The sequence below is a fragment of the Pseudarthrobacter oxydans genome (genome assembly GCF_030812335.1).
Classification (GTDB): domain Bacteria; phylum Actinomycetota; class Actinomycetes; order Actinomycetales; family Micrococcaceae; genus Arthrobacter; species Arthrobacter oxydans_B.
In genome coordinates this window covers 173015-285867 of the sequence record NZ_JAUSSN010000006.1, presented here as the reverse complement: position 1 = coordinate 285867, position 112853 = coordinate 173015, and the positions used below count along the sequence as shown (strand labels likewise).

The 112853-nt window shown below is 68.0% G+C and carries 102 protein-coding genes, 7 tRNA genes, 1 other RNA gene, 2 pseudogenes and 1 riboswitch (2 of these 113 running past the window's edge); of the genes and pseudogenes, 37 read left to right on the top strand and 75 right to left on the bottom strand.

Going from position 1 to position 112853, the window contains the following annotated elements; genetic code table 11:
* On the bottom strand, nucleotides 1-1380 hold the 5' portion of the coding sequence (locus J2W14_RS12330; protein ID WP_307462767.1) for an aldehyde dehydrogenase family protein. 27 nt of this gene lie to the left of the window's left edge; 1380 of the gene's 1407 nt are visible here — the first part of the coding sequence; it begins with the start codon at nucleotides 1378-1380; its stop codon lies beyond the left edge, outside the window.
* Nucleotides 1381-1479: 99 nt separating this feature from the next.
* On the opposite strand from J2W14_RS12330, the gene J2W14_RS12325 reads away from it, so the two are divergent.
* Nucleotides 1480-1986 (top strand): DUF2004 domain-containing protein, encoded by a 507-nt coding sequence (locus J2W14_RS12325; protein ID WP_307462763.1) that lies wholly within the window; start codon nucleotides 1480-1482, stop codon nucleotides 1984-1986.
* 121 nt (nucleotides 1987-2107) lie between these two features.
* Complete coding sequence (locus tag J2W14_RS12320; RefSeq protein WP_307462761.1) at nucleotides 2108-2788, top strand: DUF4386 family protein; 681 nt, start codon at nucleotides 2108-2110, stop codon at nucleotides 2786-2788.
* A gap of 104 nt (nucleotides 2789-2892) precedes the next feature.
* Here the strand turns inward: J2W14_RS12320 and metE are convergent, their stop codons facing one another.
* The 8 genes from metE to J2W14_RS12280 all read right to left on the bottom strand — a co-directional run bounded on the left by metE (nucleotide 2893) and on the right by J2W14_RS12280 (nucleotide 12035).
* Nucleotides 2893-5235, bottom strand: a complete 2343-nt coding sequence (gene metE, locus J2W14_RS12315; protein WP_307462760.1) for a 5-methyltetrahydropteroyltriglutamate--homocysteine S-methyltransferase — start codon at nucleotides 5233-5235, stop codon at nucleotides 2893-2895.
* A 27-nt stretch (nucleotides 5236-5262) separates the two neighbouring features.
* A complete protein-coding gene (locus J2W14_RS12310; RefSeq protein WP_307462758.1) occupies nucleotides 5263-6237 on the bottom strand; it encodes a methylenetetrahydrofolate reductase in 975 nt (324 codons plus the stop codon).
* 342 nt (nucleotides 6238-6579) lie between these two features.
* Nucleotides 6580-7437: a hypothetical protein gene (locus tag J2W14_RS12305; RefSeq protein WP_307462757.1), complete on the bottom strand. Its 858-nt coding sequence runs from the start codon at nucleotides 7435-7437 to the stop codon at nucleotides 6580-6582.
* Complete coding sequence (locus J2W14_RS12300; RefSeq protein ID WP_307462755.1) at nucleotides 7434-8558, bottom strand: vWA domain-containing protein; 1125 nt, start codon at nucleotides 8556-8558, stop codon at nucleotides 7434-7436. The genes J2W14_RS12305 and J2W14_RS12300 overlap by 4 nt, the downstream gene beginning before the upstream one ends.
* A complete protein-coding gene (locus J2W14_RS12295; protein WP_307462753.1) occupies nucleotides 8555-9556 on the bottom strand; it encodes a vWA domain-containing protein in 1002 nt (333 codons plus the stop codon). Before J2W14_RS12295 ends, J2W14_RS12300 begins: the two co-directional genes overlap by 4 nt.
* On the bottom strand, nucleotides 9547-10086 hold the full coding sequence (locus tag J2W14_RS12290; RefSeq protein WP_307462751.1) for a hypothetical protein: 540 nt from the start codon (nucleotides 10084-10086) through the stop codon (nucleotides 9547-9549). The genes J2W14_RS12295 and J2W14_RS12290 overlap by 10 nt, the downstream gene beginning before the upstream one ends.
* Nucleotides 10087-10107: 21 nt before the next feature.
* A complete protein-coding gene (locus J2W14_RS12285; RefSeq protein ID WP_307462750.1) occupies nucleotides 10108-11037 on the bottom strand; it encodes a DUF58 domain-containing protein in 930 nt (309 codons plus the stop codon).
* Nucleotides 11038-11039: 2 nt separating this feature from the next.
* Nucleotides 11040-12035, bottom strand: coding sequence for an AAA family ATPase (locus J2W14_RS12280; RefSeq protein ID WP_307462836.1), 996 nt, complete (start codon nucleotides 12033-12035; stop codon nucleotides 11040-11042).
* Between the two features lie 151 nt (nucleotides 12036-12186).
* Here J2W14_RS12280 and J2W14_RS12275 point away from each other — a divergent pair, with 151 nt between their 5' ends.
* Entirely contained in the window at nucleotides 12187-12390 is a 204-nt protein-coding gene (locus J2W14_RS12275) for a hypothetical protein (RefSeq protein WP_307462749.1), read from the top strand.
* Nucleotides 12391-12424: 34 nt separating this feature from the next.
* Here the strand turns inward: J2W14_RS12275 and J2W14_RS12270 are convergent, their stop codons facing one another.
* From J2W14_RS12270 to J2W14_RS12260, 3 genes are all read right to left on the bottom strand, one after another.
* Nucleotides 12425-13627 carry an ROK family transcriptional regulator gene (locus tag J2W14_RS12270; protein WP_307462835.1) on the bottom strand — a complete coding sequence of 401 codons (1203 nt, stop codon included), beginning with the start codon at nucleotides 13625-13627 and terminating at the stop codon, nucleotides 12425-12427.
* Between the two features lie 134 nt (nucleotides 13628-13761).
* Nucleotides 13762-14928 (bottom strand): class I SAM-dependent methyltransferase, encoded by a 1167-nt coding sequence (locus J2W14_RS12265; protein WP_307462748.1) that lies wholly within the window; start codon nucleotides 14926-14928, stop codon nucleotides 13762-13764.
* Nucleotides 14929-15074: 146 nt separating this feature from the next.
* Nucleotides 15075-15362, bottom strand: a complete 288-nt coding sequence (locus J2W14_RS12260; protein WP_307462746.1) for a DUF3040 domain-containing protein — start codon at nucleotides 15360-15362, stop codon at nucleotides 15075-15077.
* A gap of 264 nt (nucleotides 15363-15626) precedes the next feature.
* On the opposite strand from J2W14_RS12260, the gene J2W14_RS12255 reads away from it, so the two are divergent.
* On the top strand, nucleotides 15627-16781 hold the full coding sequence (locus J2W14_RS12255) for an FAD-dependent monooxygenase (protein ID WP_307462744.1): 1155 nt from the start codon (nucleotides 15627-15629) through the stop codon (nucleotides 16779-16781).
* A 36-nt stretch (nucleotides 16782-16817) separates the two neighbouring features.
* On the opposite strand, the gene J2W14_RS12250 is transcribed toward J2W14_RS12255, so the two are convergent.
* Complete coding sequence (locus J2W14_RS12250) at nucleotides 16818-18140, bottom strand: DUF2254 domain-containing protein (protein ID WP_307462742.1); 1323 nt, start codon at nucleotides 18138-18140, stop codon at nucleotides 16818-16820.
* Nucleotides 18141-18302: 162 nt separating this feature from the next.
* Nucleotides 18303-18656, bottom strand: coding sequence for a zinc ribbon domain-containing protein YjdM (locus J2W14_RS12245; protein WP_307462740.1), 354 nt, complete (start codon nucleotides 18654-18656; stop codon nucleotides 18303-18305).
* 86 nt (nucleotides 18657-18742) lie between these two features.
* On the opposite strand from J2W14_RS12245, the gene J2W14_RS12240 reads away from it, so the two are divergent.
* The gene (locus J2W14_RS12240) at nucleotides 18743-19246 is read left to right on the top strand and encodes a DoxX family protein (protein ID WP_307462738.1); all 504 of its coding nucleotides are present in this window, start codon (nucleotides 18743-18745) and stop codon (nucleotides 19244-19246) included.
* Nucleotides 19247-19327: 81 nt separating this feature from the next.
* Here the strand turns inward: J2W14_RS12240 and J2W14_RS12235 are convergent.
* From J2W14_RS12235 to J2W14_RS12175, 13 genes are all read right to left on the bottom strand, one after another.
* Nucleotides 19328-19400: transfer RNA gene (locus tag J2W14_RS12235), tRNA-Ala, on the bottom strand.
* A 215-nt stretch (nucleotides 19401-19615) separates the two neighbouring features.
* Nucleotides 19616-19688, bottom strand: a tRNA-Ala gene (locus J2W14_RS12230).
* A gap of 141 nt (nucleotides 19689-19829) precedes the next feature.
* Entirely contained in the window at nucleotides 19830-20231 is a 402-nt protein-coding gene (rsfS, locus tag J2W14_RS12225; RefSeq protein ID WP_307462736.1) for a ribosome silencing factor, read from the bottom strand.
* A gap of 117 nt (nucleotides 20232-20348) precedes the next feature.
* The gene (locus J2W14_RS12220; protein WP_307462734.1) at nucleotides 20349-21728 is read right to left on the bottom strand and encodes a hypothetical protein; all 1380 of its coding nucleotides are present in this window, start codon (nucleotides 21726-21728) and stop codon (nucleotides 20349-20351) included.
* 7 nt (nucleotides 21729-21735) lie between these two features.
* Entirely contained in the window at nucleotides 21736-22380 is a 645-nt protein-coding gene (gene nadD, locus J2W14_RS12215) for a nicotinate-nucleotide adenylyltransferase (protein ID WP_370871286.1), read from the bottom strand.
* A gap of 55 nt (nucleotides 22381-22435) precedes the next feature.
* Nucleotides 22436-22675, bottom strand: coding sequence for a hypothetical protein (locus J2W14_RS12210; protein ID WP_307462730.1), 240 nt, complete (start codon nucleotides 22673-22675; stop codon nucleotides 22436-22438).
* Nucleotides 22676-22755: 80 nt separating this feature from the next.
* Nucleotides 22756-24111, bottom strand: coding sequence for a glutamate-5-semialdehyde dehydrogenase (locus J2W14_RS12205; RefSeq protein WP_370871280.1), 1356 nt, complete (start codon nucleotides 24109-24111; stop codon nucleotides 22756-22758).
* 26 nt (nucleotides 24112-24137) lie between these two features.
* On the bottom strand, nucleotides 24138-25307 hold the full coding sequence (gene proB, locus J2W14_RS12200; protein WP_370871279.1) for a glutamate 5-kinase: 1170 nt from the start codon (nucleotides 25305-25307) through the stop codon (nucleotides 24138-24140).
* The gene (gene obgE, locus J2W14_RS12195) at nucleotides 25297-26883 is read right to left on the bottom strand and encodes a GTPase ObgE (protein WP_307462724.1); all 1587 of its coding nucleotides are present in this window, start codon (nucleotides 26881-26883) and stop codon (nucleotides 25297-25299) included. The genes proB and obgE overlap by 11 nt, the downstream gene beginning before the upstream one ends.
* 116 nt (nucleotides 26884-26999) lie before the next feature.
* A complete protein-coding gene (gene rpmA / locus J2W14_RS12190; protein WP_120949928.1) occupies nucleotides 27000-27263 on the bottom strand; it encodes a 50S ribosomal protein L27 in 264 nt (87 codons plus the stop codon).
* A 61-nt stretch (nucleotides 27264-27324) separates the two neighbouring features.
* The gene (gene rplU, locus J2W14_RS12185) at nucleotides 27325-27633 is read right to left on the bottom strand and encodes a 50S ribosomal protein L21 (protein ID WP_282380108.1); all 309 of its coding nucleotides are present in this window, start codon (nucleotides 27631-27633) and stop codon (nucleotides 27325-27327) included.
* Nucleotides 27634-27987: 354 nt separating this feature from the next.
* The gene (locus J2W14_RS12180; RefSeq protein WP_307462720.1) at nucleotides 27988-29670 is read right to left on the bottom strand and encodes a PfkB family carbohydrate kinase; all 1683 of its coding nucleotides are present in this window, start codon (nucleotides 29668-29670) and stop codon (nucleotides 27988-27990) included.
* Nucleotides 29653-29750, bottom strand: a riboswitch (TPP riboswitch). It overlaps the preceding gene by 18 nt.
* 105 nt (nucleotides 29751-29855) lie before the next feature.
* Nucleotides 29856-33206: an Rne/Rng family ribonuclease gene (locus J2W14_RS12175; protein ID WP_307462718.1), complete on the bottom strand. Its 3351-nt coding sequence runs from the start codon at nucleotides 33204-33206 to the stop codon at nucleotides 29856-29858.
* A 471-nt stretch (nucleotides 33207-33677) separates the two neighbouring features.
* Here J2W14_RS12175 and J2W14_RS12170 point away from each other — a divergent pair, with 471 nt between their 5' ends.
* Entirely contained in the window at nucleotides 33678-34346 is a 669-nt protein-coding gene (locus tag J2W14_RS12170) for a vitamin K epoxide reductase family protein (RefSeq protein ID WP_307462716.1), read from the top strand.
* Nucleotides 34347-34463: 117 nt separating this feature from the next.
* On the opposite strand, the gene ndk is transcribed toward J2W14_RS12170, so the two are convergent.
* The 4 genes from ndk to ileS are packed head-to-tail and all read right to left on the bottom strand — an operon-like array spanning nucleotide 34464 to nucleotide 40113.
* Nucleotides 34464-34883 (bottom strand): nucleoside-diphosphate kinase, encoded by a 420-nt coding sequence (gene ndk, locus J2W14_RS12165; RefSeq protein WP_144670708.1) that lies wholly within the window; start codon nucleotides 34881-34883, stop codon nucleotides 34464-34466.
* A 40-nt stretch (nucleotides 34884-34923) separates the two neighbouring features.
* Complete coding sequence (locus J2W14_RS12160; protein WP_307462713.1) at nucleotides 34924-35367, bottom strand: DUF4233 domain-containing protein; 444 nt, start codon at nucleotides 35365-35367, stop codon at nucleotides 34924-34926.
* 3 nt (nucleotides 35368-35370) lie between these two features.
* Complete coding sequence (locus J2W14_RS12155) at nucleotides 35371-36729, bottom strand: bifunctional folylpolyglutamate synthase/dihydrofolate synthase (RefSeq protein WP_307462711.1); 1359 nt, start codon at nucleotides 36727-36729, stop codon at nucleotides 35371-35373.
* Nucleotides 36730-36732: 3 nt separating this feature from the next.
* Nucleotides 36733-40113 carry an isoleucine--tRNA ligase gene (ileS, locus tag J2W14_RS12150; RefSeq protein WP_307462710.1) on the bottom strand — a complete coding sequence of 1127 codons (3381 nt, stop codon included), beginning with the start codon at nucleotides 40111-40113 and terminating at the stop codon, nucleotides 36733-36735.
* A 327-nt stretch (nucleotides 40114-40440) separates the two neighbouring features.
* Between ileS and J2W14_RS12145 the strand changes: the two genes are divergently transcribed.
* Nucleotides 40441-41499 (top strand): endonuclease/exonuclease/phosphatase family protein, encoded by a 1059-nt coding sequence (locus J2W14_RS12145; RefSeq protein ID WP_307462709.1) that lies wholly within the window; start codon nucleotides 40441-40443, stop codon nucleotides 41497-41499.
* Nucleotides 41500-41610: 111 nt separating this feature from the next.
* Here J2W14_RS12145 and J2W14_RS12140 read toward each other — a convergent pair whose 3' ends face one another.
* Complete coding sequence (locus tag J2W14_RS12140; protein WP_307462707.1) at nucleotides 41611-42384, bottom strand: SDR family oxidoreductase; 774 nt, start codon at nucleotides 42382-42384, stop codon at nucleotides 41611-41613.
* 25 nt (nucleotides 42385-42409) lie between these two features.
* Here J2W14_RS12140 and J2W14_RS21225 point away from each other — a divergent pair, with 25 nt between their 5' ends.
* Complete coding sequence (locus tag J2W14_RS21225; protein WP_370871277.1) at nucleotides 42410-42517, top strand: DUF3096 domain-containing protein; 108 nt, start codon at nucleotides 42410-42412, stop codon at nucleotides 42515-42517.
* 35 nt (nucleotides 42518-42552) lie between these two features.
* On the opposite strand, the pseudogene J2W14_RS12135 reads toward J2W14_RS21225, so the two are convergent.
* Both J2W14_RS12135 and J2W14_RS21220 read right to left on the bottom strand, forming a co-directional pair.
* Nucleotides 42553-43623 (bottom strand): annotated as a pseudogene (locus J2W14_RS12135) (IS110 family transposase); the annotation flags it as partial.
* A 379-nt stretch (nucleotides 43624-44002) separates the two neighbouring features.
* Nucleotides 44003-44083, bottom strand: a pseudogene (locus J2W14_RS21220) (DUF488 domain-containing protein); the annotation flags it as partial.
* Between the two features lie 170 nt (nucleotides 44084-44253).
* Here J2W14_RS21220 and valS point away from each other — a divergent pair.
* Complete coding sequence (gene valS / locus J2W14_RS12130; protein WP_307462703.1) at nucleotides 44254-46872, top strand: valine--tRNA ligase; 2619 nt, start codon at nucleotides 44254-44256, stop codon at nucleotides 46870-46872.
* Between the two features lie 96 nt (nucleotides 46873-46968).
* On the opposite strand, the gene J2W14_RS12125 is transcribed toward valS, so the two are convergent.
* The 8 genes from J2W14_RS12125 to J2W14_RS12090 all read right to left on the bottom strand — a co-directional run bounded on the left by J2W14_RS12125 (nucleotide 46969) and on the right by J2W14_RS12090 (nucleotide 54976).
* The gene (locus J2W14_RS12125; protein WP_307462701.1) at nucleotides 46969-47262 is read right to left on the bottom strand and encodes a putative quinol monooxygenase; all 294 of its coding nucleotides are present in this window, start codon (nucleotides 47260-47262) and stop codon (nucleotides 46969-46971) included.
* Between the two features lie 147 nt (nucleotides 47263-47409).
* The gene (locus J2W14_RS12120; RefSeq protein ID WP_307462698.1) at nucleotides 47410-49248 is read right to left on the bottom strand and encodes a glycoside hydrolase family 15 protein; all 1839 of its coding nucleotides are present in this window, start codon (nucleotides 49246-49248) and stop codon (nucleotides 47410-47412) included.
* Nucleotides 49249-49640: 392 nt separating this feature from the next.
* Nucleotides 49641-50252 carry a mycothiol-dependent nitroreductase Rv2466c family protein gene (locus tag J2W14_RS12115; RefSeq protein ID WP_307462696.1) on the bottom strand — a complete coding sequence of 204 codons (612 nt, stop codon included), beginning with the start codon at nucleotides 50250-50252 and terminating at the stop codon, nucleotides 49641-49643.
* Between the two features lie 102 nt (nucleotides 50253-50354).
* The gene (gene clpX, locus J2W14_RS12110) at nucleotides 50355-51635 is read right to left on the bottom strand and encodes an ATP-dependent Clp protease ATP-binding subunit ClpX (protein ID WP_307462695.1); all 1281 of its coding nucleotides are present in this window, start codon (nucleotides 51633-51635) and stop codon (nucleotides 50355-50357) included.
* Nucleotides 51636-51849: 214 nt separating this feature from the next.
* Nucleotides 51850-52509: an ATP-dependent Clp protease proteolytic subunit gene (locus J2W14_RS12105; protein WP_307462833.1), complete on the bottom strand. Its 660-nt coding sequence runs from the start codon at nucleotides 52507-52509 to the stop codon at nucleotides 51850-51852.
* A gap of 38 nt (nucleotides 52510-52547) precedes the next feature.
* Entirely contained in the window at nucleotides 52548-53189 is a 642-nt protein-coding gene (locus J2W14_RS12100; protein WP_307462693.1) for an ATP-dependent Clp protease proteolytic subunit, read from the bottom strand.
* Nucleotides 53190-53434: 245 nt separating this feature from the next.
* Nucleotides 53435-54832, bottom strand: coding sequence for a trigger factor (gene tig / locus J2W14_RS12095; protein WP_307462691.1), 1398 nt, complete (start codon nucleotides 54830-54832; stop codon nucleotides 53435-53437).
* Between the two features lie 69 nt (nucleotides 54833-54901).
* Nucleotides 54902-54976: transfer RNA gene (locus J2W14_RS12090), tRNA-Pro, on the bottom strand.
* 131 nt (nucleotides 54977-55107) lie between these two features.
* Here J2W14_RS12090 and J2W14_RS12085 point away from each other — a divergent pair.
* A tRNA-Gly gene (locus J2W14_RS12085) sits at nucleotides 55108-55178 on the top strand.
* A 243-nt stretch (nucleotides 55179-55421) separates the two neighbouring features.
* Here J2W14_RS12085 and J2W14_RS12080 read toward each other — a convergent pair.
* The 3 genes from J2W14_RS12080 to J2W14_RS12070 all read right to left on the bottom strand — a co-directional run bounded on the left by J2W14_RS12080 (nucleotide 55422) and on the right by J2W14_RS12070 (nucleotide 57972).
* Nucleotides 55422-56360, bottom strand: a complete 939-nt coding sequence (locus J2W14_RS12080) for an Fpg/Nei family DNA glycosylase (protein WP_307462689.1) — start codon at nucleotides 56358-56360, stop codon at nucleotides 55422-55424.
* The gene (locus J2W14_RS12075) at nucleotides 56360-56851 is read right to left on the bottom strand and encodes a ribose-5-phosphate isomerase (protein WP_307462687.1); all 492 of its coding nucleotides are present in this window, start codon (nucleotides 56849-56851) and stop codon (nucleotides 56360-56362) included. Before J2W14_RS12075 ends, J2W14_RS12080 begins: the two co-directional genes overlap by 1 nt.
* A gap of 119 nt (nucleotides 56852-56970) precedes the next feature.
* Complete coding sequence (locus J2W14_RS12070; protein WP_307462686.1) at nucleotides 56971-57972, bottom strand: hypothetical protein; 1002 nt, start codon at nucleotides 57970-57972, stop codon at nucleotides 56971-56973.
* A 146-nt stretch (nucleotides 57973-58118) separates the two neighbouring features.
* Between J2W14_RS12070 and pepN the strand changes: the two genes are divergently transcribed.
* Nucleotides 58119-60674 (top strand): aminopeptidase N, encoded by a 2556-nt coding sequence (pepN, locus tag J2W14_RS12065; protein ID WP_307462684.1) that lies wholly within the window; start codon nucleotides 58119-58121, stop codon nucleotides 60672-60674.
* A 129-nt stretch (nucleotides 60675-60803) separates the two neighbouring features.
* Complete coding sequence (locus tag J2W14_RS12060) at nucleotides 60804-61313, top strand: OsmC family protein (protein ID WP_307462682.1); 510 nt, start codon at nucleotides 60804-60806, stop codon at nucleotides 61311-61313.
* Between the two features lie 4 nt (nucleotides 61314-61317).
* Here the strand turns inward: J2W14_RS12060 and J2W14_RS12055 are convergent, their stop codons facing one another.
* Nucleotides 61318-62457, bottom strand: coding sequence for a sialate O-acetylesterase (locus tag J2W14_RS12055; protein WP_307462832.1), 1140 nt, complete (start codon nucleotides 62455-62457; stop codon nucleotides 61318-61320).
* Between the two features lie 195 nt (nucleotides 62458-62652).
* Here J2W14_RS12055 and J2W14_RS12050 point away from each other — a divergent pair, with 195 nt between their 5' ends.
* Nucleotides 62653-63312 carry a mechanosensitive ion channel family protein gene (locus J2W14_RS12050; protein ID WP_307462680.1) on the top strand — a complete coding sequence of 220 codons (660 nt, stop codon included), beginning with the start codon at nucleotides 62653-62655 and terminating at the stop codon, nucleotides 63310-63312.
* Nucleotides 63313-63316: 4 nt separating this feature from the next.
* Nucleotides 63317-63775, top strand: a complete 459-nt coding sequence (locus J2W14_RS12045) for a globin (RefSeq protein ID WP_307462677.1) — start codon at nucleotides 63317-63319, stop codon at nucleotides 63773-63775.
* A 108-nt stretch (nucleotides 63776-63883) separates the two neighbouring features.
* Here J2W14_RS12045 and J2W14_RS12040 read toward each other — a convergent pair whose 3' ends face one another.
* On the bottom strand, nucleotides 63884-64174 hold the full coding sequence (locus tag J2W14_RS12040) for a hypothetical protein (protein ID WP_307462675.1): 291 nt from the start codon (nucleotides 64172-64174) through the stop codon (nucleotides 63884-63886).
* Nucleotides 64175-64380: 206 nt separating this feature from the next.
* Nucleotides 64381-65040 (bottom strand): hypothetical protein, encoded by a 660-nt coding sequence (locus tag J2W14_RS12035; protein WP_307462673.1) that lies wholly within the window; start codon nucleotides 65038-65040, stop codon nucleotides 64381-64383.
* A 63-nt stretch (nucleotides 65041-65103) separates the two neighbouring features.
* On the opposite strand from J2W14_RS12035, the gene J2W14_RS12030 reads away from it, so the two are divergent.
* Nucleotides 65104-66084, top strand: a complete 981-nt coding sequence (locus tag J2W14_RS12030) for an acyl-CoA thioesterase (RefSeq protein ID WP_307462672.1) — start codon at nucleotides 65104-65106, stop codon at nucleotides 66082-66084.
* A 127-nt stretch (nucleotides 66085-66211) separates the two neighbouring features.
* Here J2W14_RS12030 and ettA read toward each other — a convergent pair whose 3' ends face one another.
* Together ettA and ssb are read right to left on the bottom strand one after the other, a co-directional pair.
* Nucleotides 66212-67894, bottom strand: a complete 1683-nt coding sequence (gene ettA / locus J2W14_RS12025; RefSeq protein ID WP_307462670.1) for an energy-dependent translational throttle protein EttA — start codon at nucleotides 67892-67894, stop codon at nucleotides 66212-66214.
* A gap of 111 nt (nucleotides 67895-68005) precedes the next feature.
* A complete protein-coding gene (gene ssb / locus J2W14_RS12020) occupies nucleotides 68006-68575 on the bottom strand; it encodes a single-stranded DNA-binding protein (protein ID WP_307462669.1) in 570 nt (189 codons plus the stop codon).
* A gap of 280 nt (nucleotides 68576-68855) precedes the next feature.
* On the opposite strand from ssb, the gene J2W14_RS12015 reads away from it, so the two are divergent.
* Nucleotides 68856-68931 (top strand) — tRNA-Arg (locus J2W14_RS12015).
* Between the two features lie 82 nt (nucleotides 68932-69013).
* Here J2W14_RS12015 and J2W14_RS12010 read toward each other — a convergent pair.
* Nucleotides 69014-70030, bottom strand: coding sequence for a magnesium and cobalt transport protein CorA (locus tag J2W14_RS12010; RefSeq protein WP_307462667.1), 1017 nt, complete (start codon nucleotides 70028-70030; stop codon nucleotides 69014-69016).
* Between the two features lie 216 nt (nucleotides 70031-70246).
* Here J2W14_RS12010 and J2W14_RS12005 point away from each other — a divergent pair, with 216 nt between their 5' ends.
* Nucleotides 70247-70792 (top strand): LapA family protein, encoded by a 546-nt coding sequence (locus J2W14_RS12005; protein ID WP_307462665.1) that lies wholly within the window; start codon nucleotides 70247-70249, stop codon nucleotides 70790-70792.
* A gap of 24 nt (nucleotides 70793-70816) precedes the next feature.
* Nucleotides 70817-71467 carry a GNAT family N-acetyltransferase gene (locus J2W14_RS12000; RefSeq protein ID WP_307462663.1) on the top strand — a complete coding sequence of 217 codons (651 nt, stop codon included), beginning with the start codon at nucleotides 70817-70819 and terminating at the stop codon, nucleotides 71465-71467.
* Here the strand turns inward: J2W14_RS12000 and map are convergent.
* Nucleotides 71448-72215, bottom strand: coding sequence for a type I methionyl aminopeptidase (map, locus tag J2W14_RS11995; RefSeq protein WP_307462661.1), 768 nt, complete (start codon nucleotides 72213-72215; stop codon nucleotides 71448-71450). The genes J2W14_RS12000 and map overlap by 20 nt on opposite strands.
* 45 nt (nucleotides 72216-72260) lie before the next feature.
* On the opposite strand from map, the gene J2W14_RS11990 reads away from it, so the two are divergent.
* A complete protein-coding gene (locus J2W14_RS11990) occupies nucleotides 72261-72941 on the top strand; it encodes a DNA alkylation repair protein (RefSeq protein WP_307462660.1) in 681 nt (226 codons plus the stop codon).
* Here the strand turns inward: J2W14_RS11990 and mptB are convergent.
* Entirely contained in the window at nucleotides 72934-74490 is a 1557-nt protein-coding gene (gene mptB, locus J2W14_RS11985) for a polyprenol phosphomannose-dependent alpha 1,6 mannosyltransferase MptB (RefSeq protein ID WP_307462658.1), read from the bottom strand. The two genes, J2W14_RS11990 and mptB, sit on opposite strands and share 8 nt — an antisense overlap.
* Nucleotides 74491-74649: 159 nt before the next feature.
* On the opposite strand from mptB, the gene orn reads away from it, so the two are divergent.
* The 4 genes from orn to def all read left to right on the top strand — a co-directional run bounded on the left by orn (nucleotide 74650) and on the right by def (nucleotide 77440).
* Entirely contained in the window at nucleotides 74650-75303 is a 654-nt protein-coding gene (gene orn, locus J2W14_RS11980) for an oligoribonuclease (protein WP_307462657.1), read from the top strand.
* 192 nt (nucleotides 75304-75495) lie between these two features.
* Nucleotides 75496-75568 (top strand) — tRNA-His (locus tag J2W14_RS11975).
* 106 nt (nucleotides 75569-75674) lie between these two features.
* Nucleotides 75675-76829, top strand: a complete 1155-nt coding sequence (locus J2W14_RS11970) for an acyl-CoA dehydrogenase family protein (protein WP_307462656.1) — start codon at nucleotides 75675-75677, stop codon at nucleotides 76827-76829.
* A gap of 38 nt (nucleotides 76830-76867) precedes the next feature.
* Nucleotides 76868-77440: a peptide deformylase gene (def, locus tag J2W14_RS11965; RefSeq protein ID WP_307462654.1), complete on the top strand. Its 573-nt coding sequence runs from the start codon at nucleotides 76868-76870 to the stop codon at nucleotides 77438-77440.
* Between the two features lie 50 nt (nucleotides 77441-77490).
* Here the strand turns inward: def and J2W14_RS11960 are convergent, their stop codons facing one another.
* Nucleotides 77491-78195: an alpha/beta fold hydrolase gene (locus J2W14_RS11960; protein WP_307462653.1), complete on the bottom strand. Its 705-nt coding sequence runs from the start codon at nucleotides 78193-78195 to the stop codon at nucleotides 77491-77493.
* Between the two features lie 73 nt (nucleotides 78196-78268).
* The gene (gene ppk2, locus J2W14_RS11955) at nucleotides 78269-79183 is read right to left on the bottom strand and encodes a polyphosphate kinase 2 (RefSeq protein WP_307462651.1); all 915 of its coding nucleotides are present in this window, start codon (nucleotides 79181-79183) and stop codon (nucleotides 78269-78271) included.
* A 136-nt stretch (nucleotides 79184-79319) separates the two neighbouring features.
* Between ppk2 and J2W14_RS11950 the strand changes: the two genes are divergently transcribed.
* Nucleotides 79320-80300, top strand: a complete 981-nt coding sequence (locus tag J2W14_RS11950; protein ID WP_307462649.1) for a 1-phosphofructokinase family hexose kinase — start codon at nucleotides 79320-79322, stop codon at nucleotides 80298-80300.
* Nucleotides 80297-80818, top strand: a complete 522-nt coding sequence (locus J2W14_RS11945; protein ID WP_307462647.1) for a hypothetical protein — start codon at nucleotides 80297-80299, stop codon at nucleotides 80816-80818. Before J2W14_RS11950 ends, J2W14_RS11945 begins: the two co-directional genes overlap by 4 nt.
* A 31-nt stretch (nucleotides 80819-80849) precedes the next feature.
* Here the strand turns inward: J2W14_RS11945 and J2W14_RS11940 are convergent, their stop codons facing one another.
* From J2W14_RS11940 to J2W14_RS11930, 3 genes are all read right to left on the bottom strand, one after another.
* Nucleotides 80850-81653 carry an HNH endonuclease family protein gene (locus J2W14_RS11940; protein ID WP_307462645.1) on the bottom strand — a complete coding sequence of 268 codons (804 nt, stop codon included), beginning with the start codon at nucleotides 81651-81653 and terminating at the stop codon, nucleotides 80850-80852.
* 129 nt (nucleotides 81654-81782) lie between these two features.
* Entirely contained in the window at nucleotides 81783-81992 is a 210-nt protein-coding gene (locus J2W14_RS11935; protein WP_307462644.1) for a hypothetical protein, read from the bottom strand.
* Nucleotides 81993-82071: 79 nt separating this feature from the next.
* On the bottom strand, nucleotides 82072-83568 hold the full coding sequence (locus J2W14_RS11930) for a glyceraldehyde-3-phosphate dehydrogenase (RefSeq protein ID WP_307462643.1): 1497 nt from the start codon (nucleotides 83566-83568) through the stop codon (nucleotides 82072-82074).
* Between the two features lie 263 nt (nucleotides 83569-83831).
* Here J2W14_RS11930 and J2W14_RS11925 point away from each other — a divergent pair, with 263 nt between their 5' ends.
* Nucleotides 83832-84698: a glycerophosphodiester phosphodiesterase gene (locus J2W14_RS11925; protein WP_307462641.1), complete on the top strand. Its 867-nt coding sequence runs from the start codon at nucleotides 83832-83834 to the stop codon at nucleotides 84696-84698.
* A gap of 5 nt (nucleotides 84699-84703) precedes the next feature.
* Here the strand turns inward: J2W14_RS11925 and J2W14_RS11920 are convergent, their stop codons facing one another.
* Nucleotides 84704-86314, bottom strand: coding sequence for a GMC family oxidoreductase (locus J2W14_RS11920; RefSeq protein ID WP_307462640.1), 1611 nt, complete (start codon nucleotides 86312-86314; stop codon nucleotides 84704-84706).
* Between the two features lie 161 nt (nucleotides 86315-86475).
* Nucleotides 86476-86868, bottom strand: an RNA gene (gene rnpB, locus J2W14_RS11915) — RNase P RNA component class A.
* Between the two features lie 72 nt (nucleotides 86869-86940).
* Between rnpB and J2W14_RS11910 the strand changes: the two genes are divergently transcribed.
* Nucleotides 86941-87816: an alpha/beta hydrolase gene (locus J2W14_RS11910; RefSeq protein ID WP_307462638.1), complete on the top strand. Its 876-nt coding sequence runs from the start codon at nucleotides 86941-86943 to the stop codon at nucleotides 87814-87816.
* An 89-nt stretch (nucleotides 87817-87905) separates the two neighbouring features.
* The gene (locus tag J2W14_RS11905; protein WP_307462636.1) at nucleotides 87906-88670 is read left to right on the top strand and encodes a YaaA family protein; all 765 of its coding nucleotides are present in this window, start codon (nucleotides 87906-87908) and stop codon (nucleotides 88668-88670) included.
* A gap of 60 nt (nucleotides 88671-88730) precedes the next feature.
* Here the strand turns inward: J2W14_RS11905 and J2W14_RS11900 are convergent, their stop codons facing one another.
* Both J2W14_RS11900 and J2W14_RS11895 read right to left on the bottom strand, forming a co-directional pair.
* Nucleotides 88731-89468, bottom strand: coding sequence for a zinc ribbon domain-containing protein (locus J2W14_RS11900; protein ID WP_307462635.1), 738 nt, complete (start codon nucleotides 89466-89468; stop codon nucleotides 88731-88733).
* A 123-nt stretch (nucleotides 89469-89591) separates the two neighbouring features.
* Complete coding sequence (locus J2W14_RS11895; RefSeq protein WP_307462633.1) at nucleotides 89592-90509, bottom strand: Nif3-like dinuclear metal center hexameric protein; 918 nt, start codon at nucleotides 90507-90509, stop codon at nucleotides 89592-89594.
* A 79-nt stretch (nucleotides 90510-90588) separates the two neighbouring features.
* Between J2W14_RS11895 and msrA the strand changes: the two genes are divergently transcribed.
* The 3 genes from msrA to epsC all read left to right on the top strand — a co-directional run bounded on the left by msrA (nucleotide 90589) and on the right by epsC (nucleotide 92740).
* Nucleotides 90589-91113 (top strand): peptide-methionine (S)-S-oxide reductase MsrA, encoded by a 525-nt coding sequence (msrA, locus tag J2W14_RS11890; RefSeq protein ID WP_307462631.1) that lies wholly within the window; start codon nucleotides 90589-90591, stop codon nucleotides 91111-91113.
* Nucleotides 91114-91181: 68 nt separating this feature from the next.
* Nucleotides 91182-92117, top strand: a complete 936-nt coding sequence (gene cysK, locus J2W14_RS11885; RefSeq protein WP_307462629.1) for a cysteine synthase A — start codon at nucleotides 91182-91184, stop codon at nucleotides 92115-92117.
* 38 nt (nucleotides 92118-92155) lie between these two features.
* Complete coding sequence (epsC, locus tag J2W14_RS11880; protein WP_307462627.1) at nucleotides 92156-92740, top strand: serine O-acetyltransferase EpsC; 585 nt, start codon at nucleotides 92156-92158, stop codon at nucleotides 92738-92740.
* A 34-nt stretch (nucleotides 92741-92774) separates the two neighbouring features.
* On the opposite strand, the gene J2W14_RS11875 is transcribed toward epsC, so the two are convergent.
* Nucleotides 92775-93608 (bottom strand): oxidoreductase, encoded by an 834-nt coding sequence (locus tag J2W14_RS11875; protein ID WP_307462625.1) that lies wholly within the window; start codon nucleotides 93606-93608, stop codon nucleotides 92775-92777.
* 141 nt (nucleotides 93609-93749) lie between these two features.
* On the bottom strand, nucleotides 93750-95186 hold the full coding sequence (gene gndA / locus J2W14_RS11870; RefSeq protein WP_307462624.1) for an NADP-dependent phosphogluconate dehydrogenase: 1437 nt from the start codon (nucleotides 95184-95186) through the stop codon (nucleotides 93750-93752).
* Nucleotides 95187-95423: 237 nt separating this feature from the next.
* Here gndA and J2W14_RS11865 point away from each other — a divergent pair, with 237 nt between their 5' ends.
* Entirely contained in the window at nucleotides 95424-96152 is a 729-nt protein-coding gene (locus tag J2W14_RS11865) for a FadR/GntR family transcriptional regulator (RefSeq protein WP_307462622.1), read from the top strand.
* Here the strand turns inward: J2W14_RS11865 and J2W14_RS11860 are convergent.
* Genes J2W14_RS11860 through J2W14_RS11850 form a run of 3 tightly spaced genes read right to left on the bottom strand, consistent with a single transcriptional unit; the run spans nucleotide 96149 to nucleotide 98908 of the window.
* On the bottom strand, nucleotides 96149-97207 hold the full coding sequence (locus J2W14_RS11860; protein WP_307462620.1) for an L-idonate 5-dehydrogenase: 1059 nt from the start codon (nucleotides 97205-97207) through the stop codon (nucleotides 96149-96151). The two genes, J2W14_RS11865 and J2W14_RS11860, sit on opposite strands and share 4 nt — an antisense overlap.
* Nucleotides 97207-97977: an SDR family oxidoreductase gene (locus J2W14_RS11855; protein WP_307462618.1), complete on the bottom strand. Its 771-nt coding sequence runs from the start codon at nucleotides 97975-97977 to the stop codon at nucleotides 97207-97209. Before J2W14_RS11855 ends, J2W14_RS11860 begins: the two co-directional genes overlap by 1 nt.
* A gap of 13 nt (nucleotides 97978-97990) precedes the next feature.
* On the bottom strand, nucleotides 97991-98908 hold the full coding sequence (locus J2W14_RS11850) for an NAD(P)-dependent oxidoreductase (RefSeq protein ID WP_307462616.1): 918 nt from the start codon (nucleotides 98906-98908) through the stop codon (nucleotides 97991-97993).
* 63 nt (nucleotides 98909-98971) lie between these two features.
* Here J2W14_RS11850 and J2W14_RS11845 point away from each other — a divergent pair, with 63 nt between their 5' ends.
* Nucleotides 98972-100036, top strand: a complete 1065-nt coding sequence (locus tag J2W14_RS11845; RefSeq protein WP_307462614.1) for a D-2-hydroxyacid dehydrogenase — start codon at nucleotides 98972-98974, stop codon at nucleotides 100034-100036.
* Nucleotides 100037-100908: 872 nt separating this feature from the next.
* Here the strand turns inward: J2W14_RS11845 and J2W14_RS11840 are convergent.
* The 8 genes from J2W14_RS11840 to J2W14_RS11805 all read right to left on the bottom strand — a co-directional run bounded on the left by J2W14_RS11840 (nucleotide 100909) and on the right by J2W14_RS11805 (nucleotide 106899).
* Nucleotides 100909-102258 (bottom strand): MFS transporter, encoded by a 1350-nt coding sequence (locus tag J2W14_RS11840; protein ID WP_307462613.1) that lies wholly within the window; start codon nucleotides 102256-102258, stop codon nucleotides 100909-100911.
* 165 nt (nucleotides 102259-102423) lie between these two features.
* On the bottom strand, nucleotides 102424-103221 hold the full coding sequence (locus tag J2W14_RS11835) for an IclR family transcriptional regulator (RefSeq protein WP_307462611.1): 798 nt from the start codon (nucleotides 103219-103221) through the stop codon (nucleotides 102424-102426).
* 178 nt (nucleotides 103222-103399) lie between these two features.
* Nucleotides 103400-104230: a fumarylacetoacetate hydrolase family protein gene (locus J2W14_RS11830; RefSeq protein WP_307462609.1), complete on the bottom strand. Its 831-nt coding sequence runs from the start codon at nucleotides 104228-104230 to the stop codon at nucleotides 103400-103402.
* A gap of 269 nt (nucleotides 104231-104499) precedes the next feature.
* Entirely contained in the window at nucleotides 104500-104790 is a 291-nt protein-coding gene (locus tag J2W14_RS11825; RefSeq protein WP_307462607.1) for a hypothetical protein, read from the bottom strand.
* 94 nt (nucleotides 104791-104884) lie between these two features.
* Nucleotides 104885-104960 (bottom strand) — tRNA-Val (locus J2W14_RS11820).
* 82 nt (nucleotides 104961-105042) lie between these two features.
* Nucleotides 105043-105936 carry an NAD-dependent protein deacetylase gene (locus J2W14_RS11815; protein WP_370871271.1) on the bottom strand — a complete coding sequence of 298 codons (894 nt, stop codon included), beginning with the start codon at nucleotides 105934-105936 and terminating at the stop codon, nucleotides 105043-105045.
* A 31-nt stretch (nucleotides 105937-105967) separates the two neighbouring features.
* Nucleotides 105968-106486 carry a peroxiredoxin gene (locus tag J2W14_RS11810; protein ID WP_370871270.1) on the bottom strand — a complete coding sequence of 173 codons (519 nt, stop codon included), beginning with the start codon at nucleotides 106484-106486 and terminating at the stop codon, nucleotides 105968-105970.
* A complete protein-coding gene (locus tag J2W14_RS11805; protein ID WP_226761795.1) occupies nucleotides 106483-106899 on the bottom strand; it encodes a DUF3052 domain-containing protein in 417 nt (138 codons plus the stop codon). The genes J2W14_RS11810 and J2W14_RS11805 overlap by 4 nt, the downstream gene beginning before the upstream one ends.
* Before the next feature lie 396 nt (nucleotides 106900-107295).
* Here J2W14_RS11805 and aceE point away from each other — a divergent pair, with 396 nt between their 5' ends.
* The 4 genes from aceE to J2W14_RS11785 all read left to right on the top strand — a co-directional run.
* Nucleotides 107296-110076: a pyruvate dehydrogenase (acetyl-transferring), homodimeric type gene (gene aceE, locus J2W14_RS11800; RefSeq protein ID WP_307462601.1), complete on the top strand. Its 2781-nt coding sequence runs from the start codon at nucleotides 107296-107298 to the stop codon at nucleotides 110074-110076.
* Nucleotides 110077-110256: 180 nt separating this feature from the next.
* Complete coding sequence (locus J2W14_RS11795) at nucleotides 110257-111501, top strand: PucR family transcriptional regulator (RefSeq protein WP_307462599.1); 1245 nt, start codon at nucleotides 110257-110259, stop codon at nucleotides 111499-111501.
* A gap of 87 nt (nucleotides 111502-111588) precedes the next feature.
* The gene (locus tag J2W14_RS11790) at nucleotides 111589-112518 is read left to right on the top strand and encodes an ACP S-malonyltransferase (protein ID WP_307462597.1); all 930 of its coding nucleotides are present in this window, start codon (nucleotides 111589-111591) and stop codon (nucleotides 112516-112518) included.
* A protein-coding gene (locus tag J2W14_RS11785) for a beta-ketoacyl-ACP synthase III (RefSeq protein ID WP_307462594.1) crosses the window boundary here: on the top strand, nucleotides 112515-112853 show its 5' portion. It continues 723 nt past the right edge of the window; only the first 339 of its 1062 coding nucleotides appear in the window; it begins with the start codon at nucleotides 112515-112517; the stop codon falls past the right edge of the window. Before J2W14_RS11790 ends, J2W14_RS11785 begins: the two co-directional genes overlap by 4 nt.

Below are 112853 nucleotides of genomic sequence, written 5' to 3'. Positions count from 1 at the left end.
CCCGGTGCCCATCCCGGCGAGGGCGCTGATGATCCGGTGTTTGGTCTTGGTATAGGGCGGGTAGATCAGCTCCAGGGTGTCCGGGCGGAACGTTTTGGCGAGAGTGGAACGCTCGTGCGAGAACGTCCGGAGCGAATGCTCCCCGTGGTAGGCGCCCATGCCGCTGCCGCCGACCCCGCCGAAGGGCAGCCCCGGAACCATCAGGTGCGCCGCCGGGACGTCGAAGCACAGTGCCCCCGAGGAGGTCCGTTCGGCGAACGCCCGGCGGGTGTCGGCGTCGTTGCTGAACACGTACAGCGCCAGCGGCTTGGCGCCGTCGTTGATCATCCGGATGGCCTCGTCCCGCCCGGCGACCGGGACCAGCGGCAGCAGCGGGCCGAAGATCTCCTCCCCCATGACGGTGTCGCCGGGGGCGGGCCGCAGCAGGGTCGGGGCGAAGTGGCGGCTGGCGGCGTCCCGTTCGCCGCCGTGGACCACGGTGCTGCCGTCGGCGAGGGCGGCGATCCGGGCGAAGTGCCGGTCGTTGACGATCCGGCCGTAGGACTCGCTGCGGGAGGAATCCGTGCCGAACAGCGCGCCGATCGCGGTGACCAGTTCGCGTTCCAGCGGAACCAGCACGTCCTCGGTGGCCAGGATGTAGTCCGGCGCCACGCAGGTCTGCCCGGCGTTCATGAACCGGCCCCAGGCGAGCCGCTTGGCCGCCTTCGCCAGGTCGGTGGTGGAGTCCACGTAGGCCGGCGACTTGCCGCCCAGTTCCAGGGTCACCGGGGTCAGGTGCTCCGCCGCGGCGCGCAGCACCACCTTGGCCGCGGCCTCCCCTCCGGTAAAGAAGATGTGGTCAAAGCGCATCGCCAGCAGGGCGGTGGTTTCCGGGATGCCGCCCTGGACCACCTCCGCTGCGCCGGGAAGGTATTCCGGGATCCAGCGGGCCAGGGCCGCCGAGGTGGCGGGGGCGTGTTCGCTCGGTTTGAGCACTACGGTGTTGCCGGCGGCGAGGGCGCCGGCCAGCGGGGCGAGCAGCAGCTGCAGCGGGTAGTTCCACGGGCCGATCACCAGCACCACCCCCAGCGGGGTCAGTTCGGTCCAGGCCTTGGCGGGCTGGACGGCGAGTGGGACGGCGACGGGGCGGGGCCGCAGCCAGGCCTCGAGGTTCTTCTCCAGGTGCGCGGCTTCGGCGGTGACAAAGCCAATTTCGGTCAGCAGGGATTCCGTGGCGTGCTTGCCCAGATCGCTGGCCAGCGCGTCGGCAAATTCCGTGCGGCGCTCGGCCACCATCCGGCGCAGGCTGCCGAGTTGCTCCAGCCGCCAGGCCAGCGGACGGGTGGCGCCGCTGTCGAAGAGTTCACGGGCGCGGGCGACGGCAGGGGCAACAGTTTGCATCCGCTTAATGTACCGGCCCCCGGCGGCCGGCCGGGTCCGGTGGCGGATAAAACCTTGGGAATGCTGGAATGGGCCGGTTTTGAGGACTATGTTGAAGGTATGAACAAGGTAGCGAGCAAGCACTTCGGAGAGGTTGAACTCAACCACGGAAGGGACCACAGTTTCACCGCCAAGCATGAACTGGCGGGCCAGACCGTGGAGCTTGACCTGAATGTCAACGCGCATGACCACTTCGATGAAGCGGCGATGCATAAAGTTGACTACCGGCTGCGGTTCCTGCCCGAGCTCGTGGACCAGGTCCGGGAAATGATCGCCGAGGAACTGGAGCAGGACGGCACCAGCCCGCAGGAGTACCGGCACTTCCACTGCAACGCGATCAAGGACGAACACCTGAGGAAGGTCTTCGGCGTCGAGGACAAGAGCCAGCTCACCGACGCGGTCTTCCTCAAGGCGCTCAAGCTCGGCCACGTGGGCATCTTCCCCGGCCAGCCGGAGCGCTACTTCGTTCTGGACTTCACGCTCGGCCAGCACTTCACCGACGAGGTCCTGGTCGCGTCGGCGGACGAGGACGGCGTCGTGGACGACGAGATCCTCTGGGAATCCTGACCCCGGCTTAATCCCTTGGCACCGAACAAAGGTGGCCACCATGGACGATGTCCAGGCAGGAGATAGCGGGACCACGCGTTCGGTGTCTCTCGAGGGATCCGGATCCCGGACTGTGGACAGCGTGACTCTGCGGATTGCCGCGACGATGATTTTCGGCGGCGTGATGATTTCACTGGTGGCCGGCTTGTTTCATGCCGATGCAGCCAGCGCAAACGACCATGTTGCCTCCTTCACCGAGTATGCCAGGAGTGACATCTGGACCGGCGTGCACCTGGGCCAATTCATCGGCATGGCCCTGTTTGCCGGCGGAATGATTGCCCTGCTGGCCGCACTGAATGTGCAGCAGGGTGCACTGGCCCTGACAGCCCGTTTCGGCGCCCTGGCGGCGGCTGTTTCCATTGCGCTCTATGGCGCACTCCAGGCCGTGGACGGCGTCGCACTGAAGCACGCCGTGGATGCCTGGGCCTCCGCGGCAGAACCGGAGAAGGCAATGCGCTTTGCCAGCGCGGAAGGAATCCGCTGGCTGGAGTGGGGAATGCGTAGCTACCACGGCTTCCTGTTCGGCAGCGCCCTGATTATTTCCGGCGTCGTCATCCTGGCCACGAGGCGGATCTCGCGAACAATCGGCATCCTCATGGGGCTGTCCGGGGTGGCTTATCTGGTGCAGGGGTGGATCATCGGAGCCGAAGGATTCGCGGCAGCGAACACGGTGCCGACGCTGTTCGGGATAATCCTCACCGTCGTCTGGACCGTTTGGCTGCTGATCAGCGCCTGGCGGTTGAGAGCGGACAGGCGTGGATAGCTGAGGACATGTCTTCCCCACCCCACGGGATGAGCCTGTCGAAACCGGGGTTTCGACAGGCTCATCCACTGAGAGGAGTTCCGCTCCCCCGCCGCCGGTTGCTGCTACTTGGCGGCTTCCAGCAGTTCGGCGCGGACCGTCTTCGTGGCGTGGACCAGGTTGCGCAGGGACTCTTCGGTCTCGGCGTAGCCTCGGGTCTTCAGGCCGCAGTCCGGGTTCACCCAGAGCTGGCGGGACGGGACGTGCTTCACGGCGGTGCTGAGCAGTTCGGTGACTTCCTGCTCGCCCGGGACGCGCGGCGAGTGGATGTCGTAGACACCCGGGCCCACGCCGCGGCCGAAGCCGTGGGACTCGAGGTCGTGGACGACCTCCATGCGGGAGCGGGCGGCCTCGATCGAGGTGACGTCGGCGTCCAGGCCGTCGATCGCGTCGATGATGGCGCCGAACTCGGAATAGCACAGGTGCGTGTGGACCTGCGTGGCGTCCCCGGCGCCGGCGGTGGCGAGGCGGAAGGACTTCACGGACCAGTCCAGGTACGCGGCCTGGTCGGCCTTGCGCAGCGGCAGGAGTTCGCGGAGGGCGGGCTCGTCCACCTGGATGACCTTGATGCCGGCGGCTTCGAGGTCGGCGATCTCGTCGCGGAGGGCCAGTGCCACCTGGTTGGCGGTCTCGCCGAGCGGCTGGTCATCGCGGACGAAGGACCAGGCGAGGATCGTGACCGGGCCGGTGAGCATGCCCTTCATCGGCTTGTTGGTCAGGGACTGCGCGTACCGGGCCCATTCCACCGTGATGGGGGCGCTGCGGGTGACATCGCCCCACAGGATCGAGGGGCGGGTGCAGCGGGAGCCGTAGGACTGGACCCAGCCGTGCACCGTGACGTCGAAGCCCTCGAGGTTCTCGGCGAAGTACTGGACCATGTCGTTGCGCTCGGGCTCGCCGTGGACCAGGACGTCGAAGCCGAGCTCTTCCTGCAGTTCCACAACGCGCTTGATCTCTTCCTTCATCAGCTGCTCGTACTGCTCCGTGCTCAGCTCGCCCTTGTTGGCGCGGGCCCGGGCGGTGCGGATGTCGCCGGTCTGCGGGAACGAGCCGATGGTGGTGGTGGGCAGCGGCGGCAGGTGCAGGGCTTTGGTCTGCGCAGCTTCGCGGACGCCGTAGTCGGAGCGGCTGAAGTCGGCGTCGGTGAGGGCGGCGGTGCGGTTCCGGACCTCGGCGCGGCGGACGCCGTCGGCGGCGGCACGGTCGGCGATGATGCGCGTGGCCTCATCGATGGCCGGCTGGACGGCGGCCGGGTCCGTCAGGAGGCCGGCGAGGGTGACGACCTCGGTGGCCTTCTGGTCGGCGAAGGCCAGCCAGCTGCGCAGCTGCGCGGAGAGCTGGGTCTCCTCGTCGACGTCGTGCGGGACGTGCTGGGTGGAGGTGGAGGTGCTGACCGCCAGCTTGGCGACGGACTTCTTCAGCTCCGCGATCTTCTCCGCGGAGGCGGCAAGATCGTTGCGCCAGATGTTGTGGCCGTCCACGACGCCGGCGACGAGGGTCTTGTTGCCCAGGGCGGCCAGGGCGGCGGCGGAGGGAACGGCGCCCTTGAAGACGTCCAGGTGCAGAGCGTCGATGCCGGTCGCGGCGAGCGTGCCGAGCTGGCCGTTGAGCGCACCGTACGGGGTGGAGACGAACAGCTGCGGGCGGTTGGCGGCGGCGGAGAGCACCTCGTAGGAGCGGGCGACGGCGGCCTGGATCTCGGCGGCGGGGGTGTCCTGGTCCACCACGAGGGCGGGCTCGTCCAGCTGGACCCAGCCGGCGCCGGCGGCGGCCAGCTTCTCCAGCAGGGCGGTGTAGACCGGCAGCACGTCCTCGAGGCGGGACAGCGGGCTGAAGCCGGCCGGGGCGTCGTCGGAGGCCTTGCTCAGCAGCAGGAAGGTGACCGGTCCGACGATGTACGGGCGGGTCTGGACCCCGTTGGCGAGGGCGTACTCGAACTCCTCGACGATGCGGTTGGAGGTCAGCGAGAAGCTGGTCTCCGGGCCGATCTCCGGGACGAGGTAGTGGTAGTTGGTGTCGAACCACTTGGTCATTTCCAGCGGCTGCTGGTCCTTGGTGCCGCGGGCGAGGGTGAAGTAGCCGTCGATGTCGAGCTGGCCCTCGGCGTTCAGGAGGTTGCCGAAGCGGGCGGGCACGGCGCCGAGGTGGGCGGCGGCGTCGAGCACCTGGTCGTAGTACGAGAATGTGCCGGGAACGGCGGCGGCTTCGGTCAGGCCCAGGCCCTGGAGGCGCCGGGCGGTGCCGAGCTGGATCTCCTTGGCGGCGGCGTCGAGGGCGTCGGCGTCGATCTTGCCGGCCCAGTAGGCCTCCACGGCCTTCTTGAGTTCGCGGCGGCGGCCGATGCGCGGGTAGCCGAGGATCGAGGCGGAGGGGAACGGAGCGGGGTTGAGCGTGTTCTGTGCAGTCATGGGAAAGTCCTAAGCGTTGGGGGGTGATTAGCTGGCGAGCTGGCGGCGGCCGGCCGAGCGCTGGTGGCTGCTGTGCCGGTTGCCTCTTCGCGGGCGGGGCAGGGCGAGTTTGTCCAGCACGTCAAGGGCGGCGGTGTGTTCGTTGAAGGTGTAGAGGTGCAGTCCGGGGGCGCCGGCGTCCAGGGCCGCGTTGGCCAGGTCCACGGTGGCGCTGACCCCGATCCGGGTGCGCTCGGCGTCGGTCTCGGCGGCGGCGAGCCGTCCGATCAGGGCCGGGTCCGCTTCGACGCCGGTCAGCTCGCTGAGCCGGGCGAGCCGGCGGAGGCTGGTCAGCGGCATAACGCCCGGGATGATCGGGATGGTGACGCCGGCCCGGCGCGCCCGGGTCAGCAGGTCCGCGTACTGCTCGGTGTGGAAGAAGACCTGGGTGATGGCGAAGTCGGCGCCGGAGCGCTGCTTGGCCAGCAGCACCTCGACGTCGTGCGCCTCACTCGGGGATTCCGGGTGACGGGTGGGGTACGCGGCGACGCCGACGGCGACCTTGCCGGCGCAGAGCAGCGCGGAGCGGCGCTGTTCGACGCGGCGGATGAGCTCGATCAGGTCCTGGGCGTAGCGCAGCGATCCCTCGGGAGGGGCCACGCCGTCCTTGGGCTGGTCGCCGCGCAGGGCCAGGATGCCGCGCACGCCGACGTCGAGCAGTTCGCCGATGATCTCGGCGAGCTCCTGCGGGGAGTTGCCCACACAGGTCAGGTGCGCCAGCGGCCGCAGGGTGGTTTCCTGGACAAGGCGGTTGATGAGCTCGACGGCGGTGTTCCGGTTGGAGCCGCTGGCGCCGTAGGTCACGGACACGTAGTCCGGGTCCGTGGCCTCCAGCTCGCCGATGGTGGTCCAGAGCGATTCGGCGGCCGCGGGCGACCGCGGCGGGAACAGCTCATAGGACAGCGCGACAGGGGCCGTGCCGACAAGATTTGGATGGGTGTCAATAAGGCTTGGAGGAGACATTTGCGTCCTTGGCTGTGAACACTGACAGCTGCGCCCGGAAAACGGGTGCCGTCGGTGAATTGAGTTTGGGGAACACGGAGGAAACTCCAGCAGGGCGCAGCCGCGACTGTTACGCCTGATACGAAGTTGTCCGTGAGCAAATGTCAGGCCCACATGGGGGCACCCACACCCTCCTGGGCCGCCGTGAAGCTGGCCGTGAACGGAGGATCGCTGACACGTTACTGAGGTAACTTGGATAGAACTCTACGGGCGGGCCGGGAGGCTGTTCAAGTCGGCCCCCGAATTAAGACGCAGGTTTACGGCATATTTCATCCCGGCACAGAATATTCTTCGTCCGGATGCTCACCAGGGCCTGTCCGTGAGCGGTCCGGTGCCGGTGCCGTTCAGATACTCTTCCCGCTGCAGGCCGCGGTTGCGCTCCTGCTGCGCGGACTGCCCGGACTCCCGGAGCTGCTCCAGCTGCGCGTCGAGAGGCTCCCCCGGCCCGTCACCGCCTTCCTCTTCCGGCCCGGATTCGGTGCCGGGGTCCTCGGGTGCGGGGGTTTCGCCGGGTCCGCGCCGGCCGCGCAGCCGCTCGATTTTCTCCTCCAGCCGCTGCCCGGCGGTCTGCAGCCTCTCCTCCGCCCCGGTGTCGGCGGTGTCTGCGTCGTCGGCAGCGTTGGCGCTGTCGGCGCTGTCTGAGTCGAAGCAGCCGGCGGGCGCGGCCCGGACCACCGCCAGCGCCTCCTCCAGCAAACGGAGGCCATCGTCAGTGCTGTCAGGGCCGTCTGTGCTGGCAGGGCCCGGGGTGCCGTCGGTGCCGTCGGTGCCGTCAGTGCCGTCTGCGCCGCCGTTGCCGGCGTCGGCCCCGGCGTCGCCCAGCCGTTCGATGCTGAGCGCCAGGTTGGCCCGCACCCGGCATTCGTCGGCCGCCGGGGCCGCGGCGAGGGCCGCCTCGAACGCGGTGCGCGCGCCGGCGTAGTCGCCGCTGAGCGCGCGGGCGTCCCCGGCCGCGAAGGGTGCCTTGTGCGGTTCGAGGAAGTTCGCGACGCCCAGGACCGCGGCGGCCGACGCCACCGCCGGCGCGTCGCCCCTGGCGAAGGCGCCGCTGGCCTGCCCGGCGAACCAGGCGGCGCTGAGCAGCTTCACCGCGAGCAGCAGCGCCAGCAGGACGGGCAGCGCGGACCAGAGCAGCAGCCGGCGCCGGCGCCGGACGCTCATGCGCCCGGCCCCCGGCCGGCCGACGGTGATGCCGGCTCGGGCGTCCGGCGGACGGGCCGGGCGGGCCGGAGCTCCCGGAGCTGGCCCGAGACCAGCAGCGTTTCGCGCAGCGCCAGCAGGAACGCGGCGAACGCCGGCGCCCAGTAGAGTTCGGTCCTGCCGTCGAGGGCAACACCCGTGCGCACCAGGGTGCCGGGTGTGGCCTGCTGCAGCATCGGGGCCGCCGCATCCCCTGCCGCGCGGTGCAGATAGGGCACCGCGAGCTGGCGTGCGAGGTCCCGCAGCCGGTCCTCGTCCAGCCGGGAGACGGCAGCGGCGCCGGTGGCAGGGTCCTGGATGTACGTCGCCGCCGGCCGGGTGGGGTCGCCGCTGTTTTCCTTCATCCGGCCGCCGTCCCGTGTGCCGTAGCCGAGGACGGCGCCGCCGCTCACGAGGGAGCCGTCAATCCCCAGGGCCTGGGGTGCTGCGGCACTGGTCTGTTCGCCGTCCCCGAAGTAGAACACCAGCCGGGGTCGATCCGGGTGGCTGTCCCGGGCGGTGGCGAGCCGTTCGGCGAGGACCGCCCGGGCCGCGGTGACGCTGCTGCCCTGCGAGTAGTCGGTCACCTCGGGTCCCAGCACGGCAACCGCGGCCTCGAGGGCAGAAGTGTCGGTGGTCAGGGGCATCCGCACGGCGGCGCTGGAGTCGAAGCTGATGAGCGAATAGCGGGCGCCGCCGAGTTCCCGGGCGATGGCCCGGATGTCCTCCCGGACGCCGTCGAGCCGCGGCACACCGGCCGCCTGGCCCCCGGCTGCCTCTCCCGAGGCCGCCGGTCCCCGGGCTGCCTGTCCCCCGGCCGGGGTGTGGTCCTCGGCGGCGATGCTGCTGCTGGTGTCCACCACGAAAAACACGTTCAGGTCCGTGGCGGCGGCCTCGACGGTGCCGCCGGGAATGCCGGGCCGACAGGCGGCGAGGAGCAGGAGCAGCACAAGGCCGCCGCGGAAGAGCCAGCCGCGGAACCCTGCATCCGCGGACGGCGCGTGCTGCTGCCGGGAACGGACCAGGACCCAGCCGAGGCCCAGGCCGATGGCGGCCGACAGCGGCCCCATGATCCACCAGGACAGTATCGGGTTCAGTGTCATCGCCGTGGCCTCCACGACGCTCCGGCGAGAACCAGCCCGGCCAGCAGGGCCACGGCGAGCGGAACCTCGGCCCGGTCGGACACCACGGCCCGGGGTGCGCCCCGGAACGCCGCGGCCTGGGTGGCCTCGATCCCGCTGACAATGCCGGGCACCGCGTCCGGGCTGTCGAGGGCGTAGTACCCGCCGCCGCTGCCCTCGGCCACGCTGCGCAGCCGGGCGCCGGGCTGTTCCGCGCCGGCGTCCGGGCCGAAGTCATAGTCGCCGGGGTTCAGCGCGAAGACCCGCACGTCCCGTTCCTTCGCCAGGGCTCCTGCTTCCGCGAGGGTGACGAGCGGCGTGCCGGACAGGAAGTTGTCCGTGGCCAGGATGACCGAGCGGGCCCGGCGTCCGGGTTCCTCGGCGTCGGCCGCCGCAGGGAAGCTTTGGAGGCAGGACGCCAGGCCGTCGCCGATCAGCGAGGAACCCACTCCGTTCCAGGTCCCGTCGAGGAAGCTGCCGCTGCCCGCCCCGTCGAAGGCGCTCTCCGCCTGCTGGAGCTGGTCCTGGACATAGTCGTAGTCATCGGTCAGGGGGAACACCTGCACGGCACTGCTGTCGAATATGGTGAGGCCGATGCGTTCACCGTCGAACTGCCGGGCGAGCGAGCCGAAGACGTCCACCACGGCGGCGTCGGCGCTGCTCATGGAGCCGGAGGCGTCCAGGCAGAGGATGATGTCACGCTTGTGCTGCTCGGGCCGGACGGTGCTGCGTTCGGCCGGTCGGGCGGCGGCCACGACGGCGGCCACCATCAGCACGGTCCCGGCGGCGGCGAGGAGCCGCAGCCGGTTCCGGTGCTGCCGCAGGGCCGCCTGGTACTCCGGCAGCGCGGTGAGGCGGTCGCTGTGGGCGACCGGACGCCGCCGGGCACCGCGCGCCCGGCGGCGCCGCCGGCCGAGGAGCCAGGCCGCGGGGACCGCCACGGCTGCGGCCGGCAGGATCCACCAGAAGATCAGTTCCATGAGCGGACCACTTCCCGCGCGGTCCGCGCTGCATCGGCAGCGCCCGACGCCGGTCCGGCGGCGAACGCCGCCGGGTACAGCGCCGCGATGGCATCGGCCGCGGCCGGGATGCCGGGCGCCGCCGGGCCCGCCGCGCCTACCCCGCTTGCCGGGACCACCGCGGTTACCCTGCCCGCCGCCCGGAGCTCGGCCAGGGTCATCCGCGTCGCGTCCACCCCTGAGGCGTCGCGGACGAAGCTGCGGATCAGCAGGCTCAGCTCCTGGTGCGCGGAACGGCCGGAGCGGGTGCCGGCCGCGGCCTCACGGTCCACGGCGTCGATGCGCTCCAAGTAGTCGCGCCGGAGCCGGGCCAGATCCGGTACGGCAACGGCGGGAGGCGCCGGGGCCTGCACGGCCTGCTGTCCGCCGGGCCGGCGCCGGGTGCTCCGGAAGACGTAGGCGTACCAGACCGCGACCAGGACCAGCAGCCCGAAGGCCGCCCACGGGAACCAGCCGCTATACTCCAGCGGCCCGAAGAAGTCACCGTCCATAAGGGACACCGTCCATGGAGGTCACCGGCGCCGCCGGTGCCGGGCCAGGAGGGTGAAGACGGCGGGGATCACGTCGTGGCTGCTGCCGGCGTCGGCTTCGGCGATGCCCAGCCGGCGCAGCATCGTCTGCCGCGCCGCGTCCCGGTCATCCCGGGCGCGCGCGTACGCCGCGGCGAGGGCGGCGGATTCCGCCAGCCCCCCGGGCAGCAGCCCGGACCGCGGTCCCGCAGGACCGCCGGGCCGCGTTCCCGCCGTCGTTCCGGCGACGTCGTAGGAGTCGGCGTAGCAGTCCGCGCGGGCGCCGAGCAGTTCTGCGTCCCGGACCGTTAGCCACAGGATCTCGTGCTGGGCGCGCAGCCGGCGGAGCACCCGCTCCGTCTCCGCATCGGGCAGGAGTTCGTCGGCCACGACCAGGAGCAGCGTCCGCTGGGAGAAGTTCCGGACGACATAGTCCAACTGGGTTTCGAGCCGGCTCGGCGCGGAGTCCAGCGAGGTCGTGTCATGGACTTCGCGGAGCAGCCGTTCCAGGTGCGCCTCGCCGGACTTGCCCGGCAGCGCCCGGGAACCGGCGGCGTCGCCGCACACCAGCCCGACGGCGTCGCCGTGGCGGTGCGCGAGGTAGCCCATGACCCCCAGGGCGAGCACGGCGATGTCCTTCTTCGGCTCGCCATCCCGGGATACGGCGGCCATGTTGCGGCCGGTGTCGGTGACCAGCACCAGGGTCTGCCGCCGGACCGCAAGGTAGCGCCGGACCAGCGGGGAACCGTGCCGGGCGGTTGCCTTCCAGTCGATGTCTCGGACCTCGTCGCCGGGCACATAGGCGCGAAGGTCATCAAAGTCCAGGCTGCGGCCGCTGGAAACGGATCCGTACTGGCCCTCAAGCATGCCGCGGGCCTTGCGGTGCGCGAAGATCGAGAGCTTCGACTTCACCCGTTGGAGGTGGCTCGCCATTCTCAGGGGGTCTGGACGGCGGCGACGATGGCGTCGATTACGGTCTCCACCGGCACCTGTTCGGCGACGGCCTCGAAGCCGAGGATGAGCCGGTGGCGCAGCACGCGGTGGGCGAGCGACTTGACGTCCTCGGGGATCACGTGGTCCCGGCCGTCCAGCAGTGCCACCGCCCGGGCCGCCTGGCTGAAGGCGATGCTGGCGCGGGGGCTGGCGCCGAACTCGATGAAGCCGGCCAGCCGCTCGTCGATGTACCCGGCGGCGTTGCGGGTCACGAAGGCCAGGTCCACGATGTAGCGGACGATCGCGGGGTCGATATAGATCCGCCGGACGATGCCCTGAAGGTCACTGACGGCCTCGAGCGAGGCAGCCGCGGCGGGTTTCTGCTCCGGGGTGAACACTCCGGCGTCGATCCGGCGGATGATCTCCGCCTCTTCAGCCGGGGTGGGGTAGTCCAGCACGTCCTTGAGCATAAAGCGGTCCATCTGGGCCTCGGGCAGCAGATAGGTGCCCTCCTGCTCGATCGGGTTCTGCGTGGCCAGCACCAGGAACGGGGCGGGCAGCGGGTGCACCACTCCCCCGATGGACGTCTGGCGTTCCTGCATGGCCTCGAGCATGGCGCTTTGGGTTTTCGCGCTGGAGCGGTTGATCTCGTCCAGGAGGACGATGTTGGCGTGGACCGGGCCCAGCTGGGTCACGAAAGTGCCTTTGGCGGCGTCGTACAGCTGGGTCCCGACGATGTCGCTCGGGAGCAGATCCGGAGTGCACTGGATCCGGCGGAAGTCCGCGCTGACGGCCTCCGCCACGGTCTGCGCGGCGGTGGTTTTGGCCAGTCCGGGGACGCTTTCGAGCAGGATGTGGCCGCCGGTCATGAGCCCGATGAGGAGGGATTCGCGGAGCCTGGCCTGGCCCACGACCTTGGCGTCGAAGCTGCGGGAGATGGCCGCCAGGGTCTGCTGTGCCCGGGCCAGTTCCGCCGGTTCGATCCGTGCATCGGCCATAGTCTGAAGCACTCGATATCCCCCTGGTAGCTGGTCTGTGGCGGCTGGCCGCCTTAGCGGCGGCCAACGGCCATCCTATCCAAGCCCGCGCCGGGAATTACCGCAACGGGGAGCACTCCCCATCGTGCCCCCGCAGGACTATTCTTTTGCCATGATCCAGCTTCCAGCCAGCTACCAGGAGTATCTCGCCGGCAAGAGCGAGAGTTTCATCAACACCGTCCGGCCGATCCTGATGCAGTCCGCAGCGGATAAGTCGCACGGTGTCCGGGTCACCTACAACCCCGGTCCGACCGGCCACCAGGCGCACGTTGACGAATCAATCCCGTTCGGCTCCGTCGTCGAGGACATCGACTGACGCCTGGGTCCCGGGACGGGTCCGCCGGCCGGCTCTAGCCCTCCAGCAGGAGCCGCTGCGAGCGGGGCGCGAGCGTGTGCTCCAGCACGAGGCAGGCGGCGCCAATCGCGCCAACATCCTCGCCGACACCCGTGCCGACCACCTCGATCTCATGGATCTTCCGGGTGGCGCTGCCTTCCCGGACCAGCTCCGGAATCCGTTCGAGATACCACTGCGACAGGCAGGTCCAGAACGGTCCGCCGAACACCACACGGTCCACGTCCAGGGCATTGGTGATGGTCGAGACGGCGCGGGCAACCAGAACGGCGGAGTGGTCGATGATCTCCTCCGCCCTCGCGTCGCCGGCGGCGGCGGCGGCACACAGCGCGGTGAAGCTCTCCTGGATGGCAGGACCTGTCACGGCCTCAACGGAGCCGTCCAGGACCCCGGCTTCGACGGCCCGGGCCACCAGCACCTGGGGAATGCAGGTGGACTTGACGCAGCCGCGCATGCCGCAGTCGCATGGTGCGCCGTCGGGATCAACGATGATGTGCCCGATCTCCCCGGCGTTGCCGGAGGTTCCGCGCACGACCTCGTCATTGAGCACGATCCCGCAGCCGATTCCGGTGCCCATGTACATAAAGACGAAGCTGCCGGCTCCGCTGGGCCCGCCCGCCCAGGTCTCGGCCACGGCGGCGCTGGTCACGTCCTTGTCCACGATGGTGGACAGTCCGGTGGCCTCGGCGAGGGCGTCACGGAGCGGCACGCGGTCCCAGCCGAGCAGGAGCGGCGGGTCGACGACGGTGCCCTCCTCGAGGTCGATCGGTCCGGGCGAGGCGATCCCCAGGCCGGCGATCCGGGCCGGGTCCACTCCGGACTCAGTGACGAGCTGTTTGATTTCGGCGGCGATGGTGTCGATGACGGCCCCGGGATCGCTGCCGCCCGGGGTCTTGATCCGGGAATGCTTCACCACGGCTCCGACCAGGTCCAGCACGACGAACGTTGTCACGGCGGGATCCAGGTGGACGCCGACGGCGTACATGCCGGAGGACTTGAGCCGGAGCATGGTGCGCGGCTTGCCCGGTCCGGTGCCTTCCTTGCCGGCCTCATAGATCAGGTCCTGGTCCAGCAGCCGGCGGGAGATGTTGGAGATCGTCTGCGGGGAGAGCCCGACGATCCGGGCCAGCTCCACGCGGCTGAGGCCGGCCGGGGAACGCCGAATGGCATCGAGGATGACGGTGAGGTTGAAGTCCCCCATCCGGGGCAAATTGGTTCCGCGCCTCGGCGAGGGCTGGCGGATCTCAGTCACTGATACCCCTAAACGTCTTTGGCTATGCACTGCTTATCTCAGAATCGTACGTTACGCCCCTGTGACCGCCCACACGCCCCGCTTCACACAGCGGAGGTTTTCCGGATGCTGGCGGTCACCGTGAATTTCGGGTTCCTGCCGACCTCGCGGGTGGGGCCGATCAGCCGTTGCAGCGCGGGCCGGTAGGGCAGGTGGCTGTTAAACACCGTCCAGAGCTCCCCGCCCGGCGCGAGGACCCGCCCGGCCGCCTCGATCAGTTTGAGGCCGGCCCCGGCATGCACCGCGGCTCCGACGTGGAAGGGCGGGTTGAGCAGGATCAGATCGGCGCTGGCCTCCGGCAGCGAGGACATGGCGTCGTCCTGGAGGACGGTGACCTGGGCGGCGAGGCCGTTGGCTTCCGCCGTCGCCCTGGCGGAGTCGACGGCGGCGGCGGACTGGTCCGTGGCCGTGACCCGGGATCCGGGGTTGGCGCGGGCGTACACCGCGGCGAGGATCCCGGTGCCGCATCCCAGGTCGATCGCGTGCCGTGCCGGCGGCATCTGGGGCAGGAATTCCAGCAGGAACCTTGTGCCGATGTCCAGCCCGGTGCCGGCAAACACGGCGCCTCGGGCGCACACGGTCAAGCCGAGTTCGGTGTTGGCCTCGGTGACCGGGAACGGCGGGGCGCCGGTGGCGGGCCTGGGGCCGCGGGCCAGCAGGATCCGGGATTTTTGCCGGGCCCGCTGGGGCTGGACTTCGCTGAAGTGGCGCTCCAGCACCGCGTTCATGCCCAGGCTCATGTGCTTGACCCGGCCGCCGGCCAGCAGCACGACGTCGGGCGAGGCGTGGCGGGCGATGGCGTCGGCAATCTCCTCCAGTTCCGCCAGGGACTTGGGCAGCTGGAGGAGCACCACGCCGGCCCCGGACAGGAGCCCGGCGCCAAGCGGCAGCTGTTCGAAGCCGCCGGCGACGCCGAGGGTCCCGGCGTTGTGGCGGAGGGCATGCTCACCGGTGATGAGGTCCTGGTGCACCCGGACCGGCCCGGCCCAGCCGGCGGCGTCGAGTGCCAGGGCCCCGAGGGTCAGCGCCCCGTAGCGGTCCCCCACGACGGCGAGCCTGCTGCCGGGCTGCAGCTCACGGGCAGCCAGCAGGTCCGCGGCGGTGTCCAGGAGGAGCCTGTCCGTGGCGTCCCAGGCCTGGAGGTTGGCCGCCTCCACGTCCGGGAACCTGCCCAGCCGGGAGAAGAGGGAATCAAGATTGTTGTCCGCCACGCGCGAGCTGCCGCCTTTTGTGAGTCAGGTTGTTCGGACCACGAAAATGAGGGCCCCTGCAAACTTATCCTGAAAGCTTCACGGCCGACGATGGAATCCCGCCGCGGGGCGGCGCTGAACGTGTCAGCCGGCGGCGGCGAAGGGGCTCAAAACGGGTAGCCGGATCCATCGCGTGGCCGCAGGCCCCCGAGGAACCAGTTTGCACCTGCGCACATCAGCAGAAAGCCGATGACGCCGATGATCATGATCTGCGTGATGATCCCTGCAATGACCAGCACGAAGCCGGCCACCGTGGCCAGAATGCCCCAGACCGACCTGGCAGCCATACCGCGGGGCCGTCCCGACTGAAGTTCGAGGTTCAGCTCCGGATCGGTCGCAGCCAGGTCCTGCTCGAGCTTCTCCAGACGCCGGCGCTCTTCATCCGACAGCGGCATGGGAACCTTCCTCCCCCAGAACTACGGCGAGGGACCCGGCGCCGGGAAGGGGCGCCGGTGACCCGGCCATCGGCACCGGCCGGGCACTGGACGGTGCTTGCGTTCATTATCTGCCTGTTCCCCGCCACTATCCATAGGGCCGTCGGGCGGCCGTCTGGGGGCCAAGGGGGACGGCCGGCTGCCGCTGCCCGCCGCGTGACAAAGCAGCAGCGCCAGTCCTCCGGGGTGCTTGCAGGATCGCGCGGGCCCGGGAACACTGAGGCTATGAGGGCGGTCGTTTGCGGGGCCGGGATCAGCGGGCTCTCCGCCGCGGCGTTTCTGTCCCGCAACGGATGGCAGGTGTCCGTGGTGGACCACGCGGAGGGACCGCGCCCGCAGGGTTACATGATCGACTTCTTCGGTCCCGGGTGGCAGGCAGCCGCCAGCCTGGGCATCCTTCCCCGGCTCCGTGAACTTGGCTACCAGATCCAGAGGTTGGACTACGTTGCGCGGAACGGCAAGGCCCGGGCGAGCCTGCCGTTCTCCGGATTCGCCGAGGTAGCCAGGGGCAAGCTGACCAGCATCCTCCGCCCGGACCTGGAACTTGCCATCCGCGAAATGCTGCCCACCGCCGTCGAACTTCACTACGGCCGTACCGTGGCCGCTGTCGGGCAGAGCCGTGATGCCGTCACCGTGACCCTCGATGACGGGATGGTCCACGAGGCCGACCTGCTCATCGGCGCGGACGGTATCCACTCCGTAATCCGGGAGATCGTTTTCGGCCCGGAGGAAGAGTTCTTCCACTACCTTGGCTTCCAGGTTGGCGCCTACTCCTTCAGCGACCCGGAACTCGCCGAGCGCATCGGAGACCGGTTCGCCGTCACCGACACCCGCAATGCGGCGATGTTCTTCTACCGGCTGCGTGACGGCAGCATCACTGCCATGGCCGTTCACCGCACGGACAACCCCGCACTCCCGGATGACCCTCAGGCCCTGCTGAGATCCAGATGCCGTGACCTTGGCTGGATCTGTCCCGCCGCCCTCGACCGCTGCCCCGAAGACATCTACTACGACCACGTCGCCCAGATCAGGATGCCGCGCTGGCGTACGGGCCGCGTGGTCCTGCTCGGCGACGCCGCCGCCGCGGTGTCCCTGTTGGCAGGCCAGGGAGCTTCCCTCGGGATGGCCGCCGCTTATGTCCTGACTGAGGAACTGAATCAACACCCCGGGATCAGCAGCGGGCTCGCGACCTTCGAAGCACGGCTACGCCCCCTGGTGACGGAACACCAGAAGGCCGGCGTCTCGGCCGCCCAATGGTTCGTGCCGGCGACCCGGGGCGCGTCCTTCGTCCGCCGCAGCGCCATCCGGCTGGCGAAAATGCCCGGCATGACGCGGGTGATCAGCTCAGCTGTCATCGGCAAATCGGGAGCCGCGCTCTAGGACCCGGGACGGGGTCGAAGAAGCTCAGCCGGAGGGTTAGGTGGAGCCCACCGCAGCTGCCAGGTCCAACAGATGCTGCCGCTCGGCTGGTGAGTAGTCTCCAGCGCTGATAGCCGCGCTCATCCGTTCCCGGTGGTCAAGGATCTCCGACCGGTACTGGCCATTCCGGTCGCACCACGTGATCTCCCGAAGTAGTCCCAAGAGGCGCGCGGCGACGTCGGGGTCCGCTGCACCATAAAGCCTGAGCTGGTTCATGGCCATATCCAAGAGGTCCTTGAAAGTGGGCAGTGCGAGGACCACCCTTACCCGCCCCTCGTCATCGGTGAGGTGCTCGGGGCCCGGGTTTCTCTCCGCCAGCCGGCACAGTAGCGCGGAGAGGTGCCCGATGACGTGCACCGCCGTGGTGGGGTCGTTGATGCCGGGGGACAGTGCCCGTGCGGCGACGTCGACCAGCTGGCGGAATCCGAATCCGGCGTCCTGGACGCTGGTGCGTTCAAACCCCGTCGCGACGGCGGAGTTGACGTTTGTGCTCAGCTCTTGCCGGATTGCAGGGGTGAAGGGTGCGCCGGCCGAGACCGGCCATGCGGTTGCAAAGGGGACGCCTTCGACCAGAGAACTTCCCGGTTCACGGTCCAGCCGTATTATTCCTCCCGCGTCGGCGGCCGCCTGCATGAGTGCTGACTTATCAGACGATGTCAGGAATCCGGAGTGGGCGGCCCTGATACGGAATGCCGCGTGAACTGGTTCCGGTTCCGGCGCCGGTCCCCGGCCCGGGCGGTCCTGGGGAAAGACACGGTCCATGGTGCTCTGCGTTTCGACGTTGACCCGCCGCATCATCGTCTCCACTCGGATTTCGCGGGTGAGGTGAGCCAGGAAGAGCACCAGGCCGATAACGCTGGCAATGGCCAGGACGAAAGCCATCGTGACGGAGATTTCGGGAACAAACGCCTCATTCCCGTTGCCTTCATCGCGGACGCTTCGAAGGACGGTCAAGGAGAAAGCGAACGCCGCCAAGAACAGGGCCAGCGTGAAGTGGACGAACCGGTCCGAGGTGAACGTCCGCAGCAACCGAGGCGAGAACTGGCTGCTAGCCAGCTGCAGCGTGACCACCGTCAGGGAAAACGTCAGGGACGTTACAGTGATGAGGGACCCGGCGATGGCCTGCAGGACGGCTCTTGCCGCCTCGGGTCCGCCGCTGAAGAGAAGAACAGAAATACCGTCGGGCAACCGGCCGTCAACAGCAGCGTCCAACGCGGGCAGCATCGTTCCCAGGACAACGGCAAGGGCTACTGCTGCCGTCGGGAGGGGCCACAACTGCGTGCGCAGCGCGTCGCTCCATCGTGCGGTACGGCCGTTCATCGGCCGCAACCGGGAGGCATCCAGGGCGTATCAGCCATAACTTCCTACTCGCGTGGGAGGGCTAGGTCTGAGCCATGTCTAACACGATGCGCGGCCTTGGCCAACCACGGCCCGCGGTCACCGGACCCTCCATCCGCAGAGGACATGCTGATCAGATCCCGGTCAGATCTTCTTAACCACGCTGGATTTGAGCTGCATGGGACCAACGCCGTCCACCTTGCAGTCGATGTCGTGGTCGCCGACGCCGTTCACGAGCCGGATTCCGCGGACCTTGGTGCCGACCTTGATCACGGTGGAACTGCCCTTGATTTTGAGGTCCTTGATGACCGTGACGGTGTCCCCGTCAGCGAGGATATTGCCGACCGCGTCCTTGATCGGTTTGGCTGTCTGGTCCTCGGACTCCGGCTCGGCGGCCGGTGACCACTCATGCGCGCATTCCGGGCAGACCAGGAGCGCCCCCATCTCATACGTGTATTCGCTGGAGCATTCGGGGCACGGGGGCAGGGTCTCGTTCACGTGCCCAACTTTAGTCGAGCGGGGGGTTGACGGGCCTGTCAGGCCCGATTGCTAAGCTGATTTCCCCCGAGTGAAGGCGGCGCCCCATGGCCGACAGCCCAGTCCAGTCCCCCGGTCCGGTTCCATCCCACCGACCTGCGCCGCCCCGCGCCGCTGACTCCCGGCAGCACTCAGAGTTGCGGAGCGCCGGCCGGCTGTTGCTGGGCGCCTTCCTTGTCCTGGCCGGTGTCAGCCATCTGGGTTGGAGCCGTGAGGCGTTCTATGCCCAGGTGCCGCCCTGGCTGCCGCTGGACGTGGACTTCGTTGTGGTCGCGTCCGGGCTGGTGGAAATCGGTCTGGGGCTGGGCCTGCTGCTGCTCAGGCGGGGGCGGGTGGCCCTCGGCTGGATCGTGGCGGCCTTCTTCGTCCTGGTCTTCCCGGGGAACATCTCCCAGTTCGCCACCGGCACCGATTCGTTCGGACTCAATACGGACCAGAGCCGTGGGATCCGCCTGCTGTTCCAGCCGCTCCTCGTGCTGTGGGCCCTGTGGTCCACGGGCGCGTGGCGCGCCTGGCGGGAAAGCAGGAAATCCGGCCGGCGACCCCGCTGAGCGCGCGGCCTGACCCGCCAGCCACGGGTAGGACACCTGCAAAACAAAGGAGGCCCTGCTCAGTGAGCAGGACCTCTTCGGTGGAGCTGAGGGGACTCGAACCCCTGACCCCCTGCATGCCATGCAGGTGCGCTACCAGCTGCGCCACAGCCCCGAATTACCTGGCAAGACTTTCCCGAAAAGGACCGTCTTCCCTGAAGCAACCTGTTTATCTTAAACCACAATTCGTGCTGACGCGAATCGACACGCCGCCCCTGCCAACAGCCCGGAGAAACTTGTGACGGGCCGCGATCCGGCAGGGACGGCGGGCAGGATCAGCGGATAAAAAAATCCGCCGGAATCTTTCGATTCCGGCGGATCATTATTCGGTGGAGCTGAGGGGACTCGAACCCCTGACCCCCTGCATGCCATGCAGGTGCGCTACCAGCTGCGCCACAGCCCCGAATTTTCGTTGCTCCGACCCCGTCAGCAAATGCTGTCGGCCCCAGCTATTTTGGTCCGGATCTCTCCGAAGCAACTCAAATATCTTAGAACAGCCTTTCGGAAAATTCCAAATCGGGCATATTCCGTTGTGCTCCCGCTGCTACTCCGATTCGGAGGCTGCCGCGGCCTTGGCGGAAGCGTCGTCCCCGAGCTGCAGGTCCACGACGGGGCAGTCCTTCCAGAGACGCTCCAGTGCGTAGAACACGCGGTCTTCCTCGTGCTGGACGTGGATGACGATGTCGCCGTAGTCCAGCAGCACCCAGCGGCCGCCGGAGCGTCCTTCGCGGCGGATCGGCTTGAGCTCGAACTTGGAGAGTTCGTCTTCGATGCCGTCCACGATGGCGTTGACCTGGCGCTCGGACGGGGCGGAGGCAATCAGGAAGATGTCGGCCAGGGCCAGCCGTTCGCTGACGTCCATCGCGATGATGTCCTCGGCGAGTTTCTCCGCGGCGGCTCGGGCTGCGTGGCGGGCTGTAGCGATGGCTGATTCTGTTGCAGTCACGGGACTCCTTGTTGGGAAAAGCTTGGTGTGAAAAAGCTTGCTGGGTGAAAAAGCTGGTGTAGCGGAAATGCGTGCAATGGCCGACAGCCGCAACGGCGCGGCCAGGAACGGAGGTGCCTACCCGGAGAGACCGGTGATGATCAGCATGATGCCGGCGATCAGCGCGATCACACCAAGGGCCAGCACCGCGAGCTGCACGAGGCGCAGCCGCCGCGCCCTGCCGAGGCCGGCGGTGTCCGCGTCGAGGGGATCAAGACCGTAGGCGGTGTTCGCGGCGACAGGTGACCTGCCGGCGAACCCCTCCTCGGACGGGAGTGCGGCGGGGATCCCGGCCGTGGGGCTGGTGGGTGCCGGAGCTGCGGCGGCAGCCTTGGCGGCGGCCTCGGCGCGGGCCAGCACGCCGGACCGGCCGGTGGTGTCCGCACCCCGCTGGCGGGAAGGACCCGGACGGCGGTTGCCGGACTTCCGGGGCTGCTCAACCCGGGGACCCGGGTTGGTGACGACGGGCACGTGGGACGTGGCAGGGCGCTTCAAGACGGGCCGCTCCACGCCGGGGACCTGGACAAATTCCAGGGGGGTGACCATGGCCAGGTTGTTGGCCGTGGTGGGGTCATTCCGCACCGGTTCGGGCTTGCTGTTCTGCTCGGCGAGTTTCTGCTTGGCGGCGGCGCGGCGGTTCAGCACGGCGGCCCGCTCGGCCAGGGCGATCTGCTCCGCCAGCACCTCAGGGTCCACGGCTTCCGGGTCGGTGGCGTTGATGTGTTCCATTTTGGCCAGCTGGTTTTGGGCCTGCTGGGCCAGCAGTTCCCGCGCCGCGAGAGCCTGCTCCACGGTCATGCCCTCGGATCCCTTGGCGCCATGGCCGGCAGTGCCGCCGTCGGACTTCTGCCCGGAGGCTGTAGCGCCGTCAGCGGGAGCGCCGTCCACACCGGTCTGCGGGCCCGCCGCGTCCGGCGCAGCAGGGGTTACCGGTGCACCCGGCGCCGGCTGTGCACCTGCGGCTGCGTTGGCCTGGCGGACGGCCGGGGTGGACCGGGTCCGCGGGGAGGCCGGCACAATCAGGTTTGCGGACGTTGCCGGGGACGTTTCTGCAGCCAGCTGCAGCAGCCGGAGCTGGCGCCGGGTGGGCGGTCCGCCGCCGGAGAGATTGCCTTCCTTCTCGGCGAGTTCCTTGATGGTGCGCAGGGTGGCGCGATCCCGGGCGCGGACCTGCGAGGACCGCTCGGGGCCGGACGTGGTGCGGACCGAGTCAACGGGGCCCGGATTCCGGCGCCGGCCGGTGACCTCGGCCTCCGTGGGCTCGCCCGGGTCGACAACACCGGGGGCCACACCGCCGGGGGCAGGAACGCCGGCAGGGTTGTCCGAGGCGGGGTGGTTTGAGGCAGGGGGAACCGCGCCCGGACCTGGGGTGCCGGGCTCCTGGTTCGCTTCCAGGCGTTCATCTCTGGCCAGCCGCAGTTGGCGGCGGCTGCGGATCGGTGGCTGTTCCTGACTCATTGAAAACTCATTCGGTGCTGGCGGGTTGGGCTATCTCAGTGCTTCGGTCATAGCGCGCGGCGCCATTGCCGGCGGAGGTGTTCCCGGTGTCCGGGTCGCCGCCGTACAGCCCGTATTTGGCGATGTACTGCACCACGCCGTCGGGGACGAGGTACCACACGGGGTTCCCGGCCGCGACCCTGGTGCGGCAGTCCGTCGAGGAGATCGCCATGGCGGGGACCTCGAGCAGGCTGACGTCCTTGCGGCCCATGCCGTCCAGGACGTGGCCGGGCCGGGTGACTCCGACGAAGTGCGCGAGGGACCAGAGTTCGTCGATGTCCTTCCAGGACAGAATCTGGGCCAGGGCGTCGGCGCCGGTAATGAAGAAGAGGTCCGCGTCCGGACGCAGGGTGTGCAGGTCCCGGAGGGTGTCGATCGTGTAGGTGGGTCCGGGCCGGTCCACGTCCACCCGGCTGACGGTAAAGCGCGGGTTCGAGGCCGTCGCGATGACTGTCATGAGGTAGCGGTGCTCGGCCTCGCTGACCTTCTTGCTCATCTTCTGCCAGGGCTGGCCCGTGGGCACGAAGACGACTTCATCCAAGTCGAACTTGGCCGCGACCTCACTGGCCGCGACAAGGTGCCCGTGGTGGATGGGATCGAACGTGCCGCCCATCACACCCAGACGCAGGCGGCGCTTGGCGCCGCGCTGCTTCACGATGGCGGAAATATTAGTGCCCTTGGCCGTGGTCGTGCTTGTTCGGGTGCTGGCGGTGCGGATCCGCATGCTCCTCCACGGCCTCGTGGCGTTTGCCCAGGTTGGAGTAGGACAGCGTGATGAACAGCATGACCAGCAGCACAGCGAACATCACAGCGCCAACGACGAACGGCGGAGCGATAATCGGCGCGAGTTCCTCGTGGCCTGATTCGCCAGCGGCGCTGACGATTGTGGCGATGTGCTGCAACAGCATGTTCTCCCCTAGTGAGTTCAAGATTTGACGACGGCGGGAATCCCCGCCGTTACGGACTTCTGTTCCATGTTACAGCGTCGCTAGGACCTGATCTGGCCCTCGCCCTGGACGATCCACTTGGTGGTGGTCAGTTCCGTCAGACCCATCGGTCCGCGGGCGTGCAGCTTCTGGGTGGAAATGCCGACCTCGGCACCCAGCCCCAGTTCGCCGCCGTCGGTGAAACGTGTGGAGGCGTTGACGATCACGGCGGCCGAATCCACCTCCGCGATGAAGCGTTCGGCGTTGCCGAGGTCGTTCGTCAGGATGGCTTCGGTGTGGCCCGTGGACCAGGTGCGGATGTGCTTGACGGCGTCGTCGAGGCTGTCCACCATGGCCACGGCGAGGTCCAGGTCCATGTACTCGGTGGCCCAGTCCTCCTCGGTGGCGGGGACCGAGTCGACCGTGGCCGGCAGCGCGGCGCGGATCCGTTCGTCGGCGTGCAGGGTGACGCCGGCGGCGCGCAGGGCCGCGGCGACGGCGGGCAGCACGGTCGAGGCGGAGTGGACCAGCAGGGTTTCCACGGTGTTGCAGACACTGGGCCGCTGGGTCTTGGCGTTCAGCAGGATCCCCACGGCCATCTCCTCGTTCGCGGAGGCGTCGAGGAAAATGTGCACGTTGCCTTCGCCGGTCTCGATCACGGGGACCTGGGCGTTGGCCACGACGGATTGGATCAGTTCCCGGCCGCCGCGGGGAATCAGGACGTCGACGCGGCCACGGGCGCGCATCAGGGCGTTGGCGCCTTCGCGGCCGTACTGGTCGACGCTCTGCACGGCGTCGGCGGGCAGGCCCACCGATTCGAGGGCGTCGCGGAGCACTGTGACGAGGGCGGTGTTGGTGGCGGCGGCGGCGGTCCCGCCGCGCAGAATGACGGCGTTGCCGCTCTTCAGGCCCAGCCCGGCGATGTCCACGGTGACGTTGGGGCGCGCCTCGTAGATGGCGGCGACGACGCCCAGGGGCACGTTGATCTGGCGCAGCCGGAGCCCGTTCGGGAGGGTCTGGCCGCGGACCACGTTGCCGACCGGGTCGGGCAGGTTGGCGAGGTTCTCCAGGGCGTCGGCGAGGCCCTGGATCCGGGCGCCCGTGAGGGTGAGCCGGTCCAGCAGGGCCGCGGACGTGCCGTTGGCCTTGCCGGCTGCGACATCCTGGGTATTGGCGGCGAGGATCTGGGACTGGCGTTCCAGCAGCGCGGCCGCAATGGCGCGGAGTCCGCGGTCCTTCCAGGCCCGGTTGGCGCTGGCCATCCTGCGTGCGGCCTGCCGCGAACGGTCGGCGATGGCGTGGACGGCTGCCTCGACGTCGGCCCCGGAGGGACGCGCCGTCTCTACTTCGGGCATCGGGGTTGCCTGGCCGGGATCGGTGGATCGCTCAGCGGCTTGGGGAATCAGTGCCTCAGTCATCCTTCAAGTCTAGGCGGGACCGCTTGCTAAACCAGAACCAGATCGTCAACGTGAACAACCTCGCGGTCAAATCCACGTCCCAGCGACTCACCGAGTTCCACTGTGGAACGGCCCAGCATCTGCGGCAGCTCGGCAGCGGAATAGTTGACCAGGCCGCGCGCAATAACGGTGCCGTCGGCTGCGACCATTTCCACGGCGTCCCCTGCTTCGAAGTGTCCTTCAACCGCCGAGATCCCGGCCGGGAGCAGCGAGGTGTGGCGGTCGCGCACGGCCTTGACTGCGCCGTCGTCGAGGATCAGCCGGCCTTGCACGTGCGCGAGGTGGGCGAGCCACATCATCCGCACCGGCTTGCGTGCCCCGTTCACGGTGAACCATGTTCCGACGTCCTCGCCGGCCAGGGCTGCCGAGATGTTGGCGGTCGACGTGACCATCGCGGGGATGCCTGAGTCGGCCGCCATGATGGCCGCCTCGACCTTGGTCTGCATCCCGCCGGTTCCGACTCCGGCCTTGCCGGGCGCCCCGATGGTCACACCCTCGAGGTCCTCAGGACCGTCCACCCGGGGAATGCGCTTAGCGCCCTTCGCCGGAGGCCCGTCATAAAGCGAATCAACATCGGACAGCAGCACAAGGGCATCGGCACGGACCAGATGGGCCACGAGCGCCGACAAGCGGTCGTTGTCGCCGAAGCGGATCTTGTGCGTGGCGACGGTGTCGTTTTCGTTGACCACCGGCACGACACCAAGGTTCAGCAGCCTGTTCAGGGCGCGGAAGGCGTTGGTGTGGTGGCTGCGCCGCATGAGGTCATCGGCGGTGAGCAGCACCTGGCTGACAGTCACGCCGTGGGCGCCGAACGCCTGGGTGTAGCGCGCCATCAGGAGGCCCTGCCCCACGCTGGCGGCTGCCTGCTGGGTAGCCAGGTCCCGGGGACGCTTGGCCAGCCCCAGCGGAGCCAGGCCGGCGGCGATGGCACCGGAGGAGACCAGGATGATTTCCATGCCCGCGTTGCTCTTGACTGCGAGGGCATCCGAGAGCGAGATGAGCGCTTCTTCCGAGATGCCGCCCTTGATGCTGGTCAGCGACGAAGATCCGACCTTGACCACGATGCGGCGCGCTCTGGCGAGCACGCTCCTGTCGTCGGTGGGTTCTTCGATGAGTACTGCGGAACTAACACTCACGGTTGCGGGTTCACTCCCCATCTTCTTCGCCCAGTCCACTCTCCTTGAGCGGCTTGTCACGGCGTCCGCTGACGGATTCGGTCCAGATCCCGGCCTTGCGCTCGGCTTCGAGTTCGGCGCGGGCGGCGGCCTTGGCCTCGCGGCGCTCGACCTGCTCGTCGCGCTTCTGTCCGCGGGTGGGGCGGTCGCCGATGTCGGCGAAGCGCACGTCGGTGCCGCGCGGGGCGGCCAGCAGTTCGGCGCCGGCCATCATGGTCGGCTCCCAGTCGAAGACGACGCCGTCGTCCTCGCCGATGACGACCGTGTCACCCGGCTTGGCGCCCTGCTTGAACAGTTCGTTTTCGACGCCGAGCTTGGCCAGGCGGTCGGCGAGGTAGCCGATGGCTTCCTCGTTGGTGAAGTCGGTCTGCTTGACCCAGCGCACGGGCTTGTCGCCCAGGACGCGGAACAGCGGTTCGAGGTTCTTCTCTTCGCGGCGGATCTTGAAGCCGGATTCGTTGACCGCACGCGGCTTGAGGATGGGTGCGTGCACCTTCGGCGGGGCGGCGGCAAGCTCGTCGCGGGCTGCCTGGACGATTTCTCCCATGGCGAAGCCGAGCTGGCGGAGGCCCTCGTGGCTGGTTGCCGAGATTTCGAAGACCTTGTAGCCGCGGGATTCCAGTTCCGGACGGACGAACTCGGCCATGTCCTTACCGTCGGGCAGGTCCACCTTGTTGAGGGCGACCAGGCGGGGACGGTGGTTCAGCGGCACAACCTCGCCGTCGGCTCCGCTGTAGCTCATGTCGACCGCGTACTTCTCCAGCTCGGCCTCGATGATGGCGAGGTCGGAGAGCGGGTCACGGTCCGATTCGAGCGTGCCGCAGTCAAGGACGTGCACCAGGGCGGCGCAGCGCTCGACGTGGCGCAGGAAGTAGTGTCCGAGGCCCTTGCCCTCGCTGGCGCCTTCGATCAGGCCCGGGACGTCGGCAATGGTGAAGCGCACGTCGCCGGCCTGGACCACGCCGAGGTTCGGGATCAGGGTGGTGAACGGGTAGTCGGCGATCTTGGGCCGCGCGGCCGACATGGCGGCGATCAGGCTGGACTTGCCGGCGGAGGGGAAGCCGACCAGGGCGATGTCGGCGATGGACTTCAGTTCCAGGACGACGTCACTGGATTCGCCTTCGATGCCGAGCAGCGCGAAGCCGGGGGCGCGCCGCTTCTGCGAGGAGAGCGAGGCGTTGCCGAGACCGCCGATGCCGCCAGCGGCCGCGATGTATTCGGCGCCTTCGCTCACCAGGTCAGCGAGGACCTCGCCGTCCTTGGACTTGACCACGGTGCCGACGGGGACCGGAAGGATCAGGGTTTCGCCGTGTTTGCCGGCGCGCCAGTCGCCCATGCCGGGGCCGCCGTTGGTGGCGTGGCGGTGCGGGGCGTGGTGGTAGTCCAGCAGGGTGGTGGTCTGCGGGTCGACGCGCAGGATGACGTCGCCGCCGTTGCCGCCGTTGCCGCCGTCGGGACCGCCGAGCGGCTTGAACTTCTCGCGGTGAACGGAGACACAACCGTGACCGCCGGTACCGCCGGATACGTGCAGTACTACCCGGTCTACAAAGCTGGCCACGTGGATCTCCTCAGTGCTGTTCCCCGGGGTCCAAAGACTCCCAAGATGATTGTAATGCGGTTAAAACACCGGTGGAGCGGACCTAATGGCCCGCCCCACCGTTTTAAGACTTGTTGTTACTCTGCAGCTGCAGCAGTCACAATGTTCACGACGCGACGACCGCGGCGGGTGCCGAACTCGACAGCGCCGGGGGTCAGGGCGAACAGGGTGTCGTCGCCGCCGCGGCCAACGCCGGCGCCCGGGTGGAAGTGGGTACCACGCTGGCGGACGATGATTTCGCCTGCGGAAACTACCTGGCCGCCGAAGCGCTTGACGCCGAGGTACTGGGCGTTTGAGTCACGACCGTTGCGAGTGGAACTCGCGCCTTTTTTATGTGCCATTTGGAAATGCCTGCCTTAAAATTCTGGGGAATCTGCTGAAAACCTGAACCGTAACGAGTAGTTACTTGATACCGGTGATCTTGACCTTGGTCAATTCCTGACGGTGACCCTGGCGCTTCTTGTAACCGGTCTTGTTCTTGAACTTCTGGATGACGATCTTGGGACCGCGAAGGTCCTCAAGGATCTCAGCCGTAACCTTTACCTTGGCCAGGTCCGTAGCTGCAGACGTGACCTTGTCACCGTCCACCAGGAGCAGTGCGGGCAACTCAAAGGTGCTGCCGGCTCCACCGGGGACGCGGTTCAGGGTAACGAAGTCTCCAACGGAAACCTTCTCTTGCCGGCCGCCTGCGCGGACAATCGCGTACACCACTGGGGAACTCACTTCTCTCGACGTTTATTACTAGATTTGCGTGCGGAACCTGGGGCCAAAGTTTCTGGTCCGGCTCACGCTGTGCCTCTACGCCGGTGGGTTCCCCGGGGGGACCCATGAGCTATCCCGTGGACAATCGCACTCGAAATCAAGTGGAGCGTCCTCAAGGTCATAACCCAAGTGTTGGCGTAAGCACCGAAGATCTAGACTACGCTAATTTTGCCTTCGGCCGCAAATGAGGCTGGTTCCGAAGGGAGGTACGTGGTAGGCGCCACTCTGTATGGACAGGGTGTTGCCGCAACGACTTCCGGAACCGTGCCCACCTATCGTACAGGCTCCGCCCGGCTCCCCGGGTCAGGCGTGCAGCCGCGGCGCGTCGAAGAAGTCGACCTCGTACCGGGCGGACTGCCGGAAGGCCACGGTCATGGCCTGCCGTTCGCTCTCCGACGCCGCACGTCCCGCCGCGTCGGCGTAGGCGACCGCCTGCCGGGTGGCGGCGGCGAACTCCTCATCCGCGTAGGTGCGCAGCCACACGGCATAGGGGTGCGCGTCCGGGGCTCCGGCGGCGAGGAACTGCCCGTGCAGGGTCTGCCCGACCTCGGCGTAGAGCCAGAAGCAGGGCAGCACGGCGGCCACCAGCACCCCGTAGCTGCCGGAGACCGAGGCGGCCAGCAGGTGGTCCACGTAGGACTTGGTGACCGGCCCCAGCGTCACGTCGGCGTTCCGGGTGCTCAGCCAGGTCCGGTGCAGCTCCGATTCGACTTCGAGGCAGTTCTGGGCGGAACGGGCCCAGAACAGCTGCTCGGCCTCCGTGGGCGCGATCGCTGCGGCGCGGGCCAGGACCCGGGAATAGCCGTTCAGGTACAGGGCGTCCTGGGCGAGGTAGTAGGCAAAGTCCCTCTCCGGCAGAGACCCGTCGGCCAGGCCCCGGATGAAGTCCAGGCCGTAGATCGCGTCGAGGTCCCCGGTGGCCGCGTCGCGCAGCGCGGCGGCGAAGGCCCCCTCGGCCGGGACACGGCCGGTCCTGCCATGGTCCCGGGTGTGCTGCTGGACGTGGTGGAAATGATGCACCGGGCCGTTGCCGGTGCCGACGTCGAGGTCCGCCGAGGCGCGCAGCGCCTCCTGCAGCCACGGCTTGACCTGGCGGAGCGCGGCCTCCCAGTCCCCCGGCCCGTCGTCTCCCAGGATTCTGGCCTGCACGGTCGCCATCGCCGAGGACAGCGAGCATCCGGTGCCGTGGCTGTTGCGGGTGGGCACCCGCTCCCCCGGCACCACGACGACGTCCCGGGCCAGCAGCCCGACGGTGTTGACCAGCGCGTCCGGGCAGCCGCCGGCTCCGCCGTCGTTGCCGCTGGTGCCCCAGGTGTCCTCGTTGCCCTCGTTCCCTTCGTTCCCCGGGTGGCCCCCGGTGCCCCCGGTGCCGCCGGGGCCGCTGCCGCCGTCGAGGTGGCCGCCCTTCACCAGGACCGTGGCCCCGGTTTGGGCGGCGAGCCGTTTGCCCTGCTGCAGGGCCGCGGCCCAGGTCCCGGCGGCGGGCTCCTTGAGCAGGATGGCGAGTTCGGCGAGGTTGGGGGTGATCAGGTCGGCGTAGGGCAGCAGCGCCTGCAGGGCCGCCTCGGCGGACTCCTGCAGCAGCCGGTCGCCGCTGGTCGCCACCATCACGGGGTCCAGGACCACGACGGCGGGCCGGGCCTTCTCCAGCCAGGTGCGGACGGCGTCGATCACCTCGGCGTCCCCCAGCATGCCGATCTTGACGGCGTCAATGCTGATGTCCGCGCTGATGGCGTCCAACTGCGCTGTGAGGAACGCCGCCGGCGGCACATGCACGGCGCTGACGCCGCGGGTGTTCTGCGCGGTCAGGGCGGTGATGGCCGCCATGCCGTAGCCGCCGTGCGCGGCAATGCTTTTGAGGTCGGCCTGGATTCCTGCGCCGCCGGAGGGATCGGAGCCGGCAATCGCGAGCACCCGAGGGATCCGGGGTGCCGACGGGGCGGGGACACACGGAAGAAACGATGAGGTGGTGGTCAAGAGAGACATCCCTTCGCCGGTGCTAACCGGACAGGTTCAACGGGTCTGGATCTCAGCCGGCTCGATGCGCGGCACCCCGTGTCAGGGACCCAGCCTAGCCGGAACCTTTAACGAAGTCGCGGGCACGGCCCGAACCTGGTCGTATTGCTACGCCGTCCGGACCGCACCCGCGGCCTTGCTGAACAGTTCCGGTGTTAGAGCTCCGAAGCCGGAACCCCGACACCGAGGATGATCGGCTCACCGGCGGCAGGCTTGGCCGCCGGTGTGGTGGCTGCCGGGACCTTTGCCTCATGCACCGAGACGGCGGCGGCCTGCCGGGTTTCCTGGCGCTGTTCCACCGAGGTCTCGTTGGCTGCGCCCTGGGCGCGGCTGGCGCTGCGGTTGCGGCGTCCGCGGCGGGCCCGGGAGGTGCCGGCCTCGGCTTCCGCCTCGGTCTGGGAACCCGGAGCCTGGGCGCGTCCCGGTCCGGTTCCGCCGGTGCGCGCCGGAGCGGCCGTTGCGGTCCGGGCTGCCGGAGCCTTCGTTGCCGGCGCACTCACCGACGGCGCAGCCGTTTCCTGCAGAGCCGTTTCCTGCAGAGCCGGTTCCTGCGCGGCCGGAGCCGCGGCTGCCTCGGCTTCACCCAGGTGGGCGAAGGCCTCGGTCAGGAGATCCAGGGTCAGCGAGGGCGCGCTCGTCTCGTCGGCGTGTTCCACGAACGGCAGGGCGACCTGCTCGCCGCCGAACGTCAGCACGGCGGCGGGACGTCCCGCGGCTTCCTCCGTGGCGGCCAGCTCGACGGCTGCCTCGAGGGCGGCCTGGCGGGTCCCGGCGTCGCGCGCCGTGGCTGCCTCACCGTCATGCAGGTGGGCGGCGTGCGCCGCTGCCGCGATGTTCGCCAGCGCGGCGCGGGTGGCCTCGGCCTTGGCGTGGCGCTCGGCCTCGGTGGGCTCGGCGTGGACTGCTGCCGGGGCGGACTGCTCGTCCGCGCCCTGGCCGCCCCGGCCGCGGCGGCGGCTCTTGCGTTCCGTCCGGGCGGCGGGCTGGTGCTCGGTCCGCGGGACGTGGTGTTCGGCGGCCACGACGTTGGCGCGGCGGTGCTCCACCGGCTCGTCGTGCGTGACGATGCCGCGGCCGGCGCAGGTTTCGCACTGCTCGCCGAAGACTTCGAGCAGCCCGGTGCCCATCCGCTTGCGCGTCATCTGCACGAGGCCCAGCGAGGTCACCTCGGCGACCTGGTGCTTGGTCCGGTCCCGGCCCAGGCACTCCACCATGCGGCGCAGCACGAGGTCGCGGTTGGATTCGAGCACCATGTCGATGAAGTCGATCACGATGATGCCGCCGATGTCGCGGAGCCGCAGCTGCCGGACGACTTCCTCGGCCGCCTCAAGGTTGTTCTTCGTGACGGTTTCCTCGAGGTTGCCGCCGCTGCCGGTGAACTTGCCGGTGTTGACGTCCACCACGGTCATGGCTTCGGTGCGGTCGATCACGAGGGAGCCGCCGGAGGGCAGGAAGACCTTACGGTCCAGGGCCTTGTGGATCTGCTCGTCGATGCGCCACGCGGCGAAGATGTCCGTGTCCTTGGTCCACTTCTCCAGCCGGCCCACGAGGTCCGGCGCCACGTAGGTGACGTAGGCCTCGATGGTGTCCCAGGCTTCCTCGCCGGAGACGATCAGCTTGGAGAAGTCCTCGTTGAAGACGTCACGGACCACCTTGATGGTCAGATCGGGTTCGCCGTAGAGCAGCTCGGGGGCGAGGATCTTGGTCGACGAAGACTGTCCCTCGATGCCTTCCCACTGGGCGCGGAGGCGGTTGATATCGTGCGTGAGCTCTTCCTCGGACGCCCCCTCGGCGGCGGTGCGGACGATGACGCCGGCATCTTCCGGCAGGCGGTCCTTGAGTATCCGCTTCAGGCGGTTGCGTTCGACGTCGGGCAGCTTGCGGGAGATTCCGGTCATGGAACCGCCGGGAACGTACACGAGGTAGCGGCCGGGCAGCGAGATCTGGCTCGTGAGGCGGGCGCCCTTGTGCCCGACCGGGTCCTTGGTGACCTGGACCAGCACGGAGTCGCCGGACTTCAGCGCGTTCTCGATCCGGCGCTGCTTGCCCTCGAGGTTGACGGATTCCCAGTTGACTTCACCGGCGTAGAGCACGGCGTTGCGGCCGCGTCCGATGTCAACAAAGGCGGCTTCCATGGACGGCAGCACGTTCTGGACCTTGCCCAGGTAGACGTTGCCGATCAGGGAATCCTGCTGGGTCTTCGACACGAAGTGCTCGGCCAGGACGCCGTCCTCGAGGACGCCGATCTGGATTCTGTCGTCGCGCTGGCGGACGATCATCTGGCGGTCGACCGATTCGCGCCGGGCCAGGAACTCGGCCTCGGTGATGACGGTGCGGCGGCGGCCGGTGTCGCGGGATTCGCGGCGGCGCTGCTTCTTCGCCTCAAGCCGGGTGGAGCCCTTCAGGGACGTGACGCGGTTGTTGACGGGCGCCTCGGTGGCTGCACGGGGCGCCCGGACGCGCGTCACCGTGTTGGGCGGGTCATTGTCTTCCCCGCCGGTCAGTTCCAGGTCCTGGTCGCCACGGCGGCGGCGGCGACGGCGGCGCGAGGTCACGCCCTCTTCGAGCTGCTCCTCGGAGTCCTCTTCCGCTTCTTCTCCGGCGTCTTCGGATTCGTTCTCGGCGCCGGGCTCAGCGTCAGATCCGCGGCTGCTGCGTCCACGGCGTCCGCGGCTGCGGCGGCGACGGCGGCTTCCGGCGTCCTCGCCTTCACCTTCCTCGCCCTCTTCTTCATCGGCTTCCGCCACGGCAGGGGCCGCCGCGGCCGGGGCCGGGCGCACGACGGTGGCCAGGTCGGGGGCCCGGAAGATCATCGAGGTGACCGCTCCCGGCTCGAGGAAGAGCGAGGCGGCGGCGGACGGTGCTGCGGCGGGCGTTTCTGCTGCTTCTGTCGCTGCTGTTGCTGCGGGGACGGCGGCGTCGGCTGCTGCTTCCACGGGGGCGGCGGCTGCTGTTGCTGCTTCCACGGGGGCGGCAGCTGCTGTTGCTTCCGGCGTCAGTGCGGAGCCTGCTGCTGCCGGGGTCCCGGCGTCCGGCGTCACGGCCGGGGTCTCAGCGACGGGGGTTTCCGCGACGGGGGCAGCGGCCTTGGCGCGGCTGGCGCGGCGCCGGACCGGCTTCTCCACCGGAATGTCAGCGGCCGGAGCGGCGGCGGTCTCTGCCGGGGCGGCGGTCTCAACTGCCGCGGCGTCGTCGGCGAAGGCCGGCAGGGGTTCGGCCGGTGCGGCGACCTTGCGGGTGCGGGAGCGGCGGACGGGTGCTTTGGCCTTGGCTTCCGCGGCCGGAGCCTCGGTTGCGCCGGTTGCCTCCGCGGGGACTGCGGCGTCGGCTGCGTCCCCGGAAGCGGCGGCCGTGTCCGCTGCGTCCGCGGGGGTTTCCTTCTTCGGAAGGGCCTTGCGGCGGGTCCGGACAGGCCGCTTCGGCGGCGTTGCCGCGGCTGCGGCGTCTACGGATTCCTCGGCACCGAGGGCGTTGTCGTTAGTCGTTACAACCTGGTCATTATCCATATGTGGCGACACTCCTGCCCCTGAGTGGCCGCCACATCCGGCACCCGTTGGGGCAAATATTTGTCAACACCCGCAGGCATTGACAGAAGTCAATTGGATACCCTCAGGTTCGCACCGGCAGTGGGGTGCGGCAGCCCTGGAGGGCCGGCGGAATTGTTCTGAAACCCGTTGATCTACACGTCACAACCAGGTGCCGTCCAATGGCATTGCGGGACAGCCGGGATCAGAGGATCCGTGGCTCCCTGCTCATCATTGGCGGTCTTGGGAACAAAGTCGCCGGACCGGAATCCGGATGTGGATCGGGTTCCAGCCACGATCATTGTCTCACAGGACCCGCGAAATCAGGCGTAAGCAGGCATCCGGCCCGCACCGTGGACCGAATCACTGGGGACCGCACAACGCTTCCCGGACTTCATCCAGTCTCCGGCGATAGAATCGGACCAGTTGCACCGACCAAAGGACTTTCATTCCATGCCCACCATCTCCAGTGCCACCAGTGAGGCGGCCGAGCAGCAAGGCTCCAGCACGTCAGCCGCGGAACGGCCGTTGCCTCCGATGACCCGGGACCGTCCGTTCGCGTGGCTCCTGCTGATCACCGGCGTCGTCGGCTGGCTTGCCTCCGGGGCGCTGGTGCTGGAAAAGCTGGAGGTCCTCAAGGATCCCAGCCATGTGACGGTGTGCGATGTGAACCCCTGGATCTCCTGCGGGCAGGTCATGCAGACCTGGCAGGGATCGGTGTTCGGCTTTCCCAACATGTTCATCGGAATCGTGGCGTTCGCGGTCATCATCACCACGGCCATGGGCATGCTCGCGGGAGCCACGTTCGCCCGCTGGTACTGGCTCGGCCTGCAGGCCGGCGTGACGCTGGGCTTCGCGTTCGTGGTGTGGCTCTGGTCCCAGGCGCTGTACTCCATCCACATCCTGTGCCCGTTCTGCATGGTCGTCTGGGCTGCGATGATTCCCCTGTTCGTCTGGGTCACCGTCCGCAACGTGACCCACGGCGTCATCCGCCTGCCCGCCGGCGCCACCAGGATCCTGGGCGACTCGGGCTGGATCATCACGGCACTGCTCTACGTCGCCGTGATCGCCACCATCTTCTTCGCCTTCATCCAGGTCTTCATCGGGACCTCCGGCTACTAGGCGCACCACCCGCGTCGAACCATGCGAGGTGACAGTCCGCGAGGTGACAGTTAAGGCCCATGTTCGTGACGAACATGGGCCTTAACTGTCACCTCGGCGGGAGGGTGGGTCCGGAAGTTAGTCCTGGAACCAGATTTTGATCTCGCGCTCCGCGGAGTCCACGGAGTCCGAGCCGTGGACCAGGTTCTGCTGCACCTTCAGGCCCCAGTCGCGACCGAAGTCGCCGCGGATGGTCCCCGGGGCCGCCGTCGTCGGGTCCGTGGTGCCGGCGAGCGAGCGGAAGCCCTCGATCACGCGGTGGCCCTCGAAGATCGCCGCGACGACCGGTCCGCTGAGCATGAACTCGACCAGCGGCTCGTAGAAGGGCTTGCCCACGTGCTCCTCGTAGTGCTGCTCGAGCAGTTCCCGGCTCGCGTCGACCTTCTTGAGCTCGGCCAGGGTGTATCCCTTGGCCTCGATGCGGGCGATGATGCTGCCGGTCAGGTTGCGGGTGACGCCGTCGGGCTTGATCAGGACGAGGGTGCGCTCAATGCTCACAGCTGCTCCAATGTGTTGGGGGCGGGATTCGGAAATAAGTCTAGTTGCTTTGATCTTCGGGGTGGGCTGCGTCCCAGGCGGCCTGTTCGCGTTCCCGCTGGGCGGCCTCCCGGTCAATCCGGATGCCGGTGCGGATGCCGTACCACCAGGCCACCGCGAAGAGGCCGCCGACCAGGAACATGGCCGGCTCCAGGATGCCGGTCAGGATCAGCACAATCTGCAGGATCCAGCCCAGGGCCACTCCCCACGGTTTGGTCAGCACCGCGCAGGTCAGGGCATAGACCAGGCACAGCGTGATCCCGACCGAGAAGATCAGGACCGGCGGGAATTCGTCCCGGCGCAGCCCAAAGACGGTGAGGGTGGCGAAGAGCACCACGAAGGCCTCCAGCAGCAGCACCGTCGAGGCGAACAGGACCTTGGTGGAGCGGCGCTTCTTGGGCATGCCGGGCTGCCATTCCCGCTGGGCTTTGGTGAGTTTCGCCATTGGCTACGCCTCCGCCTTTCCGAGCAGGATCCGGGCTTCCGCGACGAGCGTGATGGACCCGGTGACGAGGACGCCGCCGGCGAGGTCGTCGTTGGCTTCGGCACGTTCCACCGCCCATTCGAGGGCGTCGTCGAGCTTTTCGGCCACGTGGATGTTGTCCTCGCCGAAGCCGAGCTCCAGCGCGAGTTCCGCTAGGTCCTCGGCCGGCACCGCGCGGGGCGAGTTGGACTGCGTGAAGCAGTATTCGGCGGCCAGGTCCCCGAGGGATTCCTTGAGCTGCCGGAGGATTTCCTCGGCGTCCTTTTCCCGCAGGACACCGACCACCACGACCAGCTTGGTGAAGCTGAAGGCCTCATGGATCGCCTCCGCGGAGACCCGGATGCCTTCGGGGTTGTGCGCGGCGTCCACGATGATGGTCGGCGCGGTGCGCACCACCTCCAGCCGGCCGGGCGAGGTGACGGAGGCGAACGCCTCCTGCACCAGCCCGGCGTCGAGCGCCTTTTCGGCGCCGAAGAAGGCTTCCAGCGCGGCGATCGCGACGGCGGCGTTCTCGGCCTGGTGCGCGCCGTGCAGCGGCACCAGCAGGTCCTCGTAACGGCCCGCGATGCCCTGGATGGTGACCATCTGGCCGCCAACGGCCACGGTGCGGGATTCGACGCCGAATTCGACGCCTTCGAAGCGGAACGGGACGTTGGTTTCCTTGGCCTTTTCCAGCAGCACCTGGGCCGCGTCGCGGGGCTGCGCGGCGCTGACGAGGAACCCGCCGGGCTTGATGATGCCGGCCTTTTCGTACGCGATGTCCTCGGTGGTGTCGCCCAGCAGTTCCGTGTGGTCCAGCGAGATCGGGGTGACCACAAAGACCTGGCCGTCGCCGACGTTGGTCGCGTCGGTGATGCCGCCCAGGCCGACCTCTATGACGGCGACGTTGACCGGCTGGTCCGCGAAGATGGCGAAGCCCAGGATGGTGAGGCATTCGAAGTACGTCAGCCGGGGCTGGCCTTCGGCCTCGAGTTCGCTGTCCACGATGGCCAGGTACGGGCGGATCTCGTCCCAGATCCGGACGAAGGTCTCATCCGGCACCGGGGCGCCGTCGATGCTGATCCGTTCGGTGACCTTGGACAGGTGCGGGCTCGTGTACCGCCCGGTGCTCAGCCCGTGCGCGCGCAGCCCGGCCTCGATCATGCGGGCCGTGGAGGTCTTGCCGTTGGTGCCGGTGACATGGATGATCGGGAACGCCTTGTTCGGCTCCCCCAGGATGTCCATGGCCCGGTGCAGCGGGGCCAGCCGCGGTTCCATCTTGTTTTCCGGCGCCCGGCCCAGCAGCTCGGCGTAGACGCTTTCTACGGAGAATTCGTCGGTCATGGACTACGCCTCAACTTTCTTGGCAACGCTGACCTGGGGTTCCTTGACGTCGGCCGCAACAGTTGCCAGCTCGATGGTCAGGGTTTCGGTCTTGACGAGTTCCGCGTTGGCCAACAGGGCCTCGACGACGTCCCGCCGTGCGGTGACGGTGGTGTGGATCCGGTCGCTGACGTTGAGTCCGGCGTCCTTGCGGGCCTGCTGGATGGCGCGGACCATGTCCCGGGCCGCACCTTCGGCCTCGAGCTCCGGGGTGACCTCGGTGTTGAGGACCACAAAGCCGCCGCCGGGCAGGACGGCCGCCGCGCGCGATCCCTCGCCCTCCGCGGCTTCGGCCACGACGGTTTCCAGGGTGTATTCCTGCGGCTCGAGTTCTAGGCCGCCGGCGGTGACCACACCGGCGTCGCTGAGCGACCAGTCGCCGGACTTGGCGCCCTTGATGGCCTGCTGGACGTTTTTGCCCAGCCGCGGGCCCGCGGCCCGGGCGTTCACCACGAGCTTCTGCTCGATGCCGAACTCCGCCGGGGAGGCGCTGTCGGCGTCGAGCAGGCGGACGGAGCGCAGGTTCAGTTCATCGGCGACGACGGCGGCGAAGCCTTCCAGCGCGTCCGCGCCGGGTGCCACGACGGTGAGTTCCTGCAGCGGCAGCCGGACGCGGAGGTTGGCGGCCTTGCGCAGCGAGGAGCCGGTGGAGCAGATCTGCTGGACCCGGTCCATGGCCTCGACGAGGCCCGGATTGGCCGGGAACTGTTCCGCGTCCGGCCAGTCGGCCAGGTGCACGGAGCGCCCGCCGGTGAGGCCGCGCCAGATCTCCTCGGAGATCAGCGGCAGCAGCGAGGCCGAGACCCGGCAGACCGTCTCCAGCGCGGTGTAGAGGGCGTCGAAGGCGTCCACGTTCTCGTCGAAGAACCGCTGGCGGCTGCGGCGGACGTACCAGTTGGTGAGCATGTCCAGGTAGCTGCGCAGTTCGTCGCAGGCACCGGAGATGTCGTAGCTGTCCAGCTGGGCGGTCATGTTCCGGACCAGGTCGCCGGTGTTGGCCATCAGGTACTGGTCCAGGGTGTCGGCGTAGCCGTCATGGCGCAGCTTCGCGTCATACCCCTTCGCTTGTCCTGCCGCAGCGTTAGCAGCGTTGGTGTACAGCGTGAAAAAGCTGTACACGTTCCACAGCGGCAGGATGACCTGGCGGACGCCGTCGCGGATGCCCTGCTCGGTGACCACGAGGTTGCCGCCGCGCAGGATCGGGCTGGACATCAGGAACCAGCGCATCGCGTCGGAGCCGTCGCGGTCCAGGACCTCGGAGACGTCCGGGTAGTTGCGCAGGCTCTTGGACATCTTCTGCCCGTCCGAGCCCAAGACGATGCCGTGGCTGATGACGTTGCGGAAGGCCGGCCGGTCGAACAGCGCGGTGGACAGGATGTGCAGCATGTAGAACCAGCCGCGGGTCTGGCCGATGTACTCGACGATGAAGTCCGCCGGGTTGTGGGTGTCGAACCATTCCTCGTTCTGGAACGGGTAGTGGACCTGGCCGTAGGGCATGGAGCCGGAGTCGAACCACACGTCCAGCACGTCCTCGACGCGGCGCATGACGGACTGGCCCTCCGCCGGGGTGCGGGGGTCATCCGGGTTGGGGCGGGTCAGTTCGTCGATGAACGGCCGGTGCAGGTCCACCTCGCCGGCCTTGTTCAGCGGCAGGCGGCCGAAGTCGGCCTCGATCTCGGCGAGCGAGCCGTAGACGTCGGTGCGCGGGTAGTCCGGGTCGCTGGACTGCCAGACCGGGATGGGGCTGCCCCAGTAGCGGTTCCGGCTGATTGACCAGTCGCGGGCGTTGGCGAGCCACTTGCCGAACTGGCCGTCCTTGACGTTGCCCGGGATCCAGTTGATGTCCTGGTTCAGCTCGGACATGCGGTCCTTGAACTTGGTGACCTCGACGTACCAGGAGGACACGGCGCGGTAGATCAGCGGGTTCCGGCAGCGCCAGCAGTGCGGGTAGCTGTGCTCGTAGCTGGCCTGGCGGACCAGGCGGCCCTGGGCGCGGAGCACCTGGGTGATCGGCTTGTTGGCCTCGAAGACCTGCAGCCCGGCGATCTCGGCCAGCGGGCCGTGGCTGAACAGCGGCAGGAACTTGGCGCCTTCGTCCACGGAGAGGACGACGGGGATGCCGGCCTCTTCACAGACCTTCTGGTCGTCTTCACCGTAGGCGGGTGACTGATGGACGAGGCCGGTACCGTCGGTGGTGGTGACGTAATCGGCCACGAGGAAGCGCCAGGCGTTCTGGTTGCCGTACTTCTCGTCGTCCTCGAAGTAGTCCCAGAGCGGCTCATACGTCAGGCCCTCGAGTTCAGTGCCGGTGTGGCTGGAGGTGACCGCGGCCTCCGCCGCGGCGGCACCCGCGGCGCCGTCGCCGTAGCCAAGATCCTTGGCGTAGGTGCCGAGCAGTTCGGCGGCCAGCAGGAAGCTGCCCGTGACGGGCGCGTCCGTGGAGGCGGCCTTGACGCCGTTGGGTCCGGCCGGCAGGACCACGTACTTGATGGCAGGCCCGACTGCGAGCGCCGCGTTGGTGGGCAGCGTCCAGGGCGTTGTGGTCCAGGCGAGGGCCTGCACGCCGGCGAGCTGCTTGGACAGCTCCGACTCCCCTGCCGTGATCGGGAAGGTGACGGTGACGGTCTGGTCCTGGCGGTTCTTGTAGACGTCGTCATCCATGCGCAGTTCATGGTTGGACAGCGGCGTCTCGTCCTTCCAGCAGTACGGCAGCACGCGGTAGCCGTTGTAGGTCAGGCCCTTTTCGTGCAGCTGCTTGAAGGCCCAGAGCACGGACTCCATGTACTCGACGTTGAGCGTTTTGTAATCGTTTTCGAAGTCGACCCAGCGCGCCTGGCGGGTGACATAGCTCTTCCACTCGTCGGCGTACTTCATCACGGAGGCACGGCAGGCGTCGTTGAACTTGTCGATGCCCATGGCCTCGATCTGGGTCTTGTCGGTCATGCCCAGCTGCTTCATGGCTTCCAGCTCGGCGGGCAGCCCGTGGGTGTCCCAGCCGAAGCGGCGCTCGACGCGGCGTCCGCGCTGGGTCTGGTAGCGGCCCACGAGGTCCTTGGCGTAGCCGGTCAGCAGGTGGCCGTAGTGCGGCAGGCCGTTGGCGAAGGGCGGACCGTCGTAGAAGACGAATTCGTTGCTGCCACGCTCTCCGCCGGGAAGATCCGAGGGGCGCTGGTCGATGCTGGCCTGGAAGGTGCCGTCCTCGTCCCAGTACCTGAGGATGCGCTCTTCGACCTCCGGGAACTTCACGGAGGCGGACACACCAGTGGTGTTGGAAGCTGCGTTGGAAGCAGAGGTGGAGGAGCCTGCGCCGGACGTGGCGGCGGAGGCCTTCGGGTAATAAGTCATCTCGACATCCTGGGTTGAGCTAGTGAACAAATGGATTCATTCAGGATGCGAGGACGGCCCCTGCGCTGTCTTTCGACAGCACCGGCACCGCGGTACCACCTCACTTACCGTCGCCGGGCCCCTGTAACGGGACAGAGCACCGGCGTCGGCCGCTCATTACTGCTGTGACGGGCTTACCCGTCCGGTTCTACCGGCCCTGGCGCACGATGTTGCGAAAAGTCGTGGCGCCGGGGCGTTCTTCCGGAAGCTCACCGGTGATGGCCGGGTCAAAGCTGCTGTAAGAAGTCTAACAACTCGAACGGGCCCGCAATGCCTACACTGAATCCCATGATGTTCCGGACCCGGGGCCGCGGCGCCCCGCGAATGCCTGCGGGCGGGGCAGCGGCCGGCTGGCGGTGGCTGGCGGGCCTGGCGGCGGCACCCGTTATGGTGGTCTCCGTCTTCCGTGCCGTGCCGCGGGAATGGCCCACCACAGCGGTCCAGTTGGTGTCCTTCACCCCGTGGCTGGTCCTGCCTGCCGGCGCCTCGCTGCTGTTCGCGGTACTGGGCCGGCACCGCTGGATGGCGGGCGCCGCGGCCGGCCTCGTGGCCGTGCAGCTCTTCTGGCTGGTCCCGCTGGACTACGCCCGGGCCGCCCCGGAGGCCGCGGCCGGCGCCGCGCCGGATGCCGTGGCTGACTCTGTGGACCGAACCGTGGAGCTGCGGACAATGAGCCTGAACGCCAAAATGGGCAAAGCGGACGCGGCGGAGATCGTCAGGCTGGTCCGCGAGAACGGCATCACGCTGCTGGCGCTCCAGGAGTACACCCAGGCCCTCGAGGACCGGCTGGATGCTGCCGGCCTGCCCGCTCTGCTGCCGAACAGGATCAGCGATCCCGCGAGCCGCGCCTCCGGCAATGCCGTCTACTCCGTCCACGGACTGCTGGCCACCGGGGAGGTTCCCGACTCCCATTTCCCGATGCCCCTCCTCCGGCTCACCGCCGAGTCCCACGGACGGCGGGCCGTCGTCAACCTGACCAACGTCCACGCACGTGCACCCGTGGGCGTGGGCCTGCCGAAGTGGCGCAGCGACCTCGCGGCCCTCGGGAAGCTGGCGTCACGGCCCGGAAACGTCGTGCTGGCCGGTGACTTTAACGCCAGCTACGACCATGCCGAGTTCCGTGACATCCTGCAGGGCGGGGACCGGAAGCTGGTGGACGTGGGAATGGCCCAGGGCTCACGGCTGGTCCCCACCTGGCCGATGGAGGGCCTGTTCCTGCCCGGCATCACGATCGACCACCTGCTGACCAGCCCGTCGGTGCGCAGCGCCGACTACACCGTGCACCGCGTGTCCGGGACGGACCACGCCGCCATCATGGCCACGCTGGCCGTCCCGGCCGCCGGCTGAGCCAAGCAACGCGGGGTCACTTTCGGCCCATAAACGCCCGGTATTTGGGCCGAAAGTGACCCCGCGTTGCCCTTCGGTAACCGGGTGAACGCCGCGCCCCGGCGGGGATGCTTAGCCCTTGCGGATCAGCTTGTAGTTGGCGGCCTGCGCCACCGGGCGGATCACGATCTGGTCCAGGTTGACGTGGTGCGGCGCGACGACAGCGTAACGGACGACGTCGGCGACGTCCGCCGCGGTGAGCGGCTTCTCGACGCCCTGGTACACCTTGGCGGCGGCCGACTGGTCGCCGAGGCGGTTCAGCGCGAACTCCTCCGTCTGGACCAGACCGGGGGCGACCTCGATCACGCGGAGATTGTGCTCGGCCTCCTCGAGGCGCAGGGCGCCGGTGAGCGCGTGCTGGGCGAACTTGGCCGCGTTGTAGCCGCCGCCGCCCTCGTAAGCGGACAGTCCCGCCGTCGACGTCAGGTTCAGGACGGTGCCTTCACCGCAGGCGCGCAGCATCGGAAGGAACGCCCGGATGAGTTTCATGGTGCCCAGGACGTTGACCTCGAACATCCATTCCCAGTCCTCGGTCTTGGCCTCCGCGACCTTGTCCGCGCCGCGGGCGCCGCCGGCGATGTTGATGAGCGTGTCGATGCCGCCGGCGCCGGTCACCTCGTCCAGGAGCCGGGCGACGTCGGCGTCGTCGGTCACGTCCGCCGGAAGCGCGACGGCACCGGTTTCCGCGGCGAGCGCCTCCAGCCGGTCCGCGCGGCGGGCGACGGCGTACACGGTCCACCCCTCGGTCCGAAGCGCACGCACGGTGGCCTCGCCGATTCCGGTGCTGGCGCCGGTGACAACCGCTGCTTTGGCTGCTGATGTCTTGATGTCGATTCCTTCAGTCATGGCACCACCCTAATACGAAAGTAAGGTGCCTCAGGCTGCGGTGGCCGGGGTGACAGTGACGTCAAAACCCAGGCTGTTGAGCTTTCTGATGGCGTTGTTTTTGGCTTTGATCGGGTCGAGTCGGGTGAAGTGATCGGCGCCGGGGTCGGCATAGCATTCGCCGTCGGCGAGCAGGTGCCAGGCTGCAGTGAGGATCGAGTGTTCGATGGCGACGATGGCTTTCATCGGTCCGCGGCGGGCTGCGATGCGCCGGTATTTGGCGGCCAGGTAGGTGTCCTTGTTCCGGGACGCGGAGAGTGCGGCGGTGCCCAGGGCGGCTTTGAGGTATTTGTTGCCGGGCAGGATGTGCGCGGATTTGATCCGGCCGGCGGATTCGTTGGAGCCGGGACAGACTCCGGTCCAGGACGCGAGCTGGCCGGGGGTTTCGAAGCGGGACATGTCCGCCCCGGTTTCGGAGATGATCACGTCGGCGACTTTGAGTGAGACTCCGGGGATGGTGGCCAGGAATTCCCTGGCGGCACGAAAGGGTGTCATCGCTTCCTCGATTCGGCCGGTGAGCGCGTCGATGATGCGGGACTGGGCATCGATCTGGTCCAGGTGCAGCCGGGCCATGAACGCGTGGTGGGCCTTGAACCGGCCGGTCAGCGCGTCGACGAGCTCGGGGATTTTGGAGCGCAGGGTTCCCTTGGCGAGGCCGGCGAGGACTTCCGGGTTGCGTTCGCCGTTGATGAGGGCCTCGAGCATGGCCCGGGACGAGACGCCGTTGAGGTCCGAGACCACCGAGGAGAGCTTGATCCCGGAGCCTTCCAGGAACTTCTCCAGGCGCTGGATTTCCCGGGTCCGGTCACGGGTGGCGATCGCCCGGGCCCGGGTCAGGTCCCGCAGTTCACGGATCGGCTCCGGCGGGACGAACGAGGCCCGGAGCAGGCCGTGCGCGCCGAGTTGGGCCAGCCAGGCCGCGTCGGAGACATCGGTTTTGCGGCCCGGGATGTTCCGTGCGGCCTTGGCATTGACGAGCATCACCGGCAGCGTCTCTTCGAGCAGATAGAAGAACGGTTTCCAGTAATCACTGGTCGCTTCCATCACCACGGTGGTGACGTGCTCGTGTTCGAGGAAATCCCGCAGCTGAAGAATCTGCCCGGTGGTCGCGCCCCAGGTGGTGACCGTGGAGGTAAAGGTCCCGGCACGCTTACCGGGAACACGCAGACAGACCTTCGCGTCGCGTTTCGAAATATCCATGCCGACAGCCCGGTCGTGAACGATATCCATGACTGTTCCTCCTGCCACCCTGACCCGGTTATGTGAGCGTCTGCCGCGGGGAGGACAGGGAACAAATCAGGAATCTAACACTCGTGCTCCAAAGCAACAATCCACGGTTCCCGTGGAAGTCCTCCGCGCCACGCTAACGGGCAGGCTCCACGGCGCGGCAGCGCCGCTGGGCCGCTAACGGGCAGGCTCAACAGCAGCACCAAGGTTGAACCGGCGTCGACCGCGGCAGACGTATCCATGATCGACCCTCAGCCAGGAGCATTGCCAGAGGCCGACGGCGGGCAGACCCCGTGCTTTCTCCCACCACGGCGCGACAGCGCCGCTGGGCCGCTAACGGCTCAGCCCCGGTTCAATCCCGCGCGAGGAACTCCTGCAGCACCCGGGCGTGGTTGGTCTGCGGGTCCCTGGCCCCGAACAGCAGCGTCAGCCGTCGTCGTCGGCGGGTTCGTCATAGATGCGCTTGATCGCGAAGATTCCGGCAGGACTTCCGTGAGATTCGCCCATCTGCGCATGCTACTTCACGTCACTTCCGCCGCGGCCCGACCCGGACAACCCCTCGGCGGTGTCTTCAGTGGCCGAAGTAATGGAAGAATTGGGCCCATGGCTGAAGACACGCAGGGTACAGACACGCCCACCACCGCCCCCATCAACGTTCCGGACAAGCCCGCCCTGGAGGGGCTGGAAGACGCCCTCACCCGGCGCTGGCTTGACGAAGGGACCTACAAGTTCAACCCGGACACCACGCGGGAGCAGGTGTACTCGATCGACACTCCCCCGCCCACGGCGTCGGGATCGCTGCACGTCGGCCACATGTTCTCCTACACCCAGACCGACGTCCTGGCCCGCTACCAGCGCATGACCGGCAAGAACGTGTTCTACCCGATGGGCTGGGACGACAACGGCCTGCCCACCGAGCGCCGTGTGCAGAACTACTACGGCGTGCGCTGCGACCCGACCACCGCGTACGACGCCGGCTACCGGCCCCCGGCCGAGCCCGCCAAGAACCAGCGCGACTTCGACGTCGTCTCGCGCCGGAACTTCATCGAGCTGTGTGAGGAGCTCGCCGTCGAGGACGAGAAGGTCTTCGAGAACCTGTTCCAGACGCTCGGCCTGTCCGTGGACTGGGACCTGACCTACCGCACGATTGACGACAAGTCCCGGGCCATCTCCCAGCGCGCCTTCCTGGCGAACCTCGCCGCCGGCGACGCGTACATGGCCGAGGCACCCACCCTGTGGGATGTCACCTTCCGCACCGCCGTGGCCCAGGCCGAGCTTGAGGACCGCGAGGTCGCCGGCGCGTACTACCGCTACCCCTTCTTCACCGAAGACGGCGAGAAGATCTACATCGAGACCACGCGCCCGGAACTGCTGGCCGCCTGCGCCGCCCTGGTGGCGAACCCCGACGACGAGCGGTACCAGCCGCTGTTCGGCAAGAAGGTCACCTCCCCCCTGTTCGGCGTCGAGGTGGAGGTCAAGGCCCACCCGCTCGCCAAGGCGGACAAGGGCTCCGGCATCGCCATGGTCTGCACCTTCGGCGACCTGACCGACGTCACCTGGTGGCGCGAACTCCAGCTGCCCACCCGGGCGATCGTGGGCCGCGACGGGCGCATCATCGGCGAAACCCCGGAGTGGATCACAACCGCCGAGGGCCGCGCGACCTTCGAGTCGATCGCCGGCAAGACGGTCTTCAGCGCCAAGGAAGGCGTGGTGGAGCTCCTGGCCGCCGCGGAACTCCTGGACGGCGAGCCGAAGAAGATCATGCACCCGGTGAACTTCTTCGAAAAGGGCGACAAGCCCCTCGAGGTCGTGACCTCGCGCCAGTGGTACATCCGCAACGGCGGCCGGGACGCGGAGCGCCGCGAGCGGCTCATTGCCCGCGGCCACGAGATCGATTTCCACCCTGCCTTTATGCGCTCACGCTACGAGAACTGGATCTCCGGCCTGAACGGCGACTGGCTCGTGTCCCGCCAGCGGTTCTTCGGCGTGCCGGTGCCCGTCTGGTACCCGCTCGACGCCGACGGCAACCCGGACTTCGCAACTCCCCTCGTCCCGTCCGACGCGCAGCTGCCGGTGGACCCCGCCGCGGACGCGGCACCGGGTTATCAGGAGGCCCAGCGCGACCTGCCGGGCGGCTTCACCGGTGACGCCGATGTGCTGGACACCTGGGCGACATCCTCGCTGACCCCGCAGATCGTGGGCGGCTGGAGCACCGACGAGGCGCTCTTCGCCAAGGTCTACCCCTTCGACGTGCGCCCGCAGGGCCACGACATCATCCGGACCTGGCTGTTCTCCTCCGCGGTGCGCGCGGACGCCCTGCAGGACACCGTGCCGTGGAAGCACGCGGCGATTTCCGGCTGGATCCTGGACCCGGACCGCAAGAAGATGTCCAAGTCCAAGGGCAACGTGATCGTCCCCACCGATGTGCTGGAGGAGTTCGGCTCGGACGCGGTCCGCTACTGGGCGGCCTCCGCCAAGCTCGGCGCGGACACGGCCTACGAGATCGCGCAGATGAAGATCGGCCGCCGGCTGGCGATCAAGCTGCTCAACGCCTCCAAGTTTGTGCTGAACCTGGGCGCCACGGAGAACTCGGTGGTGTCCGGTGACCTGTCCGTGCTCAGCAACCCCTTGGACCGGGCCGTGCTGGCCCAGCTCTCCGATGTGGTCCAGCAGGCCACGAAGGCGTTTGAGAATTACGACTACGCCCGGGCCCTGCAGATCACGGAGAGCTTCTTCTGGCACTTCACCGATGACTACGTGGAGCTCATCAAGGACCGTGCCTACGGCGCCGCCGGCGAGGCCGAGCAGGCGTCCGTCCTCGCGGCGCTGGCGACGAGCCTGGACACGCTGCTGCGCCTGTTCGCCCCGTTCCTGCCGTTCGCCACGGAGGAGGTCTGGAGCTGGTGGCGCACCGGTTCGGTGCACCGCGCCCCGTGGCCGTCCGCCACCACGATCGACGGCGACACGAACCTGCTGGCCACCGTCGGTACCGCGCTCAGCGGCATCCGCAAGGCCAAGTCGGAAGCCAAGGTCAAGCAGCGCACCGAGGTGCTGTCCGCGACCATCACGGCCTCGGAGTCCCTCACCATCCAGCTGAAGGCCGGCCTGGCCGACCTCAAGGCCGCGGCCAATGCCCGCGAGCTGACCCTGGCGGTGGGCGACGGCGACCTGACCGTCAGCGACGTCGTCCTGGCGCCGGCCGAGGAGCCCGCGCAGGCCTAAGGGCCGCCGTCACGGCACCCACGACGGGGGCTCCCCGCCCGGCTCAGGCCGCGCGGGGAGCCCCCGCGCTGTTCCAAGGGTCGTGCGGGCCGGGCCTCAGACTTCGAAGGAGGTCTCGAAGTGCGTCAGCACCGGTGGGGCGGACAGGAGCTCCCCCAGCCCGCTCGCGCCGTCGCCGGCCCGCCACGCACGGTAGGCGGCGTCGTGCTCCAGCGACGCCCACTGTTCCACCACAAGAAAGTGCGCCGGATCCTTGCTGTCGACCAGCACCTCGACACCGAGGCATCCGGCGAAGGCCCGCGTACCGGAGAGAATCTCGCGGAACACGGCCGGCGCCGTGGGCAGGGCTTCCGCTTTGAGGGTCAGGTCAAGGTGGGCTGTAATGGGCATGGCGCTCCGATGTTCGCAGGTGGGTACAGGACATAGGACACTGCCGGGCGGGATGCATGGAGCTCCCGGCCCCGGACCGGTGCCCTGCCATTGGAGGCAACAGCGGCGCCGCCGGGCTTGTTCCTTCGGATCTGCCCGGCGGGCACTCTACCGCTGCTGCCCTCCGGAACCCCGGCTGTGCCGTTCCGCTTCGCTGATGGCCCAGGCCGCGTTGACAAGGCCGATGTGGCTGAACGCCTGCGGGAAGTTTCCCAGCAGCTCGCGGCTGTCCGGAGCAATTTCCTCGGCCAGCAGTCCCAGGTCAGTGGCGAACCCGGCGGCCCGCGCGAAGACGTCGCGCGCCCGGCCGGTCTCGCCGGCGAGAGCCAGCGCCTGCGCCAGCCAGAAGGTGCATAACAGGAAGGTCCCCTCCTCGCCGGCGAACCCGTCTTCGGCGCGGTAGCGGTAGACCAGGCCCCGGGGATCGGTGAGCCGTTGTTCAATCGCCTCGATCGTGGCGCGCATGCCCGGATCGTCCGCGGGCAGGAAGCCCACGATGGCGAGCATCAGGGCCGACGCATCCAGATCCTCGGAGCCGTAGGCCTGGGTGTAGGCATTCGCTGCAGGGCTCCAGCCGTTGGCGCGGATGGAGGCCTCGATCTGCTCACGAGCCTCCGCCCAACCCGGGATCCGGTCGGGCGTCCCCAGGATCCCGGCCAGGCTGATGGCCCTGTCGACGGCCACCCAGCACATGAGCTTGGAGTGCAGATAGTGGCGTGGCTCCCCGCGTACCTCCCAGATGCCGTGGTCCGCCGAGCGCCAGCGTGCGGCGGCGGCATCGGCCGCATCGGCCAGGAAGCGCCGGGTGTCCGGTGCGAGCCCGGCGAGATACTCCGGCAAGGTGGCTGCGGCGTCGAGCAGCTCACCGTAGACGTCGAGCTGGCGCTGGTTCCAGGCGCCGTTGCCAACCCGGACCGGGGTACTGGCGCGCCAGCCGGGCAGGTGCGCCAGCTCGCGTTCGGGCAGCTCGCGTTCCCCGCCGATGCCGAACATGATCTGCAGCTCCTCGCCGCCGGCCAGCTGGCGTGCCGCCACCGTGGCGAGGAACTGGAAGAATTTCCCTGCCTCGTCCGGGCAGGCGGACACCCAGAGTGCCTGCAGGGTCATGCTGGCGTCGCGGATCCAGGTGTACCGGTAGTCCCAGTTGCGGGTGCCCCCGGCCACCTCCGGCAGCGACGTGGTCGGGGCGGCCACGATGGCTCCGGTCGGGTAGTAGGTGAGGGCCTGCAGAACCCGTCCGCTGCCGGCGACGAGCTCCTGCCAGGGCCCCTGGTAGTGCTGGTGCATTTCCGCCCAGCTGGTCCAGCCCTGAAGGGTGTCGGCAAGCCGGCGGCTGATGCCGGTCTGGCTCCAGCCAGGCTCGCCGCCGGCGGACGCGGCCAGGTGCTGGAGGGCGAAGCCGGTAACGTCTCCGGCGGCAAGGGTCAGCCGGGCCTTCGCGGTGCCGTCGTGGAGCGTGAAGGCGACCGGACTGGATAAGACCAGCAGCCCGGTTCCCGCGCTGGCCACGACTCCGCCGTCGACCGCGCGCAGCCCGGGACGGCTGAGGCCGTAGCCCGGGCGGGGGCTAAAGACGATGTCCAGCTCGGCCGTTCCCGCGGTGCAGCTCACTTGGCGGAGCAGGGTTGCGGGTGAGTCTGCGCCCAGGTCGTGGCCCCGCTTCCCGTCGCCCAGCACGAGGGCGTCGGTAACCGTGACGCTCCCTTCCGCGGCGGTATGGGTGGTCTCCAGGACCATCGTGGGGCCGACGTAGCGGCGGCTGGTGGTGTGGGGGCCGACGGGGCGGATCGACCAGTACCCGGCGTCGGGGCCAAGCAGCCGCCCGAAGACCGAGGGGCTGTCAAAACGCGGGAAGCACAGCCAGTCGACGGAGCCGGAGGCGCTGACCAGGGCTGCTGACGAGCAGTCGGAGAGCAGGGCGTAGTCGGCGATGGGTTCACTGCTCATGGGCACCCTGTTCGTGGGCTGAGCCGGTCCGGTGACGCTGTGCTGGGCGAGAGCTGTTTTTGGGCAAAGGGGAAGCCCCATCAGCGTGTTGCCGTTGGTGGGGCTTCGACTTTTCGATTGTCACGTGACGTCTTAGACAATCTGGCAGGATCCTTGGATTTTCAGGTCTTCCTACCTCGTCACTGGTAGCCATCATCTGACTTTGCCGAAGGCTGCGTCGGATGAGTGTCACTGAATCTTTGGTTCCTGCGTCCCGCTTCTTTCGAAGTGGGTAAGTTCTATTGTGATCCCGGCGTTGCGGATGCACAAGAGCCCCGGAAGAACTACATCAGAGTAGTTCTTCCGGGGCTTTCCGCTGCCCTCCGGGGGCCGTTTATTGCCCGCCCGGGCGGCTAGTTGAAGACGGGGCTTTCGGTCCGGCTGCGCTTGATTTCGAAGAAGTACGGGAACGATGCGAGGGTCACCGAGGCATCCCACAGGCGGCCGGCTTCCTCTCCGCGCGGGATGCGCGTGAGTACGGGGCCGAAGAAGGCGGTGCCGTTGAAGGCAACGATGGGTGTGCCGACGTCCTGGCCCACCAGCGAAATTCCGGCCTCGTGGCTGGTGCGCAGCGTGGCGTCGAATTTATCGCTCTCGCCTGCCGCCGCGAGTTCCGCCGGCAGACCGACCTCGGCGAGGGACTTGGAGATGACCTCGGCGATGTCCTTGTTGCCCTCATTGTGGATTTTGGTGCCCATGGCGTCGTACAGCGCCTTGACGTGCCCGGTGCCGTGCTGCTCGGCGGCGGCGGTGATGACCCGTACCGGCGCCCAGGCCTTGGTGAGGAACGCCTTGTACTCCTCCGGGAGCTCCTCGCGGCCCTCGTTGAGCATGGCGAGGCTCATGACGTGCCATTCGGTGCTGATGTCGCGGACGTCTTCCACCTCGCTGATCCAGCGGGACGTCACCCAGGCAAAGGGGCACATCGGATCAAACCAGAAGTCAGCTTTATTGGTTTCAGGCACAGGTGTTCTCCTTGGAAGTCTGGGGGAAAGGGTGCACAGCGCCGGCCCGGCGACCGGGCGCACCACAGGTGACAGCGTGCGGCGGGGCCTGTTTATTCCGGATCAGGCGGACTTGCGGCGCTTGACGTCGTGGGCGATCATCGTGGGCGCGGCCTTCTTGGAGACCACGTCTTCGGTGATGACGACCGTGGCGATGTCGTCGCGGCTGGGCAGGTCGAACATCACCGGGAGCAGGACCTCCTCCATGATGGCGCGGAGCCCGCGGGCGCCGGTGCCGCGTTCCAGCGCCTGGTCCGCGATCGTGTTCAGCGCCTCCTCGTCGAAGACCAGTTCCACGCCGTCGAGCTGGAACATCTTCTGGTACTGCTTCACGAGGGCGTTCTTCGGCGTGGACAGGATCTGGATGAGCGCGGACCGGTCCAGGTTGGAGACCGTGGTGATCACCGGGAGGCGGCCGATGAATTCCGGGATGAGCCCGAACTTCAGCAGGTCCTCGGGCATGACCTCGCCGTAAGAGTCGGCGTTGTTCTTGACCTCATTGAGCGGGGCCCCGAAACCGATGCCCTTGCGCCCGGACCGTGAACCGATGATCTCCTCGAGGCCGGCGAAGGCGCCGGCGACGATGAAGAGCACGTTGGTTGTGTCGATCTGGATGAATTCCTGGTGCGGGTGCTTGCGGCCGCCCTGCGGCGGAACCGAGGCGACAGTGCCCTCAAGGATCTTGAGCAGGGCCTGCTGCACGCCCTCGCCCGAGACGTCCCGGGTGATGGAGGGGTTCTCGCTCTTGCGGGAGATCTTGTCGATCTCATCGATGTAGATGATGCCCTGCTCGGCCTTCTTGACGTCGTAGTCGGCGGCCTGGATGAGCTTGAGCAGGATGTTCTCGACGTCCTCGCCGACGTAGCCGGCCTCCGTCAGCGCGGTGGCGTCGGCGACCGCGAAGGGGACGTTGAGGCGGCGGGCCAGGGTCTGCGCGAGGTAGGTCTTGCCGCAGCCGGTGGGGCCGATCAGCAGGATGTTGGACTTGGCGATCTCGACGTCGTCGTGATGGACGCCTTCGGCGAGGCTGCCGCTCTTGGGGGCGTGCCCGGCCTGGATGCGCTTGTAGTGGTTGTAGACCGCGACGGCGAGGGAGCGTTTGGCGGGCTCCTGGCCGATCACGTATTCCTGCAGGAAGTCGAAAATCTCGCGGGGCTTGGGCAGTTCAAAACTGCCCAGGTCAGCTACTTCGGCGAGTTCTTCTTCAATGATCTCGTTGCAGAGTTCAATGCACTCGTCGCAGATGTAGACGCCGGGCCCGGCAATGAGCTTCCGAACCTGCTTCTGGCTCTTTCCGCAGAAAGAACACTTCAGCAGATCCGTGCTCTCGCCAATCCGAGCCATATGTGAACCCCTTTAGAATCTTGCTGCCGGCCGTGTTCCACTCCTGCGCAGCGCTGCACCCGTTACTGGAATCACGGACGCGCCTTGGAAGGCGCCAGCCGTGACATGTTCCACTCTAGGTCACTTTGGGCCTGTTGGGTGGAAAGCCGACGCCGGTGCGGCCACAAAAGTGGGCCGCACCGGCGTCGGGTACTGCTTGTGACGTAGTGGCTTGCTACTTGGAAATCGCCTGGGGCTTCATCTTGCGGGAATCCAGCACCTGGTCGATCAGTCCGTACTGCATGGCCTCGGCCGCGGTGAGGATCTTGTCGCGCTCGATGTCATTGTTGACCTGTTCCGGCGTCCGGCCGGAGTGCTTGGCCAGCGTGTCCTCGAGCCAGGCCCGCATGCGCATGACCTCAGCGGCCTGGATCTCCAGGTCGGAGGCCTGCCCTCCCTGGCCGCCGGAGAGCGAGGGCTGGTGGATCAGGACGCGGGCGTTAGGCAGCGCGAGGCGCTTGCCCGGCGTGCCGGCTGCGAGGAGCACGGCGGCGGCGCTGGCGGCCTGCCCGAGGCAGACGGTCTGGATCTCCGGGCGGATGTACGTCATGGTGTCGTAGATCGCCGTCATGGCGGTGAAGGAGCCGCCCGGGGAGTTGATGTAGAGGGTGATGTCGCGGTCCGGGTCGGTGGACTCGAGTACGAGCAGCTGCGCCATCACGTCGTCGGCCGAGGCGTCGTCGACCTGGACACCCAGGAAGATGATCCTGTCCTCGAACAGCTTGGTGTACGGGTCCTGCCGCTTGAAGCCGTAGGGGGTGCGCTCTTCGAACTGCGGCAGCACGTAGCGGCTGCTCGGCAGGTTACCGGCAGTCGAACCGAAGTTGTAGTTCATGTTCATTGCTCCTGAATTCATTGCTGTCTACGTGCCGGTCAGTTCTCGGTGTCAGCGTCGGTTGAGTCCGTGACTGAGGCGGTGTTGTCGGCGTTGGTTCCGCCGCCGCCCGCCACGGATCCCGCGTGCGCCGCGATCTTGTCGAAGAAGCCGTATTCGAGGGCTTCCTTGGCCGTGAACCACTTGTCGCGGTCGTTGTCCTTGAGGATGGTCTCGACCGTCTGCCCGGTCTGGTCGGCCGTCAGTTCGGCCATGACCTTCTTCATGTGCAGGATAAGCTCGGCCTGGATCTTGATGTCCGAGGCGGTGCCGCCGATGCCGCCGGAGGGCTGGTGCATCAGGATGCGGGCGTTGGGGGTGGCGTAGCGCTTGCCCTTGGTGCCGGAGGAGAGCAGGAACTGTCCCATCGAGGCGGCGAGGCCGGTGGCGACGGTGACGACGTCGTTCGGGATGAACTGCATCGTGTCGTAGATGGCCATGCCGGCGGTGACGGAGCCGCCCGGGGAGTTGATGTAGAGGTAGATATCCTTCTCGGGGTTCTCGGCCGAGAGCAGCAGCAGCTGCGAGCAGATCGCGTTGGCGTTCTCGTCGCGGACCTCGGAGCCGAGCCAGATGATGCGCTCTTTCAGCAGGCGGTTGTAAATGTAGTTATCCTGGGCTGCCGGATCGACAGTAGCCATCCGGGGTGCCCCTGCTTGCTGTGACATATGTACTTACCTCTCGCTGGCGACGGTGACGCCACTGGACGACATCACTGAACTTTCCTACATGGACACTAACGGTTTTCCCGGCTCCATTGTGCTCAGGCGCGGGGCTGTTCGCTGACGGCGCACGATTGCCCGGGAGGGTTCATCACCGGCTTAAAAAGCCGCACCCCCGGATCAGTGATCCGGGGGTGCGGCAGGAACTGCGGGAACAGAAAGTGCTAGAACTTCACTGCTGCCGGGTCATCGTTCTTCGCGGTCTCGGCTGCTGCGTCCTCGGAAGCGGCGTCCTCGACACCGGCTTCGGCCTCGGCTGCTGCCTCTTCGCCGCCGGGGCGGACGAAGTCGCTGAGGTCAACCTTGTTGCCCTCAGAGTCCGTAACCTCGGCCTGGCCCAGGACGACGGCCAGTGCCTTGCGGCGGCGGACCTCGGACACCATCATCGGGACCTGGCCGCTCTGATCGATGATCTGGGCGAACTGGTTCGGGTCCATGCCGTACTGGCCGGCCGTCGTGACGATGTAGTCGATCAGCTCGTTCTGGCTGACGTTGACTTCTTCCTTTTCGGCGATGGCGTCAAGGATGATCTCGTTCTGGAAGGCCCGCTCCGTGTTGGCCTTGACCTCGGCGCGGTGCTCCTCGGTGTCGTGCTCGCCTTCGCCGTGGGCGTTCTCGGCGTTGAAGTGCTGCTCGAGCTGCTCTTCGACGACGGAATCCGGGACGGGGACCGCTACGAGCTCAACGAGCTTGTCGAGAACCTTGTCGCGGGCTTCGACGCCCTGCTCGACAACCTTGGATTCGGCAGCCTGCTTGGCGAGGTCCTCGCGGAGCTCGGCCAGGGTGTCGAACTCGGAAGCCAGCTGGGCGAAGTCGTCGTCGGCCTCGGGAAGCTCGCGCTCCTTGACGGACTTGACGACAACCTTGACCTGGGCCGACTCGCCGGCGTGCTCGCCGCCCACGAGGGTGGTGTCGAAGATGGCGTCCTCGTCGGCGCTGAGACCGGTGACGGCTTCGTCGAGGCCTTCGAGCATGGTGCCGGCGCCGACCTGGTAGGACAGGCCGGTGGCGGAGTCAACCTCGGCGCCGTCGATGGTGGCGGTGATGTCGATCGTCAGGAAGTCCTTGTCGGCGGCCGGACGGTCCACGGACTTCAGCGTGCCGAAGCGGCCGCGGAGTTCGTCCAGGGCCTTGTCGACGTCGGCGTCGGTGGACTCCGCGGCGGCAACCTCAACCTTGATGCCCGCGTAGTCGGGCAGTTCGATCTCGGGGCGGACGTCAACCTCGGCGTGGAACTTCAGTTCACCGTCGGTGGCGGACGGGTCCGGGACCTCGGTGATTTCGACCTCGGGACGGCTCAGCGGGCGGATGCCGGTTTCCTGAACGGCTGCCTGGTACCAGCCGTTGAGGCCTTCGTTGATGGCAGTCTCCAGCACGTAGCCGCGGCCGACGCGCTGGTCAATGAGCTTGGAGGGGACCTTGCCCTTGCGGAAACCGGGGACCTGGATCTGCGAAGCAACAGTCTTGTATGCCTCTGCGATGCTGGGCTTCAATTCCTCAAAGGGGACCTCAACATTGAGCTTGACCCGCGTGGGCGTGAGGTTCTCGACAGCGCTCTTCACAGTCTAAGTACTCCTGGTTTTTAGGGGGTGGGGTTCTGCACCGCCAAGGGTCTGGCAGTACCTGCAGAGTCGGGGTGACAGGATTTGAACCTGCGACTTCCTGCTCCCAAAGCAGGCGCTCTAGCCAAGCTGAGCTACACCCCGTAAGTGCACAGAACAGTCTACGGCCAAATTGCGCCGGTTTGCACATTTGACACCGGGGCCCCGAATTAGGTTTAGTTGTATCCGGCTTCAACAGCCGCCCGGAAGTTTTGCTGAAGTTCCAGCATGTTCCCGGGGACGTAGCTTAGTGGTAAAGCCTCAGTCTTCCAAACTGATGATGCGGGTTCGATTCCCGTCGTCCCCTCCGAAGTACGACGGAAACGCCCCTCTCCGGAGGGGCTTTTTTCGTATCCGGGTCCCGCACTCCGGGGTTTGCGGACTCGGACTCCCCGGCGTCCGCCCAGGCATGTTCGGCTCGGCCGCGGATCGGGGCTACTTTGACACGGACACGCAGCAACTGGCGGAGCCAGGGACCGGAATCGCAGCCAAAGGCGCCCCGGAGGGACGCCGGCTCACGTCCGGTCCGCAGCTGTTCCACGCCTATGAGTCAGCCGCGCTGGCAGGACGGGCACCAGTAGAGCTTGCGGGCACCGACGTCGGTCAGGGCCACGGGTGTGCCGCAGTCCCGGCAGTCCAGTCCCTGCCGGCGGTAGACGAAGTGGGATTCCTCCGGGGCGGGTAGGCCGAGGGATGTGCCGCCCGGCGCGGCGCCGGCGGGTCCGCTCCAGTAGCGCGGGGGTGTGGTGATGATCCGGCCGTCGCGGACGCCGTCGGACATCATCGCGGCGGTGTCGTCCCACAGCTGTCCGGCCGCCCCTGCGGACAGTCCCCGTCCAGGCAGCCAGGGGTCCAGCCCCTGCCGGAAGAGGAGCTCGGCGCGGTACACGTTGCCGACGCCGGCGATGACCTTCTGGTCCATCAGCAGGGCCGCGAGCGGTGTGCGTTTGGCCAGGACCGCGGCGGCGAAGGCGTCCCGGTCGCCGGGACCGTTCCGCAGCGGGTCGGGGCCAAGCCGTGCCAGCACGGCTGCCGCCTCCGCTTCCGTGACGGTCTCGCAGGTCGTCGCGCCGCGGAGGTCGGCCCAGCCGTGGGCCCCGGCGAGCCGGACGCGGACGGCACCGACCGGGGCGGGCGGGCCCTCGTACGCGGCCGGCCCGTCGGCTCCGGCCGCCGCCCCGCCGTCGTCGTAGACCTCCCGCTCCCCCACTCTCCGGGGCGCGCCGATGCTGGACGCGCCCCGGAAGCCGGCGTCGCCGCCGAAGTCCCAGGCACCGTACAGGCCCAGGTGGACGTGCAGCAGCAGCCCGTGTTCGAACTCCAGGAAGAGGTGTTTCCCGTGCGCCGCGGAGCCGGTGAGGGTGTGGCCGTCCAGCAGCGCCGCGCCGTGGACGAAGCGGCCCTGCGGGCTGGACACGGCGAGCCGCTCCCCCGTGAAGACGTCCCCGAACTGGCGGGCCAGCCGGTGGACGGAGTGCCCTTCCGGCACTAGGCGATGACCTCGCCGGTGCGCTCATACGCGGCAATCTTGCCGATCCGGCGGACGTGGCGCTCGTCATTGCTGAAGGGTTCGGCCAAGAACGCCTCGATGATTTCCGTGGCCTCCTCGACGCTGTGCTGGCGGCCCCCGACGGCGACGACGTTGGCGTCGTTGTGATCGCGGGCCAGCTTCGCGGTGGAGAGGTTCCAGGCGAGCGCGGCGCGGACGCCCTTGACCTTGTTGGCGGCGATCTGCTCGCCGTTGCCGGAGCCGCCGAGGACGATACCGAGGGCGCTGGTGCCGGCTTCCTGGTCCGCCACGACCGCGAGTGCGGCGTTGATGCAGAAGGAAGGGTAGTCATCCAGGGCGTCGTAGACCTTGGGTCCGTGGTCGACGACCTCGTAGCCTTTAGCGCCGAGGTGGCTGACGAGGTGGGCGCTGAGTTCCATGCCGGCGTGGTCGGTGGCGATGTGCACGCGCGGGAGGTCAGAGGGGGTCACGGCGTATCCGTTCAGTTGGGCAGATCAGTGGAGTCACTTGGGCTGCGGGGCGGTTCCGGGGGCTGTTCCCAGCCTACTAGGGCACGGGCCGGCGGGCGGGCCCGGCCGCCGGGCGGGCTTCACACACCGGCGGCTCCGCCGGGCCGGTGCGCCCGCGCAGCCACCCGTGAGATCACCTGCGCGACATTGTCCGCCGTCGTGGCACTCCCGCCGCTGACGGTCAGGGTGCGGCCGTCCGAACGGTCGACGACGACTGCCGGTCCGCTGCTGACGAGCAGCGCCGTCGTGGTGCCGTGGCTGCGGTATCCCCAGCCGCCGTAGTCGGCTGCCCTGACCTCTTTCGGCGTCGCCCCCTCGATGGCAGCGGCCGGAACGTCCATCACCCTGACGAAGCCGGCGGCGAAAACCCGCAGCCCGCTCCGGTCCACCCGGATGCGGGCGAACAGGCACGCCGCGGCCAGCAGGGCCAGGGCCACGAGGAGCGCGGCGAGCCAGGGCACGGCGATGGTCAGGAGCGCGGCGGGAAGCAGGGTGGCGATCCCGAGCATCACGAAGACCGAGCTGCGGGCGTGGACCCACAGGCTCACCGAGTCGCGGGCCAGGTCGGGGTCGAGCTCGCGGGCCAGGGCTTCGGCCATGGCCCGGTCATCGTCCGTGGACCAGCGTTCGTCGGCTTTGAAGACAAAACCCATGACGACGCCCAGGCCCAGGGCGGCGCCGCTGCCCATGGCGAGGACGGCAACATCCACCTGGGCGTCCCTCGCGTCCGGCAGACCGAGCTGTCCGACCAGCACGGCGGCGAGGACGGTGGTGACGAAGAGGCTCACGAAGAGCCCGGCACCCATCATGATCCGGCGCATGATGGCCGGACGGGACAGCGGCACTGCCTGCACCAGCACGGCCCCGCCGAACAGCACGATCATGGCCGCACTGACGCCGACGACCGCCCCAAACGGCGCGAAGTCCGCGGCGGTGCCCTCGACCCAACGAACGGCCAGCGGTTCGGGCAGATCCGGGCGGAGCAGGACGGCGCACACCACAAACGCCGTGGCGAGCACCAGCGGGAACCCCACGGCGAAGCGCAGCGCCCGGACGTCTACGGAATCCCCAAGCTTTCCCATATCCCCAACGCTACCCCCGGTGATTCGGCCTTAGTACTGTGGTGTGACCCAGGCAACTTGCCAAGCGCCTAACAAGTGAAAGAATGATTTCACAGTAACGAGTTCTCCCATCCCCACGCATCCCTGGAGGCCCCACTTTGCCCGGAATGAACCTGACGCGCGCCGAAGCACGCGAGCGCGCCGAACTGATCACCGTCGACGCCTACGAGGTCGAGCTTGACCTGACCCGCGGGGAAAAAGTCTTCGGCGCCACCACCGCCGTGAAGTTCACGGCCCGGCCGGGGTCCTCGACGTTCATCGACGCCGTCACCGACGCCGTGCAGAGTGTGACCCTGAACGGTCGTGAGCTGGACCCTGCCGAGGTGTCCGACGGGATCCGCATCCAGCTGCCGGATCTGGCGGCGGACAACGAGCTGCTCGTCGTCGCCGAGGCCCCGTACATGAACACGGGTGAGGGCCTGCACCGCTTCGTGGACCCGGTGGACCACGAGGTCTACCTCTACACGCAGTTCGAGGTGCCGGATTCCCGGCGGATGTTCGCCGTTTTTGAGCAGCCCGACCTCAAGGCCAGCTTCACGTTCACGGTCATTGCCCCCTCGCACTGGGACATCGTCTCCAACTCCCCCACCCCGGCGCCGGTCGAGACCATCCCCGGCACCGACGGCGGCGCCCGCTCCGTCTGGGAATTCACGCCCACGCCGCGGCTCTCCTCCTACGTCACGGCCCTGATCGCGGGCCCGTACCAGTCCGTGCGCAGCGAAGTGGTCTCCGCCGACGGGAAGGTCACCCCGCTGGGCATCTTCGCCCGCAAGTCCCTGATGCAGTATCTCGACGCCGACAACATCTTTGAGCTCACCCGCCAGGGCTTTGAGTTCTTCGAGGCGCAGTTCGGCTGCCCGTACCCGTTCGAGAAATACGACCAGCTCTTCGTGCCGGAGTTCAACGCCGGCGCCATGGAAAACGCCGGGGCCGTGACCATCCTGGAAGGCTACATCTTCCGCAGCAAGGTCACGGACGCCCAGGTGGAGCGGCGCGCCATCACCGTGCTCCACGAGCTCGCCCACATGTGGTTCGGGGACCTCGTGACGATGCGCTGGTGGAACGACCTCTGGCTCAACGAGTCCTTCGCCGAGTACATGTCCCACCTGGCCGCCGTGGAAAACACCAGGTTCGACCGCGCCTGGACCACCTTCGCCTCGGTGGAGAAGTCCTGGGCCTACCGCCAGGACCAGCTGCCCACCACCCACCCGATCTTCGCCGAGATCAACGACCTGGAGGACGTCGAGGTCAACTTCGACGGCATCACCTATGCCAAGGGCGCCTCGGTGCTCCGCCAGCTGGTGGCGTGGGTGGGGCCGGAGGAGTTCATGGCCGGTGTCCGGGAGTACTTCCGCAAGCACGCCTGGCAGAACACCGAGCTCAGCGACCTGATGGCCGAGCTGGAAAAGGCCAGCGGCCGGGACCTGGACCAGTGGGGCCAGCTCTGGCTGGAGACCGCCGGCGTCAACACGCTCAAGTCCGAACTCGCCGTGGGTGACGACGGGACGATCTCCTCCTTCGTGATCCTGCAGTCCGCCACCGAGTCCCAGCCCACCATCCGCCCCCACCGGCTCGCGGTCGGCTTCTACAACCTCACCGCCGCCGGGAAGCTGGAACGGGTCCACCGCGAGGAGCTCGACGTCGCCGGCGGACGCACCGAGGTGCCGGCGCTGGCCGGGCGGGCCCAGCCGGACCTGATCCTGCTCAACGACGACGACCTCGCCTACGCCAAGGTCCGCCTCGACCCGAAGTCCCTCGCCACGGCCACGGCCCACCTCAAGGACTTCAGCCAGAGCCTTCCCCGGACCCTGGTGTGGGGTTCGGCCTGGGACGCGGCCCGGGACGGCGAAACCCCGGCCCGCCGCTACGTGGAACTCATCCTGGCCAACATCGCCGAGGAATCCGACTCCTCGGTTATCCAGGTCCAGCTGCGCCAGCTCGCGACGACACTGAATTTCTATGTGGCTCCGGACCACAAAGAGGCCACCGCGGTGGCCACCGTCGACCGGCTCTGGGAGCTCGCGTCCGGCGTCCCGGCAGGCTCCGACGCGCAGCTGCAGTTCGTCAAGTCCTATGCCCTGCTGGCCCGCAGCGCCGGACAGCTGGACACCGTCTCCGGCCTGCTGGAGGGCGGCCTGACGTTGGAGGGCCTCACCGTGGACCAGGACCTGCGCTGGGAACTGATCACCTCCCTCGTCGCCGGCGGCCGCGCCGGACAGGAGCAGATCGACGCCGAACTGGCGCACGACAACACCGCCACCGGGCAGAACGCGGCGGCCCTCGCCCAGGCCGCCATCCCGACGGCCGAGGCCAAGGCGGCGGCCTGGGACTCGATTGTGGTCAAGGGCGAGCTGTCCAATGCGCTTCAGGGCTCAGCCGTCAGCGGCTTCACCCGGGTGCTGGACACCTCCCTGCTGGAGCCGTACGCGGAGAAGTACTTCGACGCGGTCCCGGGCATCGTCAAGGAACGCACGCACGCGCTGGCCCAGCAGATCGTCGTCGGGCTCTACCCGGCGCAGCTGACCACGCAGGCGACCGTGGACCGCACGGACGAGTTCCTGGCCGCGCTGCCGGAGGACGGCGCGGCTCTGCGGCGGATGATGCTGGAGAACCGCGACGGCGTGGCCCGCGCGCTGCGCGCCCGCCAGGCCGACGTCGACTAAGGCGTCCGTTCCCGGAACCCCGCCCATCGGGCCCACAGCCCATGTAGGTCGCGGCAAAGGCCGTTCTGAACGCCCGGAACGGCCTTTGCTGCCAGCTACTTGGGCGGGGGTGTGTCCTAGGCTGAAGCCATGAGCCTCGACGAGCACCGCTATGCGCTGACAGTCCGCTGGACCGGGAACCTGGGCGAGGGGACGGCGTCCTACCGCGGCTATTCACGCGACCACGACATCGAGATCCCCGGGCTGCCCGTGCTGCACGGTTCCGCGGATCCGACGTTCCACGGCGACCGCACCCGCTACAACCCGGAGCAGCTGCTGCTGGCCGCCCTGTGCCAGTGCCACATGCTGTCGTTCCTGCACGTGGCGGTGAAGCGCGGGGTGGTGGTCACGGGGTATGAGGACCGGGCCGAGGGGCTGATGCGGACCAACCGGGACGGCAGCGGACAGTTCGAATCGGTCACGCTGCGGCCTCAGGTGACGGTAGCGGCCCCGGCCGCCGGGGAGCTGCCGGACGCCGGGCTCCTGGAGGAGCTGCACGCCGAGGCGAACAGGGTCTGTTTCATCGCCCGCAGCGTCAACTTTCCGGTCCTCCACCACCCCACCGTGGTGGTGGAGGTCGACGGGTTGCCGCGCGGCTAGCGGATTATGGCGCCCGGGGCGGGGACCCGACCATCGCGCCGTCCTGAGGCAGGCCACACGCGCTGGGCGCAGCGGCCTGGCCCAGACCGGGGTTTGCAACCGGGGCCGCCCGGATGGCCGTGCCGGCCGCAGCGGGATTGCCGCCGCCATCTGCTCCCGGAGGGCTGGTGCTCCCACCGGCCGCAACAGCTGCCCAGTACCCGGCAAGGTAGGTCTTGCCCAGGAATTCAACGCCTGCCCGGGAGAAGTGGATCCTGTCATCCACATTCACGCCGCCGGTCATGGGCGGCGCAAATCCCGAGGACGGGACCCGTGCGGGGGTTTCGCGGTGCGACCGGTCCACGTTGGCTCGGGACGGCGTGTCCGCGATGCCCTCCGGCGTCATGCCCCCCACGACGAAAGGAAGCGTCGGCGCGGCCAGACGGGACCGGAAAAACGCAATGAGCTCGTCCAGCCTCGTGCTGTATTCGGAGGTGGACATGGACGAGTTGCTTTCGCCCTGCAGCCAAAGGATCCCCTTGAGCTCAACGTGCAGGCCTGCAGCGCTCGCCGCTGCGATTCCGTCGCGCGTCTGCGTGACCGCCAGCGTGGAGAGATCGAATTCCGGAGCCGAGGCGCTACCGACAGACCAGGTGAGAGTATTCGCGGCGCTGGTGAAAGCGGTGCCGCTATGAGCTGCCGGAATAATGAGAACGCCAACGTTGCCGGCCTGGGTTTTCAGGTACTCACGGGCCAGCGTTGTGGCCGGGGACAGTCCGGGTGGCGTGTCGTGCATGTCCAGGGGGGCGGTAGCGGGCCTCAGTGTGCGGGCCTTGGACCCGTACTGAAACATTCGTGGATCCGCCGGATCGCGGTCGCCCCCGACTGGGAGCCCCCACCCGGCCATGTTCGACTGTCCCGCCGCGAGAAAAACATGCAGCTCCGTGACAGGATCCGGTGCGTGCGCGGGCACCACGCCCCCGAACGCCAGGACCGATACGTCGAGGCCGACCAGCAGCCCTCGGAACCTTTTGACCGCACTGCCAGGCACGGTTTCACCATCCCTCACTGCGCTCCGCCGCCTGAAAACTACAAGCCCGGCCCCTGGTGCCGGCAAAGCCCTTCCGGAGCATCCATGTGGATACAGTTGCACCAGGACCTTCATCATTCCTAGGCATCCGCGCGGGATGCAATGGCATCGGCCGGCCGGGGTCCGATGCGCATGTGGCCACGCTACGGCGCTAGTGTTGAATGAGACCAGAGCGTGATGCGCCCGGCGAACGCCGGCCGCCTCCCATGACGCATTGCCCGGCGATACCGGCCGGCAGCAGACACGCAGAAACAAGGAGTACCCCCGCCGATGTACAGCATGACCACGACCGACCCCATCGCCGCTCCGGATATCTCGGCCATCAACGTCCCGGGTGTCCTCATCAGCCTGGGGGTCGGCGTCGCCGTGTGGCTGATCGCGTCCTTCGTGATCGCCGGAATCACCAAGCGCGTCGCCGCGGGCAGCACCCTGTTCAAGAAGCCGCACTTCCGCTGGGTGGCTCCTGCCTTCCGTGCCCTGGACCACGAGCGCCGGGTCCAGCGGGCCAACACCATCGGTGCCCTGCTCAGCAGCGTGGTGGGCGTGCTGGTGGCCGTCCTCACCAGCGTGTACGTGCTCAAGAACCTGAACGTGGATGTGGCGCCGATCCTGACCAGCGTCGGAATCCTCGGTATCGCCATCGGCTTCGGCGCCCAGCAGCTGATCCGCGACTTCCTGGCCGGTATCTTCATCACCATCGAGGACCAGTACGGGATCGGCGACATCATCGAGACCTCCGAGGTCGTGGGCACGGTCGAGGCCATGAACCTGCGGATCACCCGGGTCCGGGCGGAGGACGGCGCCATCTGGTACCTCCGCAACGGCGAAATTCTGCGGGTGGGCAACCGTTCCCAGGGCACGTACATTCCGCCCGTCACGCCGCCGGCGGACGAGGCCGACAGCGCACCCCAGCAGAAGGCCGGAGAATAGAACCATGACGATTCCCAGCGCCGGCGAACCCCGCCAGCCCAAGCAGCTGCTGCAGAACGACCCGTTCACCCAGCCCGGCTACACGGACAACTTCTACGACGCCGTCGGCGGCCACGAGACTTTCGTGAAGCTCGTCGACGTGTTCTACGACGGCGTGGCGACTGATCCGCTGCTGCGGCCGATGTATCCGGAGGAGGACCTCGGCCCCGCCAAGCGGCGCTTCCTGATGTTCCTGGAGCAGTACTGGGGCGGCCCGACGACGTACGGCGCGGAGCGCGGCCACCCGAGGCTGAGGATGCGCCACATGCCCTTCCGGGTCACCCCGGAGGCCAAGGAACGGTGGCTGTTCCACATGCGCACCGCCGTGGATGCCCTGGAGCTGCCCCCGCTGCACGAGGGGACGCTCTGGGACTACATGGAGCGGGCGGCCCTCTCCATGGTGAACAGCCCCTCCGGAGCCTGAGACCGGTCCGGAGGGCGCCGCGTTCCTTGCGGGCCCGCGATCAGCGCCGCCCGTGCCCCGCGGCCAGCGCGGCGCGCCCGTTGCCGGCGGCATGCACGAGGACGGCGATCACGAGGAACGCGACGAGCACCTGTCGAGCGTGACGAACAGCGGAGCGAGCCGGTGGTGCGCCAGCTGGGGCCAGTACATGTCCCAGCTCCACCAGGGCTCGTCCGGCGGGGCCACCAGCACCGCGTAGATGATGCCGGTCATCACCAGATAGAAGACCAGCGCGCCGAACAGGTGGTCCCACCACGCCGGCAGCCGGGTCCGGGGCCGGGCGGCGGATGCGATGAGCACGACCCCGAGGACGAGGTTGGACTGGACCGTGAATTCCGAATAGAGCTGGAAAATGTCCACGTCGCTGCCCGGGAGCGTCGCGTCGTATGTCTTTGGGCGAGGGCGACGAGCACAAAGGCGCCGACCGCGAAGCGGAGCATGCGGACCCAGCTGCGGTCAGGATGCAGCGCATCATTGAGGCCGAGGTGTCGCCCGACCGGGGGATCCAGCACCGATACGCCGCCCATGCGCCCAGTCAATCAGGCCGGCCGCCGCTGCCGAAGGACCTAAAGACCCGAACCGGTGCGGGCCAGGACGTGCCCGCGGGCCCCGCTGAGCCGGAACCAGCGACCGGCCCGGTAGAGCTGCTGCTCGCCGTCGGCGAGGAAGCCGAGGGTGAGGGCCGCGAAGGCGGCGCCCAGCGGAAGCCCGGCGGCGCCCGGCAGCTCCCGTCCCCAGACCGCGGCGCGGGCGTTGTTGACGATCAGGGCTCCGGGTTTGTCCGGGATGATGGCGGCGATCTCGGTAATGCCGGCTTCGGCGGACCGGCGCAGCGCGGCGTCCTGCAGCGTCGCCACGGCTTCCCACCCGGTGCGGGGCGCACCTACCCCGGCCCAGGATTCGGTGACGGTCACCGGCGGCAGCGGCAGCTCGACGTCGTTCTCCCCCGCGCGGGCCAGCCGGTCCAGCACCGCCGAGATCGGAACGGTGACATCCGTGTCCGCCGGCTGCGCCAGGGCCATGGTCCGCAGCCCGAGGATCGTCGGTGTCGATTCCCCCAGCAGCCGCGGCCGCAGCACACACACGTAGGCGGCGAGCACCGGGCCGGACGCCTGAAGACGGATGGCGCCGTCGTCGATGGACCTGGCACGGGTGGCGAAGGTGCGCAGATCGGCGAGGTCGCGGGGATCGGTGAACTGCAGGGGCTGGGTTAGGACGTCAGACACAATATCGACTCTACCGGCTGTGCCTCTTTGGGGCGGTGCCGGAGTGACGTCTAGAGTCGAACCATGACTGAAGCCGAAGCCGGATTGCAGGGACCGCCGACACAGGACCCCACCTCCTCGCTCCTCCAACTGTTGAACCTCGGTGAGCTGGAGGGTGCCCGGACGGATGAGGACATCTTTATGGGTCCCTCGCAGCAGCAGCCCCGGCACCGCGTGTTCGGAGGCCAGGTGCTTGCCCAGTCGTTGATCGCCGGGAGCCGGACGGTTCCCGAGGGGCGGGGCGTGCATTCGATGCACGGATACTTCCTGCGCCCGGGGGACGCCAACAAGCCGATCACCTTCGGTGTCCAGCGGCTCCGGGACGGCCGCTCGTTTTCGGCGCGGCGTGTCCACGCGTACCAGGAGGGCATGCCCATCCTGTCGATGATCGCCTCGTTCCAGGACGAGGACGAGGGAATTGAGCACCAGTCCGAGATGCCGGCCGGCATCCCCGGGCCGGAGTCGCTGCCCAGCACGGCGGACCTGCTGGGTAAGTACGACCACCCCGTGGCCCGTCACTGGGCCTACGAGCGGCCCTTCGACATCCGGCACGTCGACCCGGCCCTGTACGTCTCGGCCAAGGGCGACAAGGAACCGCGCAATGCCGTCTGGATGAAGACGTTCGGGCCCATGCCGGACGATCCGGAACTGCACCGCGCCGCCCTGGCCTATGCCAGCGACTACACCATCCTGGAGTCGATCCTCCGCAAGCACGGGATGAGCTGGATTACCCCGGGCATGTCGGTGGCGAGCCTGGACCACGCCATGTGGTGGCACCGGCCGGTCCGGGTGGACGAGTGGCTGCTGTACGTGCAGGAATCTCCCAGCGCCCAGGGCGCCCGGGGGCTGGCGACCGGCAGGATCTTCAGCCGTGACGGACTGCATGTGGCCACCGTGGCGCAGGAGGGCATGATCCGGGTTCCGACGGACCTCAAGAACAAGGTCAGGGGCGCCGTCCAGTCCAAGGTCCTGCAGCACCAGATGCGCAAGGCCGAACGCGCCTGATCCACTGCAGCCTGATCCACCGCGCCTGATCCCGTCCGCCGCGGATCCTGCCTGCAGGTGACAGGCCAAAGGCCGGCTCCCCCAGTGGGGAGCCGGCCTTTTCTGTTCCGCGTGGTGCCTTGCGGGCTTAGTCGCGGGTGAGGCGGCGGTGGGTCACGCGGTGCGGCTTGGCTGCATCCGGGCCCAGGCGCTCGACCTTGTTCTCCTCGTAGGATTCGAAGTTGCCCTCGAACCAGTACCACTTCGAGGGGTTCTCCTCGTCGCCTTCGTAGGCGAGGATGTGGGTGGCCACCCGGTCCAGGAACCAGCGGTCGTGCGAGACCACGACGGCGCAGCCCGGGAATTCGAGCAGGGCGTTTTCGAGGCTGCTGAGCGTTTCGACGTCGAGGTCGTTAGTGGGCTCATCGAGGAGCAGCAGGTTTCCGCCCTGTTTGAGGGTCAGTGCGAGGTTCAGGCGGTTGCGCTCACCACCGGAGAGCACCCCGGCCTTCTTCTGCTGGTCCGGGCCCTTGAAGCCGAAAGCGGCGACGTAGGCGCGGGAGGGCATTTCGACGTGGCCGACCTGGATGTAGTCCAGACCGTCCGAGACAACTTCCCAGAGGGTCTTGTTCGGGTCGATGCCGCCGCGGCTCTGGTCGGCGTAGGAGATCTTGACGGAGTCACCGATCTTCAACTCGCCGCCGTCGAGGGGCTCAAGCCCGACGATGGTCTTGAACAGGGTGGTCTTGCCGACGCCGTTGGGGCCGATGACGCCGACGATGCCGTTGCGCGGCAGGGTGAAGGACAGCCCGTCGATCAGGGTGCGGTCCTCGAAGCCCTTCTGCAGGTTCTTCGCCTCCAGGACGAGGCCGCCCAGGCGCGGTCCCGGCGGGATCTGGATCTCTTCGAAGTCCAGCTTGCGGGTGCGGTCGGCTTCGGCGGCCATTTCCTCGTACCGGGCCAGGCGGGCCTTGGACTTGGTCTGGCGGCCCTTGGCGTTGGAACGGACCCACTCGAGTTCCTCGGTGAGGCGCTTGGCCTGCTTGGCGTCCTTCTTACCCTGGACTTCCAGGCGGGCGCGCTTCTTCTCGAGGTACGTGGAGTAGTTGCCCTCGTAGGGGTACAGGTGTCCGCGGTCCACTTCGGCGATCCACTCGGCCACGTGGTCGAGGAAGTACCGGTCGTGGGTGACGGCGAGGACAGCGCCGGGGTAGTTGGAGAGGTGCTGCTCGAGCCAGAGCACGCTCTCGGCGTCGAGGTGGTTGGTGGGTTCGTCGAGGAGCAGCAGGTCCGGCTTCTGGAGCAGGAGCTTGCAGAGGGCGACGCGGCGGCGCTCACCACCGGAGAGCAGGGTGACGTCCGCTTCCGGCGGCGGGCAGCGGAGGGCGTCCATGGCCTGCTCGAGCTGGGAGTCGAGGTCCCAGGCATCGGCGGCGTCGATCGCTTCCTGCAGTTGACCCATTTCCTCAAGGAGGACATCGTAGTCAGCGTCGGGGCTGGCCATCTCTTCGGAGATCGCGTTGAAGCGCTGGATCTTGCCGATGATCTCGCCGACACCTTCCTGGACGTTGCCCAGGACGGTCTTGTCTTCGTTCAGCGGCGGTTCCTGCAGCAGGATGCCGACCGTGTAGCCGGGGCTGAGCCGGGCCTCACCGTTGGAGGGAGTGTCCAGTCCGGCCATGATCTTGAGAATGGTGGACTTACCTGCACCATTCGGGCCGACGACGCCAATCTTGGCCCCCGGGAAGAAGGACATGCTTACGTCATCGAGGATGAGTTTTTCGCCAACGGCCTTGCGGGCCTTGGTCATTGTGTAGATAAATTCCGCCATGCCTACAAATCTAGTGGTTCCGCCGGGATAACTCACATTCATGCCGTCGGCATCCACCACCTGCCGCGGCCCGGTGCCGGCCCCACGAGGTGTGGCGCCGGCGCTGCCCGGTCAGGCGGCCGCCCCTTTCAGTTCACCGGTTTCCTCATCGAGCTCCTCTTCTTCGCCGCTGATGTCGTCGACGAAGACACCGCGGGCGGCGGGCACGTCGTCGTCGTTGTTCTCGTTGTAGTCCCGGTCGTAGTCCTGGTCGCCCTCCTCGCGGTTGCCGTCCGGCGGGAGCGCCGCCAGGCCCGACGGTCCGGCAGCGGCCTGCGGACCGCTGGCGGCCGTGCGGATGAAGTTGGCGGAACCCCATGTGAGGTCGTGACCGACGGAGTCGGCGTCGATTTCAGCCGAGTGATAGATCCGGCCGTCATGTTCCCAGCTCCTCAACTTGAGCCGTCCGACGACGATGACCTTCTGGCCCTTCTTGACGCTGCAACCGATGTTTCCGGCCAATTGCCGGTACCCCTGGACCCTGAACCAGTTGGTGTTCCCGTCAATCCAGGCGTTCGTGGCGCGGTCGTAGCGCCGTTCGGTGGAACCCAGCCGGAAGTTCGCCGTCGCCACACCGCCGGGCGTCGTCGAACTCTTGGGCTCCGTGGCAACGAAGCCACGAACCGTGATGCTGTCGCTCATGCTCATGTCCTGTCTCGAAATGTCGTGCCCTAGCAGGCTCTTTCAGCTTCGCGCCAGGGACGACCGTCCGCGAGGGGGCAGATGCGCCATGTGGATAACCCGGCCCGTGCCGACGGGCAGGGCCAGTTTCTGAACGGGCTTCCACGTGTCGGAACGGCCGGGTGTTTCGGCGCGGCCGGGTGTTTCAGCGCGGCCGGGTGTTGCTGACAGCGGACCCCCGCAGGGCACGGTAAACTTTTTGAGGCGTCCCCCGGCAGCAGCCGGGCTGGTTCGCCGACGTGCCCCAGTAGCTCAGGGGATAGAGCAGCGGCCTTCTAATCCGCCGGTCGGGGGTTCGATTCCCTCCTGGGGCACCAGAGCGCGGTTCTGGCCTGCCGGACTTTCCGCAGGCCAGAACCGCGATCCCTACCGGCCCGTGCGCACCCACGCAGCGACGGACTAGATCCACTTGTTGCGCTTGAACGTCCAATAGAGCAAGCCGCCCATCCCGATCATCAGTCCCAGCGCCATCGGGTAGCCGAAGACCCAGTCCAGTTCGGGCATGCTGCGGAAATTCATTCCATAGATGGTGCCGATCAGCGTCGGTGCGAACAGGATGGCCGCCCATGCGGAGATCCGTTTTACCTGCTCGTTCTGGGCGTAGCTCGACTCCGTCAGCAGGCGCATCTCGTCGTTCTGCCGCTGGGCCACGAGTGCCGCGTTGACCGCGAGGGCGTTTTGCAGCAGGGCGCGGAAGGCCGCGACCCGCTCACTGAGCCGCAACACATGGTCCAGGACGTCCCGGTAGTGGTCCTGCAACTCGGGGCGGGGCTGGTGGTCCGGGGCTTCGGCCATCAGTGACTGCAGGATCATGGTCAGAGGCGCCGTCGCCCGCTGGAACATAATGACCTGGCGGGAGAGTTCGTAGATCCGGCGGGACACGCCCGGGTCGGCGGCGAACAACTCGTCCTCGATTTCGTCGACGTCGTTTTCCAGGCCGGCCGCGACCGGCTCGTACTCATCCACGACCTGGTCCAGGATCGCGTAGAGCACTGCGTCCGGACCGAGCGCCAGGAACTCAGGCTGGGATTCCATCCGGCGGCGGACCCGGGCGAGGTCCGGTGATTCGGCCCGGCGGACGGTGACCACAAAATCGGCCCCGCGGAAGACATGGATTTCGCCGAACTCCACCTTCTCCAGGTCGTCAAGGTAGCGGGCCGGGCGCAGCACCAGGAAGAGCGTTTCGCCGTAGTGTTCCAGCTTTGCCCGCTGATGGCCGGCGAGCGCGTCGTCCACGGCCAGGTGGTTGAGGTCGAACTCCTGGGCCACGGACAGCAGCTCTTCCGCGTCGGGCCGGTAGAGCCCGATCCACGCCATGCCCTGGCGCTGCCGCAGAATGAAGTACGTCTCGTCCAGGCTCTCCGGGTCCGCGGTCCGGTAACCGTTCACGTACACCGCGTTGTCGATAATGCTCACGGCAGCGCCTCCTCCACCAGGCATCCCTTGGCTGCGACGCTATACCGTCGTCCGCACCGTGCCAACAGCCCGTACCCGCTGCCCACCATTTGCCGCAGCGCGCCCTCTGCGCGCAAAACCGCCCGGCGGCCTTCGGCACTCTTAGGATGGAGAGGACCGGCAGGGACACCAGGGGCAGCCTGTGCATCCTGCCCGCAACTGAAAGGTACGGCCGCCATGACCCAGACACCCCGCGGATTTGACCCCCACGATCCCAACAGTCCCAACGGTGCGTCGCCCACCCGCTCCCCCGGGGCGGCTGACCAGTACCCGGAGGCGGCTGACGTCCCGGCCGGGTCCGCCGAGGCGGGCTACACCACGGGCGTCCCGGCGGGCGGCACAGATCTTGTGTCCGGGGCGCCGGCCGCCGCAGCACCGGCGCCGATTGAGGAACCTGCCCGGACCGGGAGGCCCGAAACACCGGCGCCCGCCCCGGAACCGCGCCAGGTGACCCGCGCCGGCATGGTCTGGGCCGCGGTTGCCTGCGCGCTGGTGGTGCTGATCCTGCTCATCGCCTTCATCCTGCAGAACCAGGAATACGTGCAGGTGAAGTTCTTTGGCCTCCAAGGCTCCGTTCCGCTGGGCATTGCCCTGTTCATCGCTGCCGTCGGCGGCGGAGTGCTCGTCGCCATCGCCGGAGCCGCCCGCATCATTCAGCTGCGGGTCGCCGCGCATCGTGAGCGCGTCAGCCGCCAGGCCGGGACGGGGACGCGAAAGCGCTGACACCGGCAGGAGCTGACCTCTTCCATGAATGATCCAGGCCCCCGCGGGCAGGGAGCCCTGACCACCGCGGCGGCGGACTGGCCCGACGTCGAGCGCCTCTTTGGCGTCCGCGGCGAGCCGTCGCGCTGCTGGTGCCGCTTCTTCGCCCTCACCGGCACGGAATGGTCGGCGTCCACCCCGGAACAGCGGAAAGGCCAGCTGCGGGCCAGGTTCGACGGCGGCGGCCCGGCTCCGGGGGTGCTGGCCTTCCGCGGCGGGAACCCGGTCGGCTGGTGCGCCGTCGAGCCCCGCGGCTGCTACCCCAGGATCCTGCGCTCGAAGGTTCTGGCAGCGGCGGCCCCTGAGGCGGTCCGGGACCCCGGCGGGCAACAGCTGTGGTCCGTGAGCTGTTTTGTGGTCTCCCCCGGCCAGCGGCGGACCGGAGTGGCCGGGGCGCTGCTCGCCGCCGCCGTCGGGCACGCCTTCGCCCACGGCGCGACGGTGGTGGAGGGTTATCCGGTCGACCCCGCGCAACGGCCCAAAGCCGGCCCTGCCGACCTCTATCACGGCACCCTGGGCCTGTTCCTGGCTGCCGGATTCGACGTCGTCAGCGACGCCGTGCCCGGCCGCGCCGTCGTCCGCCTGCCCTCGCCGCCACAGGGCGCCGCCACCGGCCCTAAGGCAGGGTCAGGATGACAGGCCCGTCCTTCGTGATGGCCACGGTGTGCTCGCTGTGGGCCGCGCGGCGGCCGTTGGCCGACCGGAGGGTCCACTCGTCGTCGTCGTGGAAGTAGTCGTCCTTGCCGCCCAGGATCAGCATCGGCTCAATCGCGATGACCAGCCCCTCGGTCAGTTTGATGCCGCGGCCCGGCCGGCCGTCGTTGGGAACGTGCGGCTCGGCGTGCATGGTCCTGCCGATCCCGTGGCCGCCGTGGTCCGCCAGCAGCCCGTAGCCGGCGCGCCGGGATGCCCCGCCGATCGCGTAGCCCAGGTCCCCCATCTTGTTCCCGATCCGGGCGGCCTCGATGCCGCGGGCCAGGGCGGCCTCGGTGGCGTCGATCAGGGCCTGGTCCACGGGATCGGCGGCGCCCACGATGAAGCTGATCGCAGCGTCCCCGCACCACCCTTCGAGGAACGCCCCGCAGTCCACGCTCAGCAGGTCGCCGTCCCGGAGCCGGTAGTCATTGGGGATGCCGTGCACGACGGCATCATTGACGGACGTGCAGATCACCCCGGGAAAGGGCACCGAGGCCCACCGCGGCTGGTAGTTCAGGAAGGCAGGCGTCGCCCCGGCGCCGGCAATGGTCGCCGCGGCCAGCTCGTCCAGTTCCTTCAGGGACACGTCGACGGCGGCAGCCTCCCGGACGCGTTCCAGCGTATTGGCCACCACCCTGCCGGCTTCGCGCATCAGGGCAATCTCGGCGGGGCTCTTGATCATCGACATGCCTTCAACTCTAGGGCCAAGCCGGAGCGTGGCTAAAGTTGCCCCATGGCCAACCGTGAACTCATCTCCGCGATCCGGTCGGCGCTACGGGCCGCCGCCGATCCGGCCCGGGCCGCGGGGGCGCAGGCCTACCTGAAGTCCGCGATGCCCTCGCTGGGCGTCCGGGTTCCTGAGGTGCGGGGGATCGTGAAGGGCGCCGCCAAACAGCTGCCGCCCGGTTCCCTCCCCGAATTGCAGTCCACCGTGCTGGAGCTGTGGCGTGGCGCCAGCTGGCGGGAGGAGCGCTACGCCGCCATCGACCTCACCGGCCTGAGGCTGGCCGCCGGTGAGATGGGCATGCTGCCGCTGTACGAGGAAATCATCCGCAGCGGCGCCTGGTGGGACCTGGTGGACGGGGTCTCGCACCGGCTCTGCGAGCTGCTGCAGAGCCACCGGGAGGACATGTCCGGCGTGCTCCGCCGCTGGAGCACGGACGCGGACTTCTGGATCCGGAGGGCGGCCATCACGGCTCAGTTGGGCGCCAAATCCGCGACGGATCCTGCCCTGCTTGCGGCCGTCATCGAACCCAACCTGGCCGACCGCGAGTTCTTTATCCGGAAGGCGATCGGCTGGGCCCTGCGTGACTACGCCGCCACGGATCCGGATTGGGTCCGGGCCTTCGCGGCGCGGCACGGGGAGGCACTGAGCCCGCTCTCCCGCCGGGAAGCCCTGCGGAAACTCAGATGACCGGGCGGGTGGTGACCGGTTCCTCGGACTTGCTGAAGAGCAGCTTTGTCTTGGGGTCGAGGAAGATCAGGTAGAGGGCGAAGAGCAGGGCAATGATCGCGGCGGCGTTACGCGCCAGGGCGAGGGCCAGGCCGAGATCCGCTGTCTGCAGGTAGGGGAACACTTCCAGCTGGTCCGAAATCGCGTACACCATAAAGAACGACACGATGAAGTACAGGGCCTTGACTTGCCAGTCGTCGCGGATGCCGGTGACGGCGAAGAGCGGAATAAGCCAGACAACGTACCAGGACTGGATCATCGGGGCCAGCACGACGACGGAGGCGAAAGCCAGGGTGAGGCGGCGGATCAGCCGGTCGTAGTCGCCGCGGAAGATCTGCCATGCGATGATGCCGAGCGCCAGCAGCTTGCCGGCGTCATACACCCACTTTGCCAGCCCCCAGCCGTCGAGTCCGAAGGCGTTGAAGATGGAAGCGACCACCAGGCCCAGCAGCCCGACCGGGGCGTACCAGATCCAGATGCTGCCCGGGGCGGAGAGGCCGTTGATCCAGCCGAAACCGAAGCCGTTGACCAGGCTCATGGCGTACAGCAGGGCCAGGCTGATCCCGGCGGTGAGCCCCCAGAACACGAACTTCCGCGGCCAGCTGGCGTTCTTTCCAGCCCAGAGGAGGCCGATGAAGGGCAGGAAGACGATGGTGATGGGCTTGACCGAGATGGACAGGGTGACCAGGACCAGGCCGAGGATGACGCGCCGGGTGGCGCAGTAGTACAGCCCGGCCAGGGCCAGTCCGATCATGAGGGCGTCGTTGTGGACGCTGGCGATGAAGTTGGTGAGGAAGAGCGGGTTGGCGGCGGTCAGCCACAGGGCGCGGTGCGGGTTGACCCCGTGCAGTTCGGCGAGCTTGGGCACGTAGATGATGCACAGCACGATGCCCACCAGCGCGGCGAGGCGGAACAGCATGATGCTGGCTTCCGGGTGCACGTTGGTGGACCAGACGACCAGCTGCTCGATCCAAAGGAAGAGCTGCCCGTACGGCACCGGCGCCTCGGTCCACATCTTGTCGGCCCCGAGCTGGAAATAGTTCGACAGCGCGGAGATGCCGTTTTCGTACGGGTTGAAGCCCTCCACCATCAGGCGGCCCTGCCCGATATAGGCGTACACGTCGCGGCTGAACAGCGGTACGGAGAACATCAGGGGCAGCCCCCACAGGACGACCGCCTGCAGCGTGGCCTTGCGGGCCTCCGCTCCCCAGACCCGCACCCGCTGGCCGAGCCTGAGCCAGGCGCGGACGAGCAGCATCCCGCCGACGGCCAGCAGCACAATGCACAGGGCGACGCCGACGGCTTCGGTACGCATCCAGATGAACAGCGGAATGCGGCGGAGCTCGGAAGCCGGCGCCAGCCAGCCCACGCCGAGCGAACCGATCGCCATCAGCAGGGAGCCGACGAATCCCGCCAGCAGCGGTGAACGGGCATTGTCCACTTCAGCAGCGGTTGCCGCCGGGGACGTGCCGGCAGCCGTTTTCCCCGCCGCAGGCACAGGCACCGTCATCTCAGGATCGTCCAATCTGTTGTGGGGCTCTTCCGCGCGCTCTGCCAGCCGTGGGAACCGGCCCGGGGCACGCCGCGACAACGAAAAAATTTCGACGCCCGCGTACCCGAAATCCTAACATCGGGCTGCCCTGCGGTGCCGGAACGGTAGGCTGGGCGCGTGCCTATATCTAATGAACGCATCGTCTGGATCGACTGCGAAATGACCGGCCTGGACACCATCAACGACGCCCTCATCGAGGTGGCCGCGCTGGTGACGGACTCGGAACTCAATATCCTCGGCGACGGGGTCGACGTCGTCATTAAGCCAGATGACGCGGCGCTGGCGCAGATGAACGACTTCGTCCGCGACATGCACACCCGCTCCGGGCTGCTGGCGGAACTCCCGCACGGCAAGACCATGGCGGAGGCCCAGGCCATCGTCCTGGACTACATCAAGAAGTGGGTGCCGGAGCCCAAGAAGGCCCCGCTGGGCGGCAACTCGGTGGGAACGGACCGTGTCTTCCTGGTCCGTGACATGCCGGACATCGTGGAGCACCTGCACTACCGGGTCATCGACGTGAGCACCATCAAGGAACTGTCCCGGCGCTGGTACGCGCGGGCTTACTTCCAGTCCCCCGCCAAGCTCGGCGGCCACCGGGCCCTCGGCGACATCCAGGACTCCATCGACGAGCTGCGGTACTACCGCGAGGCCGTGTTCGTCCCCGCCCCCGGGCCGGACAGTGCCACGGCGCAGCGGATCGCCAGGAAAGTCATGGGCGTCGCGGAGGAACCGGCACCCGCCGAGGCGTCCTCCGGGACCCCGGCGCAGTAGCGCCTGTGCTGACCTCGCGGCTGACCCCGCAGCCGGCCCGGCGGCCGGACCGCGGGAGTAATCTGCGCCACGTTTGCGGAAAATTTTGGTGAAAACCCGAAAAGTGGCAAAAGCAGCCCCGAAGAGCAGGTAAGCTATTTGTCGTTGCCTTTTCAGCCAGCCGGTTCGCCGGAAGGCATGGCGGGGCACATGGTGGGCGTAGCTCAGTTGGCAGAGCGCCTGGTTGTGGTCCAGGAGGTCGCGGGTTCAACCCCCGTCGCTCACCCTCATGAAGGACGGCAGTAATTGTCCGACCTTAGACGAAGGCCGTACCGGATATCCGGTGCGGCCTTTGTTGTCTGTCCATGGAACCGTGAACGGAAGGAACCGCAGTGAAGCGCACGCTTTTTGAAGAAGACCACGAGATGTTCCGTGAGATGGCTGCCGAGTTCAACACGCGCGCCGTGGCACCCCACTACGCCCAGTGGGACCAGGATCACATGATGTCGCGGGACCTGTGGACCTCGGCCGGCGAGCAGGGCCTGCTGGGCCTGGCCGTTCCGGAGCAATTCGGCGGCATGGGCATGAACGACTACCGCTTCCGCGCCGTGCTGGACGAGGAGTTCGCCAAGAGCAACCACCTCGCGGTGGGCCTGGCCTTCCACCTGCACGATGACATGGTCCTCCCCCACCTGCTGGCCTACGGCTCCGACGACCTCAAAGGCCGCTGGCTTCCCGGCATGGTCTCGGGCGAGACAGTCACCTCGGTCGCCTGGACCGAGCCCGGCGCGGGTTCGGACCTCCGCGGCATCCGCACCAAGGCGGTGCGCGACGGCGACGACTGGCTGATCAGCGGCCAGAAGACCTTCATCGGCAACGGCATCTCCGGCGACGCCTCCCTGGTCCTGGCCCGCACCGACGGCGGCACCGGCCGCGGGAACCACAACTCCTTCTCCCTGTTCATGGTCGGCAAGGGCGAGGGCTACAACACCGGCAAGCAGCTGGACAAGATGGGCCTCAAGGCCTCGGACACCGCGGAACTGTTCTTCGACGATGTCCGGGTTCCGCACGCGGACCTCGTCGGCGAGGAGGGCAAGGGCCTGCAATACGCCGCCGAGCAGCTCCCGCAGGGCCGGCTCGCGATCGCGGTGGCAAGCTCCGCCGTCGTCCGCGCCATCTACGAGGAGACCGTCAGCTACACGAAGGACCGCAACGCCTTCGGGGAGCGGGTCATCGACTTCCAGAACAGCCGTTTCGAACTCGCCGACATCCTCACCGAGGTCGAGGTCACCGAGACCTATGTGGACCAGGCCATCCGGGCCTTCAACGCCGGAGAGCTCGACGCCGCCTCCGCCGCCCGCGCCAAGCTGTGGGCGTCCGAGCGCGCCAAGTCCGTCACGGACCGCTGCCTCCAGCTGCATGGCGGCTACGGCTACATCCTGGAATACCCCGTGGCGCAGGCCTTTCTGGCGGCCCGGCTGCTGACCATCTTCGGCGGCACCAACGAAATCATGCGCGACGTCGTCGGCCGCACCATCGCCGGCTGACCCGCCGTTCACCACAGCACCAGAGGAACTTCACTGACATGACCGTTCTGCCCATCACGATCTGGGGCGAGCCCGTGCTGCACCGCCGGGCCGCCGAGGTTGAAGTCTTCGACGACGAGCTCCGGACCCTGATCGCCGACATGTTCGAGACCAACGACGCCGCCAACGGCGTCGGTCTCGCCGCGCCCCAGGTCGGGGTGGGCAAACGGCTGTTCATCTACAAATACGACAACGACGACGGCGCCCCGCCCTCCGGCGCCGTCGTCAACCCGGTGCTGACCCTCTCCAAGATTTCCGGCGCGCTGCCGGATCCGGACGAGGAGGAGGAAGGCTGCCTGTCCTTCCCCGGCGGGCAGTACCCGCTCAAGCGCGCGGAATGGGCCCGGGTGCAGGGCTTCGACGGGGACGGCAAGCCGGTCGATTTCGAGGCGACAGGATGGTTTGCCCGGGTGATCCAGCACGAATACGACCACCTCGACGGCAAGCTCTACGTCAACCGGCTGATCGACCGCTATGCCCGCAAGGCCATGAAACAGGCCAAGAAGAGCGGCTGGGGCGTTCCCGGGCTGACGTGGATGCCGGGCGTGGACCCGGACCCCTTCGGGCACTAGGGTCCGGGCTCAATTCTGCCGGTTACTTCTCCCGGGCTACTTCTGCCGGCCTACGGCTCCCGGTCGACGGCGGCCAGGATCGCCGCCCCCAGTTCGACCGGCCTGGTGAACTGGGGCCAGTGCCCGGTGGGCAGGTCCACGTAGTCGACGTCGCGGACCCGCCCGAGTTCGGCGACGTACGGGTGCCCGGCCGCGATCATTTCGATCAGCATGGCGGACGGGAACTCGCAGGCGATGACGGTGGCCGGGACGTCGAAGCGGGCCTCGTTGTGCAGGCGCTGCGGGTCCTGGGCCACGCCCTTCGGCTGCGGGACGGCGCGCGCCCGGAACATGGCCCGCAGCTCATCGTTGAGATCGGTGAGGTCCTCGTCCTCGAACAGCTCCCAGGGCGGGAGCGGCACGTCGTCGCCGTCCTCCGGGAGCTCGTCGTTGATGACGCCGCCCTCGCCGAGCGGACCGCTGTCCACGTAGATGGCCCGGACCACCCGGTCCGGGCGGGCGTCGACGGCGCCGTGAATGATGGCACCCCCGCCCGAGTGGCCCACCAGGACCACCGGGGCATCGACCGCGTCGATCGTGGCCACGACGGCGTCGATGTGGGTGCGCAGGCCGATGCCGGCGCGCGGCGCGTCCGGCGACTCCAGCCCGGGCAGGGTCAGCGGGTGGACCTGATGCCCGGCGTCGGCGAGCGGCGGAGTGACCTCCTCCCACGACGAGGCGTCCAACCAGAATCCGGGAACGAGGATGATGTCCATGCCGGTACCCTACCCGCCCCGGACTGCGGGCGGCACGGTCCGGGGCGAAAAATTCCTATCCGGTTTCGTACAACTACCCCTCGCCGGATTTCTGCAGGATCGAGGCATGATCCGGAACGTACCGGAACAACTCCCGCGGCGGGCGCGTGTAGTTGACGGCCTTGGGCCTTTCCGGCAAAGTCACCAGCTCCGTCCGGACCTCCGTGTAGTCGATGCTGGAGAGCATATGGGCGATCATGTTGATCCGGGCCCGGCGCTTGTCCTCCGCCTCGACCACGTACCAGGGCGATTCGGCAGTATCGGTCTGCATGAACATGTCGTCCTTGGCGCGGGAATAGTCCTCCCAGCGCAGGATCGACTCCCGGTCCATCGGCGAGAGTTTCCATTGCCGCATCGGGTCATCCAGCCGGGACTTGAAGCGCCGTTCCTGTTCCGCGTGGCTGATCGAAAACCAGTACTTGAACATCAGGATGCCGTCCTGGACCAGGAGGCGTTCAAAGACCGGGCACTGGGCCATAAAGCGCTTGTGTTCCGCGGGCGTGCAGAATCCCATCACATGTTCGACGCCGGCCCGGTTGTACCAGGAGCGGTCCATCAGGACGATCTCGCCCGCGGCGGGCAGATGCTGCACGTAGCGCTGGAAATACCATTCACCGCGCTGCCGGTCCGTCGGGGCCGGCAACGCCACGATACGGGCGACGCGCGGATTCAGGTACTCCGTCAGCCGCTTGATCGCGCTGCCCTTGCCGGCGGCGTCGCGCCCCTCAAAGATCACCAGCACACGCGCCCCCGTGCTGCGGACCCATTCCTGCAGCGCGACGAGTTCGGCCTGGAGCCGGAAGAGTTCGGCCTCATAAACCCTCCGGGGCAACCGCCCCTTGCGTCCCTTGGCGCCCTTCCGGCCGGACTTATCCTTGCCGGAGCCGGACTTGCCGGCTTCGTCCTTGCCGGAGCCGGACTTGCCGGCGCCGTCCTTGCCATGTGCCATGGTTCCCGTTCCACTCGTTGCGGCGGACTTTCGTGTCGCCAGTCCTGCCGGGCCCATTCTCGCCGAGCGGGAGACTGCGGCACAAGGGGACGTCCTGCCGGGGACACCAGCAACCTCAGGCTCCTATGCTTGGGCCATGGAAGCCCCCCGACCGACGCCGATGCAGCCCATCCTCACGCTTACCGTCAACCCCGCCCTGGACGTCAGCACCACGACTGAGCAGGTCATCAGCGGCCACAAGCTGCGCTGCGGCACCAGCCGCCTCGACCCGGGCGGCGGCGGTGTGAACGTGTCCCGGGTGGTCCAGCGCCTCGGCGGCCGGACCCTGGCGGTCTACACCGCCGGGGGACCCACCGGAGAGGCGTACCGCCGGCTCATCGAAGCCGAACGCGTCCCCACCCTGGCCGTGCCGATCCAGGGAAGCACCCGTCAGGATTTCACCGTCGATGAGACGACGACGGGCAAGCAGTTCCGCTTCGTGCTGCAGGGCCCCGAACTGAGTGAGCCCGAGTGGCGTTTGTGCCTGGCGCTCGTGGCGGATTCGGTTCCCGCGGGCGGGTATGTCGTGGCCAGCGGAAGCCTGCCGCCTGGCGTCCCGGAGGATTTCTACGCCCGGGTGGCCAGGCTGGCGCGGCAGCAGGATGCGCGCTGCATCGTGGACGCCTCGGGACCGGCCCTGGCCGAGGCCCTCGCCGAAGGGGTCTTTCTGGTGAAGCCGAGCCGGCGGGAGCTCGGGCTGCATTTTGGAACGATCCTGGAGAGCGCCGAAAGCCAGGTCGAGGCGGCCGCGGCGCTGGTCGCGGACGGCTCCGCGGAACATGTCGCGCTGACCCTGGGCGGCGAAGGTGCCGTGCTCGCCTCGAAATCCGGGATTCTGCGGCTGGCCGTGCCCCGGGTGAAGGTGACCAGCACCGTCGGAGCCGGCGACAGCTTCCTCGCCGCGTTCGTCCTCCGGCTGGCCCAGGGCCGCACGCTGGGGGAAGCGCTCCGGGCTGCGGTCGCCGCCGGAAGCGCCACGGTGACGACGCTGGCCACCGAGCTCTGCCACCGCGGGGACGTCGAACGGCTGGAGGCGCAGCTCACCGCCGAGGCCTTGGACAGGGGTACCGGACAGTGAAGACGGGTCCGGCCGGGCTGATTGCGGCGCTGCTCCTGGCTGTGGCCACCGCGGGCTGTTCCGGCTCCGCACCCAACGTCTGCCCTGCCATTGCGTGGTTCAACACCCTCACCGTGTCCCTCGACGGCAGCGTGGAGAAAGTCAGCCTGGTGGAGTTCTGCGCGGAAGGCGTCTGCTCGGTCCGCGCGGATGGCCCGGTGCGTGCTCCCGAGGCCTCCGTCACCACGGGCGCTGTGACCGCCCCGGCCACAACCCTGGCGGTCACCCCTGCGCCGTCCCGGTCTGTGCCGACACCATCCGTGCCGGGCTACAGCCCCTTCACGGCGGCGCGGGTCGACGGCCGGACCTGGCAGGTCAGCCTCATGATGCGGTCCCCGAAAACGGTAACCATCAGGGCGTACTCCGCAGACGGTAGCGTCCTGGCGCAGCGCGACGTGGAACCGGGCTGGACCCGGGTGGGCGGAAGCGAGGCCTGCGGCGGCCCGGAAACCGCCGGCCCCGTCAGACTCGTCATCTAGGAACTCCCCCCAACCCGGTCCGCCGGCGTGGCTACCGGGCAGCCGCGACAACCGTCTGCTGCCCCGGACAGGAGGCGAGGATCCGTTGCATGGCGTCCTTTTCCGCCGGAGTGACCCACAGCCGGTAGGCGGCCTTGACAGAGATCTGCCGGGCGACGTAGTGGCAGCGGAAGGCCTTGTTCGGGGGAAGCCAGGTGGCGGCGTCGGAGGCGCTCTTGTCCTGGTTGGCCGGGCCGTCGACGGCGATCAGGTTCAGCGGGTCGTTCGCCAGGGACTCGCGCTGCTCGGCGGTCAACTGCTGGGCGCCCTTCTGCCAGGCATCCCCCAGCGCCACCACATGGTCGATCTGCACGTCCACGCTGCTCCCGGCTCCCCTGCGGAATGTGAGCTGGCGGCCGGTGTACGGTTCCCGGAAGGTGCCGCCGGCCACCTGGCAGCGGGGGTCCCCGGTGAACTCGGCGCCCGACAGGTCGCGGCGCAGGATGTCGTTGCGGGTGTCGCAGCCGTTACGGTCCACGTCCAGCCAGGCCTGGCCGAAGGCACGGCGGTCGTAGTCCTCCCGGCCTGCCCGGCCCTTGACCGGGAGCGTGTCCAGCAGGGCCGCGGCGGGACCCCGGGGAACGGGCCGCACCGCAGGGACGGGGTTCATCCAGCCGGCTGCCAGCACCGGCGCCTCGCGGGGTCCGTCTGTGGGCGGCTCGGCAACGGCAAACTGCCCGGCGGTGAAGAACCAGCCGAGACCCGCGACGACGGCGAGTGCCGCGGCGGCCAGCAGGACCCATGCCTGGCGGGACCGCCGTCGCTCCCGCCGGAATTCCGGCCAGGTGAGCGTCAAGACGGCCCCCGGGCAGGGAGCCCGGGTCCGGTGCGGGCCGGTGCGGGCCGATTTCTTTCCACCCTTGAAGCCTAGGCCCGGCCTCCGCCGCTGCAGGCGTTGTCCACAGTGTGGAGGACGGGTGCCGCTCTAGTTCTCTTTCGTCACCCTCACCAGGTCTTCGTTGGCGAGGGCCAAAAGGGATTCGAGTTGCCGGACCCGTGCCTCGTCGACATCGCCGGCCGCATGTTTGGCGCGGGCATCGTCGAGAAGCCGTTTGGCTTCCTTGGCGTTCCGCCGGGCAACATCCAGGGCGTGTTCCAGAGTGGTTTCGTGCTCCACAGCCGAGTTCTGTTCCATGGCACCATTGTGGTGCCCTTTCCCGGCCGTTTCCAGAGGAACCGGCCGGGAAAGGCGGAACAGATTCAGGGCGGTGGCGTCAGGCCGTGACCTCGACGGGCAGGCCGGCTGCCTCCAGGGTTGCGGCTGCGTCCTTGGCGGGGAACGACGGCGGGTTCACGCCGGCCATTTCCTCCATCACGCGGACCACCTGGCAGCTGTAGCCGAACTCGTTGTCGTACCAGACGTAGAGGACGAGGTTCTTGTCGTTGGAGATCGTGGCCAGCCCGTCGACAATCCCTGCACGGCGCGAGCCGACGAAGTCCGTGGAGACAACCTCGGGCGAATCGATGTAGTCGACCTGCTTGCGCAGTTCCGAGTGCAGCGACATTTCCCGCAGGTAGTCGTTGACCTCGTCCTTGGTGGTGCCGTTTTCCAGGCTCAGGTTCAGGATGGCCAGGGACACGTCCGGGGTGGGGACGCGGATGGAGCTGCCGGTGAGCTTGCCGAGCAGTTCCGGCAGGGCCTTGGCCACGGCCTTGGCGGCACCGGTCTCGGTGATGACCATGTTCAGCGCGGCGGAGCGGCCGCGGCGGTCACCCTTGTGGAAGTTGTCGATCAGGTTCTGGTCGTTGGTGAAGGAGTGGACCGTCTCGACGTGGCCGTGCACGACGCCGTAGCGGTCGTTGATCGCCTTGAGCACCGGGGTGATGGCGTTGGTTGTGCAGGAGGCCGCAGAGACGATCGTGTCCGAGTCGGTGATGGTGCCGTGGTTGATGCCGTGCACGATGTTCTTCAGGTCGCCCTTGCCCGGGGCGGTGAGCAGCACCCGGGCAACGCCCTTGCTCTTCAGGTGCTGGGACAGACCCTCGGCGTCGCGCCAGCGTCCCGTGTTGTCGACAACGAGGGCGTCGTGGATGCCGTAGGCGGTGTAGTCGACCGTGGCGGGGTTGTCCGAGTAGATGACCTGGATCTGGACGCCGTTGGCGGTGATGGTGTCGTTCTCGAGGTCCAGCTTGATGGTGCCTTCGAACGAGCCGTGGACCGAGTCGCGGCGCAGCAGGCTGGCCCGCTTGGTGAGGTCGTTGTCCGAACCGCGGCGGACCACGATGGCGCGCAGGCGCAGGCCGTGCCCGCCGCCTGCCTTTTCGATCAGGAGGCGGGCCAGGAGCCGGCCGATGCGGCCGAAGCCGTAGAGCACGACGTCGGTGCTCGTGCGGTCGTCGCCGCCGCGCTTGCCGACAATCTCGGCGAGTTCCTTGCGGAGGAACTCGTCCAGCGTGGCGCCGTCGCCTTCGACGCGGTACTTCTCGGTGAGGCGCGCAATGTCGATGGCTGCGGCGCCAAGCTCCAGTTTGGTCAGCGCATCCAGCAGCGGGGCGGTCTCTTCGAGACGCAGTTCTTCCTTGCTCATCCGGCGGGCGAAACGGTGTGCCTTGAGGATGTTCATGGTGGACTTGTTGATCAGGCTGCGGCCGTGGATGGACGTGACCACGTTGTTCTCGCGGTACAGCCGGCCGATCACCGGGATCATGGCCTCGGCGAGCGCCTCCCGGCCCATCCACGTATCAAGACAAGAATCAGACGTCTGGCTCACAGAAATACCTTCCTAGAATCCACCACATACGGCGTCGTATGCGGTTGTCGGCTGCCGGAGGGTGTCCGGAACCTCGGCGCCGGCAGGGATTCGGTCCACCCCGGGCGCCTGTGTCGAGCAAAGAAAAACGCCGGCTGCGAACGCAGACCCGGCGGCAGAACTTCTACGTTCACCATCCAGTCTACCGGCGGCCCGGCACGGTCCGGTCCCCGGTGACGCGTGAAATGACTCACACAGAGCCGGCGGCCAGCTACGCTGGGGCGATGTTCAAGATCGGGGCTCTGCTGCTGGGGGTCGTGCTGTGCACCGGCTGCGCAGCGGCGGCACCGCCGGCTGGCCCGGCGTCGTCAAGTCCGGCGTCGTCAAGTCCAGCGACGGCGGTGCCGGCCGGCCCGGCACCGTCAAGTCCAGCGTCGTCGCATCCAGCATCGGCGGCAGCGTTTACCCTGGTGGCGCACCGCGGCGGAGCGCTGGTCCATCCCGAGTCCTCCGCGGAAGCCTTCGAGGCCGTGGGCAAGACGGCGTACCCGATCGAAACGGATCTGCGGCAGCTCCGGGACGGGACTCTCGTTCCGCTGCACGACGACGCCGCCGAGCGGACCATGTCCGGCCTGAGCGGCCCTCCCGCGGGCATCAGCGAAGAGCAGTGGGCAGCGGCCCGCATCAGGCATCCGCTGGGCGGCGCCGAGGGCACTCCGACGACGTGGGAAGCCATGCTGGATCTGTACGGCGGGCGGAACATCCTGGTCCCCGAACTGAAGGACCCCGCGATCGATCCGGCCGCCTTCGCGGAGACCATCCTGCAGCGCGGCATCCAGGACAAGGTGGTGGTGCAGACGTTCAGCTTCCCTGCCGCCCAGGCCCTGGCCCGGTCCGGGCTGCAGGTGCTGTATCTCCTGCGGGACGGGGAGGAACCGGATCCGGCGTCGATCAGCTCCAGCGGCATCGGTCACGTCGGCCCGCACAAAAGCATCAGCCCGGGCTACCTGGGCAGGCTAAAGGACTCCGGGCTGACCGTGTGGCCCTATACCGTCAACGACGCAGCAACCGCGGCGAGGCTGCGGGAGGAAGGCGCGGACGGAGTCTTCACCGACACGCCGTGGGAGCTGGCGAAGCAGCTGGGCCTCTAGTCCGCCTACCGGGCGTCCTGGAGGATCATGTCGACGGCCTTTTCGGCGATCATGATGGTGGGCGCCTGCGTGTTGGCGCTCACGAGCCGGGGCATGATCGAGGAGTCAACGACGCGCAGCCCCTCGAGCCCATGGACCTTCAGCCGCGGCGAGACCACCGACTCATCGGTGGTCCCCATGGAGCAGGTACCGACCGGGTGGTAGGACGTCCTTCCGAAGGAGCGCACGAACTTCACGTACTCGTCGCGGGTTTCCACCCGGCTGCCGTCGCCGATGTGCTCCGCCTTGGTCAGCGCCGCCATCGACGACTGCTCCATGATCCCGCGGCTCTGCTGCACCCCGGCGATGGCCATCTCGAGGTCGTAGTCGTCGGCAAGATAGTTCGGATCGATCAGCGGTGCCTTGGCGGGGTCCGAGGACGCCGGGCGGACGGTTCCCCGGCTCCGCGGCCGCAGGAAGTACGAGTTCAGCGTGGCCCCGAATCCGGGCTTCAAGGCCGTGGCGCCGGTCCCCACCCGCGCGGCCGGCAGGAAGTGGAACTGCAGGTCCGGGCTCTTCTCGTCCTTGTTCGCATAACTGAAACCCCCGGCTTCCACGAGGGTGGACGCGAACGGGCCCGACCGGAACGCGAGGTACTCGACCCCGGCCAGGACCGTGGCCGGGCGCACCTGGTTCAGCCGGTCCAGGCTGTGGTAGTCCGTGAGTTCGTAGACGATGTCGACGTCGCAGTGGTCCTGCAGGTTCTTGCCGACGCCCGGTAGGGCGTGCACGGTCTCGATGCCGGCTGCGGCGAGGTCCGCCGGGTCGCCGATGCCCGAGAGCTGCAGCAGCTTGGGCGAACCGAACGCGCCGGCCGAGACAATCACCTCGCGGCGGGCGGTATACGTCCGCACGCTGCCGCCCTCGATCGCCTGGATTCCGACGGCCCGGCCGTTGCTGATGATCACCTTGGAGACTGTGACATTGGCGCGGACGGTGAGGTTGGCCCGCCTGCGGGCGGGCCGGAGGTAGGCGACGGCGGCGCTGCACCGGCGCCCGTTCTTCGTCGTGGTCTGGTAAAAGCCGACGCCGTACTGCTCGGCGCCGTTGAAGTCGCTGTTGTAGGGCAGCCCGAACTCCTGGCCGGCCTTGACGAAGGCCGCCGAGAGCTTGTGCGGACGCAGGAGATCCGAGACGCCCAGCGGACCCTCCGTCCCGTGGTGCGGTGCCGAGAGCCTACTGTTCGACTCCGAACGGACAAAGTACTTGCTCACCTCGTCAGCGGACCAGCCCTCGCAGCCATAGTCCGTGACCCAGCCGTCATAGTCCGCTGCCACGCCGCGGGTGAAGACCTGGGAGTTGATGGACCCCCCGCCGCCCAGCACGCGGCCCTGGGCGAGCGGGATGCGCCGGCCGTTGCTGTGCTTCTGCGGAACGCTCGCATAGTGCCATTGGTAAGGCCCGCCCTTCAGCTTCGGGAAGCCGGCCGGGACGTGAATGAACGGGTGGCGGTCGGATCTGCCCGCCTCGAGGAGCAGGACGCGGACTGAGGGGTCTTCGCTGAGCCTGCCGGCAAGGACGCTGCCGCCGCTGCCACCGCCGGCAATCACATAGTCATATGCTGCCTCGTCCGACACTCTTGCTCCTAAGCTGTCCGCTGTCCCCATCGCTGCTTGAATGCTCCCTGCAGTCTCGGGTCCCGCAGGGATGATGTCAAGCATTCGGGTCGGCCGGTATCCGCGCAGGCCAGAAGGCCCTCGGCAGCGGAAACGGTGGCGGGGGTTCCCCGCGGTGTGAATGGATGGGTTGACCGATACGCCGGGTTCTGTGTTCCCGCGCCGTTGCCGGCGCGGGAGTAGCGGCCATCCATCTACGAACGCCGTTGCCGACGCCCTCCAGCAGCCTACCCGGGCACTCGGGCGAGCAGCCCTCAAACGTGCCCTGTCTGGCCTTGCTCCGGGTGGGGTTTACCTAGCCTTCCCGGTCACCCGGGAAGCTGGTGGTCTCTTACACCACCGTTTCACCCTTACCTGCGTGCGGCCCGTGCACGCACGCGCCGCACGCAGGCGGTCTGTTCTCTGTGGCACTGGCCTGCGGGTTACCCCGAGTGGGCGTTACCCACCACCCTGCCCTGCGGAGCCCGGACGTTCCTCGAGCCACTTTCGTGACGCGCGGCCGCCTGGTCAACCCATCCGCAGTCCATTCTACGGTCAGGCCGGTCCCGTCCGGGGACACCTCCGGCTTCTGAGCCTATGATCGGGGAATGGAGGATCCTGTCCTGGGCCGGCGCCGGCTGCTTGGGCTGGCAGGACTCGGGCTGGGCGCCTCAGCTCTCGCGGCCTGCACCGAGGGCCTCACGCCCGTGGAGACGGCCCCTCCCGCCGTGACAGCGCCGCCACGCACCGCCGCATTGACAGTCCGGACCAGCACGGGCTCATTCGTCTCCGCGTTCCGTCCGGGCATCGCCACCCACTGGACCCTGGCCGGGCCCGACGTCATGTCCGGCGGCGCACATCCCGACCTGCCCCTGGCGGTGTTCCTGCACGGCCTCGGGGGCAGCCACTCCGTCCTGCTCGAGGGCCTGGCGGCCCACGAGGCCCTCCAGCGGCACCTCGACGCCGGCGGCCCGCCGTTTGCCCTGGCCGCCGTGGACGGCGGGGACTCCTGGTGGCACCGCCGTGCCGACGGCAGCGATACCCAGTCGATGCTGGTGCACGAATTTGTGCCCTTCCTCGGCGGCCGCGGCTATGACCTCGGCCGGATCGGCCTCTTCGGCCTGTCCATGGGCGGCTTCGGTTCGCTCCTGCTGGCGTCCCAGGGCCGGCTGCCCGGGGTCCGGGCCGTGGCGGCCATGAGCCCGGCGGTCTGGGAGGCGTATGAAGCAAGCATGGAAGGCGCCTTCGACGGCCCGGCCGACTTCGCCGCCCACGATGTGTTCACGCTCCGGCCCAGCCTTGCGGCGGTCCCCAAGCGGATCGACTGCGGCACCGGGGACGACCTCTTTGCCACGGTCCGGGACTACCGCGCGGAACTCCCGGGCACCGTCGAAGGCGGCTTCCAGCCCGGCGGTCACGACGACAGCTACTGGCGTTCGATCCTGCCCGGGGTGTTGTCCTTCCTCGGCCGCAACCTCGGCTGAGCCGGCGGCCCCGGAACCGGCTTTGCGGGATTCCGGCAGCGGCCCGGGGCGGTACCATCCCGGCAACGGGCCGCCGCTAGGATTGGACGGTGCTGATTCTGCTGCCGCCCTCCGAAGGCAAGACGCCCGCCACGGCCGGCGACGCCGTCGACTGGACTACCTTGAGCTTCCCCGGACTGAACACCTACCGGGCCAAGGTGCTGGAGGGACTCGGAACGGTCAGCGCCCACGAGGACGCCCTGGCGCTCCTGGGCGTCGGCGCCTCGCTGCGGGCCGACGTCGAACGCAACACGAGGCTGCACGCCGAGCCGGCTGCCCCGGCCCACCAGGTCTACTCCGGGGTGCTGTACGACGCGCTGGACTACAACTCCCTGACGCCCGCGCAGCGGAGGAAGGCGGACGGGTGCGTGCTGGTCATTTCCGCGCTCTGGGGGGCCATCCGCTTCGGCGACCGTGTGCCCGCCTACCGGCTGTCGATGGGGACCGCCCTGCCCGACGTCGGACGCCTGGCGTCCTTCTGGAAGCCGCAACTCAATGCCGCCCTCGCGGCCGCCGCGGAGGGCGAACTGCTGGTGGACTGCCGCTCCAGCACCTACGCCGCGGCGTGGGCTCCCCCGCCGGCGCAGACCGTCGCCGTCAACGTGTTCACCGAGGTCAACGGCGTCCGGAAGGTCGTCAGCCACTTCGCGAAGCACACCCGGGGCGAGCTCGCCCGGCATCTGCTGACCCGCCGGGGCAAGGCGCCGCGGACGCCCGCACAGCTGCAGAAGTCGGCTGCCGAGAGGTGGACGGCGGAACTCGTCGAGGGCACGGCCCGGAAGCCGCACACCCTCAACCTGATCCTGCCTAACTAGCGTGCAGCAGAGGCCGTTTTGGGGGCCCATAACGGCCCCTGCTGCCGGTCAGATGGGAGGTCAGGCCCACTCGGCGGAGCGGACCAGGATGCAGCCGGAGTCCGGGCAGAACACCACGTCGTCCTCGGCCGCGGCTTTGATTTCGGCGAGGTCCCCGGGGCTCAGCTGCATGCCCGAGCCCTCGGAGGTTCCGTGGAAGAGGCGGGCCGCACCCACACCACGCCTGGCCAGGGTCTTCTCGTAGATCGCCAGCAGGCCGGCGTCCATCCCCTCGGCGAACTCGGCGCGCTTGCCGCGCACCACCGTGGCCTCGGCGGCGATCTCCGCGAGCTGCTCGTCCAGTTCGGCGCGGATGGAACCGAAGGAGCCCTGGATGTCGTCAACAATCTGCTGCTGGCTGGCCTGGCGCAGGCGGAGGGTTTCCAGCCGCTCCAGGACTTCGAGCTCAACGTCCTCGAGGTCGGAACGGCGCTTGTTCAGGGACACCAGGTCGCGCTGCAGGGCCACGAGGTCCTTGGAGAGGCCGGTGCCGCTGTTGAGCCTCGCCTCGTCGCGTTCAATCCGGGAGGCGACCTGCTCCACGTCCGCTTCGGCGCGCTTGAGCTCGAGTTCGGCGTCGTGGACTGCCACCTTCGCGGCACCGAGTTCGCCGTTGGCCACGCCGAGGGCTGCTTCAAGATCGGTGATCCGGGAGTCGCTTTCAAGGCTTCGGCGGCGGTTGGACAGGGATTTGAGCTTCGCATCAAGTCCCTGCAATTCGAGCAACTTCAACTGTTCCGCCGGTGCTGCCTTGGCCACTATTTACCTCCGCTTGTTCCCTGCCGGCCGGAGCCGGGCGCCTATTCGGCGCTCCCTAGACTCTAGCGCCTAGCGTGCTCCCCAGCTTCGCTACGCTCACCCGGGGCCCCTCGCACGCCAGGCTTAGCCCGGAGTCAGAATGAAGTCCCACGGATCGCTGTTGGTGGTGCTGACCCGGATCTCGACATCGTGCCCCTGGTCGCCCAGCACATTGCCCAGCGCCTCCGCCGCGGCCGGCAGCCACAGCCACTCGCTGGCGAAGTGGGAAACGTCGATCAGGTAGGGCCGGTCATTGACGGCTTCCTCCCGCGCTTCCGACGCCGGATGGTGCCGCAGATCCGCGGTCAGGTAGACGTCGGCGTTGCTCGCACGGACCTCTCCGAAGAGCGAATCCCCGGCGCCGCCGCAGAGCGCCACCCGGCGGACCAGCCCGTCCCGGTCCCCGGACACCCGCACCCCGCCGGCGACGGCCGGCAGGATGCCGAAGACGCGGGCGGCAAAATCGCCCAGGGTCAGGACCTCCTCAAGGTCACCGACCCGTCCGATGCCTTCCTCCGGCAGCCCGTTCGCGGCCGGCGTCAGCGGGGCCACGTTCTGCAGGCCAAGGGCGTCGGCCAGGACATCCGAGACGCCGCCGACGGCGGAATCGCCGTTGGTGTGCACCGTCAGCAGGCCGGTCCCGGACTCAATCAGGCGGTGCACGGCCCGGCCCTTGGCGGTGGTCGCCGCGACCGAGGTGACACCCTTGAGCAGCAGCGGATGGTGGGTGATCAGCAGTTCCGCGCCGAACTCGATGGCCTCCTCGATCACCTCAAGGGTGGGATCGACGGCGAAGAGGATCCTGCTCACCCCGGCGGACGGGCGGCCGGCCACGAGGCCCACTTCGTCCCAGTCCTCCGCGAGCGATTCGGGCCAGAGCTCCTCGACGGCCAGCAGGATCATGCCCAGGGTGGGAATCCCGGGCGTTTCCCCGGATCCGTTGCCGGCGGCGCCGTTTCCTTCGGAAGGGCCGGCTGAAACGTCGGTGTTTACAGGTTCCATACCCCCATTTTTACCCTATCGGGCGGCCTCCCCCGCAGACCCCGGGAATCATCGGGGCCCTTCAACCATTGAACAGAGCATGAGAACTTTTGTCCTCGGCGGAGGCTGCTTCTGGTGCCTCGACGCCGTTTACCAGAAAACCAAGGGTGTCAGCGCCGTCGTTTCGGGCTACACCGGAGGCCATGACCGCAACCCCGACTATTATGCCGTCTGCTCCGGAACCACCGGCCATGCCGAAGTGGTGGCGGTGACGTTCGATGAGGAGATCGTCCCCGCGGAGGTCATCTTGGACATGTTCTTTGTCCTCCACGACCCCACCACGCTCAACCGCCAGGGCTACGACGTCGGAACGCAGTACCGCTCCTCGATGTTCTATGAGACGACCGAGGAGAAGATCCTTTTCGAGGAAGCGATCGAACGGAACCAGCCGCTCTGGGCGCACCCGATCGTCACGGAGGTCAGCCGGCTGCCGGTGTTCCACCGGGCGGAGGAAATCCACCAGGACTACTACGGCAAGTTCCCGGAGCAGGGCTACTGCCAGGTGATCATCAATCCGAAGCTGGCCAAGGCCAGGAAATATTACTCTGCATGGCTTAATGCTTAGCTAGGGCCCGCGGGCCCTCGTTAGGCTGACCTCAGTATCCCCTCTTCAACAGACAGGCGCAGACACCCATGGCACGGATCTATGACGATGTTACCCAGCTGGTCGGCGGCACCCCGCTGGTCCGGCTCAACCGCCTGGCCGAAGGCCTTGACGCCACCGTGGCCGTCAAGCTGGAGTTCTACAACCCGGCCAACAGCGTCAAGGACCGTATCGGTGTCGCGATCGTCGACGCCGCGGAGAAGTCCGGTGCCCTCAAGCCCGGCGGCACCATCGTCGAAGGCACCTCCGGCAACACGGGCATCGCCCTGGCCATGGTGGGCGCGGCCCGCGGCTACAAGGTCATTCTGACGATGCCGGAGACCATGTCCACCGAACGCCGTGTCATGCTGCGTGCCTACGGTGCCGAGATCGTGCTCACTCCCGGTTCCGAGGGCATGCGGGGCGCCGTGGAAAAGGCCCAGGAGATCGTCGCCAACACGGAGAACTCGATCTGGGCCCAGCAGTTCGCCAACGAGGCCAACCCCGAGGTCCACCGCCAGACCACGGCCGAGGAAATCTGGTCCGACACCGACGGCAAGGTGGACATCTTCGTCGCCGGCGTCGGCACCGGCGGAACCGTCACCGGCGTCGGGCAGGTGCTCAAGGAGCGCAAGCCCGAGGTCCAGATCATCGCCGTCGAGCCGAAGGACTCCGCCATCCTCAACGGCGGCGCCCCGGGCCCGCACAAAATCCAGGGCCTGGGCGCCAACTTCGTCCCGGAGATCCTGGACACCAACGTCTACGACGAGGTCATCGACGCCACCCTCGAGGACTCGGTCCGCGTGGCCCGCGAACTCGGCTTCCAGGAAGGCATCCTCGGCGGCATCTCCTCCGGCGCGATCGTCTGGGCAGCCCTGGAGCTCGCCAAGCGCCCGGAGAACGCCGGTAAGCTGATTGTTGCCATTGTCTGCGACTTCGGTGAGCGTTACATCTCCACCGTGCTGTACGACGACATCCGCGGCTAAGTCCAGAACGCTGTCCACGAATTCGTAGAAAGGTCTTTGTGAGCTTTTTCGCAAGACTGAAGGAGGACCTCGACGCCGCCCGGTCACACGACCCGGCGGCTCGAGGTTCTTTCGAGAACTTCTTTGCCTACTCCGGCCTGCACGCGATCTGGTTCCACCGCGTGACGCACCGGCTGTGGCAGAATCCGGCGCTGCGCTTCCCGGCCCGGCTGATCTCCCAGCTGGCGAGGTTCCTCACGGGGATCGAGATCCACCCCGGAGCCACGGTCGGCCGCCGCTTTTTCATCGACCACGGCATGGGCGTCGTGATCGGCGAAACCGCCGAAATCGGCGAGGACGTCATGATCTACCACGGTGTGACCCTCGGCGGCCGCTCCCTGGCCAAGGTCAAGCGCCACCCCACCATCGAGGACCGCGTCGTGATCGGCGCCGGAGCCAAGATCCTGGGCCCCATCACCATCGGCCGGGACAGCGCCGTGGGCGCCAACGCCGTGGTGGTCAAGGACGCGCCGGCAGAGTCGATCCTGACGGGCGTGCCCGCCACCTGGCGGCACCGGGACGCACAGCGCGAGACCAAGCCCGCCGTCGACCCGGCCGAATACCTGATCGACTACCACATCTGACCGGCTCCGGCCGGGGCCGGCGTCCCGGCGGACGCTACGCGGGGAACCGCTTGTAGATGTTCCAGATGACGACGTCGAACGCCCGGTCCGGCAGCAGCCGGCGCAGCAGCAGGATGGCCCGGGCGCCCTTGCCCACCGGATAGCGCGTCTTGGGCTTCGGGGACGTCGCGGCGTGGACGATGGCGTCGGCAATGACGTCCGGAGGCGTGGACATGCTGGAGCCGACGGTGGACGCCAGCGCCGCGGCTACCACCTTCGCCTGGTCCATGTAGGGCCCGCGGCCGGACGTGGCCAGCAGGCTGTCTCCGGAAATGGCGCCCCACTCCGAGGCGGTTCCCGACGGCTCGATGATGGACACGTCGATGCCGTGCGGCTTGAGTTCGACCCTTAGGGAATCGCTCAGGCCCTCGACGGCGAATTTCGTCGCGTGGTACCAGGCACCAAGCGGCTCGTACATCTGTCCGCCGATCGAGGACACGTTGATGATCCTTCCCCGCCCGGCGGCCCGCATCCCGGGAAGCACCAGCTGGGTCATCCGCGCCAGGCCGAAGAGGTTGACGTCGAACTGCCGGCGTCCCTCAGCCAGCTCCACTTCCTCCAGCGAGCCGTAGGAGCCGTAGCCGGCATTGTTCACCAGGACGTCGACCCGGCCGTGGTCGGCAATCACCTGCTCGACGGCGGCGGTCATGGATTCCTCGCTGGTGACGTCCAGCTCCACGACCGTCACTCCGTGGGCCTTGAGGGGCTCCATTTTCCCGACCCGCCGGGCACCGGCGTACACGGTGAAACCGCGGGCTGCGAGCTTCCACGCGGTCTCGTAACCGATTCCGGTGGAGGCACCGGTGACAAATGCTACGGGCTGGGTCATCTGCTGCACTCCTGGGACGCTGGCGGGAACGGTTGCTGTGTCTGACACTGCGTGACGGCCGGGACGGGTTCCCGGGGAAACACGAACGGCCGGTGCTCCCAGAGTAACGGGGAGCACCGGCCGTTCGGCGTCAGTGGCGGACTAGTGGGTGTCCACTGCCTCGATTTCAGACTTGTCCTCGCCCCAGAGGGTGTGGAACGTGCCTTCAGCGTCGACGCGGCCGTAGGTGTGCGCGCCGAAGAGGTCGCGCTGGCCCTGGATCACGGCGGCAGGCAGGCGCTTGCGGCGCAGACCGTCGTAGTAGGCCAGCGAGGAGGAGAACACCGGCACCGGGATGCCGAGCTGGACCGCGGTCGAGACCACCCGGCGCCAGGCCGGGAGGACGTCGGCGATCGCCTGGGTGAACGCCGGGGCGAAGAGCAGGTTCGCCGGCTTCTCCGCCGCGGCGTAGGCCTTGGTGATCTCCTTGAGCAGTTCGGCGCGGATGATGCAGCCGCCGCGCCACAGCGAGGCGATCTCGTCCAGCTTCAGGTCCCAGCCGTATTCCTTGGCGGCGGACGTGAGCATGTCCAGCCCCTGCGCGTAAGAGACCAGCTTGGAGGCGTAGAGCGCCTGCCGGACATCCTCGACGAAGCTCTCGGGGACCTCGATGTCGGCTTCGGCACCGGCGAGCAGTTCCTGGGCCAGCTTGCGCTGCTCCGTCTGGGAGGACAGCGCCCGGGCGAAAACCGATTCGGCGATGCCCGAGGTCGGGGAGCCCAGTTCCAGGGCGGAGATGACGGTCCAGCGGCCGGTGCCCTTCTGCCCGGCGGCGTCCACGACGACGTCGACGAACGGCTTGCCGGTCTTCGCGTCCACGTGGCCGAGGACCTCGGCGGAGATCTCGATCAGGAAGGAGGCCAGGTCGCCCTTGTTCCACTCGGCGAAGATTTTCGCCTGCTCGGCCGGTTCGATCCCCGCGCCGGAGCGCAGCAGGTCGAACGCTTCACCGATGACCTGCATGTCGGCGTATTCGATGCCGTTGTGGACCATCTTGACGAAGTGGCCGGCGCCGTCGGTGCCGATCCAGGCGCAGCAGGGCTTGCCGTCGACGTGGGCGGCGATCTTTTCCAGCAGCGGACCCAGGGCGTCGTAGGACTCCTTCGAGCCGCCGGGCATGATCGAGGGGCCGTTGAGGGCGCCTTCCTCGCCGCCGGAGACGCCGATGCCGACGAAGTGCAGGTCCTTCTTGGCCAGCGCTGCCTCGCGGCGGCGGGTGTCCTCATAGTGGGAGTTGCCGGCGTCGATGATGATGTCGCCCGCTTCCAGGAGCGGCTCGAGCTGCTCGATCACGGAGTCAACCGGCTTGCCGGCCTTGACCATGATCAGCACCCGGCGCGGCTTCTCCAGGGAATCAACGAGTTCCTGCAGGGTCTCCGTGCGGACAAAGTCGCCGTCCGTGCCGTGCTTTTCCAGCAGGGCGTCGGTCTTTTCGACGGACCGGTTGTGCAGGGCAACGGTGAAGCCGTTCCGGGCCAGGTTGCGGGCGAGGTTGGCCCCCATCACCGCAAGGCCGGTGACACCGATGTGTGCTGACATCAAAACTCCAATTCATTTCTGTGCAACATGTGCAGTTCGTCCCGCGCGGAAGGCGGAACTGTCTTCTTGGGATCAGTGGCTGTCAATAAACCATATGTATTTCCGACGGTTGCTGGGAAGCAGTGCCCACGTGGCGGAATATGGCGCGTCACAAACAGTCTATGATTTCCGGCCTGCCTGCGCCCATCCGGGCCGTAACGGGGCTGGATCCGCGTCCGCCCCACTATGCTTACGACTATGTCAACCAGCCTCCACCACCGCGCGATTGAGCACCTCGGCACCCGCATTGTCGCGGGCGAGCTCCCGCCCGGCCACATCATGCTGGCCGAGCACCTCGAGGACGAACTCAAAGTCTCCCGTTCGGTGGTCCGCGAGGCGGTGCGTGTACTTCAGTCGCTCGGACTGGTCGAAACCACCAAGCGGGTGGGCATCCGGGTGCTGCCGGCCAACCGCTGGAACCCCTTCGACCCCCAGGTCATCCGCTGGCGCCTCGCCGGCGAAGGCCGCGGCGCGCAGCTGCGCTCCCTCGCAGAGCTGCGCACCGCCGTCGAACCCGTCGCCGCCGAACTGGCCGCCACCAACGCCCCCGAGGAGATCCGCCAGGAACTCGTGGAGGTCTCGCACGCCATGCGCGACGCCGGCCAGGCCGGTGACGTGCCGCGGTTCCTGGAGCTGGACATCCACTTCCATTCCCTGCTGCTGACCGGTTCCGGGAACGAGATGTTCGCCAACATGGTGGGCCAGGTGGCGGAGACGCTGACCGGACGCACGGTGCACGGCCTGATGCCGGACCACCCCCGCGACACGGCACTGCGGTGGCATGTGGACGTGGCTGAGGCGATCGCCGCCGGAGACCCGGCAGCAGCCCGCGAGGCCTCGGACCGGATCATGCGGCAGACCATCTCGGAGATGGAACCCGAATGGAAGGACCAGCCCAGGGTGTTCGTCCCGGTCCAGCGGCCCTAGCACCGCCGGAAGTCCAGCAGCACCTTGCCGGACACGGCCGCGTTCCGGGCCACCTCGAAGGCCTCCAGCCCCTGGTCCAGCGTGAACGTGTGGGTGACTACCGGGTCCACGAACAGGGATCCGTCCGCGAGGGCGGCCACGACGTCGTCGATTTCGTCGTTGAAGCGGAAAGACCCCAGCAGCTCCAGTTCGCGGGTGATCGCCAGCGAGATCAGGACCGGCTGCGGGCCGGAGGGCAGGAGCCCCACCATCACCACCTTTCCGCCCCGGGCGGCACCCTGCACCGCGGACGCCAGACCGTGATGACTGCCGGAGGATTCGATGACAACGTCTGCCTGCACCGCCGCGATGGCCTCTGCCTCATCGCCCTTGAGGACCTCGTGCGCGCCCACGGCCCGGGCTATCTCCAGCGGCCGTGCGTGCATGTCCACGGCCACGATCCGCCGTGCGCCGGCCCGTTTGAGGACGGCCACCGCCAACGCGCCGATGGGACCGCAGCCGATCACGAGTGCCGTCTTGCCCGCCACGTCGCCGGCACGCGAGACGGCGTGCCACGCGACACTGGCCGGTTCCACCAGCGCCGCGGTCCTCAGCTTCAGGCCCTCGGGCAGCGGACGGAGCATCCGGGCCGGAAGAATGGCGTACCGGCTGAATGCCCCGTCGGTGTGGGGGAAGCGTGCGGCGCTGCCCAGGTACGTGCAGCCCGGGGAGAGATTCGGGCGGTCCGCGGGATACCGGCCGGCGCCCGGGCCGGGCGTGGCCGGATGCACCGCGACGGCCGTGCCCGGCCCCGGCCCGGTGCCGTCACCGGCCGCCACGAGCACCGTTCCCACGATCTCGTGGCCGAGGACCATCGGCTGCCGGAGGACCGACTCACCGGCCGCACCGTGCAGCCAGTAGTGCAGGTCCGAGCCGCAGATGCCGCCGAACGCCACTTCGACCACCGCTTGGTCGGGGGCCGGCGCGGACACGGGCACGTCCTCAATCCGGAGGTCGCCGGCCGCATGGGCCACCACGGCGGCCGCTGTTGCCGGCAGTTCCGGGACCCCGCGCATCAGACCACCACCGTCATTCCGCCGTCGATGAAGATGGTCTGGCCGTTGACGAAATCCGAGCCGTCGGACGCGAGCCACACCGCCGGGCCGGCCAGGTCCTGCACGGTCCCCCACCGGTGCGCCGGGGTCCGGCCCAGGATCCAGGCGTTGAACTCCCCGTCGTCCACGAGGCTCTGCGTCATTTCGGTGTGGATGTAGCCGGGCGCAAGGCCGTTGATCTGCAGGCCGGACCCTGCCCATTCGGCCGTCATGGCACGGGTCAGGTTCCGGAGCCCGCCCTTGGCCGCAATATAGGGGGCGATGGTGGGCCGGGCCAGGTCCGTCTGCACCGAGCAGATGTTGATGATCTTGCCCCGGCCGCGGGGGATCATGTGCCGTGCCGCCGCCCGCCCCACCAGGAACGCGCTGGTCAGATCCGTGGAGATCACCCGTTCCCAGTCGGCGACGTCCAGGTCCAGCATCGGGACACGGTGCTGGATGCCGGCGTTGTTCACCAGGATGCCCAGCGGTCCCACGTTCTCTTCCACCCAGGCCACGCCTCCGGCCGCGCCGGCGTCGCTCGTGACGTCGAAGGCGCAGCTGTGGATCCGGCCGGGCGGATAGTCCGCGGCCATGGCGGCTTCCGCGGCCTTGAGCCGTTCGGGGTTGATGCCGTTGAGCACCACCGTGGCACCGGCGTCGGCGAGCGCCCGGGCCAGGGCATTGCCGATCCCCCGGCTGGAGCCGGTGACGAGTGCGGTCCGGCCGGTCAGGTCAAAGAGTCCACTCATGGTTCGCTGATCCTCAATTGGTCTTGGCTGCTGTGTTGTCGCTGAGATTCGAGATGGTCTGGCGGACGACGGCCAGGTCCCGGTCGCCCAGCCCCTGGCGCAGCAGTTCCGCATATAGCTCGACGCCGGCCGCCGCCATCGGCACTGCGGAGCGCACGGCGGCGGCGCTCTCCAGCACAAAGGACAGGTCCTTGTGCATGAACTTGGCGGGGCCGGTGGGTTCGTAGTTCCTGGCGGCGAGCCGCGGCCCGACATTGTCCAGGACGCGGCTGCCGGCCAGGCCGCCCGCGAGCACCTCATACAGTGCGGCGACGTCCAGGCCGGAGCGTTCGGCGAGCTCCGCGGCTTCGGCGAGCGCCGCCGTCGTGGTTCCGACGATGAGCTGGTTGCACGCCTTGGCAAGCGATCCGGCACCGAGCGGCCCGAGCCTGCGCACGGTGCTCCCCATGGCGGCGAAAAGCGGCTGGAGCCGCTTGAAATCCCCTTCGCTGGCGCCCGCCATAATGGCCAGGGTCCCGTCCGCGGCGCCTTGGGTGCCGCCGCTTACAGGGGCATCGACGACGACGGCGTTGCCGCCGCTCGCCCGGTCCACCGCGGCACCGAACTCCTGCACCGCGGCGGGCGAGACGCTGCTCATGACCACCACGGCGGTTCCGGCCGCCGGCGGTTTCGCGGTCCAGGCCGTGAGGAGTCCGGCCGCAGCGTCCTCGATGTAGGACAGGTCCGGAAGCATAAAGATGATGACCGGAATGTCGCGGAGTTCTTCGACCCCTGCCACGCGGCCGCCGCCGAGGCCTGCGAACCGGTCAAGGGCGCCCGGGGACCGGTTCCAGGCGGTGACGGCCCACCCTGCGTTGAGGAGGTTTGCCGCCATTGGCGCCCCCATGAGCCCCAGGCCCACAAAGCCGACGTCCCTACCGTCCCGTTCCATGCTGCCTCACTTCGTTGTGGAATACTCTCCGAAATCTGTTCAGCATCCTAGCCTCCATTCAGTATGATGAACAGCATGACGCCTAAAACCACCGTCGCGATCGCAGTCCCGCTCGAAGCAGAGCTTGTGGAGCGCATCCGCGCAGTAGATCCCTCCGTTACCGTCCTCTACGAACCCGAACTGTTGCCTCCGGAGCGCTTTCCGGCAGACCACTCCGGAGATCCGGACTTCCGCCGGACGCCGGAGCAGGAGGAACGCTACTGGGACATGCTCGGCAGGGCACAGGTCCTGTACGGGATCCCCAACGAGAGCCCGGCGGGCCTCGCGCGGGTTGCCGGCAGCAACCCCCACCTCGAGTGGATCCATGCCATGGCGGCCGGCGCCGGCGGTGCCGTGAAGGCCTCGGGGCTGGATGCCTCTGCACTGCAGAAGTTCAAGGTGACCACGTCTGCCGGTGTCCACGCCCTGCCGCTTGCCGAGTTCGCCGCGCTCGGAATCCTCAACGGTTTCAAGCGCAGCGCGGAAATGGCCCAGGACCAGGCGGTCCGGGTCTGGCCCGAGCTGCGCACCCCCACCCGGCTGGTCAACGGCTCCCACCTGGTGGTCACCGGACTCGGCGAGATCGGGCTGGAGACTGCCAGGATCGCCCGCGCGCTGGGAATGACGGTCAGCGGCACCAAGAGGTCCGTTGAGCCCATCGAGGGCATTCGGGAGGTCGCCGGCAACGACGGCCTAGCCGGCCTGCTGGCCACGGCGGACGCCGTCGTCAACACCCTTCCCGGCACGCCCTATACCGAGAAGCTGTTCAGCCGCGAGGTCTTTGCGGCGATGAAGCCCGGGACGGTCATGGTGAACGTGGGCCGCGGTACCGTCGTGGACGAGGACGCCTTGCTGGAAGCACTCGACAACGGCCAGGTTTCGTATGCGTGCCTCGACGTGTTTGCCGTCGAGCCGCTCCCGCAGGACAGCCCGCTGTGGCACCACCCCCGGGTGATGGTGTCCCCGCACACCTCGGCCCTCAGCGCGGCCGAGAACCGGCTGATCACGGAACGCTTCTGCAGGAACCTGCGGACCTTCCTCGACGGCGGCGAGCTCCCCCACGTCGTCGACACGGTCCACTTCTACTAGGTCACGGCTTCTCAGCGGTCCGGGCCCTGCGGCTCCAGGGACTCCGACGGCTCCGGGGGCTCCAGGGCTCCGGGGCTCCGGGGGCTCCGGGGGCTCCAGGGCTCCGGGGACGCTTGCGGCTCCGCGGGCTCCGGGGGCTCCGGGGCACCGGCGGCTCCGGGGGGTCCCGGGGCTCCGGCGGCCTGGACCTGAAGACCGGGCCGGGCGGCCGGTTCCGCACCCAAATGGGCGGCCCCTCCGAAACGTAATGCAACCCAAGAAACTGGATTCGGACTAGAAATCTGGCTTTCGGAGGGCAGTTCAAACGGCGGGGCCGCTTTTTTCTGTGTAGGTGTGCGGGAGGAATTGCGCCCCGGTTCGTCCCCCCTGCGACGCACTTTCCGCTCCGCGACACGCGGCTTGCCCGGCGCCCCGGTATTCCCGCGTCACCTGGAATTCGCTGCGTCATGAGGCATTCTCCGCGTCGCCATGCCACTCCGGAGCCCACGACTTCCGGGCCGCGACGCGACTTCTTTCCCGCGACGCGACTCGTTCTCAGCGATCTGAGGCCTACTCGGCGCCGCCCCGGTAGTCCCGTGTCACGCGACATTTCCCGCCTCACCGGGCATTTGCGGCATCGCCAGGCAATGCTGCGGCTGTGCGACTTCCCGCCTCACCGGGCATTTGCGGCATCGCCAAGCAACGGTGCGGCTGTGCGATTTCCCGCATCCCCAGGCATCTCTGCCATCCCGCACAGCCATGCACCCCCGCGTCGCCGCCAATCGGCACACCAGGCGCGCCTCGAAAAACGCGGGAAGGCCATGTCCCTTCCTGTGCGGAAGGGACACGGCCTTGGGTCCGGCGCCGGCGGGCGGCGGAGTGCCCGGGAGCGACTAGCTGGCATCCTCCGTCAGCAAGAGGTCGCGCCCCACCGTTTCCGGGGTAAAGAACGTGGTGACAAAGGAGATGGCAGCAAGAACCAGCGAGTAGATGGCGAGCACCAGCCAGGAGTGATCAGTGGCGGCCAGGAGGGCGGCGCCCACCAGCGGCACCAGCCCGCCGGCGAAGACAGCCGAGAGTTCGCGGCTCATGGCCACGCCGGTGAACCGGTACCGGGAGCCGAAGAGTTCGGGAAGGAGCGGGCACTGCGGGCCGAGCATGGACTGAACGCCCAGGGCGATACCCACCACCATGACGATCCAGACGAGCGTGACGTTGCCCAGAGTCACCAGATAGAACGCGGGCAGCGCGATGAGGGCCTGGAAGAGCGCTCCGTAGCGGTAGACGGGCACACGCCCGAACCTGTCCGAGAGCGCACCGAAAGTCACCACCATAATGGCGGCGAAGCCGGCGGCAATGAGCAGGCCCACCGGGCCGATGAACTTGTCCCCCGGGAATACGCCGTCCTTCGACGCCATGAACGCGATGAGCAGGGCGGAGTAGATCGAGGAGTTGCCGTTCTCACCCATCCGCAGGCCGATGCCGATCAGAACGTTCTTCTTGGAGTGCTTCCAGAGCTGGCCGAGGGGGTTCTTGGCCACGCTCTTGTGCTTCTCCAGCTCCTGGAAGACGGGCGTTTCCTTCAGCCGCAGCCGAATGAAGACGGCTACCGCAATCAGGACCACGCTGGCAAGGAACGGAACCCGCCACAGCCAGCCCTCCAGGACGTCCTTGTCAGCCATTGCAATCAGGGCAAATGTTCCGGCACCGAGCAGGGTACCCAGCTGGATCCCGACAAACGGGAGAGCAGCAAAGAAGCCCCGGCGGTGGCGCGGCGCGACTTCGGAAATCAGTGTCGTGGCGCCCGCCTGCTCAGCGCCGGCGCCCAGTCCCTGAAGGATGCGCAGCGTCACCAGCAGGACCGCTCCGAGCATGCCGGCCTGTTCGAAGGTCGGAAGCAGCCCGATGGCAAAGCTTGCGGTGCCCATCAGGCCGATCGTGAGGATGAGGACCAGTTTGCGGCCGAACCTGTCGCCGATGTGGCCGAAGATCATCCCGCCGAACGGCCGGGCCGCGAAACCCACCCCGTAGGTGGCAAACGAGGCGATCAGGGCCCCGTCCTCGCCGAGCGGCGAGAAGAACAGCGGGCCGAAGATCAGGGCCGAAGCCAGGCCGTAAATGTAGAAGTCGTAGTACTCCAGAGCGGAGCCTACGGAGCTGGCAAGTGTTGCCCTTCGCAGCTGTTCCGGATCGACGACGGCGCCGTCCGCTTTAGCCAGCGGTGTATTAGTACTAGTTGTCACAAGCACTCCCTCAAGAACACTCCAGACCCCCGTTGGTCTGGTGGGATGTGAGCAACCCCCGAGGGGCCGATCACCATGTTGAACAGCGTACAACAGGCTGATCGATTCGCCTACGTAATATCGGATTTATTTTCGGTTCGCATCCCTACCGGGCGGCGGCCGGCGCTACCCCATGGGATTGCCGAGGGACCGGGCCAGTTCTTTCAGTTCTTTGACCATCAGCGCGCCCTGCTCTTCCGAGTAGGTTGCCTTCAGGGCGGTGACGGACAGGCCCAGGCTGGGTCCGTGCGCGCCGCGGGTCGGCACCGAGACGGCCAGGCAGACGACGCCGGTGGTGGATTCCTCATCCTCGAAGGCGTAGCCCTGTTCGCGAATGACGGCGAGCTGGGCCTTGAGCTCCGCCCCCGTGCGCAGGGATTTCGGAGTCAGGACGGGCAACTGGGCGTCATCAGGAAACATCTCGGCCACATCGTGGTCATGCAGCCGCGCAATCAGCGCCTTGCCGACGGCGCAAAGGGAGACTGGCATCTTGTCGCCGATGTTGGAGGTGAGGCGGACCGCGGGATGGCCTTCGTACCGGGCCAGGTAGATGACGTTGGTCCCATCGAGCATGGCGATGCGGACCGTCTCGCCCGAGAGGGTGGGCGCCTGTTCACAGAACCGGTAAAACTCCTGGACCTCGTCCAGACGGCTCAGGTACGCCGCGCCCAGCTCTACCAGCTTGCGCCCGAGCGTGAATTCGGCACCCTGGCGGTTGATGAGCCGTGCCTCCTCGAGCGCAAGCAGGAGGTTCGACGTCGAGGATTTGGGGATGCCCAGTTCCCTGGCGAGATCGCTCAGCGTCAGCCGCCCGGTCGCAGAGGAGGCCAGCGCCTCCAGCACAGCGGCGGCACGGGTGACCGCCGGCGCGGGTGAGGCGCTCCCCGATCCGTCAGGGGTGCGGGAAACTCGGGAATCGGCCATGATTCTCCTTCAGGGATCGCGTGCAGGGCGCCGGCGCCCTGCATCCGGAGCTGTTCAGTCAGTTGAACACTAACCATCATAGTGTCGGGCGCGCCGAACCGCGCCCCCGGGGCTGCGATTCGCCGTGAGAATCAGGGGCCGCAGGGGTGTGGTCCGGCAGCGGCCGGCGCGAACGCCGTCAATCGACGGCCACTACCGGATTCGTCAGCTCACCGATGCCTTCAATACGGCACGTTACGGTGTCACCGGCGCTCAGGCGCGCGCACTCGGCAGGGAAGCCCGTCAGCACGAGATCGCCAGGGTGCAGCGTCATGAAGGACGTCAGGTAGACGAGGATTTCGTCCACCCCCCAGCCAAGATCGGCTGTGCTGGCCGACTTGAGCTCGGCGCCGTTGTGCCTGATCCCGATCGCCAGGTCGGCACCATTGAGCCCCGTGACGATCCACGGCCCGGCCGGAGTGAAGGTGTCCTGGCTCTTGGCGCTGATCCACAACGCATCCGACTGCTGCAGGTCCCGGGCGGAGACATCATTTCCAATGGTGAAACCCAGGACTGCCGTCCGTGCATTGCCGAGGGTCAGCCTCCGGACCTTGCGTCCGATGACAATCGTCAGTTCCGCTTCCGGATCAACGCGGCCCACCCCTGGCCCCAGTTCTATTGCCTCTCCCGGACCGACCACACTGGTCGCTGCCTTGTGGAAAGCCTGCGGCGGGAGATCGCGGCCCGCCTGGCCGGTGTTGTGCGCCATTCCCAGAACGTTGGCCGGGACACTGGGCGCCAGGAAAATGAACGAGCCCTCGTCAACGGTGCCGCCGGCTGCCCAGCCCCTGCGGGGCGCGCTGCCGGCGTTCGCCGGGGAACCCGGGAACGGCGAGTCGATCACCGTCCACGCCCGTCCTGCTTCGCTGTCGAAGTCAGGGGCATCGTTGGCGACGAAAAAGTGCTCGTCCCCGGAATCCTCGGACAGCGGGCGGACCCGGGCTATGCGGCGGGCGATCTTTGGCATCATGAAGACATCCTAGGCCGCCGTTGGGGTGGGGCGGATTGTGTCAGGCCAGCCAACCCCAGGCCGCGCGTTAGCCGATAATTTCGCCATCGAATAGGCATTTTCGCAGCACGGAGTCGCCGCGGCCTGTTTCACATTTCCTATTATTCACGGTATATTCATACACAAGCCTTCCACCGCGGCATCCCCCAATAGTCGCGGTGGAAGGCTTTTCCAATGCCCCGGCACCTGCAGTGCGTGACGCCAGTGGACATGCCGCTCATGTGAAGCGGTCATGCCGCGTCGGCGATCGCCTCCCGGAGCCGCCAGCCGCCGCCCAGGCCGTCACGGATGATTTCCATCGTGGTGAGGGCAGAACCCGAGTTGCGGCCCAGTCTCGCCTGGACCTGCCAGACCTCGACGTCGACCCGGCTCAGTCCTTTGGGCATCCGCCGCTCCGCCTCCCACCAGCTCACCCGCTCGAACCAGCGGACGGGCTCCGCACCGACAATCCATTCCCGGCCGGCGCGCACCACCGCTTGGGGCCGTCCATCCGGGCCTGATTTCACCATCACGTGTTCCATACCCGCAACGGTAGGGTGAGGCCCCGACAATTTTCGCGGCGCACAAAAAACCCCGCCGTGCGGCCTCCAGGCCTGCGCTGACGGGGTTTTTCCTTGGTGGGTCCTACCGGGATCGAACCGATGACATCCACGGTGTAAACGTGGCGCTCTACCAGCTGAGCTAAAGACCCAAAACCGCGGTTTCCACGCCTCAGCGCTTGAACCAACGAACAGCTACTGTACCGGATGCGGCGGGCAGAACGCCAATCGGGCTCAGAGCGGCGGAAGCTCGTCGGCGAGCCACCGCAGCGACTCGCTGACGCCGGCATCGAGCTTGACCGTGGCGAGCTCGTCCCCGCGGGTCTGGCCCCGGTTGATGATGACCACGGGTTTTCCGTGCTTGGCCGCGTGCCTGGCAAACCGCAGGCCGCTCATCACCGTCAGCGAGGAGCCGGCCACCAGGAGGGCGCCGGCCTCATCCACCATGGCGTAGGAGCGTTCCACCCGGTCTTTGGGGACGTTCTCACCGAAGTAGACGAAATCCGGCTTGAGGGTGCCGCCGCAGGCCGGGCAGTGGGCGACGACAAAACTCTCGATCAGGTCCTCGTCCTCGACCGTGGCGTCGGCGTCCGGGGCCATTTCGATCACACCGGCGGCCAGGGCCCGTTCCAGGAAGCCGGGGTTGAGCTCCGTCAGAACCCCCGCCAGCAGCGTCCGGCTGTACCGCCGGTGGCAGGCGAGGCAGACCACCTGGTCAAAACGGCCGTGCAGGTCCACCACATTGACGCTGCCGGCGTCCTCATGCAGCCGGTCCACGTTCTGGGTGATGAGTCCGGTCAGCAGCCCGCGGTGCTCCAGCCGGGCGACGGCGGCGTGGCCGTCGTTGGGGTCGGCCCGGCGCAGGTGGGACCAGCCGATGTGGTTGCGGGCCCAGTAGCGGCGGCGGTTGTCCGGCGCGCCGATGAATTCCTGGTACGTCATGGGCGCCCGCGGCGCAGCGCCCGGTCCGCGGTAGTCCGGGATGCCGGAGTCGGTGCTCAGGCCGGCCCCGGTAAGCAGCGCGAACCGTTCCCCGGCCAGTATGCCGTGGATTTCCTGCAGGACCTCGAGCTCGTCCCGGGCCGGTTCCGCGGCGGGGACCGGGGGCAGGCTGGCAAAGCCAGTCATGCCGATCCCGGGCCGCCGCGTCCTCACCGCGTCAGTTCCCTGCGAGTCCCGCCAGGGCGGCGCGGTAGCCGGCGAAGTCCCGGGCCTGGCCGCGGGGGTTCACCACCACGTAACGCACGATTCCGCTCGCGTCGATGATGAAAGTTCCGCGCTTTGCCATCCCGCTTCCGGGATCGAACACCCCGTATTGTTCGGCGACGGCCCCGTGCGGCCAGAAGTCGGCCAGCAGGTCGAAGGCATAGCCTTCCTTCTCGGCGTAGGCCCGCTGGGCGAACTTGCTGTCCACTGAGATACCCAGCACGACGGCGTCGGCATCCTCGAACAGCGCCAGGTTGTCCCGGATTTCACACAGCTCCCCCGTGCAGATGCCGGAGAAGGCGAACGGGAAGAACACGAGGACGACGTTGCGACCGACGAGTTCGGCGAGCCTGACAGGTTCGCCGTACTGGTTCAGCAGCTCGAAGTCCGGGGCCGCCTCGCCGACGGCGGGCACTGCAAGCGCGTCAACTGCCTGGTCCGCTATTACGCGCGCCGCTGCGGTTTGGGTCACTTGTTCTTCCGCGTGACCCGGGTGGCGCTCCAGTCCTTGGAGACGCCCGCTGAAGTGGTGTAGTGCAGGCCAGCGGTGGGCGCGGCATCCTGGATATCGGCCGGTGAGACGTAGCCGACCCGGCCGGACTTCGGGGTCAGCACCCAGATAACGCCGCCCTCGGCCAGTGTGGTCAACGAGTCAACCAGGGTGTCCACGAGGTCACCGTCGCCGGAACGCCACCACAGAATCACGGCGTCGACTACCTCGTGGTCGTCCTCATCGAAGAGTTCCGAGCCGGTGAGATCTTCGATGTCGTCGCGTAGATCGAAGTCGACGTCATCGTCATAACCGAATTCCTGAATCAGGTCCCCGGTTTTGAAACCCAGTTTTTCCGCCACATTTACCGAAGTGGCGGCGTCGGCCTCGCTCACGTGTTGCTCCTATGCTTGGTGTTTTCAATAGCTCTAGTGATTTCCATTACTCCAAGCCAACACCCTTTGCGCCTGCGCTTCAAGCTGTTGGCCCCGCGATCCGCCATATTCTGCGTCACACACGGCGATCCGAGCGCCGCCGGGCGGCACATCGTCACACAACCAGTATGCCGGTCAAATACGACAGGACCCCCATGCGACAGCTACGCATCCCCGAGCGGTCACAGCTAGAGTGGCTGGTGACGACTACGCCCGAGAGGGCGAACGCCCGCTGACGCAGGCGGGCATAGTTGTGATTGGACCTTGCCCGGCGCACATGACCGGGCAGTTGTAACCGATACGTCGCACACGTCGCGTTCACGCCAGGCAGTTACCCTGCCGGAGCTGAGGGCGCCGATGAATGCGCTCAAAGAGAGGTTGGACGTGGCTGCAGGAGAAGAGACCTCCCATATCCTCAGCGGGTTGACTAACCAGCTGCCTGATCGTGATCCGGAAGAGACCGCCGAGTGGCTGGAGTCCCTGGACACACTGATTCAGGAACAGGGCACCGAACGTGCCCAGTACATAATGCGCAGCCTGCTCCAGCGGGCCGGCGCGCAGTCCGTGGGTGTTCCGATGGTCACGACCACGGACTACGTCAACACGATCCCGGTGGACCAGGAAGCGGAGTTCCCCGGGGACGAGGAGATCGAGCGGAAGTACCGGGCCTGGCTGCGGTGGAACGCCGCGGTCATGGTGCACCGGGCGCAGCGGCCCGATATCGGCGTCGGCGGGCACATCTCGACCTATGCCGGGGCCGCGACGCTCTACGAGGTCGGGTTCAACCACTTCTTCCGCGGCAAGGACCACCCCGGCGGCGGGGACCAGGTCTTCTTCCAGGGCCACGCCTCCCCCGGCATGTACGCCCGGGCCTTCATGGAGGGCCGGCTCTCCGAGGAGGACCTGGACGGGTTCCGGCAGGAGAAGTCCAAGGAAGGCCATGCGCTCTCCTCCTACCCGCACCCGCGGCTGATGCCGGAGTTCTGGGAGTTCCCCACGGTCTCGATGGGCATCGGGCCGATGAACGCGATCTACCAGGCCCAGTCCAACCGGTACCTGCAGAACCGCGGCATCAAGGACACCTCGGACCAGCAGGTCTGGGCGTTCCTGGGTGACGGGGAAATGGACGAGCCCGAGTCCCGCGGCCTGCTCCAGCTCGCCGCGAACGACAAGCTGGACAACCTGAACTTCGTGATCAACTGCAACCTCCAGCGCCTCGACGGCCCGGTGCGCGGCAACGGCAAGATCATGCAGGAACTCGAGGCGTTCTTCCGCGGCGCGGGCTGGAACGTCATCAAGGTCGTCTGGGGCCGGGAATGGGATGACCTGCTGGCCAAGGACGAGGACGGCTCGCTCGTGAAGATCATGAACGAAACCGTCGACGGGGACTACCAGACCTACAAGGCCGAGTCCGGCGCGTTCGTCCGCGAGCACTTCTTCGGACAGACCCCGCAGACCAAGGAAATGGTCCAGGACCTCACGGACGACCAGATCTGGAACCTCAAGCGCGGCGGCCACGACTACAACAAGGTCTACGCCGCGTACAAGGCCGCGACCGAGTTCAAGGGCAAACCCACCGTCATCCTGGCCCACACGGTCAAGGGCTACGGCCTGGGCACCCACTTCGAGGGCCGCAACGCCACGCACCAGATGAAGAAGCTCACCCTCGCGGACCTGAAGGCCTTCCGCGACCACCTGCGCATCCCCATCACCGACGACCAGCTCGAAACGGACCTCTACCGGCCCCCGTACTACCACCCCGGCATGGACTCCCCCGAGATCCAGTACCTCATGGAACGCCGCCGCGCCCTCGGCGGCTTCGTCCCCGAACGCCGCTCCAAGCACACCGACGTCACCCTGCCGGGCGACAAGGTCTATGAAGTGGCGAACCGCGGCTCCGGCAAGCAGCTGGCGGCCACCACCATGGCCTTCGTCCGCCTGCTGAAAGACCTCATGCGGGACAAGGAATTCGGCCAGCGGATCGTTCCGATCATCCCGGACGAGGCCCGCACCTTCGGCATGGACGCCTTCTTCCCGACGGCGAAGATCTACAACCCGAACGGCCAGAACTACCTGTCCGTGGACCGCGAGCTCGTCCTGGCCTACAAGGAGTCCATCTCCGGCCAGATCGTGCACGCCGGAATTAACGAGGCCGGTTCGGTGGCGGCGTTCACCGCCGCGGGCACGTCCTACTCCACGCACGGCGAACCGCTGATCCCGATCTACGTCTTCTACTCGATGTTCGGCTTCCAGCGCACCGGAGATTCCTTCTGGGCCGCCGCGGACCAGATGACCCGCGGGTTCATCATCGGCGCCACCGCCGGCCGCACCACCCTGACCGGCGAGGGCCTGCAGCACGCGGACGGGCACTCGCCCATCCTGGCCGCAACCAACCCGGCCGTCGTCACGTACGACCCTGCCTACGGCTATGAGATCGGCGTCATCATGCGCGACGGCCTCAACCGTATGTATGGTCCCGGCCTGGCGGACAACGACCCGTCGCGGAACGTGATGTACTACATCACCGTCTACAACGAGCCGATCTCCCAGCCGCCGGCACCGGCGGAACTCGACGTCGACGGCATCATCAAGGGCATTTACCTGCTGGCGCCGGCCAAGATTGACGGCCCGCGCACGCAGATCCTTGCCTCCGGTGTGTCCGTCCCCTGGGCCCTCGAAGCCCAGCGGGTCCTCGCCGAGGACTGGGGTGTCTCCGCCGACGTCTGGTCCGTGACGTCCTGGACCGAGCTGCGCCGCGACGCCATGGCCGCCGAGGAAGAGGCATTCCTCAACCCCGGCCAGCCGGCCCGCGTCCCGTTCGTCACCGAACAGCTCGCCGGCGCGACCGGTCCGATCGTGGCCGTCACCGACTACATGAAGGCCGTCCCGGACCAGATCCGCCAGTTCCTGCCGAACGAGTTCGCCTCGCTCGGTGCGGACGGCTTCGGCTTCTCCGACACCCGCGCCGCTGCCCGCCGCTTCTTCAAGAACGACATCCACTCCGTGGTTGTCCGTTCGTTGCAGATGCTGGCCCGCCGCGGCGAGGTGGATGCCCAGGCTCCGGCCCAGGCGATCGAGAAGTACCGCCTGCACAACGTCAATGCCGGCACCACCGGCAACGCGGGCGGCGACTCCTAGAGTCATCGCGGCAAATGCGACGGCGGTCCCCACCGAAAGGCGGGGGCCGCCGTCGGCGTTTAAATCCTCGGGACCGTTCCGGTGCCGGACGCCGGTAGGGGCGCATTGTGATCCAGCACAAGGTGACTTGTAGCCTTTGCACAAATGGAGCTTGGACCGCGGGCCCCGTATGCTCGATGCATGGCCGAGCCGATCACCACTCCCGCAAAACGCAAGCCCACTTCGAGGGGGATGCCTCCGGAGAAGGTGGAGACGCTCAAGAAGCTCCGGGCGAGCGTCGGCCAGCTCTCCACGACGACGCTGCGCCAGCTCGAGAAATCCTTGCCGTGGTACAGCCGGCTGAACTCCGACGAGCGCTCGGCCCTGGGCATGGTGGCCCAGAACGGCATCGCCGCCTTCGTTACCTGGTACGAGCGCCCCAGCTCGCCGTCGTGGATCCTGTCCGACGTATTCGGCACGGCCCCGACCGAGCTCACCCGCTCCATCAGCCTGCAAAAGGCCCTCCAGCTGATCCGGATCGTTGTGGAGGTGGTGGAGGACCAGGTGCCCGTGATCGCTCCGGAGGCAGACCAGGGCGCACTCCGCGAGGCGGTGCTGCGGTACTCCCGGGAGGTGGCGTTCGCCGCCGCCGACGTCTACGCCCGGGCTGCCGAAACCCGCGGTTCGTGGGACACCCGGCTGGAGGCGCTCATTGTGGACGCCATCCTGCGTGGCGAAAACACCGATGCCCTGCGGTCCCGGATTGCCGCCCTGGGCTGGAAGGCGCAGGAGCGCTTCACCGTTATGGTCGGTAATTCGCCGTCGGAACCGAACGCCAGCTACGTCAGCGAGCTACGCCGCACGGCCGGGCGGTTCGCCGAAGACGCCCTCGTCGGGATCCAGGGCGACCGGCTCATCCTTATCCTCGGCGGGGTCCACGACCGCGAAACCGCCTACCTGAAGCTTGCCGAGCTCTTCGCCCCGGGCCCGGTGGTCTACGGCGCCGAAGCCGGTTCCCTGCTGGAGGCCAGCGGCTCGGCCCAGTCCGCGTTCGCCGGGCTGACCGCCGCCCGCGCCTGGCCGGCCGCGCCGCGCCCGGTCGCGGCCGATGACCTCCTGCCGGAGCGTGTCATTTCAGGCGACGATGCTGCCCGGCGCTCCCTCGTCAAGAACATCTACCGGCCCCTGCTCGCGGCCTCGAACGGCCTGGTGGAGACGCTCGGCACTTACCTCGAACTGGGCCATTCACTCGAGGCCACGGCCCGCGAACTCTTTGTCCACGCCAACACCGTGCGCTACCGGCTCAAGCGCGTCTGTGACGTCACAGGCTGGGATCCGCTGTTGCCGCGGGAGGCCTTTGTGCTCCAGACGGCCCTCGTCGTCGGCCGGCTCGCGGCCCCGCCGAAGCCCGCCACGGAACGACAGCCTTCGCGGAATAGCCCCTGAGAAGTTGTAGACTTCCTACAAAGTGACCCTGTGAGCTTGGTGCATGAATGCACCGATAATCTCGCCGTAGTTTGGAAAGCTGGATACGTGCTTGCAATCGTCTGCCCTGGACAGGGCTCTCAGACCCCTGGTTTTCTCGCCCCCTGGCTGGAACTGCCTCCCGTCGCAGGCCACCTGGCCTCCCTCAGCGAGATCGCAGGCATCGACCTCATCGCCCACGGAACAACCTCCGATGAGGAAACCATCAAGGACACCGCGGTTGCGCAGCCGCTGATCGTGGCGGCCGGACTGGTGGCCGCGAGGTCCCTGTTCGACGTCGAACTCGGCACCCTGCCGGTCATCCTCGCCGGCCACTCCGTCGGCGAAATCACGGCCTCCGCCTTGGCCGGTGTACTCACTGAAACCGAAGCGATGACGTTCGTCCGCGAACGCGCCAACAGCATGGCGGCTGCCGCTGCGGCCACTCCGACCGGCATGAGCGCCGTGGTCGGCGGCGACCCGGCCGAGGTCCTGGCCGCGATCGAGGCCTGCGGTGCCACGGCAGCCAACGTCAACGGCGCCGGACAGACCGTCGCGGCCGGGACCCTGGACCAGCTCAAGGCCCTCGCGGAGAACCCTCCGGCCAAGGCGCGGGTCATTCCGCTGAAGGTCGCCGGCGCGTTCCACACCCAGCACATGTCCCCCGCCGTCGCGGCGCTGCAGGCCCTCCGGCCCACGCTGCACCCGCGGAACCCGCAGGTCCCCCTGCTCTCCAACTTCGACGGCGCGGAAGTCACCAGTGGTGATGCCGCCGTCGAGAGCCTAATCGCCCAGGTGTCCCGCCCGGTCCGCTGGGACCGCTGCATGGAAACCCTCGTGAAGCGCGGCGTGACCGGCGTGATTGAACTGGCTCCGGCCGGGACGCTTGCCGGACTCGCCAAACGCGGCATGCCGGGTGTAAAGACCGTAACCGTCAAGACCCCGGATGACCTGTCCGCCGCCCTGGCCCTATTCGCAGAACTGGAAGGACAGGCATGAGCGTACCCACGTTGAAGCAGGCCCCCCTGCACGAAAACACCCGCATCATGGGGGTCGGCGCGTACCGGCCCGACGTGATCGTCACCAACGATGACGTCTGCCAGTGGATCGACTCCTCCGACGAGTGGATCCGCCAGCGTACCGGCATCATCACCCGGCACCGCGCCCCCGCCGACATCAGTGTGATCGACATGGCCGAGGGCGCTGCCCGCGAGGCGCTGCAAAAGGCCGGCATCGAGGCCTCCCAGCTTGGCGCCGTCATTGTCTCCACCGTGACCCACCCCTACGCGACGCCGTCCGCCGCCGCGAGCCTCGCCGACCGCCTCGGCGCGACG

Coding starts and splice junctions, on each gene's coding strand:
- J2W14_RS12045 (WP_307462677.1), top strand. CDS start 63,317: ATGACGATTCCCAGCGCCGGCGAACCCCGCCAGCCCAAGCAGCTGCTG.
- J2W14_RS12030 (WP_307462672.1), top strand. CDS start 65,104: ATGACTGAAGCCGAAGCCGGATTGCAGGGACCGCCGACACAGGACCCC.
- metE (WP_307462760.1), bottom strand. CDS start 5,235: ATGACTGCACAGAACACGCTCAACCCCGCTCCGTTCCCCTCCGCCTCG.
- J2W14_RS12145 (WP_307462709.1), top strand. CDS start 40,441: ATGATGTTCCGGACCCGGGGCCGCGGCGCCCCGCGAATGCCTGCGGGC.
- J2W14_RS11850 (WP_307462616.1), bottom strand. CDS start 98,908: ATGGAACGGGACGGTAGGGACGTCGGCTTTGTGGGCCTGGGGCTCATG.
- J2W14_RS12305 (WP_307462757.1), bottom strand. CDS start 7,437: ATGAGCGTCCGGCGCCGGCGCCGGCTGCTGCTCTGGTCCGCGCTGCCC.
- J2W14_RS11925 (WP_307462641.1), top strand. CDS start 83,832: ATGTTCAAGATCGGGGCTCTGCTGCTGGGGGTCGTGCTGTGCACCGGC.
- J2W14_RS11935 (WP_307462644.1), bottom strand. CDS start 81,992: ATGGAACAGAACTCGGCTGTGGAGCACGAAACCACTCTGGAACACGCC.
- nadD (WP_370871286.1), bottom strand. CDS start 22,380: ATGGGCGGCACGTTCGATCCCATCCACCACGGGCACCTTGTCGCGGCC.
- clpX (WP_307462695.1), bottom strand. CDS start 51,635: ATGGCTCGGATTGGCGAGAGCACGGATCTGCTGAAGTGTTCTTTCTGC.
- J2W14_RS11830 (WP_307462609.1), bottom strand. CDS start 104,230: ATGATGCCAAAGATCGCCCGCCGCATAGCCCGGGTCCGCCCGCTGTCC.
- J2W14_RS12160 (WP_307462713.1), bottom strand. CDS start 35,367: ATGGCGAAACTCACCAAAGCCCAGCGGGAATGGCAGCCCGGCATGCCC.
- J2W14_RS12325 (WP_307462763.1), top strand. CDS start 1,480: ATGAACAAGGTAGCGAGCAAGCACTTCGGAGAGGTTGAACTCAACCAC.
- J2W14_RS12205 (WP_370871280.1), bottom strand. CDS start 24,111: ATGACTGAGGCACTGATTCCCCAAGCCGCTGAGCGATCCACCGATCCC.
- J2W14_RS11845 (WP_307462614.1), top strand. CDS start 98,972: ATGATGAACAGCATGACGCCTAAAACCACCGTCGCGATCGCAGTCCCG.
- J2W14_RS11910 (WP_307462638.1), top strand. CDS start 86,941: ATGGAGGATCCTGTCCTGGGCCGGCGCCGGCTGCTTGGGCTGGCAGGA.
- J2W14_RS12280 (WP_307462836.1), bottom strand. CDS start 12,035: ATGGCCGATGCACGGATCGAACCGGCGGAACTGGCCCGGGCACAGCAG.
- J2W14_RS11855 (WP_307462618.1), bottom strand. CDS start 97,977: ATGAGTGGACTCTTTGACCTGACCGGCCGGACCGCACTCGTCACCGGC.
- ettA (WP_307462670.1), bottom strand. CDS start 67,894: ATGGCGGAATTTATCTACACAATGACCAAGGCCCGCAAGGCCGTTGGC.
- gndA (WP_307462624.1), bottom strand. CDS start 95,186: ATGTCAGCACACATCGGTGTCACCGGCCTTGCGGTGATGGGGGCCAAC.
- J2W14_RS11950 (WP_307462649.1), top strand. CDS start 79,320: ATGGAAGCCCCCCGACCGACGCCGATGCAGCCCATCCTCACGCTTACC.
- J2W14_RS12290 (WP_307462751.1), bottom strand. CDS start 10,086: ATGGACGGTGACTTCTTCGGGCCGCTGGAGTATAGCGGCTGGTTCCCG.
- J2W14_RS12285 (WP_307462750.1), bottom strand. CDS start 11,037: ATGGCGAGCCACCTCCAACGGGTGAAGTCGAAGCTCTCGATCTTCGCG.
- J2W14_RS12210 (WP_307462730.1), bottom strand. CDS start 22,675: ATGCTGTTGCAGCACATCGCCACAATCGTCAGCGCCGCTGGCGAATCA.
- J2W14_RS12005 (WP_307462665.1), top strand. CDS start 70,247: ATGACCCAGACACCCCGCGGATTTGACCCCCACGATCCCAACAGTCCC.
- J2W14_RS12125 (WP_307462701.1), bottom strand. CDS start 47,262: ATGCCCATTACAGCCCACCTTGACCTGACCCTCAAAGCGGAAGCCCTG.
- msrA (WP_307462631.1), top strand. CDS start 90,589: ATGAGAACTTTTGTCCTCGGCGGAGGCTGCTTCTGGTGCCTCGACGCC.
- aceE (WP_307462601.1), top strand. CDS start 107,296: ATGAATGCGCTCAAAGAGAGGTTGGACGTGGCTGCAGGAGAAGAGACC.
- J2W14_RS12070 (WP_307462686.1), bottom strand. CDS start 57,972: ATGGGAAAGCTTGGGGATTCCGTAGACGTCCGGGCGCTGCGCTTCGCC.
- ssb (WP_307462669.1), bottom strand. CDS start 68,575: ATGAGCGACAGCATCACGGTTCGTGGCTTCGTTGCCACGGAGCCCAAG.
- valS (WP_307462703.1), top strand. CDS start 44,254: ATGGCTGAAGACACGCAGGGTACAGACACGCCCACCACCGCCCCCATC.
- J2W14_RS12175 (WP_307462718.1), bottom strand. CDS start 33,206: ATGGATAATGACCAGGTTGTAACGACTAACGACAACGCCCTCGGTGCC.
- J2W14_RS12270 (WP_307462835.1), bottom strand. CDS start 13,627: ATGGGGGACTTCAACCTCACCGTCATCCTCGATGCCATTCGGCGTTCC.
- J2W14_RS12180 (WP_307462720.1), bottom strand. CDS start 29,670: ATGTCTCTCTTGACCACCACCTCATCGTTTCTTCCGTGTGTCCCCGCC.
- ileS (WP_307462710.1), bottom strand. CDS start 40,113: ATGACTTATTACCCGAAGGCCTCCGCCGCCACGTCCGGCGCAGGCTCC.
- J2W14_RS11825 (WP_307462607.1), bottom strand. CDS start 104,790: ATGGAACACGTGATGGTGAAATCAGGCCCGGATGGACGGCCCCAAGCG.
- rpmA (WP_120949928.1), bottom strand. CDS start 27,263: ATGGCACATAAAAAAGGCGCGAGTTCCACTCGCAACGGTCGTGACTCA.
- J2W14_RS12300 (WP_307462755.1), bottom strand. CDS start 8,558: ATGACACTGAACCCGATACTGTCCTGGTGGATCATGGGGCCGCTGTCG.
- ppk2 (WP_307462651.1), bottom strand. CDS start 79,183: ATGGCACATGGCAAGGACGGCGCCGGCAAGTCCGGCTCCGGCAAGGAC.
- pepN (WP_307462684.1), top strand. CDS start 58,119: ATGAACCTGACGCGCGCCGAAGCACGCGAGCGCGCCGAACTGATCACC.
- map (WP_307462661.1), bottom strand. CDS start 72,215: ATGTCGATGATCAAGAGCCCCGCCGAGATTGCCCTGATGCGCGAAGCC.
- J2W14_RS11835 (WP_307462611.1), bottom strand. CDS start 103,221: ATGGCCGATTCCCGAGTTTCCCGCACCCCTGACGGATCGGGGAGCGCC.
- mptB (WP_307462658.1), bottom strand. CDS start 74,490: ATGACGGTGCCTGTGCCTGCGGCGGGGAAAACGGCTGCCGGCACGTCC.
- J2W14_RS12170 (WP_307462716.1), top strand. CDS start 33,678: ATGCCCACCATCTCCAGTGCCACCAGTGAGGCGGCCGAGCAGCAAGGC.
- J2W14_RS12240 (WP_307462738.1), top strand. CDS start 18,743: ATGGCCGACAGCCCAGTCCAGTCCCCCGGTCCGGTTCCATCCCACCGA.
- J2W14_RS12260 (WP_307462746.1), bottom strand. CDS start 15,362: ATGCCGCTGTCGGATGAAGAGCGCCGGCGTCTGGAGAAGCTCGAGCAG.
- J2W14_RS12275 (WP_307462749.1), top strand. CDS start 12,187: ATGATCCAGCTTCCAGCCAGCTACCAGGAGTATCTCGCCGGCAAGAGC.
- J2W14_RS12310 (WP_307462758.1), bottom strand. CDS start 6,237: ATGTCTCCTCCAAGCCTTATTGACACCCATCCAAATCTTGTCGGCACG.
- J2W14_RS11875 (WP_307462625.1), bottom strand. CDS start 93,608: ATGACCCAGCCCGTAGCATTTGTCACCGGTGCCTCCACCGGAATCGGT.
- J2W14_RS12050 (WP_307462680.1), top strand. CDS start 62,653: ATGTACAGCATGACCACGACCGACCCCATCGCCGCTCCGGATATCTCG.
- J2W14_RS12250 (WP_307462742.1), bottom strand. CDS start 18,140: ATGAACGGCCGTACCGCACGATGGAGCGACGCGCTGCGCACGCAGTTG.
- J2W14_RS12105 (WP_307462833.1), bottom strand. CDS start 52,509: ATGAACTACAACTTCGGTTCGACTGCCGGTAACCTGCCGAGCAGCCGC.
- J2W14_RS12120 (WP_307462698.1), bottom strand. CDS start 49,248: ATGAGCAGTGAACCCATCGCCGACTACGCCCTGCTCTCCGACTGCTCG.
- J2W14_RS12255 (WP_307462744.1), top strand. CDS start 15,627: ATGAGGGCGGTCGTTTGCGGGGCCGGGATCAGCGGGCTCTCCGCCGCG.
- J2W14_RS12000 (WP_307462663.1), top strand. CDS start 70,817: ATGAATGATCCAGGCCCCCGCGGGCAGGGAGCCCTGACCACCGCGGCG.
- J2W14_RS12295 (WP_307462753.1), bottom strand. CDS start 9,556: ATGGAACTGATCTTCTGGTGGATCCTGCCGGCCGCAGCCGTGGCGGTC.
- J2W14_RS12100 (WP_307462693.1), bottom strand. CDS start 53,189: ATGGCTACTGTCGATCCGGCAGCCCAGGATAACTACATTTACAACCGC.
- J2W14_RS12140 (WP_307462707.1), bottom strand. CDS start 42,384: ATGACTGAAGGAATCGACATCAAGACATCAGCAGCCAAAGCAGCGGTT.
- J2W14_RS11960 (WP_307462653.1), bottom strand. CDS start 78,195: ATGGACATCATCCTCGTTCCCGGATTCTGGTTGGACGCCTCGTCGTGG.
- def (WP_307462654.1), top strand. CDS start 76,868: ATGACCGTTCTGCCCATCACGATCTGGGGCGAGCCCGTGCTGCACCGC.
- J2W14_RS12155 (WP_307462711.1), bottom strand. CDS start 36,729: ATGACCGACGAATTCTCCGTAGAAAGCGTCTACGCCGAGCTGCTGGGC.
- J2W14_RS12060 (WP_307462682.1), top strand. CDS start 60,804: ATGAGCCTCGACGAGCACCGCTATGCGCTGACAGTCCGCTGGACCGGG.
- proB (WP_370871279.1), bottom strand. CDS start 25,307: ATGGGGAGTGAACCCGCAACCGTGAGTGTTAGTTCCGCAGTACTCATC.
- J2W14_RS11895 (WP_307462633.1), bottom strand. CDS start 90,509: ATGGAACCTGTAAACACCGACGTTTCAGCCGGCCCTTCCGAAGGAAAC.
- J2W14_RS11795 (WP_307462599.1), top strand. CDS start 110,257: ATGGCCGAGCCGATCACCACTCCCGCAAAACGCAAGCCCACTTCGAGG.
- J2W14_RS11865 (WP_307462622.1), top strand. CDS start 95,424: ATGTCAACCAGCCTCCACCACCGCGCGATTGAGCACCTCGGCACCCGC.
- J2W14_RS11815 (WP_370871271.1), bottom strand. CDS start 105,936: ATGACTGGCTTTGCCAGCCTGCCCCCGGTCCCCGCCGCGGAACCGGCC.
- cysK (WP_307462629.1), top strand. CDS start 91,182: ATGGCACGGATCTATGACGATGTTACCCAGCTGGTCGGCGGCACCCCG.
- J2W14_RS12220 (WP_307462734.1), bottom strand. CDS start 21,728: ATGAGTCAGGAACAGCCACCGATCCGCAGCCGCCGCCAACTGCGGCTG.
- J2W14_RS11860 (WP_307462620.1), bottom strand. CDS start 97,207: ATGCGCGGGGTCCCGGAACTGCCGGCAACAGCGGCCGCCGTGGTGGCC.
- J2W14_RS12055 (WP_307462832.1), bottom strand. CDS start 62,457: ATGAAGGTCCTGGTGCAACTGTATCCACATGGATGCTCCGGAAGGGCT.
- J2W14_RS11990 (WP_307462660.1), top strand. CDS start 72,261: ATGGCCAACCGTGAACTCATCTCCGCGATCCGGTCGGCGCTACGGGCC.